This is a genomic window from Rhodococcus sp. ARC_M12 (assembly GCF_022810385.1).
GTDB lineage: Bacteria > Actinomycetota > Actinomycetes > Mycobacteriales > Mycobacteriaceae > Rhodococcoides > Rhodococcoides navarretei.
Genome location: NZ_JALGQI010000013.1, coordinates 1 through 115343 on the forward strand (window position 1 = coordinate 1; position 115343 = coordinate 115343).

91 protein-coding genes, 1 tRNA gene, 1 rRNA gene, 1 pseudogene and 1 riboswitch (1 of these 95 running past the window's edge) are annotated in these 115343 nt (G+C 64.4%); of the genes and pseudogenes, 60 read left to right on the forward strand and 34 right to left on the reverse strand.

Annotated features, from left to right (window positions below):
* Positions 1–8 precede the first annotated feature (8 nt).
* The 19 genes from rrf to MTX35_RS17005 all read left to right on the forward strand — a co-directional run bounded on the left by rrf (position 9) and on the right by MTX35_RS17005 (position 17676).
* Positions 9–125, forward strand: a 5S ribosomal RNA gene (rrf, locus tag MTX35_RS16915).
* Positions 126–197: 72 nt separating this feature from the next.
* Positions 198–1079: a hypothetical protein gene (locus MTX35_RS16920; protein ID WP_243596085.1), complete on the forward strand. Its 882-nt coding sequence runs from the start codon at positions 198–200 to the stop codon at positions 1077–1079.
* Positions 1076–2065, forward strand: coding sequence for an HAD-IIA family hydrolase (locus MTX35_RS16925; protein WP_243596086.1), 990 nt, complete (start codon positions 1076–1078; stop codon positions 2063–2065). The genes MTX35_RS16920 and MTX35_RS16925 overlap by 4 nt, the downstream gene beginning before the upstream one ends.
* 77 nt (positions 2066–2142) lie before the next feature.
* Entirely contained in the window at positions 2143–2391 is a 249-nt protein-coding gene (locus MTX35_RS16930) for a hypothetical protein (protein WP_243596087.1), read from the forward strand.
* 1 nt (position 2392) lies between these two features.
* Complete coding sequence (locus MTX35_RS16935; protein WP_243596088.1) at positions 2393–3214, forward strand: TlyA family RNA methyltransferase; 822 nt, start codon at positions 2393–2395, stop codon at positions 3212–3214.
* A complete protein-coding gene (locus MTX35_RS16940; protein WP_243596089.1) occupies positions 3211–4176 on the forward strand; it encodes an NAD kinase in 966 nt (321 codons plus the stop codon). Before MTX35_RS16935 ends, MTX35_RS16940 begins: the two co-directional genes overlap by 4 nt.
* Before the next feature lie 2 nt (positions 4177–4178).
* Positions 4179–5948 (forward strand): DNA repair protein RecN, encoded by a 1770-nt coding sequence (recN, locus tag MTX35_RS16945; RefSeq protein WP_243596090.1) that lies wholly within the window; start codon positions 4179–4181, stop codon positions 5946–5948.
* 84 nt (positions 5949–6032) lie between these two features.
* Complete coding sequence (gene steA / locus MTX35_RS16950) at positions 6033–7217, forward strand: putative cytokinetic ring protein SteA (RefSeq protein ID WP_243596091.1); 1185 nt, start codon at positions 6033–6035, stop codon at positions 7215–7217.
* Entirely contained in the window at positions 7214–8161 is a 948-nt protein-coding gene (locus MTX35_RS16955; RefSeq protein ID WP_243596092.1) for a copper transporter, read from the forward strand. Before steA ends, MTX35_RS16955 begins: the two co-directional genes overlap by 4 nt.
* 150 nt (positions 8162–8311) lie before the next feature.
* Complete coding sequence (locus tag MTX35_RS16960; protein WP_243596093.1) at positions 8312–10045, forward strand: CTP synthase; 1734 nt, start codon at positions 8312–8314, stop codon at positions 10043–10045.
* Positions 10042–10674, forward strand: a complete 633-nt coding sequence (locus MTX35_RS16965; RefSeq protein ID WP_243596094.1) for an NUDIX hydrolase — start codon at positions 10042–10044, stop codon at positions 10672–10674. The genes MTX35_RS16960 and MTX35_RS16965 overlap by 4 nt, the downstream gene beginning before the upstream one ends.
* A gap of 5 nt (positions 10675–10679) precedes the next feature.
* Complete coding sequence (gene xerD, locus MTX35_RS16970; RefSeq protein ID WP_243596095.1) at positions 10680–11594, forward strand: site-specific tyrosine recombinase XerD; 915 nt, start codon at positions 10680–10682, stop codon at positions 11592–11594.
* A gap of 146 nt (positions 11595–11740) precedes the next feature.
* The gene (locus MTX35_RS16975; protein WP_279393439.1) at positions 11741–12667 is read left to right on the forward strand and encodes a ParA family protein; all 927 of its coding nucleotides are present in this window, start codon (positions 11741–11743) and stop codon (positions 12665–12667) included.
* Positions 12664–13500, forward strand: coding sequence for a ScpA family protein (locus tag MTX35_RS16980; RefSeq protein ID WP_243610223.1), 837 nt, complete (start codon positions 12664–12666; stop codon positions 13498–13500). The genes MTX35_RS16975 and MTX35_RS16980 overlap by 4 nt, the downstream gene beginning before the upstream one ends.
* Positions 13497–14180 carry an SMC-Scp complex subunit ScpB gene (scpB, locus tag MTX35_RS16985; protein WP_243596097.1) on the forward strand — a complete coding sequence of 228 codons (684 nt, stop codon included), beginning with the start codon at positions 13497–13499 and terminating at the stop codon, positions 14178–14180. The genes MTX35_RS16980 and scpB overlap by 4 nt, the downstream gene beginning before the upstream one ends.
* 12 nt (positions 14181–14192) lie before the next feature.
* The gene (locus tag MTX35_RS16990; protein WP_243596098.1) at positions 14193–15389 is read left to right on the forward strand and encodes a pseudouridine synthase; all 1197 of its coding nucleotides are present in this window, start codon (positions 14193–14195) and stop codon (positions 15387–15389) included.
* Positions 15389–16072: a (d)CMP kinase gene (cmk, locus tag MTX35_RS16995; RefSeq protein ID WP_243596099.1), complete on the forward strand. Its 684-nt coding sequence runs from the start codon at positions 15389–15391 to the stop codon at positions 16070–16072. Before MTX35_RS16990 ends, cmk begins: the two co-directional genes overlap by 1 nt.
* Positions 16069–17517, forward strand: a complete 1449-nt coding sequence (gene der, locus MTX35_RS17000; protein WP_243596100.1) for a ribosome biogenesis GTPase Der — start codon at positions 16069–16071, stop codon at positions 17515–17517. The genes cmk and der overlap by 4 nt, the downstream gene beginning before the upstream one ends.
* 85 nt (positions 17518–17602) lie before the next feature.
* Positions 17603–17676: transfer RNA gene (locus tag MTX35_RS17005), tRNA-Pro, on the forward strand.
* Positions 17677–18354: 678 nt separating this feature from the next.
* Here the strand turns inward: MTX35_RS17005 and MTX35_RS17010 are convergent.
* Positions 18355–18945 (reverse strand): TetR family transcriptional regulator, encoded by a 591-nt coding sequence (locus tag MTX35_RS17010; protein WP_243596101.1) that lies wholly within the window; start codon positions 18943–18945, stop codon positions 18355–18357.
* A gap of 91 nt (positions 18946–19036) precedes the next feature.
* Here MTX35_RS17010 and MTX35_RS17015 point away from each other — a divergent pair, with 91 nt between their 5' ends.
* From MTX35_RS17015 to MTX35_RS17045, 7 genes and pseudogenes are all read left to right on the forward strand, one after another.
* Positions 19037–19864 carry a mycofactocin-coupled SDR family oxidoreductase gene (locus tag MTX35_RS17015; RefSeq protein ID WP_243596102.1) on the forward strand — a complete coding sequence of 276 codons (828 nt, stop codon included), beginning with the start codon at positions 19037–19039 and terminating at the stop codon, positions 19862–19864.
* A complete protein-coding gene (locus MTX35_RS17020) occupies positions 19864–20718 on the forward strand; it encodes a mycofactocin-coupled SDR family oxidoreductase (protein ID WP_243596103.1) in 855 nt (284 codons plus the stop codon). Before MTX35_RS17015 ends, MTX35_RS17020 begins: the two co-directional genes overlap by 1 nt.
* 199 nt (positions 20719–20917) lie before the next feature.
* A complete protein-coding gene (locus MTX35_RS17025; protein WP_243596104.1) occupies positions 20918–21739 on the forward strand; it encodes a mycofactocin-coupled SDR family oxidoreductase in 822 nt (273 codons plus the stop codon).
* A gap of 11 nt (positions 21740–21750) precedes the next feature.
* Positions 21751–22584 (forward strand): mycofactocin-coupled SDR family oxidoreductase, encoded by an 834-nt coding sequence (locus MTX35_RS17030; protein WP_243596105.1) that lies wholly within the window; start codon positions 21751–21753, stop codon positions 22582–22584.
* Positions 22581–23516, forward strand: coding sequence for a MoxR family ATPase (locus tag MTX35_RS17035; RefSeq protein ID WP_243596106.1), 936 nt, complete (start codon positions 22581–22583; stop codon positions 23514–23516). Before MTX35_RS17030 ends, MTX35_RS17035 begins: the two co-directional genes overlap by 4 nt.
* A 69-nt stretch (positions 23517–23585) precedes the next feature.
* The gene (locus MTX35_RS17040; protein ID WP_243596107.1) at positions 23586–24515 is read left to right on the forward strand and encodes a VWA domain-containing protein; all 930 of its coding nucleotides are present in this window, start codon (positions 23586–23588) and stop codon (positions 24513–24515) included.
* Between the two features lie 419 nt (positions 24516–24934).
* Positions 24935–25234, forward strand: a pseudogene (locus MTX35_RS17045) (hydroxypyruvate isomerase); the annotation flags it as partial.
* Positions 25235–25510: 276 nt separating this feature from the next.
* Here the strand turns inward: MTX35_RS17045 and catC are convergent.
* From catC to MTX35_RS17065, 4 genes are read right to left on the reverse strand one after another with little or no spacing between them, the layout of a single operon-like run.
* Positions 25511–25795: a muconolactone Delta-isomerase gene (gene catC / locus MTX35_RS17050; RefSeq protein WP_243596108.1), complete on the reverse strand. Its 285-nt coding sequence runs from the start codon at positions 25793–25795 to the stop codon at positions 25511–25513.
* 5 nt (positions 25796–25800) lie between these two features.
* A complete protein-coding gene (catA, locus tag MTX35_RS17055; protein ID WP_243596109.1) occupies positions 25801–26667 on the reverse strand; it encodes a catechol 1,2-dioxygenase in 867 nt (288 codons plus the stop codon).
* Positions 26668–26710: 43 nt separating this feature from the next.
* Positions 26711–27814, reverse strand: coding sequence for a mandelate racemase/muconate lactonizing enzyme family protein (locus tag MTX35_RS17060; protein ID WP_243596110.1), 1104 nt, complete (start codon positions 27812–27814; stop codon positions 26711–26713).
* Entirely contained in the window at positions 27811–28740 is a 930-nt protein-coding gene (locus MTX35_RS17065) for a LysR family transcriptional regulator (RefSeq protein WP_243596111.1), read from the reverse strand. Before MTX35_RS17065 ends, MTX35_RS17060 begins: the two co-directional genes overlap by 4 nt.
* 207 nt (positions 28741–28947) lie before the next feature.
* Here MTX35_RS17065 and benA point away from each other — a divergent pair, with 207 nt between their 5' ends.
* The 6 genes from benA to MTX35_RS17095 all read left to right on the forward strand — a co-directional run bounded on the left by benA (position 28948) and on the right by MTX35_RS17095 (position 39129).
* Positions 28948–30333, forward strand: coding sequence for a benzoate 1,2-dioxygenase large subunit (benA, locus tag MTX35_RS17070; RefSeq protein ID WP_243596112.1), 1386 nt, complete (start codon positions 28948–28950; stop codon positions 30331–30333).
* A gap of 1 nt (position 30334) precedes the next feature.
* On the forward strand, positions 30335–30874 hold the full coding sequence (gene benB, locus MTX35_RS17075) for a benzoate 1,2-dioxygenase small subunit (RefSeq protein WP_094716955.1): 540 nt from the start codon (positions 30335–30337) through the stop codon (positions 30872–30874).
* A gap of 31 nt (positions 30875–30905) precedes the next feature.
* Positions 30906–33620: a benzoate 1,2-dioxygenase electron transfer component BenC gene (benC, locus tag MTX35_RS17080; RefSeq protein WP_243596113.1), complete on the forward strand. Its 2715-nt coding sequence runs from the start codon at positions 30906–30908 to the stop codon at positions 33618–33620.
* 60 nt (positions 33621–33680) lie between these two features.
* On the forward strand, positions 33681–36383 hold the full coding sequence (locus MTX35_RS17085; protein WP_243596114.1) for a LuxR family transcriptional regulator: 2703 nt from the start codon (positions 33681–33683) through the stop codon (positions 36381–36383).
* Positions 36384–36535: 152 nt separating this feature from the next.
* Positions 36536–37885 carry an aromatic acid/H+ symport family MFS transporter gene (locus tag MTX35_RS17090; protein ID WP_222089659.1) on the forward strand — a complete coding sequence of 450 codons (1350 nt, stop codon included), beginning with the start codon at positions 36536–36538 and terminating at the stop codon, positions 37883–37885.
* Positions 37882–39129, forward strand: coding sequence for a benzoate/H(+) symporter BenE family transporter (locus MTX35_RS17095; protein ID WP_243596115.1), 1248 nt, complete (start codon positions 37882–37884; stop codon positions 39127–39129). The genes MTX35_RS17090 and MTX35_RS17095 overlap by 4 nt, the downstream gene beginning before the upstream one ends.
* Before the next feature lie 302 nt (positions 39130–39431).
* On the opposite strand, the gene MTX35_RS17100 is transcribed toward MTX35_RS17095, so the two are convergent.
* Complete coding sequence (locus tag MTX35_RS17100) at positions 39432–39680, reverse strand: hypothetical protein (protein ID WP_243596116.1); 249 nt, start codon at positions 39678–39680, stop codon at positions 39432–39434.
* A gap of 162 nt (positions 39681–39842) precedes the next feature.
* Here MTX35_RS17100 and MTX35_RS17105 point away from each other — a divergent pair, with 162 nt between their 5' ends.
* Positions 39843–40625, forward strand: coding sequence for a class II aldolase/adducin family protein (locus MTX35_RS17105; RefSeq protein ID WP_243596117.1), 783 nt, complete (start codon positions 39843–39845; stop codon positions 40623–40625).
* Between the two features lie 424 nt (positions 40626–41049).
* Complete coding sequence (locus MTX35_RS17110; protein ID WP_243596118.1) at positions 41050–42069, forward strand: ABC transporter substrate-binding protein; 1020 nt, start codon at positions 41050–41052, stop codon at positions 42067–42069.
* Between the two features lie 64 nt (positions 42070–42133).
* Here the strand turns inward: MTX35_RS17110 and MTX35_RS17115 are convergent, their stop codons facing one another.
* From MTX35_RS17115 to MTX35_RS17135, 5 genes are read right to left on the reverse strand one after another with little or no spacing between them, the layout of a single operon-like run.
* Complete coding sequence (locus tag MTX35_RS17115) at positions 42134–48520, reverse strand: non-ribosomal peptide synthetase (protein WP_243596119.1); 6387 nt, start codon at positions 48518–48520, stop codon at positions 42134–42136.
* Entirely contained in the window at positions 48517–55335 is a 6819-nt protein-coding gene (locus MTX35_RS17120; RefSeq protein WP_243596120.1) for a non-ribosomal peptide synthetase, read from the reverse strand. The genes MTX35_RS17115 and MTX35_RS17120 overlap by 4 nt, the downstream gene beginning before the upstream one ends.
* Before the next feature lie 25 nt (positions 55336–55360).
* Positions 55361–57121: an ABC transporter ATP-binding protein gene (locus MTX35_RS17125; protein ID WP_243596121.1), complete on the reverse strand. Its 1761-nt coding sequence runs from the start codon at positions 57119–57121 to the stop codon at positions 55361–55363.
* Positions 57118–58818 (reverse strand): ABC transporter ATP-binding protein, encoded by a 1701-nt coding sequence (locus MTX35_RS17130; RefSeq protein WP_243596122.1) that lies wholly within the window; start codon positions 58816–58818, stop codon positions 57118–57120. The genes MTX35_RS17125 and MTX35_RS17130 overlap by 4 nt, the downstream gene beginning before the upstream one ends.
* A 20-nt stretch (positions 58819–58838) precedes the next feature.
* Positions 58839–59783, reverse strand: coding sequence for a methionyl-tRNA formyltransferase (locus MTX35_RS17135; protein ID WP_243596123.1), 945 nt, complete (start codon positions 59781–59783; stop codon positions 58839–58841).
* Positions 59784–59964: 181 nt separating this feature from the next.
* On the opposite strand from MTX35_RS17135, the gene MTX35_RS17140 reads away from it, so the two are divergent.
* Entirely contained in the window at positions 59965–60429 is a 465-nt protein-coding gene (locus MTX35_RS17140) for an SRPBCC family protein (RefSeq protein ID WP_243596124.1), read from the forward strand.
* Between the two features lie 21 nt (positions 60430–60450).
* Here MTX35_RS17140 and MTX35_RS17145 read toward each other — a convergent pair whose 3' ends face one another.
* From MTX35_RS17145 to MTX35_RS17185, 9 genes are all read right to left on the reverse strand, one after another.
* Positions 60451–60879 (reverse strand): hypothetical protein, encoded by a 429-nt coding sequence (locus MTX35_RS17145; protein ID WP_243596125.1) that lies wholly within the window; start codon positions 60877–60879, stop codon positions 60451–60453.
* 143 nt (positions 60880–61022) lie between these two features.
* Entirely contained in the window at positions 61023–62870 is a 1848-nt protein-coding gene (locus tag MTX35_RS17150) for a DEAD/DEAH box helicase (RefSeq protein ID WP_243596126.1), read from the reverse strand.
* Between the two features lie 155 nt (positions 62871–63025).
* Positions 63026–63844 carry an Fpg/Nei family DNA glycosylase gene (locus MTX35_RS17155; protein ID WP_243596127.1) on the reverse strand — a complete coding sequence of 273 codons (819 nt, stop codon included), beginning with the start codon at positions 63842–63844 and terminating at the stop codon, positions 63026–63028.
* A 245-nt stretch (positions 63845–64089) separates the two neighbouring features.
* Positions 64090–64317, reverse strand: coding sequence for a hypothetical protein (locus tag MTX35_RS17160; RefSeq protein WP_243596128.1), 228 nt, complete (start codon positions 64315–64317; stop codon positions 64090–64092).
* 476 nt (positions 64318–64793) lie between these two features.
* Complete coding sequence (locus MTX35_RS17165) at positions 64794–66857, reverse strand: AMP-binding protein (RefSeq protein ID WP_243596129.1); 2064 nt, start codon at positions 66855–66857, stop codon at positions 64794–64796.
* 175 nt (positions 66858–67032) lie between these two features.
* Positions 67033–68637, reverse strand: a complete 1605-nt coding sequence (locus MTX35_RS17170; RefSeq protein WP_243596130.1) for a DASS family sodium-coupled anion symporter — start codon at positions 68635–68637, stop codon at positions 67033–67035.
* Positions 68638–68711: 74 nt separating this feature from the next.
* Positions 68712–70178 carry a sodium:alanine symporter family protein gene (locus MTX35_RS17175; RefSeq protein ID WP_243596131.1) on the reverse strand — a complete coding sequence of 489 codons (1467 nt, stop codon included), beginning with the start codon at positions 70176–70178 and terminating at the stop codon, positions 68712–68714.
* Between the two features lie 110 nt (positions 70179–70288).
* Positions 70289–71623 carry an NAD(P)/FAD-dependent oxidoreductase gene (locus MTX35_RS17180; protein ID WP_243596132.1) on the reverse strand — a complete coding sequence of 445 codons (1335 nt, stop codon included), beginning with the start codon at positions 71621–71623 and terminating at the stop codon, positions 70289–70291.
* 30 nt (positions 71624–71653) lie between these two features.
* Positions 71654–72982: a serine/threonine-protein kinase gene (locus MTX35_RS17185; RefSeq protein ID WP_243596133.1), complete on the reverse strand. Its 1329-nt coding sequence runs from the start codon at positions 72980–72982 to the stop codon at positions 71654–71656.
* A 149-nt stretch (positions 72983–73131) separates the two neighbouring features.
* Here MTX35_RS17185 and MTX35_RS17190 point away from each other — a divergent pair, with 149 nt between their 5' ends.
* Positions 73132–74385, forward strand: coding sequence for an EAL domain-containing protein (locus MTX35_RS17190; protein WP_243596134.1), 1254 nt, complete (start codon positions 73132–73134; stop codon positions 74383–74385).
* Between the two features lie 89 nt (positions 74386–74474).
* Positions 74475–76019: a sodium:alanine symporter family protein gene (locus MTX35_RS17195; RefSeq protein WP_243596135.1), complete on the forward strand. Its 1545-nt coding sequence runs from the start codon at positions 74475–74477 to the stop codon at positions 76017–76019.
* 18 nt (positions 76020–76037) lie between these two features.
* Here MTX35_RS17195 and MTX35_RS17200 read toward each other — a convergent pair whose 3' ends face one another.
* A complete protein-coding gene (locus MTX35_RS17200) occupies positions 76038–77555 on the reverse strand; it encodes a PucR family transcriptional regulator (RefSeq protein ID WP_243596136.1) in 1518 nt (505 codons plus the stop codon).
* A gap of 119 nt (positions 77556–77674) precedes the next feature.
* On the opposite strand from MTX35_RS17200, the gene MTX35_RS17205 reads away from it, so the two are divergent.
* From MTX35_RS17205 to MTX35_RS17220, 4 genes are all read left to right on the forward strand, one after another.
* Positions 77675–79132 (forward strand): cytosine permease, encoded by a 1458-nt coding sequence (locus tag MTX35_RS17205; RefSeq protein ID WP_243596137.1) that lies wholly within the window; start codon positions 77675–77677, stop codon positions 79130–79132.
* Positions 79133–79171: 39 nt separating this feature from the next.
* Complete coding sequence (locus MTX35_RS17210) at positions 79172–80692, forward strand: amidohydrolase family protein (RefSeq protein WP_243596138.1); 1521 nt, start codon at positions 79172–79174, stop codon at positions 80690–80692.
* Positions 80693–80758: 66 nt separating this feature from the next.
* On the forward strand, positions 80759–81391 hold the full coding sequence (locus tag MTX35_RS17215) for a GyrI-like domain-containing protein (protein WP_243596139.1): 633 nt from the start codon (positions 80759–80761) through the stop codon (positions 81389–81391).
* 13 nt (positions 81392–81404) lie between these two features.
* Positions 81405–82676 carry an MFS transporter gene (locus MTX35_RS17220; protein ID WP_243596140.1) on the forward strand — a complete coding sequence of 424 codons (1272 nt, stop codon included), beginning with the start codon at positions 81405–81407 and terminating at the stop codon, positions 82674–82676.
* Between the two features lie 15 nt (positions 82677–82691).
* Here the strand turns inward: MTX35_RS17220 and MTX35_RS17225 are convergent, their stop codons facing one another.
* From MTX35_RS17225 to MTX35_RS17245, 5 genes are all read right to left on the reverse strand, one after another.
* Positions 82692–83111 (reverse strand): VOC family protein, encoded by a 420-nt coding sequence (locus MTX35_RS17225; protein ID WP_243596141.1) that lies wholly within the window; start codon positions 83109–83111, stop codon positions 82692–82694.
* 105 nt (positions 83112–83216) lie between these two features.
* Positions 83217–83513 (reverse strand): transcriptional regulator, encoded by a 297-nt coding sequence (locus MTX35_RS17230; RefSeq protein ID WP_121869790.1) that lies wholly within the window; start codon positions 83511–83513, stop codon positions 83217–83219.
* On the reverse strand, positions 83510–83929 hold the full coding sequence (locus tag MTX35_RS17235; RefSeq protein WP_243596142.1) for a hypothetical protein: 420 nt from the start codon (positions 83927–83929) through the stop codon (positions 83510–83512). The genes MTX35_RS17230 and MTX35_RS17235 overlap by 4 nt, the downstream gene beginning before the upstream one ends.
* Positions 83930–83979: 50 nt before the next feature.
* Positions 83980–84270, reverse strand: a complete 291-nt coding sequence (locus tag MTX35_RS17240) for a hypothetical protein (protein WP_243596143.1) — start codon at positions 84268–84270, stop codon at positions 83980–83982.
* Between the two features lie 19 nt (positions 84271–84289).
* Positions 84290–85441 (reverse strand): FAD-binding oxidoreductase, encoded by a 1152-nt coding sequence (locus MTX35_RS17245; RefSeq protein ID WP_243596144.1) that lies wholly within the window; start codon positions 85439–85441, stop codon positions 84290–84292.
* 81 nt (positions 85442–85522) lie between these two features.
* Here MTX35_RS17245 and MTX35_RS17250 point away from each other — a divergent pair, with 81 nt between their 5' ends.
* On the forward strand, positions 85523–86086 hold the full coding sequence (locus tag MTX35_RS17250) for a dihydrofolate reductase family protein (RefSeq protein WP_243596145.1): 564 nt from the start codon (positions 85523–85525) through the stop codon (positions 86084–86086).
* Between the two features lie 16 nt (positions 86087–86102).
* Here MTX35_RS17250 and MTX35_RS17255 read toward each other — a convergent pair whose 3' ends face one another.
* Positions 86103–86399 (reverse strand): DUF503 domain-containing protein, encoded by a 297-nt coding sequence (locus MTX35_RS17255; RefSeq protein ID WP_243596146.1) that lies wholly within the window; start codon positions 86397–86399, stop codon positions 86103–86105.
* Positions 86400–86503: 104 nt separating this feature from the next.
* On the opposite strand from MTX35_RS17255, the gene MTX35_RS17260 reads away from it, so the two are divergent.
* From MTX35_RS17260 to MTX35_RS17275, 4 genes are read left to right on the forward strand one after another with little or no spacing between them, the layout of a single operon-like run.
* Positions 86504–87178, forward strand: coding sequence for a GntR family transcriptional regulator (locus MTX35_RS17260; RefSeq protein ID WP_243596147.1), 675 nt, complete (start codon positions 86504–86506; stop codon positions 87176–87178).
* Between the two features lie 57 nt (positions 87179–87235).
* Positions 87236–89068: an allophanate hydrolase gene (gene atzF, locus MTX35_RS17265; protein WP_243596148.1), complete on the forward strand. Its 1833-nt coding sequence runs from the start codon at positions 87236–87238 to the stop codon at positions 89066–89068.
* A 20-nt stretch (positions 89069–89088) separates the two neighbouring features.
* On the forward strand, positions 89089–89778 hold the full coding sequence (locus MTX35_RS17270; protein WP_374230321.1) for a cysteine hydrolase family protein: 690 nt from the start codon (positions 89089–89091) through the stop codon (positions 89776–89778).
* An 8-nt stretch (positions 89779–89786) separates the two neighbouring features.
* Complete coding sequence (locus tag MTX35_RS17275; RefSeq protein ID WP_243596150.1) at positions 89787–91367, forward strand: regulator; 1581 nt, start codon at positions 89787–89789, stop codon at positions 91365–91367.
* Positions 91368–91409: 42 nt separating this feature from the next.
* On the opposite strand, the gene car is transcribed toward MTX35_RS17275, so the two are convergent.
* Complete coding sequence (gene car, locus MTX35_RS17280; protein ID WP_243596151.1) at positions 91410–94937, reverse strand: carboxylic acid reductase; 3528 nt, start codon at positions 94935–94937, stop codon at positions 91410–91412.
* A gap of 317 nt (positions 94938–95254) precedes the next feature.
* Between car and MTX35_RS17285 the strand changes: the two genes are divergently transcribed.
* Positions 95255–97051, forward strand: coding sequence for an acyl-CoA dehydrogenase (locus tag MTX35_RS17285; protein ID WP_243596152.1), 1797 nt, complete (start codon positions 95255–95257; stop codon positions 97049–97051).
* A 25-nt stretch (positions 97052–97076) separates the two neighbouring features.
* Positions 97077–97838, forward strand: a complete 762-nt coding sequence (locus tag MTX35_RS17290) for an SDR family NAD(P)-dependent oxidoreductase (protein ID WP_243596153.1) — start codon at positions 97077–97079, stop codon at positions 97836–97838.
* Positions 97839–97841: 3 nt separating this feature from the next.
* On the opposite strand, the gene MTX35_RS17295 is transcribed toward MTX35_RS17290, so the two are convergent.
* The 3 genes from MTX35_RS17295 to MTX35_RS17305 form a co-directional block, all read right to left on the reverse strand.
* On the reverse strand, positions 97842–99098 hold the full coding sequence (locus MTX35_RS17295; RefSeq protein WP_243596212.1) for a JmjC domain-containing protein: 1257 nt from the start codon (positions 99096–99098) through the stop codon (positions 97842–97844).
* 5 nt (positions 99099–99103) lie between these two features.
* The gene (locus tag MTX35_RS17300; RefSeq protein ID WP_243596154.1) at positions 99104–99361 is read right to left on the reverse strand and encodes a BatC protein; all 258 of its coding nucleotides are present in this window, start codon (positions 99359–99361) and stop codon (positions 99104–99106) included.
* A gap of 103 nt (positions 99362–99464) precedes the next feature.
* Positions 99465–99623: a hypothetical protein gene (locus MTX35_RS17305; RefSeq protein WP_243596155.1), complete on the reverse strand. Its 159-nt coding sequence runs from the start codon at positions 99621–99623 to the stop codon at positions 99465–99467.
* Between the two features lie 44 nt (positions 99624–99667).
* On the opposite strand from MTX35_RS17305, the gene idi reads away from it, so the two are divergent.
* The 12 genes from idi (at position 99668) to gcvP (ending at position 110240) form a co-directional block, all read left to right on the forward strand.
* A complete protein-coding gene (idi, locus tag MTX35_RS17310; protein ID WP_243596156.1) occupies positions 99668–100276 on the forward strand; it encodes an isopentenyl-diphosphate Delta-isomerase in 609 nt (202 codons plus the stop codon).
* Between the two features lie 33 nt (positions 100277–100309).
* Positions 100310–100939 carry a CoA pyrophosphatase gene (locus MTX35_RS17315; protein ID WP_374230322.1) on the forward strand — a complete coding sequence of 210 codons (630 nt, stop codon included), beginning with the start codon at positions 100310–100312 and terminating at the stop codon, positions 100937–100939.
* Positions 100940–101009: 70 nt separating this feature from the next.
* On the forward strand, positions 101010–101612 hold the full coding sequence (locus MTX35_RS17320) for a CDP-alcohol phosphatidyltransferase family protein (RefSeq protein WP_243596158.1): 603 nt from the start codon (positions 101010–101012) through the stop codon (positions 101610–101612).
* Between the two features lie 2 nt (positions 101613–101614).
* Entirely contained in the window at positions 101615–102487 is an 873-nt protein-coding gene (locus MTX35_RS17325) for a DUF881 domain-containing protein (RefSeq protein ID WP_243596159.1), read from the forward strand.
* Complete coding sequence (locus MTX35_RS17330) at positions 102484–102912, forward strand: small basic family protein (protein WP_243596160.1); 429 nt, start codon at positions 102484–102486, stop codon at positions 102910–102912. Before MTX35_RS17325 ends, MTX35_RS17330 begins: the two co-directional genes overlap by 4 nt.
* A gap of 6 nt (positions 102913–102918) precedes the next feature.
* A complete protein-coding gene (locus MTX35_RS17335; RefSeq protein ID WP_243596161.1) occupies positions 102919–103665 on the forward strand; it encodes a DUF881 domain-containing protein in 747 nt (248 codons plus the stop codon).
* 41 nt (positions 103666–103706) lie between these two features.
* Positions 103707–104111, forward strand: coding sequence for a glycine cleavage system protein GcvH (gene gcvH, locus MTX35_RS17340; RefSeq protein WP_243596162.1), 405 nt, complete (start codon positions 103707–103709; stop codon positions 104109–104111).
* Positions 104112–104324: 213 nt separating this feature from the next.
* Complete coding sequence (locus MTX35_RS17345) at positions 104325–104822, forward strand: FHA domain-containing protein (protein WP_057479400.1); 498 nt, start codon at positions 104325–104327, stop codon at positions 104820–104822.
* Positions 104819–105556: a MerR family transcriptional regulator gene (locus MTX35_RS17350; protein WP_243596163.1), complete on the forward strand. Its 738-nt coding sequence runs from the start codon at positions 104819–104821 to the stop codon at positions 105554–105556. The genes MTX35_RS17345 and MTX35_RS17350 overlap by 4 nt, the downstream gene beginning before the upstream one ends.
* A gap of 100 nt (positions 105557–105656) precedes the next feature.
* Positions 105657–106130 (forward strand): bifunctional nuclease family protein, encoded by a 474-nt coding sequence (locus MTX35_RS17355; RefSeq protein WP_243596164.1) that lies wholly within the window; start codon positions 105657–105659, stop codon positions 106128–106130.
* A 415-nt stretch (positions 106131–106545) separates the two neighbouring features.
* A complete protein-coding gene (locus MTX35_RS17360; protein WP_157226114.1) occupies positions 106546–107085 on the forward strand; it encodes a MerR family transcriptional regulator in 540 nt (179 codons plus the stop codon).
* Positions 107086–107096: 11 nt separating this feature from the next.
* A riboswitch (glycine riboswitch) is annotated at positions 107097–107194 on the forward strand.
* 193 nt (positions 107195–107387) lie between these two features.
* The gene (gcvP, locus tag MTX35_RS17365; RefSeq protein ID WP_243596165.1) at positions 107388–110240 is read left to right on the forward strand and encodes an aminomethyl-transferring glycine dehydrogenase; all 2853 of its coding nucleotides are present in this window, start codon (positions 107388–107390) and stop codon (positions 110238–110240) included.
* A 61-nt stretch (positions 110241–110301) separates the two neighbouring features.
* Here the strand turns inward: gcvP and MTX35_RS17370 are convergent, their stop codons facing one another.
* The 3 genes from MTX35_RS17370 to MTX35_RS17380 all read right to left on the reverse strand — a co-directional run.
* Positions 110302–111441: a metallophosphoesterase gene (locus MTX35_RS17370; protein WP_243596166.1), complete on the reverse strand. Its 1140-nt coding sequence runs from the start codon at positions 111439–111441 to the stop codon at positions 110302–110304.
* A gap of 3 nt (positions 111442–111444) precedes the next feature.
* Positions 111445–113109 (reverse strand): substrate-binding and VWA domain-containing protein, encoded by a 1665-nt coding sequence (locus tag MTX35_RS17375; RefSeq protein ID WP_243596167.1) that lies wholly within the window; start codon positions 113107–113109, stop codon positions 111445–111447.
* Between the two features lie 66 nt (positions 113110–113175).
* A protein-coding gene (locus MTX35_RS17380; RefSeq protein ID WP_243596168.1) for a malate synthase G crosses the window boundary here: on the reverse strand, positions 113176–115343 show its 3' portion. The gene runs 7 nt beyond the window's last position; the window shows 2168 of its 2175 coding nt (coding positions 8–2175); its start codon lies off the right edge, out of view — the gene reads right to left on this strand; it ends in the stop codon at positions 113176–113178.

Here is a 115343-nt window from a genome sequence, read left to right on the forward strand (position 1 = left end):
CGCAGAGTTACGGCGGCCATAGCGGAGGGGAAACGCCCGGTCCCATTCCGAACCCGGAAGCTAAGCCCTCCAGCGCCGATGGTACTGCACTCGACAGGGTGTGGGAGAGTAGGACACCGCCGAACACCCGTTGTAAAAAGGGGACCCACTTGGTGGGTCCCCTTTTTGCGTTTGTACCGAAATCCGAAAGGACGCCCGTGTCGGAAGACAACAACGATCGTCGCCCCTCCCGAGGGGACGGCGGCAACCGCCCGAGCGAGTCCCGAGACCGCAACCCCCGCGCTCAGGACCGCCGCGGAGACCCGCGTCGTTCGGACGGTCCTCCCCGCAGGCGTGGCGGTGAAGGTGGGTTCTCCGGCGATCGCCGCGGAAACAGCGCGTCGTCGGACCGTCGACCGCCGCGTCCCGATGAGCCGGATCTACCCGACGAGGTCGAAGCCGGACAGCTCGAACCCGCAGTACGTCGAGACCTGCTGAGCTTGGACAAGAACAACGCAACCGCCGTCGCACGTCACCTCGTGATGACCAGCAGGCTGCTCGACGACGATCCGCAGTTGGCGCTGCTGCATGCGCGCGCTGCTCGTCAGCGAGCCGGCCGCATCGCCGTAGTGCGCGAAACCGCAGGGATCGCTGCGTACCACGCCGGCGAGTGGGCCGAAGCATTGTCGGAGCTTCGCGCCGCTCGGCGGATGGCCGGCGGACCGGGTCTGATCGCTGTGATGGCCGACTGCGAGCGCGGACTCGGCCGACCCGAGCGCGCGATCGAACTCGGTCGCAGCGACGAAGCGCGTGAGTTGACCGGCGAGGAAGCGTCGGAGCTTCGGATCGTTGTGGCAGGTGCCCGAATGGATCTGAACCAGTACGACCAGGCCGTCGTCACTCTGCAGACCCCGGACCTCGACGCATCTCGCTCGGGAACCGCGGCTGCTCGCCTGTTCTACGTCTATGCAGATGCTCTCGTTGCGGCGGGTCGCGTCGACGAAGGTGTGAAGTGGTTCCTCAACGCTGCCGCAGCCGATGTCGATGGTGAGACCGACGCGGAAGAGCGAGTCGAGGAGCTGTCCGGAGGCAATCGGTGACGATGCTGCGTGATCTCCACGACGTTCTACTGCTCGACCTCGACGGCACCGTCTATGCCGGCAAGGACCCTATTCCCGGTGCAGTGGAAGCACTGTCGGGTGGTTCGGAGAAGCAGTACTTCGTCACCAACAATGCCAGCCGAGCCCCCGAGGACGTTGCCGAACATCTGCGTGGTCTCGGCTTCGACACCACGGCAGAGTTCGTCGTCACCAGTTCCGAGGCCGGTGCCCGTGTGTTGGCGGGCAAGCTGGACCCAGGTTCTCGCGTGCTGGTCGTCGGCACCGACGCGTTGGCGGACGAGATCACCAAGGTCGGTCTAGAACCGGTCAGGTCTGCCGACGACGACCCGGTCGCAGTGGTGCAGGGTCACTCGGTCGACACGGGCTGGAAGATGCTGGCCGAGGCCGTCCTCGCCATCCGTGCGGGTGCGCTGTGGGTGGCCACGAACATCGATGCCACCCTGCCGACCGAGAGAGGACTCGTTCTGGGGAACGGGTCGATGGTCGCAGCGGTTCGCAACGCCACCGAGATCGAGCCGATCGTGGCAGGCAAGCCCGCTGCCCCGATCATGCACGACGCCATCGAGCGCAGCGGAGCACGCTCAGCACTGGTCGTCGGAGACCGGCTCGACACCGACATCGCCGGCGCGAACGAAATTGGCCTGCCGTCGCTGCTGGTGCTGACCGGCGTCAGTACCGCTGCCGAGTTGTTGCGTGCTCCTCGGCATCTGCGGCCCACTCACATCGGCACCGATCTCGGAGTCCTGAACGAGGACGAGACGGCGTCGTGCGTCGGTAGCAAGACCGGCTGGACGGTCGGCATCGAGAACGAGGTGCTGTCGGTGCGGTACGGCGGCGACGGTGCGCCGAATGCGTTCGAGGGTGCGCTCGCGACACTGAACGTCGCCTGGTCCGGCTCGACCTTCTCGGACGTTCACTTCGAGGGGGATCGACTCGACGATCTGCGTTCGCTGCTCGGGTGCTGACACAGCATTCGACCGCGGCGTTCGGAGAGCGGCGGCGATCGGGCGTTCGTCGGACCCATCCGATAGCGTGAGAGGCGATGAGCGCGTCTATCCCACTACCAGGACAGCACCGGCCGAGCAGTGCCGGCGATGAACCGTCGGCAGATCCGGACACCGTTCGCACCGAAGTTTCCTCGCTGCTGAATCAGCTCACGATCGAGTCGACGGACCACGAGGGATCAGAGACTGTGGACGCCGACGCCGACGCCCTCGCGCGCGACGCAAGTCTGCTGGACCGGGCGCACGAGGTACTCGTACGTGCCCTGACCACCGTCGACAAGACCTGACGTGGCTCGTCGCGCACGTGTCGACGCCGAATTGGTTCGGCGTGGACTCGCCAGATCCCGTGAGCACGCTTCGGAGTTGATCGACGCAGGCCGAGTGAAGATCGCCGGGACCGTGGCCTCCAAGCCTGCGACTGCGGTGGAACCGGGTACGCCTCTGCTGGTCGCGGAAGAGGACAACGAGGTCTCGTGGGCCTCACGCGGCGCACACAAGCTGCTCGGTGCACTCGACGCATTCGAGCCTCTCGGTTTGACGGTCGAGAACGCTCGTTGTCTGGACGCCGGTGCGTCCACCGGTGGGTTCACCGACGTTCTACTCAGTCGAGGCGTTCGTGAAGTCGTTGCTGTCGACGTGGGGTACGGGCAGCTGGTGTGGCGCCTGCAATCCGACGCCCGAGTGCACGTGATCGACCGCACCAACGTCCGGTCGATCGACGCCGACACGATCGGCGGACCGGTCGACGTGATCGTTGCAGATCTGTCGTTCATCTCGCTGAAGCTCGTTCTTCCCGCATTCGTTGCATGCTCGAAGCCGGGCACCAACATGGTGTTGATGGTCAAGCCGCAGTTCGAGGTCGGCAAGGATCGAGTGGGTTCCGGCGGTGTGGTTCGAAATCCCGCGCTGCGAGCCGAAGCCGTCGAGGACGTGGCCAAGGCGGCCGTCGGCGTGAACCTCACGGTGCAGGCGGTGGCAGCAAGCCCACTGCCGGGGCCGTCGGGCAATGTCGAGTACTTTCTGTGGCTGAGGGCAGGTGCAGGCGAGGAATCGCCACGCGCCGACATCACGGAACTCGTCCGGCTCGCGATCGAGGAAGGACCACAGTGACTCCGTCCCATGCGGCACCGGAACTGGAGTCGACCCGAGAAATACTTCTCGTCGCCCATCCCGGTCGACCGGACATCGCCGAGACGGCCCGCCGCGTAGGCAAGGTGTTCGACGAAGCAGGTATCTGCCTTCGCGTGTTGGTGGACGAGGTCGAGCCATCGAAGATCGAGGCTTCCGATACGGAGGAACACGACCACGTGTTCGTTGCGGACATGAAGCTCAACGTCGTCGAGTTCGGCCCCGACGCGGCCGCAGGGTGCGAGATGGTCCTCGTCCTGGGCGGTGACGGCACCTTCCTGCGCGCAGCCGAGCTCGCTCGAGCAGCCTCCATTCCGGTGCTCGGCATCAACCTCGGACACGTCGGGTTCCTGGCCGAGGCGGAGGCCGACCATCTCGAAGATGCGCTGGCTCGCGTCATCGCCGGTGACTACCGCATCGAGCAACGCATGACGCTGGACATCGCGGTTCGCGTCGGAGATCAGGTGGTCGATCGCGGCTGGGCGTTGAACGAGGCGAGCATCGAGAACGGGTCCCGGCTCGGAGTGCTCGAGGTGGTCCTCGAAGTCGACGGTCGACCGGTGTCCGCCTTCGGGTGTGACGGCGTGCTGATCTCCACGCCGACGGGTTCGACGGCCTACGCGTTCTCGGCCGGTGGACCGGTGGTGTGGCCGGAACTCGAAGCGATACTGGTCATTCCGAGCAACGCACATGCTTTGTTCGCGCGCCCGCTCGTGACCAGTCCCGAGTCGATCGTCGCGGTCGAGATCGATGCCGGTGGACACGCGGGATTCGTGTTCTGCGACGGCAGGCGCACGCTGAGCCTGCCTGCCGGCGCTCGCGTCGAGGTGGTGCGGGGAGCGTCACCGATCAAATGGGTTCGACTCGATTCGGCACCGTTCGCCGATCGCATGGTCAAGAAATTCGAACTGCCCGTGACCGGGTGGCGGGGGAGAGCGAGGTAGGGATGCTCGAAGAGATTCGGATCGACAGCCTCGGAGTCATCTCCGGTGCCAGTGCACAGTTTCACGAGGGGCTGACCGTACTCACCGGCGAGACCGGTGCCGGTAAGACCATGGTGGTCACCAGTCTGCACCTGCTGTCGGGTGCCCGCGCCGACGCAGGCCGGGTTCGGCTCGGAGCGCAGCGCGCGGTGGTCGAGGGACGATTCAGTACCGACACCGCGTCGGAGCAGGTGATCGAGGACGTCGACAAGGTGCTCGAGTCCTCGGGAGGTCAACGCGACGAGGACAATTCGATCATCGCCGTACGTACCGTCAACTCCGACGGTCGTTCTCGTGCGCACCTCGGTGGGCGCAGTGTGCCCGCGTCGGTGCTGTCCAACTTCACCGACTCGTTGCTGACGGTGCACGGTCAGAACGATCAGCTGCGTCTGCTGCGTCCCGACCAGCAGCTCGGCGCACTGGACAGGTTCGCCGGCGACACAGTGGCGTCGCTGGTCTCGAAGTACCGCACCGCGCGCAAGACGTGGCTCGACGCGCGCAACGAGCTGATCGATCGCACCGAACGAAGCCGTGAGCTGGCACAGGAAGCGGACCGGCTGCAGTTCGGACTACAGGAGATCGACTCCTTGGCACCGGAGCCGGGCGAAGATCGCTCGGTGGCCGAGGACGTGCGCCGGCTGGGGGACCTCGATTCGTTGCGGGAGACCGCGGAAGGTGCTTCGGCGGCTCTTGTCGGGAGCACCGAGGAGGCGTCGGACACGGCCTCGGCGTTGTATCTGCTGGGCGAGGCGCGCTCTCGCCTCGAACACGCCGAGGACGCCGCTCTGACCGAGCTGCTGCCGCGACTGAACGACGCGATGGCCATCGTCGGCGACATCGGGGCAGACCTCACCTCGTACCTGACGGATCTGCCGTCCGATCCAGGCGCGCTCGACTCGATCCTGAATCGGCAGGCCGAGCTGAAATCGCTGACGCGCAAGTACGCCGCCGATGTCGACGGTGTCATCGCCTGGGCGGAGGATGCCCGTGAGCGCCTCTCGCACATCGACACCTCGGCCGATGCTCTCGCCGAGCTGAGCTCCAAGGTCGACGCGGCTGCGGTCGACGTGGCGGCAGCTGCCGCCAAGCTCAGTGCGGCACGGGCGAAGGCGTCGGTGAAGCTCTCGAAGGCGGTCAGCGTCGAGCTGGCGGGCTTGGCGATGGGAAAAGCCAAGCTGCAGATCGATGTTCGCGCACTGCCCGCCGGGCCGTCGGACACGGCTCCGATCGTCGTCGACGGCACCGAACTGCATGCGGGCAGCAATGGCGTCGACGAGGTCGAGTTTCGCCTGTCCGCGCACGACGGTGCCCAGGCTCTGCCGATCAGCAAGAGTGCGTCGGGCGGTGAGCTGTCGCGGGTGATGTTGGCGCTCGAAGTGGTGTTGGCGGGCTCGGACAAGGGCGCGACGATGGTCTTCGACGAGGTCGACGCCGGAGTGGGTGGACGTGCGGCCGTCGAAGTCGGGCGTCGACTCGGCCGATTGGCTCGCACGCACCAGGTCATCGTGGTCACCCACTTGCCGCAGGTCGCAGCGTTTGCCGACACGCACCTGGTGGTCGACAAGACCGATGCGAAGAAGGGTGCGGCGAACAGTGGGGTTCGGACGCTGTCGTCGTCGGAACGCGTCGTCGAGCTCGCGAGAATGCTCGCGGGTCTGGACGATACGGAGACCGGTCGCGCGCATGCCGAGGAGCTGCTGGCCACCGCAAACGCCGATCGAGCAGCGCTGTAACTTTTGGTGCTGATGTGATCAGTGTGGTAGTTGTTTCGGCGCGCCTCCATCGCCGGGCGTGTCGATCGGGTCATCATGGTCCTCATGAAGATGCCGGCACTGCTGTCACGTAGTCAGGATTCGCTGCCCGGAATCACTGGGATCGCGCGAGTCGATCGCAGCACGGCCAAGCTCCTCAAACGGGTCGGCCCCGGTGACATCGTCGTGCTCGACGAGCTCGACCTGGACCGGCTGACCGCCGATGCGCTCGTCGAGGCAGGGGTGCTCGCGGTCGTCAACGCGTCGCCCTCGATCTCCGGGCGCTACCCGAACCTGGGTCCCGAGGCCATCGTCGCCAACGGGATCACCTTGATCGACTCGGCCGGCACCGAGATCTTCAAGAAGATCAAGGACGGCACCAAGATTCGCCTCAACGACGGTGGTGTCTACACCGGCGATCGGCGCCTCGCCAAGGGTGACGAGCAGAGCGAAGCCGAGATCTCGGACAAGATGATCGAGGCCAAGACGGGTCTGGTCGACCATCTGGAAGCGTTCTCGGGCAACACGATCGAGTTCATTCGAACCGAGAGTCCGCTGCTCATCGACGGCGTCGGCGTGCCGGACATCGACATCGACCTCAAGGGTCGTCACGTGGTGATCGTGGCCGACGGTCCCGGTCACGCCGAGGATCTGAAGAACCTCAAGCCGTTCATCAAGGAGTACTCGCCCGTCATCATCGGCGTCGGCGCAGGTGCCGATACCGCGATGAAGGCGGGTCATCGCCCTGATCTCATCGTCGGCGATCCCGAGGACGTCACGGCGCAGACGCTCAAATGTGGTGCCGAGGTGGTGCTTCCGGCAGATTCCGACGGACACGCGCAGGGCCTCGAACGCATTCAGGATCTGGGTATCGGTGCCATGACGTTCCCGGCCACCGGTGCCGCTGCCGATCTCGCACTGTTGTTGGCCGATCATCACGGGGCCTCGCTCATCGTGTCGGTCGGTAGTCCGGCCAGCCTGGACGAGTTCTTCGATCGCGGTCGACGCAACACCAACCCGGCCGCATTCATGACGCGTCTGAAGGTCGGTGCCAAGCTGGTCGACGCCAAAGCTGTGGCGACGCTGTACCGCAGCCGCGTGTCCGGCGGCGCGATCGCCCTGCTGATTCTGGCGGCGCTCGTTGCCGTGATCGTGGCGTTGGCCGTGTCCAACATCGGCGGTGAAGCGTTGGATTGGGCAATCGATCTGTGGAACCGGTTCGCTCTGTGGTTCCAGGGGTTGCTTTCGTGATTTCGCTTCGCCAACATGCCATTTCGCTGGCAGCGGTCTTCGTGGCACTGGCCATCGGCATAGTGCTCGGTTCGGGTCTGCTGTCGAGTGGACTGGTCTCTGGCCTCCGAGACGACAAGACCGGTCTCGAAACTCAGGTGGACGATCTGCAGGCGACCAACAATCAGCTCGGTGAGCAACTCAACTCGGCCGACGGCTTCGACGCCGCGGTGTCGGGCCGGGTGTTGCGCGATGCGTTGGTCGATCGCAGTGTTGTGGTCATCACCACCCCCGATGCCGACCCCGGGGATGTCGACGGAGTCACGCGGTCGATCGGAGCGTCGGGTGCCACCGTCACCGGCCGGGTGTCACTGACCGATTCGTTCGTCTCCGCTGCGAACGGTGACGATCTTCGTACGCGCCTGACCAACGTCATTCCGGCCGGCGTGCAGTTGCGTACCGGCGCGGTGGACCAGGGCAGCCTCGCCGGAGACCTGCTCGGTTCGGTGCTGCTGCTCAATGCGGAGACCGCTCAGCCACAGTCGACTCCCGAGGAGCTCTCACTGGCGCTGGAGACGCTGCGTAGCGGTGGGTTCATCGCCTACGACAACGGTGCCGTCGCGCCCGCTCAATTGGCTGTGGTCGTCACCGGTTCCGGCACCTCGGACGTGGAGGACGGCAATCTCGGTGCCATCGTCGCGCGGTTCGCGGGCGCTCTCGACTCACGTGGCGCAGGCGCGGTACTGGCGGGCCGATCCGGCGCGGCGGAGGGCAACGGCTCCATCGCTGTCGTGCGGGCCGATTCGGCGCTGTCGTCCGCGCTCAGCACCGTCGACAACGTCGACCGTGAAGCAGGACGGATCACCACTGTTCTCGCCTTGGCGGAGCAGCTGGACGGGGCGTCGGGCCGCTACGGCACCGGGCCGAACGCGAACGCCGTGACCGTCGGAGCGCCGGCGAGCTGATCGCCGTCGGAACGAGCGTGTCGTTGGCGGTGAGGTAGGTACTGGTGTTACCGTGAAGTCCCGTGGGTAGCAGGCCCAATTTCCACGCTTCACCTCTCTTATCAGCCCCCTGATAGGAGCAAGCCCTGCAGACTCGTCACGGGAGCCTCATTGTCACGCCTTCAGTCGCGTTCCGACACCAAGCACATTTTCGTCAGTGGGGGCGTTGCGTCCTCACTCGGAAAAGGCCTGACGGCATCCAGCCTCGGCCAGCTACTGACCGCACGCGGACTGCGCGTGACCATGCAGAAGCTCGATCCGTACCTCAATGTCGATCCCGGCACGATGAACCCGTTCCAGCACGGTGAGGTCTTCGTTACCGAGGACGGCTCCGAGACCGACCTGGACGTCGGACATTACGAGCGGTTCCTCGACCGCGATCTGTCCGGGTTCGCCAATGTCACCACCGGCCAGGTCTACTCGACGGTCATCGCCAAGGAACGCCGCGGAGAGTACCTGGGCGACACCGTTCAGGTCATCCCACACATCACCGACGAGATCAAGCGCCGCATTCTCGCGATGAACGGCCCGGACCTCCAGGGGCACCAGCCGGACGTCGTGATCACCGAAATCGGCGGCACCGTCGGAGATATCGAGTCGCAGCCGTTCCTCGAAGCTGCGCGTCAGGTGCGCCACGACGTCGGCCGCAACAACGTGTTCTTCCTGCACGTGTCGCTCGTTCCGTTCCTGGCTCCGTCCGGTGAACTCAAGACCAAGCCCACCCAGCACTCCGTCGCAGCACTGCGCAGCATCGGTATTCAGCCCGACGCGTTGATCCTGCGTTGCGATCGCGACGTGCCGCCGGGACTGAAGAACAAGATCGCGCTCATGTGCGACGTCGACGTCGACGGCTGCATCTCCACGCCCGACGCGCCGTCGATCTACGACATCCCCAAGGTGCTGCACAAGGAAGGCTTGGACGCGTACGTCGTCCGTCAGCTCGGTCTGCCGTTCCGCGATGTCGACTGGACCATCTGGGGCGGTCTGCTCGAGCGCGTCCACCAGCCACGCGAAACCGTGCGCGTCGGCCTGGTCGGCAAGTACGTGGACCTGCCCGACGCGTATCTCTCGGTCACCGAGGCGCTGCGTGCGGGTGGATTCGCTCATCGCGCCAAGGTCGAGATCAAGTGGGTTCCCTCCGACGAATGCTCGACGCCTGCGGGGGCGCAGGCCGCATTGGGCGACGTCGACGCCGTGCTCATTCCCGGTGGTTTCGGTATCCGCGGCATCGAGGGCAAGCTCGGGGCCATCGAGTTCGCACGCACACGCAAGATTCCGTTGCTGGGTTTGTGCCTCGGACTGCAGTGTGTGGTCATCGAGGCGGCTCGTTCGGTCGGTCTGACCGATGCCAATTCCGCCGAGTTCGATCCGGACACCAAGGATCCGGTGATCTCCACCATGGCCGATCAGGAAGACGCCGTCGCCGGTGACGCCGATCTCGGTGGCACGATGCGCCTCGGTGCCTACCCGGCAACCCTGCAGAAGGGCTCGGTCGTCGCGGCGTCGTACGGCACCGAGAGCGTCTCGGAGCGGCACCGTCATCGCTACGAGGTCAACAACGACTACCGGGACCGAATTGCCAAGAGCGGCTTGGTGTTCAGCGGTACCTCTCCGGACGGCCACCTGGTCGAGTTCGTCGAGTTGCCTGCCTCGGTGCACCCGTTCTTCGTCGCCACTCAGGCGCATCCGGAGCTCAAGAGCCGGCCCACCCGTCCGCATCCGCTGTTCGCGTCGCTGATCAACGCCGCGCTCAAGTACAAGGCCGCGGAACGTCTGCCCGTCGACGTGCATGGAGATGCCGTGCAGACGGAGGAATCGGACGCCGCCGCCGAGACCGTTGGATGACCGAGTCCCGGCACGAGTTCACCACCCTCGACTCGTCGGTGCCGTACTCCGGTGCCATCCTCGCGCTCCGGCTCGATCAGGTCGCGATGCCGAACGGTCGTCAGGCCGAGCGTGAGGTGATCGAGCATCACGGTGCGGTCGGGATTCTGGCCGTCGACGATCAGGACCGAGTGGCGATGATCGAGCAGTACCGGCACCCCATCGGTCGACGCCTGTGGGAGTTACCTGCCGGCCTGCTCGACGCGCCGGGGGAGCAGCCGGTGCTGGCAGCCCAGCGTGAGCTCGCCGAGGAAACCGGGCTCGCCGCCCAGACGTGGTCGGTTCTGGTCGATGTGCTCGCCTCGCCCGGGTTCACCGACGAGGCCGTGCGGATCTTCCTCGCTCAGGATCTGACCGAGGTCGATCGGCCCGAGGCCCACGACGAGGAAGCAGACATAAAGCTTTCCTACGTGCCACTGGACGAGGCCGTCCGTCGCGCGCTGTCGGGCGAGATCGTCAACGCATCCGCCGTGGCCGGGGTGCTCGCTTTCGCTGCGGCGCGCGCCGCCGGTACCGAACTGCGCCCGGCCGATGCGCCGTGGGCGGATCTACCCACTGCGTTCGAGAATCGGAAGAGTTCACGAAAGTAGCCACCGTGATCGGGCAGCAGATCGGCACGTACCTCGACCATCTGGTGGTCGAGCGCGGTTCGGCACCGAACACGGTGTCGTCCTACCGTCGCGATCTGGTGCGGTACGAGCGCTTTCTGAGTGGTTACGGCATCACCGATCTGGCGAAGGTCGCCGAGAACGACATCACCGAGTTCGTGCTCTATCTCCGGCGCGGCGACGACGAATATCCTGCTCTCGCAGCGAGTTCGGCTGCTCGGACGTTGATCGCGGTGCGGGGTCTGCACCGATTCGCGCTGGCCGAGGGCATGGTCGACCGCAACGTCGCGAGTGAGGTCAAGCCGCCCCAGCCGGCGAAGCGACTACCGAAGTCGCTCCCCGTCGACCAGGTCGTGGCGTTGCTCGAATCGGCGTCGGTCGCCGGCCCCGACGCGCCACGAGGGCTGCGAGATCGAGCCTTGCTGGAACTGCTGTATTCCACCGGAGCTCGCATTTCCGAGGCCGTCGGGCTGGACGTCGACGACATCGACACCGAGGCCCGCTCGGTGCTACTGCGCGGCAAAGGCGGTAAGCATCGCATCGTCCCGGTCGGACGACCCGCGATCGAGGCCGTCGACGCCTACCTGGTGCGTGGGCGGCCGGGGCTGGTCTCGCGCTCGAACCCTGCGCTGTTCCTCAACGTCCGGGGCGGCAGGTTGTCTCGGCAGAGCGCGTGGCAGGTGTTGCAGGATTCCGCACAAAGGGCGGGAATCACCGCAGGGGTCTCACCGCACGTCCTTCGACATTCCTTCGCGACTCATCTGCTCGACGGTGGTGCCGACGTCCGCGTCGTGCAGGAGTTGTTGGGGCATGCATCGGTGACGACGACGCAGATCTACACCCTCGTGACCGTCAACACGCTGCGCGAAGTGTGGGCCGGCGCGCACCCGCGGGCGAGATAGCACGAGGCCGGCGGTCGTGTGTCAGCGTGTCCGATGACATTGCCGGCGCACCAAGCGGTAGCGTTTGCCAGATCTACTCGAAGACGAACGGGACAGGGGAGCGCTGGAACGTGTCGACACCGCAGCCGCCAGCGGCGGAGTCAGCTTTGGATCATCCACATCTCGACGGCGCCCTGTTCCAGACGCGTCAACCGGAATCCAGTCGGGAGACACGCGACATCATTCCTGCTCCGAACGAGCTCGGGCCCACGGGTCGTATGACCCGGCCGGTCCCGGATCCGCAGCCGTTGTCCAGTCACGGCCCGGCCAAGATCATTGCAATGTGCAACCAGAAGGGTGGCGTCGGCAAGACGACATCGACCATCAATCTCGGTGCCTCGCTGGCCGGCTACGGCCGCCGCGTACTGCTCGTGGACCTCGACCCGCAGGGCGCACTGTCCGCGGGATTGGGCGTCGCACATCACGAGCTCGATCTGACGGTCTACAACCTCCTCGTCGAAGCGAAGGTCTCGGCCGACGACGTGTTGATGCGCACCCGCGTCGAGAATCTCGATCTGCTGCCCAGCAACATCGATCTCTCCGCGGCCGAGATTCAGTTGGTCACCGAGGTCGGCCGGGAGCAGACGCTCGGGCGGGTGCTGCATCCGATTCTCGATCGTTACGACTACGTCCTCATCGATTGCCAGCCGTCCCTCGGTCTGTTGACGGTCAACGCGCTCACGTGTGCCGACGAGGTGCTGATCCCGATGGAGTGCGAATACTTCAGCCTCCGCGGGCTGGCGTTGCTCAACGACACCGTCGAGAAGGTGCGCGATCGTCTCAACCCACGTCTGAAGCTGGCCGGCATCGTGGTGACGATGTTCGACGCCCGCACGCTGCACTCGCGTGAGGTGATGACGCGAGTGGTCGAGGTGTTCGGCGACGTCGTCTACGACACGGTGATCACTCGTACCGTCCGATTCCCGGAAACCAGTGTCGCCGGAGAACCGATCACTACCTGGGCTCCCAAATCCGGCGGCGCACAGGCGTACCGCGCCCTTGCGCGCGAGGTGATCTACCGGTCCGGTCCGTGACCGTCGACGCTGCCGACGACGCCCCGATCGAGGTTCCCGCCGACGCGGATCCGTCGAAATTCAGGGTGCGGTTGCTCAACTTCGAGGGCCCGTTCGATCTGCTGCTGTCGCTGATCAGTCAGCACCGCATGGACGTCACCGAAGTGGCGTTGCACACCGTCACCGACGATTTCATCTCGTTCACCAAATCGCTCGGTGCCGATGTCGGTCTCGATCAGACGACTGAGTTCCTCGTCGTCGCCGCCACACTGCTCGATCTCAAGGCGGCACGGTTGCTGCCCTCGGGTGATGTGGAGGACGCCGAGGATCTGGCTCTACTCGAAGTACGGGATCTACTGTTCGCGCGGTTGCTGCAGTACCGCGCGTACAAGCAGGTTGCTCTGCTGTTCGGTGAGCTGGAAGCTGCTGCGTTGCGGCGCTATCCGCGATCGGTGTCGGTGGAGGACAGGTACGCAGACCTGATTCCCGAGGTGCTTCTCGGCGTCGACCCGGCCACGTTCGCCGACATCGCCGCAGCGGCCTTCAGACCCAAGCCGATTCCCCAGGTGGGACTCGATCACATCCATCAGCACGCGGTCTCGATTCCCGAGCAGGCGGCGTGGTTGCTGGAGAATCTGCAGGGCCGAGGACTGAACGAGTGGGCGTCGTTCTCGGAGTTGGTGCAGGACTGCGAGGTGCAGGTGGAAATAATCGCTCGATTCCTGGCGTTGCTGGAGCTGTTCCGGCAACAGGTGATCGCATTCGAGCAGCCTGAGCCGCTCGGCGATCTTCGAGTGAGTTGGACCGGTAAGGACGAAGGACCCATCGTGGTCACGGAAGAGGACTACGCATGAGTGCCGATCCCGAACTCGAGCTCGAGGACGTCGAGGATTCCGAGGAGCTCGACGACACCACTCTCGCGTCGGCGCTGGAAGCTGTGTTGCTGATCGTCGACACTCCCGCCTCGGACGAGCAGCTCGCCTCGGCCGTGGGTGCATCGGTGGCCCGCGTGCGCGCGGCCTTGACGGCGATGGCCGCTGCACTGACCGAACGAACCAGCGGAATCGACCTTCGGTACGCCGGTGACGGATGGCGTTTCTACACCCGAACCGCCTATGCGCCGTACGTCGAACGGCTGCTTCTGGACGGCGCTCGGTCCAAGCTCACACGCGCGGCATTGGAAACCCTGGCCGTGATCGCATATCGTCAACCGTTGACCCGCGCGCGAGTCAGCGCCGTGCGAGGAGTCAATGTCGATGGAGTGATGCGTACGTTGCTCGCCCGTGGACTGATCTCCGAAGCAGGAACCGACCCGGAGACGACCGGCACGATGTACTGCACCACCGAGTTGTTCCTCGAACGGCTCGGGCTCGCATCGCTCGGTGATCTACCCGAACTGGCACCGCTGTTACCGGGTGTGGACCTGATCGACGAGATCAGTGACAGCATGGACACCGACCCGAGAACGACCCGCTCCACCAAGAACCGCGGATCGAAACCCGATCCGGCAGCCGAGCTCGACTCGGACGACTGATAGGTAAGACAAGTGAACAAGCCCGCTCGCCGTGATGGCACACCGGACCGTAACAAGAGACAAGACCCACGCAGGAAGCCGACCGCAGGTAGGTCGGACACTCCGCGTGACGCGCGCCGCGGAGATCGCACCCGCGACGCTGCACCCCGTGACGGGGCTCCCCGTACCGGAGCACCTCGCGCTGGAGCCCCGCGCACCGGGGGACCTCGCGCAGGCGCACCCCGTACCGGAGCTCCTCGCACAGGAGCCCGACCTGCCCCTCGCCGTGGCGTCGAGCAGGACGACTCGTTCGACCACAAGCCTGCCGAGACCGGCGTCAACGACCGCAGCAACGACGCTGTTCCTCGTAAGAAGCCCTCGCGTCCCAAGCCGCCGAAGCCGCAGAAGAAGCAGGTTCCGTCGACCACGATCAGCAACGCCAAGCCCGCGAAGCATCAGCACACCGATTCCTCGCCTCGCAAGCACGTGCCTGCCGGTGAAGGTGTGCGTCTGCAGAAGGTACTCGCGCAGGCCGGTGTCGCGTCGCGTCGCGCAGCCGAGGAACTTATTGCCGACGGCCGCGTCGAGGTCGACGGACGCATCGTCACCGAACAAGGCATCCGCATCGATCCGAACATCGCTGTGGTCCGGGTCGACGGCACCCGCGTGGTCGTGAAGGAAGAACTGGTTCATCTCGCGATGAACAAGCCGCGTGGATGGCAGTGCACCATGTCCGACGATCTGGGACGCCCGTGCGTCGGCGACATCGTGTCCGAGCGGGTTCAGGCGGGGCAGCGACTGTTCCATGTCGGCCGCCTCGACGCCGACACCGAAGGGCTGTTGCTGTTCACCAACGACGGTGATCTTGCCCACCGCCTGATGCACCCGTCGTTCGAGGTGTCGAAGACCTACCTCGCGACGTTGTCGGGCACCATTCCCCGCACACTCGGCAAGCAGCTGCGTGAGGGCGTCACCCTCGACGACGGCCCGGTGAAGGTCGACGGTTTCCAGCTGCTCGACATCTCCGACGGCAAGTCGCTCGTCAAGGTGACCCTGCACGAGGGCCGCAAGCACATCGTGCGTCGGTTGTTCGACAAGGTCGGTTTCCCGGTCGGACGACTCGTACGTACCGATGTCGGCAACATCGTGCTCGGCGATCAGCGTCCAGGGACACTGCGTGTTCTGGGTCGCGGCGAGATCGGCAAGCTCTACGAATCCGTAGGCCTGTGATGAGTGCGCTCGTCGTGGCGATGGACGGGCCCTCGGGCACCGGTAAGTCGTCGGTATCGCGCCGGCTCGCGTCGGCACTGGAAGCAAGCTACCTCGATACCGGTGCGATGTACCGCGTCGCGACGGTGTGGGTGCTGCGTTCGGGCGTCGAGCCCACCGATGCGGAAGCAGTCGCGAAAGCTGTTGCGGCGCTTCCCCTCGAGATCGGCAAGGACCCGCTGTCCGAGACCGTTCTGCTCGACGGTGAGGACGTCAGCGGCGAAATCCGTGGCGATGCGGTCACCAAGGCCGTCTCAGCCGTCTCTGCTGTGCCTGCGGTGCGCGAGTTGTTGGTGCAGCTGCAGCGCGACCTTGCGAGCTCCTCGACGCGAATCGTGGTGGAGGGCCGCGACATCGGCACCGTCGTTCTTCCCGACGCCGACGTGAAGGTGTTCCTGACTGCCTCGCCGGAGGCGCGGGCAGAGCGTCGCAACAAGCAGAACATCGAACAGGGTCGCGGCGACGACTACGAATCCGTGCTCGCGGATGTGCAACGCCGCGATCATGCAGATTCGACGAGAGCAGTGTCACCGCTTCGTCCCGCCGAGGATTCGGTGATCGTCGATACCAGCGAGCTGGATCTCGACGGCGTGATCGAGCGTTTGCTGCTCGTGGTGAACGACAGAAGTGGAGCAGTCCAGTGAGTGAAGAATTCTTCTCCGGCGCAGCGGAAACCGCGGGCGACGGAACATGGAGCGACGAGGGCGAGTGGGAATACGTCGACCTCAACGAGGGCGAAGACGGCGAAGATGCCGTAGCCGTACCGACTCTCGCCGTGGTGGGCCGACCGAACGTCGGCAAGTCGACGCTCGTCAACCGCATCATCGGACGGCGTGAAGCAGTGGTCGAGGACGTTCCCGGCGTCACGCGCGACCGCGTGTCGTACGAGGCGAACTGGAGTGGTCGACGCTTCCTGGTGCAGGACACCGGCGGTTGGGAACCCGACGCCAAGGGTCTGCAGGCATCCGTTGCGCGCCAAGCCGAGTTGGCCATGCACACCGCCGACGCGATCCTGTTGGTCGTCGACGCACGTGTCGGTTCGACGACGACGGACGAGGCAGTGGCGCGAGTGCTGCGCCGGTCGAAGACGCCGGTTCTGTTGGTGGCCAACAAGGTCGACGACGGCCGGACCGAGTCCGAGGTCGCCGCACTGTGGTCGCTGGGGCTGGGGGAGCCGCTGTCGGTGTCGGCCACCCACGGCCGCGGTACCGGTGATCTGCTGGACCGTGTGCTCGAGGCCTTGCCCGAGACCCCGCGTGAGGGAATCCCCGGTGGGGGACCCAGGCGTGTCGCTCTGGTCGGTAAGCCGAACGTGGGCAAGTCGTCGCTGATCAACAAGCTCTCGGGTGACGAGCGCTCGGTGGTGCACGATGTTGCCGGCACCACTGTCGACCCCGTCGACTCATTGGTGGAATTGGGCGGCAAGACATGGCGATTCGTCGATACCGCCGGACTGCGCAAGCGCGTCAGCCATGCCAGTGGTGCCGAGTTCTACGCGTCACTGCGGACGAAGTCTGCTATCGAGGCCGCCGAGGTCGCGATTCTGCTTCTCGATGCCTCCGAGGTGATCTCGGAGCAGGACATGCGTGTGCTCAGTATGGTCGCCGATGCCGGCCGCGCGTTGGTGTTGGCGTTCAACAAGTGGGACCTGGTGGACGACGATCGTCGTCAGCAGCTCGAGAAGGAGATCGATCGCGATCTCGCTCGGGTGCCGTGGGCGCAGCGCGTGAACATCTCGGCGCAGACGGGCCGTGCGGTGCAGAAGCTCGTGCCTGCGCTCGAGACGGCTCTGGAGTCCTGGGACAAGCGTGTGCCCACCGGCAGGTTGAACACGTGGCTCAAGGAAGTCGTGGCGGCCACTCCGCCGCCGATGCGTGGTGGACGTCTGCCGCGCATCATGTTCGCGACGCAGGCGAGCACACGGCCGCCGACATTCGTGCTGTTCACCACTGGCTTCCTCGAGGCCGGCTACCGCCGATTCATCGAGCGGCGTCTGCGTGAAGAGTTCAACTTCGACGGCAGCCCCGTACGCGTCTCGGTGCGTATCCGCGAGAAGCGGGAACGGCCGGGCAAGGGCAACAACCGCTGAAGTAGTCCGACCCCGCCCCTGAGCAGGCGATTTCCTCTCAGGGGTAGGGCTGGGGTAATCTCAGCAAGCGCCTTTCGAGGCGCGGCGGGCTGTGGCGCAGCTTGGTAGCGCACTTGACTGGGGGTCAAGTGGTCGCAGGTTCAAATCCTGTCAGCCCGACATAGATCGATGTACGTCAAAAGCGGTTCCGGAGCGGTCCGGGACCGCTTTCGTCGTTCGAAGAATGGGCTCGCTGCCGCTCAGTTTCACTACTCGTTCCTTGGTTGCTTTTCGGTGTCCACAGACGTCCGCCTCGACCGCCCTGACTGAGCGGAGGGTTCGGGCGCTTCGACCGCGTGAATCTCGAATCCCGGATCAACACCTTGTGGGAACCGCTCGAGCCCTGACGGCGGTCGGCCACGTGCGTTCGCGCCGAGCGTCCTGGTTCCTTATGCCGGGTGATTCAGTTGACCTAGCAAGGGCCGGTGTCCACCTTGTAAATTGCAATTTTCGCACCGTCTGGCGTGAAACGCCAGTTCAGCGTAGTTTCTCGTCATCCCTGACGGTCACCTGCGCTAGGCAGCAGATATGGACTACCGACCAGCCCGAGCAACCTCGGCAACCGCTTCCAAGGGCACTACGGGGTTCGTATCGTCGACAGTTGGGCCCTACACGCGGCGTACGTCGCCAACGCCTATGTCGGCGTGATCGAATCTGCGATCGAAAATCCCTCGGTGACAACAGAATTCGCACTGGATGTTGGAGGCCCCACTCGATCATCGACGTAGTTCGCGCGCGTCGCCCTCCGGTGTCGGAAGTCGTCCGCCCGATTCCGAGATGTTTCATCGCGGTAGCGCGTCAGCGCGTCGGAAGGCCGGGCAGTAGCATCGAGAATGTCGATTCGAGTGCCTGTGGAAGGTCGCGCCCCGGTCCGCCGATCCAGTATTCGTGCGCCGTCAACATCGCCGCGAGCACGGCATGTCCGACGGCGATCGGGAACAGGTCCGTCTTGGAAGAGCCGCTCCGAATAGCGGCGAATTCGGCCGCCGCATCCTTCCACTCGGCAAATCGAAACGACGCATGCGTTTGGACGGACGGTACTTTCAGCACCAATTGTGCCCGCTGGTAGGCCCATTGGTGCTGCTCCGACGGGTAGGTCAACGCCGCGACAATGGACCGCGTCAACACCTGTTCATAGGGAGCAGAGCCGTCGTCGGCCGCCAAGTTCTCGCGTAGCCGGGCGAGTTCAGAGGGCGATTCCACCCACAGCACGTCTGCCTTGGTCGGGAAGTATCGAAAGAACGTGCGTCTGCTGACTCCGACTGCGGACGCGATGTCCTCGACGCTCGTTTCGTCGAAACCCTTCTCGAGGAACAGTTGCTGTGCCGCAGCGGCCAGTTCGTGCGGACTGGTCGCCGACGGACGCCCTCCGCTGTCACCGTGTGCCATTCGATCATCCTCGCATCTGGAAACGCGTACCTTCTGACACCGTGTGACATAAGCTGAGATCCACATCACACGTTCATGTCAGGAGCGCAGCATGGGTTCACTCGAGGGCAAAGTCGCCTTCATCACCGGAGCTGCGAGGGGGCAGGGCCGCAGCCACGCGATAGCGCTTGCAAAGGAAGGCGCGGACATCATTGCCGTCGACGTCTCGACCCAGGTCGACACCGTTCCGTACCGCACTGCAACCGCCGATGACCTGGCCGAAACCGTTCGGCTGGTCGAGGCACTCGATCGTCGCATCATCGCCTCCGAGGCCGACGTTCGCGACCTGGCCGCACTGACCACAGCAGTCGACTCCGGTGCCGCTGAACTCGGTCGCGTCGACATCGTCATCGCGAATGCCGGCATCAACACGATGTCGCCGGCTCTCGAGATGGAGGAAGTCATGTGGCAGACGATGATCGACATCAACCTCACCGGCGTCTGGAAGACCGTCCGTGCCGCGGCACCGCATATCGTCTCGGGCGGCCGCGGCGGATCCATCGTTATCACCTCGTCCTTGGCATCGATGGTCGCGAACGAAAACATCGCCCACTACACCGCCGCGAAGGCCGGCCTGGTGGGTTTGATGCAGGTACTTGCCAAGGAGTTGGGGCCACAGAGTATCCGCGTCAACACGATCCATCCGACGACCGTGGCCACCCCGATGATCCTCAACGACGCAACATTTCGCCTGTTTCGCCCCGACTTGGCCGAACCGACCCGAGCCGACTTCGAGGAAGCCGCACTGACGCTCAACACGCTCCCCGTTCCCATGATCGAGTCAGAGGACATCTCCAATGCTGTCCTCTACCTCGTCTCGGACGCCGGGCGATACATCACCGGAACCACACATGTGGTCGATGCAGGAGGACGACTCTGATGGGACTTCTCGACGGCAAGACAGTTCTGATCACCGGCGGCGCGCGTGGACAGGGTCGTGCTCACGCGCTGGTCTCGGCCCGCGAGGGTGCCGATGTCATTCTGGTCGATATCGCTGATCAGATTGCGACGGTTCCGTACGCGATGGCGAAGGAGAGCGACTTGGCCGAGACGGTGAAGCAGGTCGAAGCCTTGGACCGGCGGGCACTGAGTGTCGTTGCCGACGTTCGGGATCAGAGCCAGATGGACACGGCGGTGGCGTCGGGGATCGCGGAGTTCGGCAAGATCGACGTACTCATCGCGAATGCCGGAATCTGGACCCAGGGCCCGTTCTGGGAACTTTCCGAGCAGTCGTGGGACGACATGATCGGCGTCAACCTCACCGGCGTCTGGAAGTCGGCGAAAGCTGTTGCCCCGCATATGATCGAGCGTCAAGCCGGTTCCATCGTCATCACCTCGTCCGTGAACGGACTCGAACCCGGTCAGAATTACGCGCACTACGTGTCGGCGAAGCACGGCGTCATCGGGTTGATGAAGAACATTGCGCTGGAACTGGCACCCCACGGAATTCGATGCAACTCGATCAACCCGGGGGCGATCAAGACCCCCATGACCGACCATCAGGGTGCCTGGGACATGTTCGCCGGTCACGAGGGCGGCACCGAAGAGGACATGATGGCGGGTGGTTACAGCTTCCATGCGTTGAAGGGGCACACGTTCATGCCGCCCGAGGTGATCGCGAACACCGCTCTATATCTCAACTCGGACCTCGCCGCCGCCGTGACCGGTGTGACGATTCCAGTCGACGCCGGTCATATGATCTTGCCCGGTTTCAACCACGCGCCTGTCGAATAAGAGTGATTCACAAGGATATTGCGGGTGTTCGGCCGGGACAGAGCCGAGGATTCGACCATTTCGGTCACTTCTGCACTCGGTGTCGGATACGTTCGAGGTATGTCCTCCGCAACGGACATCCTGCCGTGAACGTACCCGGCCAGTCGCCGAACCGTTCTGTGCCCGAGATGTTTTCGACGATGAACAAGGAAGTTCGATCATGGGAAAGCTCGACGGAAAAGTAGCCTTCATCACCGGTGCCGCACGCGGCCAGGGGCGTAGTCACGCTCTGAGGCTGGCGCAGGACGGTGCCGACATCATTGCGATAGATATCTGCCGACAGATCGAGACGGTCGCGTATCCGATGAGCACATCCGAGGATCTGGCGCAGACCGTGAAGGAGGTGGAAGCGCTCGATCGCCGCATAGTGGCCAGAGAAGCCGACGTTCGCGATTACGACGCACTCAAAGCCGTTGTCGACGGTGCCGTCGCCGAACTCGGGCCGATCGACATCATCCTGGCGAATGCCGGTATAGCTCCGCAGGGCGCGAAAGCCGTGAGTGAGGCGACAACGTTCCGCGACGTTGTCGAGGTCAACCTGTTCGGGGTATGGAACACGGTGCAGGTCGGCGTGCCGAGCATGATCGAGAAAGGGCAGGGAGGTGCGATCGTCCTGACGAGCTCGACCCAAGGATTGTCGGGCGCGGGCGGCAACGGCACCGGCGCAGGCGACGGCTACGCCGCCAGTAAGCACGCGGTCGTCGGGCTCATGCGCACCTTTGCGAACTGGCTGGCCCAGTATTCGATTCGTGTGAACACCGTGCATCCGACGGGCGTGAACACGCCGATGGTGATCAACGACGTGATGCAGACGTGGCTGACGGAGAACGCAGACGCTGCCTCGATGATCGGAAACCTGATGCCGGTCCCCATGCTCGAAGCACTCGACATCAGCAACGCGATCGCCTGGCTGGTTTCGGACGACGCCCGGTACGTCACCGGAGTCACCTTGCCGGTCGACGCTGGCTTCCTGGCGAAGTAGACCGATCGATCATGGGAAAGCTCGACGGAAAAGTAGCCTTCATCACCGGTGCCGCGCGAAGTCAGGGCCGCAGCCACGCGCTGCGGCTCGCACAGGAAGGTGCCGACATCATCGCCGTCGATCTGTGCGATGCGGTCGACACCATCGAAATGTATCCGCCCGCAACGGAAGCCGACCTTGCCGAGACGGTGAGGCAGGTCGAGGCGCTCGACCGCCGCATCGTCGCCACCAAGGCCGACGTTCGGGACTCCGCAGCATTGCGCAGGGCCGTCGACGGCGGCGTCGCCGAACTCGGTCGCCTCGACATCGTCCTCGGCAACGCCGGCGTCTTCGAGATCGCACCGGCTCTCGATATCACCGACGATGCCTGGCAGAACATGATCGACGTCAATCTGACGGGTGTGTGGAACACATGCCGTGCCGCGCTACCGCATCTCATCTCCGGCGGTCGCGGCGGTTCGATCGTATTGACCAGTTCGACGGCAGGTCTCAAAGGAACGCCCAACACGGTGCACTACACCGCCACCAAGCACGGGGTCGTCGGCATCATGCGCGCGCTGGCGAACGAGTTCGGGCAGTACAGCATTCGCGTGAACACCGTCCATCCGACCGGCGTCGATACGGTCATGATTCAGAACCCCAAAACCTGGGGGCTGTTTCTGCCGGACGATCCGAATCCGACTCGCGAGAAGGCAGAAGCAATCTTCGCGACGACGAATGTCCTACCGATTCCGTGGGTGGAAGCGATCGACATATCCAACGCGATCGCCTTCCTCGTCTCGGACGACGCCCGCTACATCACCGGCGCGACACTTCCTGTAGATGCGGGGTACACGATCAAATGAGCGCAACATTGTCGATCGGTGAGGTGCGGCAGCGAATCGCGGCGCGCGTCGTCGGTCGTGATCGTGAACTCGACCTGCTTCTGGCGGCAGTCGCGGCCGGTCGAGACCTCCTCATCGAGGGCCCGCCCGGCACCAGCAAAAGCACTCTGCTCGGCGCGATCACGGCCGAATGGAATATCCCGCTGCTCTTCGTCGAGGGCAACGCCGATCTGACGCCTGCGCGAATTGTCGGACATCACAACCCCGCTCGCGTACTGCGCGAGGACTACAGTGAGGACAACTTCGTGCCGGGCCCGCTGATCGAGGCGATGCGGACCGGCGGATTTCTCTACATCGAAGAGTTCAACCGCGCACCCGAAGACACCCTCAACACGCTGCTCACCGCGATGGCGGAACGACGTATCGCGATCCCCCGAGTGGGGACGGTCCACGCACTCCCGACGTTCCGCGTGGTAGCGTCGATGAACCCGTACGACAACGTCGGCACAACTCGTCTTTCCACGAGCGTCCACGACCGGCTGTGTCGCCTTGCCATCGGGTACCAGGATGCCGAGGCCGAACGCGGAATTGTTGCTCTCCGAACAGAATCGGACTCGTTCCGCCTCGTCGCAGACGCGGTGGCGATAACGCGGATGACCCGGGAACATGAGGACATCCTCCAGGGCAGCAGCGTACGCGGGGCGATCGATCTCACGCTCGTCGCCCAGCAGCTCGCTGATCTACGGGAGGTGACGATTCCCGTGGACTCCGATGTCGATCCGCCCCGCAACTTGCCCGAGGACTATCAGCAGTCGATGCTCGATGCGATGTACGTGGCATTGTCCGGGCGCATCCACGTCGACGAGACATCGGACGCCACACCGGAAATGATCCTGTTCACCATCTGGCAGGATCACTTCGTTCTCCGCCCCGCCGCGGCCGCCCCCGGTTGAAGAGCCGTCGACGCCGACTCGCCGGTAGGCAAGCCCGGAACGCGCATCACCTCGCGGACGCTGAAACCGTTGCGGCGCAGGCCAAAACAGCTGACCACGTCACCGTCGCTGTTTCGTCCCGGTGGTGGCAACGGGGCGGTCTTGACAGCACAGGGCCGCAGCAGGCCGGGTAAGGCGTCAGGCGAAAACAACCCGTCTGCCCCGGGAATCACCGAGGAGTCGGCCGAAACGATTCCGTTGAAGGACGCTACCGACGAGGAGTCTGCCGCCGACGCAGCGACACGAGCCCGCGCGCGCACGATCGCTGCCCGTCTGGCGGTTCGACGTCCGCGCCTCGACATTCGCGCGCGACGCGGCGTCGGCGAACTGACGTCGCTGCGCTACCGCGGCGGCAGCGACGAGGTCGATCTCGACCACACGCTCGACGTGTTGGCAGCCAATCCGATACCCGAGGAGGACGACATCGTCGTCCGAGAACGCCTGCACACCAAGCGTTCCATCGTGCTGGTCGTCGATATTTCCGGGTCGATGAAAGGTGAACGGGTACGAACGGCGGCTGCAACCGTCGGCGCTCTTGCCGGCGAGATGACCCGGGACAACCTGGCCGTCGTCGCATTTTGGTCCGATGCGGCCGTACTCACCCGTTTCGGAGACCCGAAAACACCGCTCGGAATTCTCGACACCGTTCTCCGCATCCCGGCACAGGGGCTGACCAACGTCCAGTTCGCACTGGAAACCGCGGTCGGCTTGTTACGCACCGTCTCCGTCCCCGACTCGCGGGTACTACTCCTGTCTGATTGCGTGCACAACGCCGGCCCCGATCCGCGCCTCACCGCGTCCAGGATTCCGCGCCTCGACGTTCTCCTGGACACGTCTGGAGAGAACGACGTCGACCTCGGTCGCGATCTCGCGCGAATCGGACACGGTCGAATTCGAACGATCGACACCTACCGCGCCGTCGGACCCGCACTGAGCGCACTGCTGGGCGAGCGTCGCTGACACTGGACTCCAATCGGATTGGAACACCACCGAGGGCAACGGCTCGGAAATTCGGAACGAGTGATCGAGGCTGATATCAAACGTTCGACGCATACCTGCGTCCTTCATTGGCTCGTCGCACGCAAGCCAGGCGGGCAGATGTTCGACCACGATGACATCGCTCGTTGGGATTGTGTGCGAGGCCTGTGCCACGGGTCGGAGCATTCTCGCCGAACGGATCTTCATGCAACGAATCTCGAACTCTCGATGACCCTTCAGAACTATGTGCCGTCGGATAACGGTGCAATGCGGATTGCATTATCCGGCCCGGCTGGTCGAAGACATCAATTCAGCAACGTTCTGACGCTGCACGAATGTCTGTGAACTCCGGTAGGTTTTCGACCGCGCAGTACGCCCACCGAAGGGTCCGTCGCGGACATCTCGACGGCCGTGGCTGCCGGCCTCGTAGGTCCGGGGTGGTGCGCCCGGCGGAGGTCGTGACGCCGACGATGTGGCTGACCGCAGTACAGACGCTGCGCTCGATCGCGGCACTGGGTGAACACGCGGGACGTGTGTTCACGCTGGAGAATCTCAATGCCGCCGTCGACCATCCGGGGACGCCTTTCGCCAAGGCCGCGGACACTCTCGCGTTGATGCGGGCTGTCGACAGCCCATTCCTGAAGATGAACCTCGATCTTCGTCACGCCAAGATCGGCGAAGGGAATCTCATCGCACTACTCTAGGAATCGTTGCCATACATCGGACGATAACGCCTGCTCAGCGCTATGTGGTGGGTCCGGGTGGGGCCATCGAGAGTTGGTCGATCTAGCTGGGGTCAAGTGGTCGCAGGTTCAAATCCTGTCAGCCCGACAGATTGCATTTGGAAGGCGGCTCCGAAGAAATTCGGAGCCGCCTTTTTCGTTCGAGTGCGGCGAGAACACATACCTCTTCCCGCTGAGTCGGAATCGCTGGAACAGAGGGTCCGGCGAGGTCCTGACTCGGCGTCCGGGGTCGTCTCACACCACAGAAATGTCCGACGGGTGCTGGGCCAGCGGGCTCACATCGATCCTCATGTACGGAAACAGCGGCAGATTCCAGAGAATCTCGTGGAGCCGCTCGTTGTCGCGCACGTCGAAGATGCTGAGGTTGGAGTACTGGCCGACGATGCGCCAGATACTCACCCATTCACCGTCGCGCTGCAGCTGCTGCGAGTACGCCTTCTCTCTGGCGAGAGTGTCGGTTCGTACGTCCGCATCGAGGTCCTGCGGCAGCGCGACGTCCATTTTCACTGCAAAGAGCATGTGTATCAGGCCTTGTCGAGTACGAAGTTGTACGTCACTTCTTGGCCGCCGTCGACCTCACGAGGATCGAGGATGAGTTCGGGCTTGACGGCGTTTGCCACGTCGTCGTCGTTGTGCGCGTCGCCGGGGAAGTAGAGCTGCGTGGTGATCTGCTGATGTCCGGCAGCCGCAACCTTGAGGTGCAGGTGTGCGGGACGCCACGGGTGCCAGCCGGCCGCGGAGATGAGGTTGCCGCAGGCACCGTCCGTCGGGATCTGGTACGGCGCAGGCTTCATCGTGTGAATCCAGAACTGGCCCTGATCGTCCGCGGTGACCGTGCCGCGGAGGTTCCACTCGGGGATGCCAGGGGCGAACTGCGAGTAGAAGCCGTCCGAGTCGGCGTGCCAGATTTCGATGACCGCGTGCGGCAACGGGCTGCCGTCGACGCTCGTGACCTGACCCTGGAACAGCAACGGTGTGCCCTGCTCGCCGTCGCGGGTGGGCAGGATTGCTGCGGATCCGAGCTCGGGCGCGTTAGGGACGTAGTACGGGCCCTCGATGGTGCCCTTGCTGCCCTCGCGCGTTTCACCGGCAACTTCTTCGACGACGTGTTCTACCCAGACGTCGAGGAACAGTGGCCACTCGCCGGTCTGACCGACGTTGATCAGCCATGCCTTGAGTGCGTTGTACTCGTCGTAGGTGACCTTGTGCTCACGGATGGTGTCGTGGACTGCCGAAATGACCTGACGAGCAAGCGCACTGACGCGCTCGGGCGGAGTGTCGGCAGCTGCCTGCTTGTCGGACGTGAAACGCTCGGTGGCGTTCGCACCCGACGCGGCCGCGGTGGCCACTTCGGTGGCCGAGTCTGTCGAGGGGGCGTGGTCGATGCTCATGGAGAACTCCTTGGGTGAAAGTTGTGCTCTTCGGGGCTGAAGATCAGTGGTCGGTTCGGTACTTCGCGAGTTTGTCGGGGTCGATACGGACGCCGAGGCCGGAGCCGGGCAGTACGTGCAGTTCGCCGTCGCGGATGACGAGGCTCTCGGTCAGGAGGTCGTCGCTCATGTCGAGGAAGTTCGAGAGTTCTCCGGCGCGGCGTGAGGTGAGGTCGAAGGCAGCACCGAAGGCGACGGTGCAGGCCGTGCCGAGTTGGCCGTCGATCTGGTTTCCCATCACCACATCGACTCCGAGTCCCTCGCACAGATGGTGGGTCCGCTGGGACGTCGTGAATCCGGTGCGCGCAGTCTTGATGCTCACCGCGGTTGCGGAACCACCGAGAATCTCTCGGGTGACCTCGGCCGGGGTGGTCGCGGATTCGTCTGCCACGAAGGGGATGTCGAGTTGCTGTACCAGCCAGCGGCGACCGAGTACGTCGTCGGCGGGGCACAATTCCTCGGCCAGCGTCAGCCCCAGGTCGGCCATGTCCTTCATGGCACGTGCAGACTCTGCTGCGGTCCACCCGCGGTTGCCGTCGACGTACAGCTCGACGGTGTCGCCGAGCCCGTCTCTGAGTGCACGTACGACGGCGGTGTCCAGATGGACGGGCCGACGGCCGACCTTGACTTTGAAGACCTCGATCCCGTACGTCTCACGCATTCTGGTCGCTTCGTCCACCATTGCTGCGGGCGAATCGAATCCGAGCATGTGGCTCACCCTCATGCGGTCGGTGTAGCCGCCGAGAAGTTCGGTGACCGGTAGGTCCAGAGTCTGCCCGAGGGCATCCCAGATCGCCATGTCCACTGCCGACTTGGCCACCGGATTACCGACTGTACGAGCAAGTTTCGCGTTGACCATCTCACGGGACGTGAGCGGAAGGCCGATGACGGCCGGCGCGAACAGCGTCTCGATCACCGCCACCACCCCGCGCTGCGTCTCCCCGTAGGTGAACGGACGCGGCGGAGCGTCGGCGACACCGACGATGCCGTCGTCCGTATGTACCCGGACGAGTACGTGCTCGGCGGCACTGACCTCGCCGCTCGCGAACTTCAGCGGTTTTCGGTACGGAATCGAGTAGGGGATCGCGTCGACTGCAACGATTTTCATGACATGTCCTTCAGCTGAGCAGACGGTACGGATGGTTCGAGCCAAGGGAGCACTCCCGCATCCTCGAGGGCACCGACGAGCGCATCGACGAGCGCCGACGGCCGATCTCGGCACCAGGCCAACGCCAGATCGATAGTGCTTGCGCCGGCGATGTCGCGGAACACGACGCCGGTCAACTGCAGGGCGCGGACGGATTCGGGCACCATCGCAACGCCCAATCCGGCTGCCACGAGTGCCAGCAGCACCGAGGTGTCCGGGGCCTCGTGTTCGCGCCTCGGGCTGAAGCCCGCGGCGCGACAGCTCGTCACCACAGCTTCGTTGACTACCGAATGCGTGTCGGCGTACATGACGAAGTCCTCGTACGCGAGGTCGGCAAGGTCGAGCGCCGGTTCGGTGGAGAATCGGTGATCGACGGGCAGTGCGAGCACCAACGATTCGGTGGTGATCTTCCGCAGCACGAGGTCGTCGCCCGCGACAGGTGGCCGCAGAACCGCAACGTCCAGATGTTCCGAGCGAAGACCGTCCACCTGCGCGGGGGTGAGCAGGTCACCGTGAATTTCCAGGGCGATACCGGGCAGTCTCTGCTTGATCGCACGCGCTATCGGAGGCAGTTGATCGAAGGCCGCTGTACCGGTGAAGCCGATGCGTACCAACCCGTATCGGCCGTCGGCGATCCTGCGCACTCCTCGCGCGCTTTGCTCCAGATTGTCCAGGTTGCGAAGTGTCTCTCGATAGAAGAACTCGCCTGCCGGAGTCAGGCTCACCTGACGGGTCGTTCTGGCCAGCAGTGTCACACCCAGCTCGGCCTCCAACTGGCGAACCGATTGCGACAACGCCGGCTGAGCCAGATGCAGCCGCGCAGCGGCTTGGCCGAAATGCCGAGTCTCGGCCACGGCCACGAAGTGGTACAGGTGCCGAAGTTCCATGACCGAACCTTTCTGTGGGTGGTGGGGTGACCCTGACCACAGTAGGGCTCGAATCCATCGTTGACAAAGACCTATTTTGCGCTGATTGATAAGTGACAGCGATCAATGGTCATCCAGGTTGGGCCTAGGCAAAGCCCTGGTGTGACGACAGCCACTCCCTGACACAGTCGCTTGTAATCGAACTCGAAGCGCCTGGAGGAACCCGATATGACCGACATGCTGGATCACGTACAGAACACGATCGACGGAGCGGTGATCGACGACGTCGCTGCCGGCATCTACCGCGCCAATCGGAGCATCTTCACCGACGAGGAGGTCTTCGAGCTCGAGATGAAGCACATCTTCGAGGGCAACTGGATATACCTCGCCCACGAGAGTCAGCTCCCGAACAACGGCGACTACTTCACGGTTCACATGGGGCGACAGCCCGTTGTCATCACCCGTGACAAGGACGGCGAGTTGCACTGCCTCATCAACGCCTGCGCGCACCGCGGTGCGATGCTGTGCCGACGCAAAACCGACAACCGCACCACGCTCACCTGTCCGTTCCACGGTTGGACGTTCCGCAACGACGGCACGTTGCTCAAGGTCAAGGACCCCGACGGTGCCGGCTACCCCGACACATTCGACGTGGACGGATCGCACAACCTCACCAAGGTCCCCCGTTTCGAGAGCTACCGCGGCTTCCTCTTCGCGAGCCTGAACGACGACGTCTCGACCCTCGCCGAGCATCTCGGTGACACGACGAAGGTCATCGATATGCTCGTCGACCAGTCTCCCGACGGACTCGAAGTTCTGCGCGGATCCTCGTCGTACACCTTCGACGGAAACTGGAAAGTGCAGGCGGAGAACGGGGCCGACGGCTATCACGTCAGTGCCGTGCACTGGAACTACGCCGCGACCACCTCGCGCCGAAACAACGGCGAATCCAAGAACACCACCAAGGCGCTCGACGCCGGCGGCTGGGGCAAGTCGGGCGGCGGCTACTGGTCGTACCCCAACGGCCATCTCTGCCTGTGGACCTGGGCGGCAAACCCCCAGGACCGCCCGCTGTGGGACCAGATGGACGCACTGAAGGAGAAGTTCGGCGACGCCAAGGGCGAATTCATGGTGAAGGGTTCACGCAACCTGTGCCTGTACCCGAACGTCTACCTGATGGATCAGTTCAGCACGCAGATCCGGCACTTCCGGCCGATCGCGCCGAACAAGACCGAGGTCACCATCTACTGCATCGCACCCAAGGGTGAGAGCAAAGAGGCTCGGGCACATCGGATCCGGCAGTACGAGGACTTCTTCAACGCTTCCGGCATGGCGACACCCGATGACCTGGAAGAGTTCCGCTCGTGCCAGCTGACATTCCAGGCAACCAATGCGCCGTGGAACGACATGAGCCGCGGCGCGGAGCACTGGCTCACCGGCCCCGACCCGGTCGCCGAGGCACTCGATATGCCCGGTGTCATATCTGCAGGCGTCAAGAACGAAGACGAGGGCCTGTTCCCCGTCCAACACGGCTACTGGCGCAAGACCCTGCTCGCTGCCCTCGACAAGCAGCGCGCAGCCGACTCCGCACCCGTTGCAGCACAGGAGGTCTGACATGACTGCCACCGTCGACAACACCGACGCCGCACAGGCTGCCTCGTCGCGCCTGATCACCCAGACGTCCATCGAGCAGTTCCTCTACCGCGAAGCGCGCTACCTCGACGATCGCGAGTTCGAGAAGTGGCTCACGTGCTACGCGGACGACGTCGAATACTGGATGCCCTGCTGGGACGACAACGACTTGCTCACCGAGGATCCCCAGACCGACATCTCGCTGATCTACTACGAGAACAAAGGTGGGCTGGAAGACCGCGTGTTCCGCATCCGGACCGAACGGTCCAGTGCCACATCGATACCGGAGCCTAGAACCAGTCACAACATCAGCAACGTCGAGGTGATCGAGCGTCGGGGAGATATCGTCGACGTGCGATTCAATTGGCACACGATGTACTTCCGCTACAAGACCATCGATCCGTACTACGGAACCTCGTTCTACACGATCGACTTCTCCGGCGACTCGCCACTCATCCGGCGCAAGACCGTGGTGCTGAAGAACGACTACATCCACCACGTCGTCGACATCTATCACTTCTGATCGACCGGCCGTAATCCCGAGGAGTTCCATCGTGAGTCATTCCGTCGCACTGTCCTTCGAGGACGGCGTCACCCGCTTCATCACCTGCGAGGACGAACAGACCGTCGCCGACGCCGCCTACCGATCGCGGATCAACATTCCTCTCGACTGCCGGGACGGTGCCTGCGGCACCTGCAAGGCGCTGTGCGAATCCGGTGAGTACGACGGCGGTACCTACCTCGACGACGCGCTCTCGCAGTCGGAATCGGACGAGGGCTACTGTCTGCCCTGCAGCATGAAGCCCACTTCCGATCTGGTGCTGCAGATTGCCAGCACCTCGGCGGTGGCCAAAACCCAAGCGGCGACGCATGACACGGTCGTGGCCGCCGTGGAGAAACTCTCTCCCACGACGGTCAGGCTCGCTGTCGAGGCACCGGCAGCTGGCACGCTCGCCTTCCTCCCCGGTCAGTACGTCAACATCACCGTCCCCGGCTCAGAGGAAACCCGGTCCTACTCCTTCAGTTGCGTCTCCGGATCGGAGGAGTTGGAGTTTCTGGTCAAGCTCACCCCGGGCGGACTGATGTCCACCTACCTGAGCGACACCGCGGCCGTGGGCGACAAGATCTCGTTCACCGGCCCACACGGCAGTTTCTTTCTGCGCGAGGCTCAGCGACCTGCGCTGCTGTTGGCCGGCGGCACCGGATTGGCTCCCATCCTGTCGATTCTGCGTACGATGGCGGCCGAATCGAGCTCTCGTTCCGTGCATCTCGTGTACGGCGCCAGCACCGACGACGATGTCGTCCAGCTGGACGAGCTCGCTGGCTTGGCCTCGACATTGTATGGATTCACGTGGGATCACTGTGTTTCGGACCCCTCCACCACCGCTGCCAACAAAGGATACGTCACTGCTCTGTTGACCGAAGCGCATCTCAACAGCGGCGATGTCGCGGTGTACCTGTGTGGGCCGCCTCCCATGGTGGAGGCCGTCCGAACGCACTTCACCGAGGCAGGCATCGAACCGACCGGCTTCTACTACGAGAAGTTCGCGCCGTCCTCGGCAGCTGCGAAGGAGAGTCTCGACGACGACACCGATTCTGCAACAGCGGTTCTGGCGAACGACGACCGGACATCGACCATCGACGCGGCAGTCGGCACAGCCGATGCCGACGTCATACCTGCGGCATCGGCCGACCTCGAACCCGCTGTCGATGGCAGGAGCATCTTCGGACGAGCCGTGTTCGGCAGTCGGGTGGCGGAGCCTCTGCGCTCGCACGGCACCGGCATGTCGGCAACAGAGGAGGCAGACACCCTGCGCGAGATCGCCGGTCAGCGCATCGCCGTGGCCGGGTCCACTGCCGGTCGGGTCGGATTGGACGAGAGCGCCGATCTGCTGCAGACACCGGAGGCACACTCCGTTGCAGCGCAGCGCATCTGGCCTTCACGGGATATCGAGCCGCTCGTCGCACGCAGTCCCGAACCTGCCCCGGCTTCGAGTTCGGGGTACGAGATCGGCGAGGAGCATCCCTCGGTACACGAGTCGGACGCAGTGTTCGAGGCCAGGCGCGCTCTCGAACTCGGTGCCCTCGAACTCGTGATCGGCCGACTGTCCTCGCAGCAGATCTCCGGATACCGGCTGTTGGCCGAGACCACCACTCGCTACGTCGACGGCGATCGGTTCGTCGATGCCGCCGCGTACACCGAGACCAACGCTGCTTTTCACGACTACCTCTTCACACAAACAGGCAACGAGCATCTGCTGCAGGCCTATCGGGCTCTCGGCGTCAAGGCTGCCATGGAGGACGTGTTGCGCAACGCGACCTGGTGCGATCCGCTCTGCGCTCAGGACCACTTGGACATCGTCGACGCGTTCGAGGCCGGGGATCGCGAGCGCGCACGGACATTGATCGCCGATCACGCCGACCGTTCGAAGGCGACGATGAAACGCGCCATGCACGAATCCCGGACGAACAAGAGACCCAAGTTCGTCAGCCCAGGTCGATTCGCAGGCAAGGTCGTGCTGATCACCGGCGCGGCCCAGGGCATCGGGGAATTCGTGGCCCGACGGATCGGAGCCGAAGGCGGAGCACTGATTCTGGCCGACCGGTCCGAGTTGGTCGAATCTCTCACCGAGGAATTTCGGCAAGACGATGTCGAGGCCACGCCAGTGATCGCCGACCTAGAAACCTGGAAGGGTGCTTCGTCGGTGGTGGACGCTGCACTCACCGCGTACGGACGCGTCGATGTGTCCATTCACGTCGTCGGCGGCACCATCTGGGCCAAACCGTTCGCCGAGTACCCGCCGGAGCAGATCGAGAAGGAAATCTCCCGGTCGCTGTTCCCGACCCTGTGGTCCTGCCGCGCGGTGATCCCGCACATGATCGAACGCGGTGCCGGCACCATCGTCAACGTCTCCTCGGTCGCCACCCGCGGCATCCACCGGGTCCCCTACGCAGCCGCGAAAGGGGGCGTCAACGCCATCACGGCGACTCTGGCTCTCGAGGCGGCTCCGCACGGTGTTCGAGTGGTCGCCACGGCCCCCGGTGGTACCGACGCACCGCCGCGACGCGTCGCTCGTGGGCCCGCGCCGTCGACGGAACAGGAAAAGGATTGGTACCAGGCGATTGTCGACCAGACTGTGGAGTCGTCACTGCTCAAGCGCTACGGAACTCTCGACGAGCAAGCCGCAGCGATCTGCTTCCTCGCCTCCGACGAGGCGTCGTACATCACCGGCACCGTGCTCCCGGTGGCCGGCGGCGACCCGGGCTGAGTCATGACCGTGTTGGTTCGATCGCCGGACGCACTCGCGCACCACGGATACGGTGACGTCATGTCCCCTTCACCGTTGATCGGCCGCGGTGAACTGCTGGACGTCCTGATTCGGGCGGTCGAAGCCTCGGCGACGACGTCGGCTTTCGTAGTGCTGACCGGCCCGGCAGGCATCGGAGCATCGTCGATTCTGCGTGAAGTCGAACGGACGGTCGGCAGCGAGGGGGAGCACACGGTCGTGCGCCGTGCAGCTTCGGTGCCGTGGGAAACACAGGTGCCGTTCGGCCTCGTCATGCAACTCGTCCCGGGAGTCCGGATCGATGGGACGAACCCGGTCGAGTGGGGACACCGCATCGCCGACGCTTTGTCGACGGACGGCGTGACGATCCTGCTGATCGACGACGCGCACGACTGTGACCCGGACTCGCTCCGTGCCCTCGCCTCCGCCGTTCGGCACCATCGATCCGCGAGACTCGCGGTCGTATGTACTCGAAAGCCTTTGCCCGACGGCTGTGTCGAGTCGCACCGGGTTCTCGATCGCGCTGCCGACCTGTCCGTGGCGGTACCGTCGCTGACGGTGTCGGCCGTAGCCGAACTCGCAGCACTTCAGGGGATCATCCTGTCACCGTCCTCGGCTGCTCACCTGACACGTCACACCGGCGGACGTCCTCGGCACGCCGTTGCGCTGCTGGACGAGGTGCCGCGCGAGACATGGAAGGGCGTTCGCCCCGACCTACCTGCGCCCGCCTTCGTGGAAGCAGACGTTCGGACCGCTCTCGCTCTCTGCACCGACGATGCTCGGCGTCTGGTCTCGGCTGCCACCGTTCTCGAAGACGGCCGACCGCTGACCACGGTGTGCGAGGTCGCCGGCATCGACGATCCCTGGCCTGCTGTCGATCTCGCCGAACAATGTGCCCTGGTGACCGTCCGACGCAGCTCCGCGGCGACCATCCTCGAGGTTCACGATCCAACGATCCGCGCCGCGGTGCTCGCGACGATGGGCAGGGTCGAGCGCGCGCAGGTGCATCGAGCCGCTGCAGCAGCCGAGGCCGATCCGGCCGATCAGCTGGCGCACCTGGTCCACGCGTCGCCACTGCCCGATCCACTGGTCTCGGACCGCTTGGACGCACTCGCAGCGACACGTGCAGGAATCGGCGAATGGGCCACGGCGGCAAGGCTGTACCTTCTGTCGAGTCGATCGACCCAGGAACCGCATGCGCGCGAGGATCGGCTCGTTCGCGCGGTGGACGCCCTCATCGGCGCCGGTGACATGCGGACGGCGTCGGACTACATCGCCGAGATCGAAAGTCTCCGCGAAACCCCCACGCGCAATGCCGTACTCGGCTATCTGGCCATCCTGCGCGGGCGCCCCAACGAGGCCGAAGCTCGACTCACCCGGGCATGGCAACTGGTACGGACGCGGCACGACCCCGAGGTGGCCGCTGTGATCTGTCATCGGCAGGTACTGCACAATTTGGCGCGCTGCGACGGCGCCAACCTCGTGCTGTGGGCCGATCGCGCAGTCGAACTCGTCGGAGCCGACCACGCAACCGCGGTGGAGGCGCAGTCCATTCGAGGCCTCGGTCTGGCGGGCACGGGGCGTGTCGCGGAAGCGCTGAGCAGCTACCGAGACCTGTGGGGTCACGCCAGTACCGGGGCCGTCGGACAACGGGTGCAGATGGGTGCGGGCTGGCTCCACTTCGCAACGGACCACATCGATCTCGCACGCTCGGAACTCGAAGCCGCAGCACCCACCGACTTCCTCGGCGGTTCGACGCGAATCTCGTTGTGGGCTCACGGTTGGCTGGCGCGCATCTATTTCGTCACCGGCGAGTGGGATGCGGCGCTTCGGTTGGTGGGAGCTGGTTCCGACCTGGCCGACCGTTCCGGTGCCGCATTGATCGTTCCGCTGCTCCAGTGGACCGCGACTCAGATCCACGCGCTCCGCGGAGACTGGGTGGCCGCCGCAACCAGCGCACACCGCGGTGATTCCGGCGCACGTGACTACGAAATCATGAGGGTGCCATCGGCTCTCGGTCGTGCGGCCATCGCTGAGGCTCGAGCCGACTATGCCGGGGTTCTGCGCGCCCTTGCCCCGTTGACCGAGCAGTGGGCTCAGTTCGACGTATCCGAACCCGGTTTCTGGGCGTGGCCCGATGTGTACGCCAATGCGTTGATTGTCGAGGGCCGACTCGACGAGGCGCACGAATTTCTGATTCCACACGAGGCCAGAGTGCGTGATCGTGGTCATCGCTCCGCACACGCCCGCCTTGCCTGTGCTCGTGGCCGACTGCACGGCGCAATGGGTGATCTCGATTCTGCCCGAGCATCATTCGAGGACGCCTTGGCCTCGTTGGCACCGCTGCCCCTGATGTACGACCGCGCCCGAGTCAACTATGCCTATGGGCAGACCCTGCGCAGAGCCGGGAAACGACGCGAGGCCGATGCCGTGGTCAGCGCGGCACGCGAGGGCTATCTGGCATTGGGTGCCACCACGTACGTACGACGGTGCGACCGTGAACTCAAAGCCGGTGGCGTACACGCCGTTCTGAAGGACAGAGCTCACGATGCATTGACCCCCCAGGAGGACGCCGTCTCGAGCCTGGTCGCCACCGGAATGACGAATCGCGAGGTCGCCGCCGAATTGTTCCTGTCGGTCAAGACTGTTCAGTTCCATCTCACCCGCGTGTACGCCAAGATGGGCATCCGTTCCAGGGCCGAATTGGCCGCTGCCCGTCCGACCGACGAATCCTCGACAACATGATTGGAGCACAACAAGTTTCGCAATGTCGAGGTAAGCACTAGGCAAAGCCCTGGTGTGACATGGCGCACAGATTGGGACAGTTATCCCACCCGCTCGGCCATCAGCGCCGATTCAGCTTCCATGCGGTACTCCCTGACCGAAAAGGACACCCGATGACTGCACCGGACTCCACCGCCAACACCAGTTGGGCAAGCGAACGACACCGCCGAAGCGTGCTGTGGATCGTCGCACTGTCGACGGCGGCAATCGTTTTCGACGGCTACGACCTCGTCGTCTACGGCACCGTACTACCGACCCTGCTCGCCGATTCCGCCCAACTCGGAGCACTGGATCCGGAGACTGCAGGCGCGCTCGGTTCCTACGCTCTGATCGGAGTCATGGTCGGCGCGTTGACGGCCGGAGCCTTCGGAGATCGGATCGGCCGTCGCAGAACGATGTTGACGTGCATCGTCTGGTTCTCGCTCGGAATGGGGGCGACCGCACTCGCACAGAACATCACCATGTTCGGCATACTTCGGTTCCTGACGGGCATCGGAGTCGGCGGACTCGTCGCCACCGTCGGTGCCATGATCGCCGAATTCGCACCACCCGGACGGCGAAACCTGTTCAACGCCATCGTCTACAGCGGCATTCCGGCCGGCGGTGTGCTGGCGTCCCTGGCCGCGATCACCCTGCAGGATTCGATCGGCTGGCGCGGCCTGTTCTGGATCGGCGCACTCCCGCTGTTCGTGCTGTTGCCGCTGGCGCTGCTTCGGATGCCGGAGTCACCGCGGTGGCTGTTGGCGCACGGACGCATCGCCGATGCACAGGAGATCTGCGCTCGGACCGGCATTCCGATGCCCGAGGCCGAGCCCGTTGTCGCCGGCGATCGCGTCGGATTCGCAGCACTCGCCCGCAAGCCGCTGCTTCGCCCGACGGCTCTCCTCGGACTGATGAGCTTCTCCGGCCTACTGCTGACCTACGGCCTCAACACCTGGCTGCCGCAGATCATGTCCGAGGCGGGTTACAACGCCAAGGGCTCACTGTCATTCCTGTTGGTGCTCAATGGCGGTGCCATCATCGGCGGGCTGATCGCATCCCGTGTCGCCGACCGCACCGGACCCCAACGCGTCATCGCGGTCACCTTCTGCCTTGCGGCACTGTCGTTGGTTCTGCTGACCCTGAACTTCCCCCTCGGCGTCCTGCTCGTCGCCGTGGCCGGTGCCGGCATCGGTGCCATCGGTACTCAGGTGTTGATCTACGGATTCGTCTCGAACTACTATCCCACCACCGCCCGCGCGGCAGGTGTTGCGTGGTGCGCCGGATTCGGCCGGCTCGGCGGCATCCTCGGGCCGCTGCTCGGCGGAATTCTGCTCGGGGCCGGCATCGCGTCGTCCACCGCGTTCTATATCTTTGCCGTCGTGGCGCTGCTCGGCGCTCTCGTCACCACCGCGGTTCCGGCCGTGCGGGCCCTGCGCCGATCCGATCCAGTACCCAGCGAGGCAGTGAAAGTGGCTGAATGACCAATACTTTCGAGCGTCTCACCTCGAGCGAGCTTCCGGAGCGTCGCCCGCCGAGTCTGCGTGCTTTGCGCGCCGACTTCGGCGGGCAGTACGTGGGCGCGGGGGCCACCGGTGTGCTCTTCAGCGCGACCGGTCCCGTTGCGGTGATCATGGGCGCTTCGGCAGCCGGCTCACTCACCGCCGCGCAGACTGCGTCGTGGGTATTCGGAGTGTTCGTACTCAACGGCATCCTGACCGTCGTAGCAAGCTGGGTGTACCGGATGCCGCTCAGCTTTTTCTGGACCATTCCGGGCACCGTTCTGGTCGGTCAATCATTGGCCTCGCTGACCTGGCCGGAAGTCGTGGGGGCCTACCTCGCCACCGGAGTCCTCGTCATCGTTCTCGGAGCCACCGGGGTGGTCACGAAACTGATGGCATTCCTGCCGCACAGCGTCGTGATGGCGATGGTGGCCGGCGCGTTCCTGTCGTTCGGAACCGGGCTGGTGCAGTCTGTTTCGGCCGACGTACTCGTCGCCGGCACCATGGTCGTGGCGTGGTTGGCGTTGACCCGCTCCGAGACGTGGTCGAAACGGGTGCCTCCTGTCCTGGCGGCTCTGGTTGCCGGTCTCGGTGCTCTCGCGGTCACCGGCGGATTCACCCGAGTGAGCGGTCCTGCGGCAGACCTACCCTTGATCGGCTTACCGGAACTCGTCGCGCCGGCGTTCAGTGGTGCAGCAATGGCGCAGTTGGTGATACCGCTCGCCATCACCGTGGTCGCGGTTCAGAACGGTCAGGGTGCTGCAGTATTGAACGCTGCGGGCCATCGGCCCCCGATGACCGTCGTTACCATCGCCTGCGGGATCTGGTCGCTTCTCGTGGCGCCGCTCGGTGCGGTGTCGACGTGTCTTGCCGGCCCGACCAATGCCTTGCTCGTTGCTGTGGGTGACCGATCGCGGCAGTACACCGCCGGAATGACCTGCGGCGCATTGGCCATCGTCGTGGGTGTACTCGCGCCGCTGCTGGTGCGCGGTCTTGCCGTGGTACCCGCAACGTTCATCGCCGCTCTCGCAGGTCTGGCCATGCTCGAGGCACTGCGCGGTGCGTTCACTGCCGCGTTCTCGGACTCGACCGGCCGGCCGGTGCTCGCGCCCCTGATCACCTTGCTGGTCACCATTTCCGGTATCGATGTCGCAGGACTCGGCGCGCCGTTCTGGGGGCTGGTCGCAGGTGTTGCCGTGACTTACCTGCTCGATCGCCGTCAGTAGGGGATTGCACTGCGATCGTCGTCGTTCGATCGCTCTGGACTCCGAGCACGACAGACTGCATGGGTAGAACGGTCAGTGTCGATGATTCCTCTGGATCTCGATGGGTGTGAGCTTGCCGAGATGTCGAGAATGTCGAGCACGAGAAGCCTTTGCTGTCGGTGCCCTGTGCGACTCTGCACGGCATGGCGATCTGCATGGCGTGCGATCTGGAAATGCTCGATTCGGTGGGTTGCACTTGGCGGCCCAGCCGGATACCCAACGGGAGAAGAAAGTGTCACGACTGCGGCACCCCGCCGGGGGCGCTACACCACCCGGGGTGCGACGGCGAGCGCTGCCGGTGTGGCCAGATGCTCTCGTGCGGCAGCGGGTGCGCGGTGGATGAGTGCGAACGTGAAGACGGCCACGACTACGTCGACGCCCGCTGCAGGTGGTGCAACGAACCGTTCGGACAACTCCGCGTGGTGGACGGTCGATGACACTGCGACCGAGAAGCTACGAGTAGTCGCGAATGCCACCACTTCAGCGACAGCAAGAAGCACATCGATTTGCATATGGGCTTTCGTGATTCGAGGTGCGACTCGCGGGTGTAGAACTGAAGCAGGACCGAGCAGTGATGTCCAGCTGCCAGGTCTGTCATGCGGATCGTCCGCTACGCGTAGACCCATGCCCCGAGGTCGTGCGCGGAAACGACACCTGCGACTCGAGGGAACACGATGTCCGAATTGGCACAGACCCGCCCAGGAATCGACGTACCCGCTCCGCCGGTTTTCGAGTCGGTCGACGACGAACGGCAGCACCGAAAGCAACGACTGGCGGCCGCTTTCCGGCTCTTCAGTCAGTGCGGCTTCGACGAAGGCGTGGCGGGGCATATCACCGCTCGGGACCCAGAGAAGACAGACCACTTCTGGGTCAACCCCTTCGGTATGCATTTCAGCATGATCAAATCGAGCGATCTGATCCTGGTCGATCACGAGGGTCAGATCGTCGAAGGCAATCGTCCGGTCAACCGTGCCGCTTTCGTCATCCACTCCCAGGTGCACGCGGCTCGACCGGACGTGGTTGCGGCCGCTCACGCACATTCGTTGTACGGCAAGGCGCTGTCGAGTTTGCGGATGGGGCTGGCACCTCTGACTCAGGACGCCTGCGCGTTCTACGACGACCACGCCGTGTTCGACGACTACACGGGTGTCGTTGCAGAGTTGGAGGAGGGCAGGAGAATTGGTGCGGCGCTCGGTCAGCGCAAGGCGATTGTGCTGTCGAACCACGGTCTGCTGACGGTCGGTCGGACCGTGGACTCCGCGGCATGGTGGTTCATCACAATGGAGCGGTCCAGTCAGGCGCAGCTCATCGCCATGGCGGCGGGTGAACCGAAACCGTTGGATGACGTGACGGCGAAGCTGACGTACAACCAGGTGGGTCTCGAGTACGCGGGGTGGTTCCAGTTCCAGCCGATGTACGACCGAATCGTTGCGCAGCACCCGGAGCTGTTGGACTGAACGGCGTCTCCGTCCGAGCAGCCGAAACCCCGCTCAGTGGAGCGGCACCCGGCATCCGAGAATGGTTCGAATTCGATCGGCGGTTTTCTGTCTACGCTTTGCCATCGGGTGTTGAAGACACCGCCGAACATCGCCTGTCGGGACGCAACGCGAGTTCGTCTCGCAGCGCCGCAATGTGGGAGGTCAGCTCCGCCACTTGTTGCTGGTTCGCGTCGTCCTGTTCGGCGACCTTGGTGCAACCTCTGAAGCCCTGGATCCCGTCTGCACCGGAAGCGTCATCCGTCGGGGCCCCGGCCGATTGACCGGACCGGCTGAGGCGAACCAACTACACCGAACCCTCGTCGGGTTGACTAGTCTCCAACATAGGCAACGTTTGCCTAACTTCGACGATGGGGAAAGTATGCGGATCTTCAGAATCTCACCGATGCGAGCGCCCGCCTCTCGGCACACAGTGGCCACGGCTTTCGCAGTGCTCTCGTTGGTGGGTGTCACAGCATTGAGCGGATGCTCCTCGTCCGACGATGGGCCGGCGGAGTCGAACGGTGCCACCTCGGAGTCCGGTTTCAGCTTCGTGGACGGCCGCGGAGAAACCGTCGAACTCGACGCGGTCCCGTCACGCATCGTGGCCAGTGAACAGGCCGCGGCAGCGTTGATCCCGCTGGGCATCAAGCCGGTCGGTATCTGGGGAGGGAGCTCCTTCGAGTCGTCGATTCCGCTTCGTGGCCTCGATCTCGATGGCATCGAAAGCGTGGGACAGGCCTACGGCGACATCGACGTCGAACAGGTCGCAGCCCTCAGGCCCGATGTCATCATCACCGGCTGGTACGCCGGGGACGCCTACGGTGGCCTCGGTCTGGAAAGCTCCGATCTGGCCGAGAACCTCGAGCAGGTTGCACCGTTCCTCGCGGTCTCCGCGCAGAAGCCGTCGTCCGAGACGCTGCAGGATTACGAGAGCTTGGCCACCGAACTCGGCGCCGACGTCGATACCGACGCAACCCAGGCCGACCGCGAAGCCTACGACTCCGCAGTCGCGGACCTGAAGGAAGCAATCGCTGCCAAGCCGGGTTTGACCGCGATGGCAATCTCCCCATCGGACCAGTACTACGTCGCGATAAACGCCGAGTTCCCCGAACTGCGCGATTACCAGAACTGGGGTCTGAATCTTCTCGAGTCCGACGTCCCGCGCGCCGCCGACTCGGGATCCTTCACGCCGGTGAACTGGGAGAATGCCGGTGAATACCAGCCGAATCTCATTCTGCTGGACACGCGTTCGTACTCGACCCCGCTGGCCGAACTGGAGGCCGACCGGCCGACCTGGGCGCTGGTGAACGCTGCGAAGGCCGGCAACATTGCCGACTGGACGACCGACGCGACCAACAACTACGCGAGCTACACCGCGCAGATCATCGACCTGACCGCGGCAATCGACAAGACGACCGTCTAGATCCACCGAGCCCGATCGAAACCGGCCCGAATACCTCCACCTCGGCCCTCGAGGTGGAGGTATTTCATCGGATGCGGCTCCAGATGTAGTCCGCCACTCGTTCGCCGAACACCGACCAGTTGTGAGCCTGACCGAGCTGTGCATGCTCGAGGTCGACAGAGTGGGCATCGAGGGTCCCGGTGATTCTGTCCTGCCACTGACGGTCCCGACGACGCTGCATCTCGACGGGCGTTCCACGAGACGCTCCGATCAACAGGGCGTCGCCTGCGTGGCGGCCGACCGTCGGCGGTATCGACAGCGCGAGGTGACGGCCGAGGGTGCGCGCCAACCGGCCCTGCACCTCGGAGGAAAAGCTCGACAGCAACGGATCCGTCTGCATATGGCGACGGAAATTGTTCTGTGCTTCCTCGATGCCGTTCTGCGACAACATCTCACGGTCGGCGGTGTCCGCCTCCGCGACGTCGGCGTAGGAATCCAGCAGTACCAGCGACGCCACTACGGCGCCCTGTTCGTGCAGACGTGCAGCGATCGCATGTGCGAGTTGCCCTCCGAAAGACCACCCGAGCAGGTGATACGGACCGTGCGGTCGAACGGCTCGGATCCGCGCGACATGGTCGTCCACCAGTGCCTCGATCGAAGTCAACTCGATCGCTTCGTCGCCGCTCTGCAACGCCGGGTCCTGAATGGCATACACCGATATCGACGGATCGAGGTACCGCAAGGCGCCGATGTAGGACCAACTGAGACCGCCGGCCGGCTGCAGACAGAACACGGCGGGCTCGCCCGCCCGGCGCAGCACCACCAACGGCGCAAGCATGCTGTCTCCGCCGCCGTCGATCACCGCCCGGGCCAGACCCGCGACTGTCGGGTGGGCGTAGATTTCGCGCACGCCGAGTTCGAGATCCACTGTGCGCAGTCGGGATGCCAAACGGACGGCGGCCAAGGAATGCCCACCCAATGCGAAGAAGTCGTCGTCCCTGCCCATCTCGCTCACGCCCAGTACATCCTCGACTGCGTCGGCGATCAAGGATTCGACATCGCCGCGTGGACGGTCGACCGACTCGATGTTCTCCGACGGCGGCGGCAGCGCTCCGGCGTCGAGTTTCCCGTTGACCGTCAGTGGCAGGCTGTCGACCACCTGGACCGATGCTGGGACCATGTAATTCGGAATCAGTTCCCGCAGTCCGTCTTTCACCGAGGACGCGGTGATGTCCGACGGTAATGCGTCGTCGAGAAGGATGTATGCAGCCAGTTCCGCAGTACCGGCCCGCTCGAACACGGTCACCGCAGCGCGCACGATGCCGGGTAGCCGCAGGAGCGCCTCCTGTATTTCCCCGGTCTCGACGCGATGTCCTCTGATCTTCACCTGGTTGTCCGCGCGGCCGTGATAGGTGATCAACCCGTCGGGGTCGCGCGATACCAGATCGCCGGTTCGATACATACGGGAACCGTTGTCGGTGAACGGGTTTGCCACGAATCGTTCCGCGGTCAACGCAGGTCGTCCGTCGTATCCGCGCGCGAGGCCCGCACCCGAGAGATAGAGCTCGCCGATGACTCCGGGTGCCGATTGCCGTAATGCGGTGTCGAGCACGTGCGCGGTCGTGTTCAGAATGGGACGTCCCAGCGTCGGAGTCGACCGGTCCTGTACGTCGGCACCGAGCGCGTTGATGGTGTACTCGGTCGGCCCGTAGAGGTTGTACCCACCGGTCCCCGGTGTTTCTCGCAGGTTCGACCACAGGCGGTCTCCCACCGCTTCGCCGCCGAGCGACACGAACACCAGGCCCGGGGCATCGTCGTCGTTCGGCGTCGTTGCCCGGCAACGCGGACGGGCCAGGAGACCGGCGTCGACCAGATGCTCGCCGTACGTCGGTGTGACGTCGAAGGCATCGATCTTCTGCGCGTCGAAGTAGTCGAGGAGAACTACCGGATCACGCCGCGTCTGCTCGTCGATGACGTGCACGCTGTGCCCCTCCAACAGCCAGAACAACTGCTCCCACGACGCGTCGAACGAGAAGGACGTGGTGTGTGCGATCGCCAACTGCCGATTCCCGGCCCGAGCGACGACGGGCTCGAAGATTTCGGTGCGATGGTTGACGAACATGTTCGTCAAGCCGCCGTAGGGGACCGCAACGCCTTTGGGGCGCCCGGTCGATCCCGACGTGTAGATGATGTAGGCAAGCTGGTCGAGTCGCCGCGGGACATCGCCGGGTGCCGGCAGTCCGTTTCCTACACCGTCGTTGTCGAGTTCGATCACGGCTGCCGACTGTTCTGCCGCGATGCTCTGCAGCCGTACGGCCAGCGAGCTCGTCGTCAGCACGACGTGCGGACGCGATTCGCGCACGATGTACTCGATGCGGTCGGCAGGCATCTCCGTATCGACCGGGACGTAGGCCGCGCCTGCGGCGAAGACACCGAACAGTGCTTCGACCATGAGCTCGGTGCGGGGGAGGAAGAGCATGACCCTCGATTCCCCGGCGACGCCATGCGATCGCAACAACGCAGCGAGGTTCAGCGCACGCGCATGAAGATCGGCAAAGCTCCACCGGACGTCGCCTGCCACCAACGCCACGTCGTTCGGTCGATCTGCAGCGCGTGCAGCGAACAGATCCCACACGGTGTGCTCGGGTACAGCCGAGTCCAGAGTGCCCGAGTGTTGCTGCGTCCACGCGAGCTCGTGCGGGGTGAGCAGAGCGATCCTCGCCGCTGCCTCGTCCGGCCCTGCCGTCAACGCAGCCAGCGCAGCCCGGTAGGTGTCGGCGATGGCTGCTGCCCGTGCATCGTCGAGGGCGTCCCGTCGATGCATCATTCGCACCCGGGCACCGGATTCCACCGGTGCGACCACCACCGTCATCGCGTAATGCGTTGCATCACTGAGCTTCTGGTCGACCACCCGAAGTGCACCATCGGGACCCAAGCGCTCGTCGGGCGGCACGACCGGAATGTTCTGGAAGACGAACAACGTATCGAACAGTCCACGATGCCCAGCGCACTGCTCGAGATCGGACAGCGCAAGATACGGATGGGTCAGCAGCGGTCGTCGTTCGTCCTGGATGCGGGCCAGATGGTCACGAACAGCGAGAGCGGGATCGATCCGCACCCGCAGCGGAACCGTGTTGAACAGCAGGCCCAGTAGCTCGTCGATGCCGGGGATCTCGGCCGGTCGACCGGACACCACGGTTCCGAACACCACGTCGTCCTGGCCGGTGAACTTCTGCAGTGTCAGTGCCCACGCCAGTTCGTACACGATGCTCGTCGTGACGCCGGTCTGCGCAGCGAGTTCCTTCACCTGGCGGGTCAGTGAGCGATCGAGATGAAAGACGGTGTCCGCCGACCGGGCCGGGTCGACCGATGCTGCCATGTTCCGAGGAGCGAGCAGTGTGGGCCCGGGCGTACCGGCGAGCTGGCGTCGCCACATCTGCAGGCCCGCATCACGATCGCGAGTTCTGAGCCACATCATGTAGTCGTCGTACGACGCACGGTGGGTTGTGTCGACGTGGCCAGGCCGGGTGTACTCGTCGAGAATGGCCCGCAGGAATCTCCAGATCGACCACCCGTCGAGAACGAGGTGCTCGATGGTGAACACCAGTGCACTCTGGCCCCCGGGGAGCAGCGCCACTCCCAGTCGAACGAGCGGCGGCTGCACAGGGTCGAATCCCTGTGCAGCCTGCCGTCTTTCGAATTTTGTCAGCTCAACCTGGGCCGAATCGGCGTCGAAATGTCGCAGATCCGTCGTCGTCCAGGGCATCCTGGCCGTCCTCGGTACTGCGGCAACGGTGCGGTCGCCGAGCTGGACATACCCCGCACCGACCTGCGGGTGTGCAGCGAGTACGGCGTCGGCGGCACTCCGCAACAGATCCGTGTCGAGTGAGCCGGAGAGCCGCATCACCGTCTGCGACACGTAGATGCCCTCGCCCTGTCCACCCAGCTGCTGATGGAAGAGCAGCCCGTCCTGCAACGACGTCGTCGGGTAGATCGCTCGGAGCGGGCCGAGGAGCGACTCCACGTATCGACGCTCCCGCGTGTCGAGTCCGGCCATGTCGGTACTGCGGTCGATACCGTCTGCGAAGACGTTGTCCACCACGCGATTGACTCCGGACCCCACCGCGTTCACCCTGGTCGCGATCGCCGTCGCCAGGCGTGCGGCGTCGGGGACGGCGAGGCCGGACACAGAACATGCGCACGACCACGAACCGGTGTCCGCTCGAAGGAACCTGACGTCGACCCCGGGCTCGGCGACACTCTGCATTTTCCCGTCGACACTCGAAACATGGATGCGGACCTGCAGATCCGCATCCGGTAGGTCGTCGAACACACCAGGGGTGTGGTCGCTGAGGTGCGCGGCGACCCCGAAGGATGCGGCGTGCTCGGGGTCGGCGTCTGCGCCGAGCAGGGTGCCGGCATCGATGACGACAGGGAGACCACGACGCAGTGATCCCACTGTCCTGTAGCCCTGTTCGGTGCCTCGGTCTCGGTCGGACTCCTCGACCCACACCACCATCGACGCGAGTCCCACGACGTCCGCCATCACCTCGCGCAACGACTCGAGGACGGCTGTCCGGATCTCGACGGTGCCCGGAAGTCCGCTCGTCGACAGTGCTGCGACACTCTCGGCACAACCGTTCGCGGGCGATGCCTGCATCGGCGCGAGGGACGCCGCGTTGTCTCGCCTGTCGAGCACGTCCACAGCCGCGTCCACGATGTCGAGCCACGACTCGGCGTGATCGACGATCGAGAGGTCCTCTGCCAGATCCTGATCGAGCGAGGCCCACCGCGCCGACGGAGCCACCGACACACCCACCACAGAACGATCACTCGTCAACGCAGCGAGGATGGACGGCCACGATTCTTCGTCGACCGCCGCGTGGGCCATCTCGACTCGCAGAGCACTCTCGCCGATCCAACCGGCTCGGAGCGCGGCGTCGGCCGACGCCGCGAATGTGGTTCCTTCCGTGGCAATTCGAGACATCTCGAGGATCTCTGTCACCGACATCGAAGTGCTTCGAGGCGTCCCACCGTCGGTCTCGAGACCGGTGCAGAGCGCGTCGTGCCGAAGACAGAGACCGATGAGAGACGCTCGCGCACGGCGGGCCTGCGACTGCGACAGGGCGAGCGTGCGTGACCACCTGCCGGGGCGCGGTCGTACGCGTAGTGGACTGTGCTGCGGAGCTGGGGCATTCGGTCTGGTGACCAGTTCCGAGATATGCCGGGTCGGATCGGCGACCGCCTGAGCCGCGATCAGCGTCATGTCGTCGAGAAGCGTCTGAACGGTTCTGTTGTCGAACAGCTCTCGGCGGTAGACGATGTCGAGGCCGAGTCGCCCTGATTCGCCTCGTGGACCGATTGCTGCGATCAGATCGAACTTGGCCGACGCGTCGTCCGGGGGGCGGAGGACTCCGTCGACGCGCCCCAGCGACACCGGCTGCGGCCGCGTGTCCACCTCGGCAATCATCACCTGGAACAGCGGATGCACACCCGGAGTTCTCGTGGGGCGGAGCCAGTCGACGACCTCGTGGAACGGGGTGGCGCGATTGTCGACGCAGTCGAGCGTCGAACTTCGTGTCCGCGCGGTCAACTCGGCCACGGTGGGATCGCCGGTGAGATCGGTCGGCAGAACGACGGTATTGACGTAGAGCCCCACCGCGTCCGTCACCGCGTCCGGAGGCCGGGTATCGACAGCGGTGCCCATCGGGATCCGATCGCCGCCGCCGTGGGCACGCAGCGCGAGAGCAGTGACGATCTGGAGAAAGATCAGGCGGCTGATGCGATGCGTGGAGCAGAACTGCTCGATGTCGTCGGCGAGGAACGTGGGCAGTACCGTCTCGATGAGCTGCCCCGAGGTCGACGGTACTTCGCTACGAGCGTGGTCGAGCGGAAGATCGACGGGCTCGACGTACGGAGCGAGTGTCGTCGTCCAGAACGGCTGCGTTGCAGTGACATCGGCGACGCCTTCCTCCTCCGCGTACTGCGCATAGTCCACCGCCGGTGCTGCCCAGTCCGGTGCCTCGCCCCGTGCACGCGCGTCGTACGCGATCCTGAGATCGTTCAACAGGATCGGCACCGAACCGCCGTCGGCGGCGATGTGGTGCACCGTCAGGACCAGTCGCGAGCTGTCGTACAGATCTGCGGCGAAGGGGATCTCGGCACCGAGGTCGAACGTGCGTGGACGGTAGGGCTCACCCCGACGGTCCGCTACCTCGACCGCGGCATCGGGCTGCAGGTGGCGCACCACCCGGCCGGCGTCGTTCGAATACACACTGCGCAGCGAGGCATGGCGTGTCGCCACATCCGCGAGGGCATCGGCGAGGACGTCCAGATCCGGATCCGACGTCAGATCGAGGTGGACCGGCATCGTGTAGGCATGGCGGTCCGTTTCCATCTGGTCGAGGAACAGCATCCGCTCCTGTGCGCTCGATGCCGGCCCGGTACGTGCGGACGCGTGGGTGTGAGTCATCGGTGTGCTCCTGATGCGAGAGTTCCGAGAAAGTGATCCGCCACTGTGGACGCGGTGAGGTCCTCCGAGAGAGCGAGGTGGTGAACGGACAGCTCCGCGGACCATCCGGCGCTGTCGTCTCGTGCTACGTGGATGCGAACCAAGGGGCCGGTGTCGACGTCGATCGTGGGCAGGACGTCCGCAGCTCTCTCTACCCCTGCCACGTGCACGACGGTCTCGAGGTTCACCGCGTCGAGATGTATCTCGAAGGCCTTCCACAATCTACGGCGTGACCGGTCGATGCGGGTGCGCAATGCCGGGAAAGTCTCCATCAACGCTGTTGTCGCCCTGCGGACTTCCGCATCGAGGTCGGTCGCAGCCAGATCGTCGGGGGAGGGGATGTGGGCCCGCACCGTATCGATGCGGTCGTCGATGTCCAGTCCCGATTTCACCGCGGCCCTGGCCAGGTCAGGCAGGGGAACAGGGATGTCTGCGCGCGAAATATTCTCGCGTGCAGTCGTTGTCGTCTCCTCATCGCGGAGGGAGGCCTCGGCGAGCGCTGCGACCGTGCGCAGATCGAAGATCTGCATCTCGGTGATCCGCCTGCCGCGTCTGCGTGCGAGGGTGACGGTGCGTATGGCACTGATGCTGTCGCCGCCGATTCGAAAGAAATCGTCGTCGATTCCGATGGCGGCGGCCTTGAGTCCGAGCGCTTCGGCGATGGCCCCACGAATTGCGACCTCGCCGTCGCTCGTCGGTACCCGATCCTTCGACGCGGAGTCACGAAAGTCGATGGAAGGAAGGCCTTTACGGTCGAGTTTCCCGCTCGACGTCAGAGGGATCTCGTCCAGGATCGCTGTACGGGCCGGAACCCATGACGCGGGAAGGATCCGTGTGACCGTGGCGCGAACATCGCTTTCGAGCAGAGTTCTTCCGGATTCCGGGACGACGTATCCGACGAGTCGTGGACCGGCCGGCGTGACCTGTACGGCGGCGGCACCCGACCGGACACCGGGATGGGTGAGCAGAGCTGCCTCCACCTCGGCCAGTTCGATGCGTTGGCCCGCCAGCTTGATCTGGCCGTCGGTGCGGCCGAGATACTCGATACTGCCGTCGCGTCGTTGCCGCGCGCGGTCGCCGGAGTGGTAGAGACGAGCCCCGGGAACGTCGGCACGGGGGTCGGCCACGAATCTGCTCGCGGTCAGTGCGGAGTTGTGTCGGTAACCGCGGGCCAGTTGTGCTCCACCGAGATAGAGGTCTCCTTCGGCGCCGGGCAATACCTCGGTGAGAGTGTGATCGAGTATGCGGCAGTGGGTGTTCCACACCGGCATGCCGATCGCCACGGCGAGGCCTGCGACCGGGCCGTGCGCCGAGACGTTCTCGGCGGTCACGTCGATGGCGGCTTCGGTTGGCCCGTACAGATTCAGCAGGGTGGCCCGCGGAAAGACAGTGGCCACCGACTGTGCGTGTTGCGATAACAACGGCTCGCCGCTGCAGACGATCAGCCGCAGCGCTCTGGCGTCGAGGACTGGGTTCACAGGTTCGGACGTTGCTGCGGTGAGGAATTCACCGAGCATCGAGGGGACGAAGTGGACGATGCTCACGTCGTGAGTCGAGATGAGATGCGCCAGACGCCGTGGATCTCGGTGGCCACCTTCTTCCACCACGACGACCGACGTTCCGGTGACGAACGGGAGAAAGATCTCCCAGCCAGAGACGTCGAACGACGCAGGGGTCTTCTGCAGGAACACATCGGCAGCAGTGATCTCGTGATGCTCAGCGGCCCAGAGCAAGCGGTTCACGATGGCCGAATGGGAGACAGCGACGCCCTTCGGTCGTCCGGTCGACCCGGACGTGTAGAGGACGTACGCCGGGTGGTCGCCGTGCAGCGGGCGTCGACGCTCGGCGTCCACCACAGGATGGGTCGGTAGCGCAGCCAGCAGAGTCGCAATCGATGGGTCGGCGAGGTCGATCAACGGCACATCCGAGGTCGGAAGACGTGCTGCGACATCGGCGGTGGTGAGGATCGTGGCGGCCCCGGAGTTGTCGAGCAGGTACCGAATCCGTGCTTCGGGAAGTTCGGGATCGAGGGGCACGTAGGCGGCTCCCGAGAAGGTCACGGCGAGAAGCGAGACGATCAGTTCGGGTGACCGATCGAGTGCGATGGCCACGACGTCCTCGGGTCCGTGACCGGAGTCGATGATCAGCCGTGCCAGTGCAGCTGCTTCGCCCAGGACGGAGCCGAGGTCGCGGCGACGATAGTCGAAGATCAGCGCGGCACCGTCCACCGGGGATGTGCGGGTGATGATCCTGTCGAGAGTCAGGTCCGGTTCGATGTCCCGTCGAGCACCGTCGAGTCGGGACAGTGTGGCGTGGTCCTGGGCGTCGAGCAGATCCAGTGCGTCGACCGGCAGGTCCAGCGAGGCAGGCATGCGTCGCAACACCGTTTCGATTCGCCGCATCAGTGTGTCGGCGGCGTCATCGTCGACAACATCGGTTGCGTACTCGACGATGAGTCCGATCGCCGAATCATTCTCTTGCAGAGTGATACTGACGTCGTATTTCGCCGTCCCGGTGTCGACGGGCAGCCGTTCGGTCTGCACGTCGCCGAGAGTCAACGACCCCCCGCCGTCAAGGTGCGGTTGATGGATCACCATCACCCGAACCGGTGGCTGCTCTCGCAGCGCAGGCAGTGCAGCCACGACCTCCTCGTACGGTGCCGTCGAGTGGGCGAGCGCGTGCAACGTCTGGTCGCGGGTACGCGCGAAGAGCTCCCGCAGTGTGGGGTTTCCCCGTAGGTCCGCGCGGAGCAGAACGGTGTTCAGGTGGAAACCCACCTCGTCGTCGGGGTCACCGTCGGTATCGTCGCGGCCCGTCTTCGGGGACCGGATCGACATCGGCGACGCCGTCAGGAAGTGCTCACCCGATCCACACGCGCGGAGTGCGATCGAGGTGGCCACCTGAGTGGCCATGTACATGCTCGCCCCGCACGTACGCGCCGCCGCCCGTACCGTCGCGGCGACGTCGTCGGCGACCACTCGTCGGATCGTCCGTCCCGGCCGTGCGCCGGAGTGACGGGCGGCGCGCCAGCCCGGCACGTCCAGGACCGGCGGTAGCGGCGTCAGATGTGAGCGCCACGAGACGATCTCGGCATCGTGATCCTCTGCGACCACCGACGGATGGAGCGTTGCCGCGCCGAGGTCCACGGGTATCCGGCCGGCATGGCGCGCTGCGTAGGCGCGTGAGAGGGTCCGAAGCAAGGCCGGCTCGGACCATTCGTCCGTGGCGATGTGATGCACGGCGAGAACGAGCGTTGCGCAATCCTTCTCGTCGTCGTGAGTGAACACGTGGGCGCGCAGTGCAATCGACTCCGACGGATCGAATCGTTCCTGCAGCGACTGTTGGATCGCCTGCGGCACACCGGACGACGACACCACGTGAGGCCGCAGGGTGGGTACCGCACGTTCGTCGTACGGGTCGAACGTCTCGACCGTCAGTGCTCCGTCGTTCTCGACGTACAACGACCGCAGTGAACGATGACGTGCGGTGACATCGGCGAGCGCCTGCTCGAGGGCGGGTCGGTCGAGGAGACCGGTGACGCGGAACGCCAGCGGCACGGTGTACGTGCCACCATGACCACTGAGTCTGTCTGCCAACCACATTCGACGCTCGCCTGCGTTCATCGGCCGGGTGCGCTCATCGGTCTGCACTGCGCTGGCGTCGTTGTGCTCTTCGTCGGTGCACGGCGGCGTGTCCGCTGCGTCGATGTAGGCGGACAGTGCCGCGACCGTCGGGTGATCGAACACTGCCCGCACCGATATCTGCATGTTCAGATCCCGGTTGATCCGAGTGACCAGACGCATTGCGGCCAACGAGTCTCCGCCGAGGGTGAAGAAGTCGCTGTCCGGGCCCATGGAGTCCACCAGTTCTTGCGGGCCGGAATCGCGGGCGAGCAGGGTCGCGATGTGACCGGCCAACCGCAGCTGCTCATCGGTCAGCGGGCCCGAGAGTGCACCGATGACGTCCGGAGCGGGCAGGGCACGGCGATCGACTTTACCGTTGACGGTGGTGGGGAAAGCATCGAGCACCATCAGGTGCGCGGGAATCATGTGCTGGGGGAGTACCGTCGCCAGATACGCGCGAACACTACGAGAAAGGTTGTCCGAGTTCGTGTTCGCAACGTCCGTCGGGACCACGTAACCGCAGAGAATCGATGATGTCGCTGCGTGCACGAGTACGACGGCAGCGCGAACCTGGGGATGTGTGGCTGCGGCCGCTTCGATCTCCTCCAGTTCGACGCGCATGCCGCGGATCTTGACCTGGTTGTCCGCTCGGCCGAGAAAATCGAGTGTTCCGCCGTCCGTCCAGCGAGCACGGTCACCAGTTCGGTAGGCACGTCCGCCGACCTCGGCGGCGAAGGGGTCCGCGACGAATCTCGCTGCAGACATGCCCGACGCACCGACGTAGCCGCGTCCGAGCAGGTCACCCGCCGCGTAGAGCTCGCCTCCCATCCCCAGGGGGAGCGGCCGGAGGCGGTCGTCGAGCACGTACAACCGGCAACCCGGATTCGGCCGCCCGATCGAGGTGGATATTCGATCGGATCCGCTGCCGTCGTACACCACATGGGAGACCCCGATGGTCGCCTCGGCCGGACCGTACCCGTGATAGAGGGTCCCGTTCATGCGAGCCCGGAACCGGGAGAACAGTTCCGGGGTGAGAACTTCACCGCCACACCAGACATGACGTACCCCCGCCATTGCGTCGGTCCCGGCGCTGGTCTCGAGGAGCACGTCGAGCATGGAGGCGACGAGATACACGAACGTCACTCGTTCACGGGATATCAACTCCAACAATCGCTGCGGGTCCCGGTCTTCGCCGGGGCCCGCGACGACCACGGTTCCTCCCGAGCAGAGCGGGAGCAGGAGCTCGTTGATCGAAATATCGAATGCGAGTGGAGCTTTGAAGAGACTGGCATCTCCCGGGCCCACTTTCAGAATGTGCTCGATCTGCCATCTCATCCGGCTCGCGATGGCCTCGTGCCGGATCATCGCCCCTTTCGGCCGCCCCGTCGAACCCGAGGTGAAGATGACGTATGCCAGACCGGCTCCGTGACGGAGCACCCCCGACGGCGGGGTGGAAGGTCGACTCTCGTGCTCCCATCGATCGAGAGCCACTGCTACCGACAGCACTTCCGTGTCCTCGTTCGACTCCGAGCTACCCGGTCCTCGCAGTGCCACAACGATGTTCGCATCGCGGACCACCGCACGTCTGCGGGCCTGCGGCCACTGCGGGTCGAACGGGACGAACGCCGCCCCTGCGGCGAGGACGGCCATGACGGAGACGACCATCTCGGCGGACCGAGTCATGTCGATCGCCACGCGTGCTTCCGGTCCGACTCCCGCCGCCACCAGCGAGTGCGCGAGTTGACTCGAGCGGTGCCGCAACTCGGAGTAGGTCAGTCGGGTCGGGCCCGCTACGACGGCGGTGGCGTCGCCCGTCCGAACTGCCCAGGATTCGAACATCTCCACGACGTCCTGGTCGGCGTGGCAGTGGCCGGTCTCGTTGACGTCGGTGACGAGCATCTGCAGGTGTTGCGGAGAGGCGAGGGGCAGCGAGTCGATCGGAGCCTCCGGGGCGGTCGTCGCGGCGTCCAGAAAAACCGCCAACGCGTGCGCATGGGCCCGGATCTCTGTGCCGGCGCTCGCACCTCGTACCTCCATCGCCAGCCACGAGTCCTGGGGGTTCGCACGGTCGACAGTGCCTTCCACCACGAATTCGAGGTCCGTCACCGGACCGAGCCAGCACTGGCGCAGTCGCGCTCGATCGCCGCCGAAGGTCGTGTCGCGTTCTGCAACAAGCACATTGATGCCCGGTGCCACCAGTGAGGAGTCCCCTCGGCGCAGTCGAAGCAGCTCGGTCACCATGTCGGGTGCGACCGCGGTGTGCGGTCGCATCTGCGTCAGGGTCCGCTCAACGTCGGCAAGCACGTCGACGACAGTCCTGGTGCTCTTGTGCTCGAGCACGAACGGTACGACGCTGGACGTCATCGCGATCGGAGACCCTGCCGGGGCATGACCGCCGATGGCCAGTCCGATGGATTGCGGCCCTGGAGGTCTGGTCGTTGCGGCGTACGCGCTGAGCAGACCCACGAGAGCACGACGCGGCGATGTATGTGCGCGATCGGCCAATGCGAGGACACGCTCGACGATGTTCTCCGGGAGGTCGATCGCCGCGTGGGATACCGACAGTCCGGTATGCTCGAGCAGGCCCTGATCGTCGGGCAGGCTCGCGATCACCGCATCCCAGTAGTCTCGGGTCCCGCGCGGCGACGCGGTGTCGGTTCGAGAACGGGCCGATCGGTCCCTGCGATCGTCGTTGTAGGCGTCGGCGACGCGTTCGGTGAGCGCAGCCACCGACTGCCCGTCGATCGCCACGTGATGGTAGGCCTGAATCCACCACAGTCGCCCGTCGTCCGCGGCGGCGACGATGTGATGATGCATCGGGCCCGTGTCCGGCGACCCGATCCTCGACCGCGCATCGGCCACCAGCGCAGCGAGCTGCGCGTCCGATCCGGTCGTCGTACGGGTTTCGATGCGCCCGGGCACTGCGGCGACGATGTCGAGATCGCCGTCCGATGACTGTGTGAGCGCCTGATCGAGATGCGGTAGCGCGGCAAGGGTGGCGCGGACCGCACGGTGGAGACGCGCGGAGTCGGTCGTCGTGGGAAGTTCGAGCCGCCACGCCAGCGCGTAGGTGCCCTCGCCGTCGTCGATCTGGGCGGCGGTCCAGACTGCTCTCTGCGCGGGGGTGATTCGAGGTGCGTCGAGCATGGTCATCCGGGTCTCCTCGTCGTGGGTGCGTCTACTCGGCATCTGCTGTGCCTGCCCAGGCCGACCAGAGACGCGCATACCGGCCGTCTGCTGTCACGAGGTCGGAGTGGGTGCCGGATTCCACGACACGACCGTGCTCGAGCACCACGATCGTGTCGGCGGATGCGGCCTGCGTCAGTCGGTGTGCCACGATCACCGTGGTCCTGCCTTCGGTCGCTGCCGCTGCGGCCTCTTCGAGCATGCGAGCTCCACTGCTGCCCGCCTCCGCGGTGGCTTCGTCCAGAATCGCCACGGGAGGATCGGACAACACCAGTCTTGCCAGTGCGAGCTGCTGCCCCTGGGACGCGCTGAGCGGGTGACCGTTCTCCCCGATGCGGGTGTCGAGACCGTCCGGCAGAGCCCGGACCCAGTCGGCGGCGCGGACCCGCCCGAGGGCATCCCACAGATCGGTATCGTCCGCATCGGCGTTCGCCAACCGCAGATCGTCGGCGAGAGGACCGGCGCTGACGTGGACGTCCTGCGACAGGATCGCGACATGTCGCCGGAGACGATCGGGTCCCAGGTCTCGTAACGGCATGCCGCCCAACGTGACCGAGCCGCTGTCCGGTTCGAGGGAACCGGCCGCGAGAAGCGCGGCCGTCGTCTTTCCGGCACCGGTCGAACCGACCACCGCCAGCGTCTGTCCCGCTGGAACGGTGATCGTGACTCCGTGCAGAACATCACCGCCGGTGGCGTACGCGAAGGTCACGTCGGACAGCTCCACTGTGGCATCGCGCGGCTGGGCATCGGTGCCTTCCGATCGCGTCGACGCCATGTCCGCCACGCCGACCAGACGGTTGAGACTGGCACCGGCGGACTGGATGTCGTCGAACAGGAACAGCACCGTGCCGAGCGGATTGAACAGGCGGTGGAACATCAGCGTTGCGGCGGTGACCGCGCCGAGAGATACCGAATCGCCTCGCACCAAGAAGAATCCGGTGCACAAGATGATGGTCAGGCCCACCAGTTCGGCGCGGTTCTCCTTACCGACGAAACGGGTCAGCAGCGTGAACGTCGCGATCGAGAAGTCTCTGGCTCGTTCGGACTCCGTCTCCACCGTCGCGATGGCGTCGTCCTCGCGCCTGTACGCACGCACCGTCCGAGCACCTTGGATGTTGCTGATCAGTGCCTGTGAGCGATCACCCATCGCGGCCCGTTCGGCGGCATAGAGAGGACCGCTGCGCGGTAGATACCAGCGAAGTGCAATGACGTACAACGGCAATGCCAAACAACCGGCAATGCCGAGACGCCAGTCGATGCCGTACATCGTGACCACCGACACTGCAATCAGCAGCGCCGCGTTCACGACGGCGGGCAGGACCCCGGTGACGGCGCGAGTCACTTGGGAGACGTCATCGCTGATCCGCGAGAGCACATCTCCGCGACCTGCCCGTTCCACCGTTCGGGTGGGAAGGGTGAGAACCCGACCGACCACGTGTTCGCGAAGATCCGCAACCACGCCCTCGCCCAGTTTCGCCACGAGGTAGGCCATCAGTCCGGCGAACACCCCGTTGACGATCGCAGCGATCATCACCAGAACCACCACCATCACGATCCGGCCGGCCGGCGCGCCCGCGACCACCTCGTCGACGAGGCGACCGAGAATCACAATCGGGGCCAGAGCCGATACGGCAGAGACGATGCCGACAAGGGGAGTGACCGTGACGAGTCCGGGCCGGGTCGCGAGTTGCCCTCGCAGCCACGACCACGATCGTCCGGCCTGTGCGATGGGCAGACGGGTGTCCTCGGTCATCGCAGCACAGCCTCGGCGTAGTCGTCGGCCCGTTCGAGAAGAACGGAATGGGGCGCGTCCGCCGCAATTCGGCCGTCGCGTAGCACCACGACCCGATGGGCGACGGACAACAATGCGGGACTGCTGGTCACGATGATCGTCGTCTTCGGGGTCTGCACGGCGGGCCCGTGACGAAGCGTCGCGATGCCCCGAGCGACGGCGTGTTCGGTCACCGAGTCCACCGCCGTCGTCGGCTCGTGCAACACCAGCACGGCAGACTCCGCGAACAGGGCCCGAGCCAGAGCGATTCGTTGTCGTTGCCCCCCGGACAGATTCGCGCCACGCTCGGTCAATCGCTGTTCGAGTCCGTCTGCATGGGTTGCGACTATCTGGTCTGCACCCGAGGCTCGGAGTGCTTCAGCGAGGCTGTGGTCCGTATGCCCACGTCCAGCGGTGATGTTGTTCTTCACGGTGTCTGCGAACAAGTCCGAGACGTGCGGCTCGACCACGATCGACCTCCGAACCTCGGAGAGCTCGATGTCCTGGGTGGGGGTGCCGGCGAGCAGAACGTCGCCGGCGATGTCCGCGGGCGATACTTGGCCGGACAGGACCGCCACGATCGACTCCGCATCCTCGGGCCCGTAGGCCAGAATTGCCACGATCTCCCCCGAAGCGATATGGAGGTCGAGCCCCTGCAGGGACCGGTGCGCAACACCGCGAAAGGCGAGATCGAGCCGCTGTCCAGTGACGCGCTCGGTGCCGTGGTTCAGAATTCGCTCTGCTCCGAGTACCAGGGCAACGCGATCGGCGGACGCCCGTGCGCGGGCGATGATCGCGGGGGTCGAGGACAGCACACCCAGCGGCTCGATGAGGAACTGCGCCAGACCAACGACGGCAATCAATTCGCCCACGGAAATTCGTCCGGTGAGAGCGAAGTAGCCGGCAAGCCCGGCGACGGTCGCCGCAACCACCGCGCTGACACCGGTGGTGATCCCCAGTTGTGTCGCCAGCGATCGCGCCGTGAGCAGTGCTGCCCGAAGGGCTTTCGTGCTCGCACGCCGGTAGCGCGTCGCCGCTTCGGTTTCCGCACCGATACCTTCGATCGATCGATGCCCACTGACCAGGTCGGTGGCGAGTGCGGTCGCCTCGGCGACCGTCCGCTGTTGTTCGGCCGCGCGCCGCGTCACGCGCGGTGCCACGAGCTGAAGAACGGCGACGAAGACCGGGGTGCCGACGAAGATGGCCAGCCCCAGCGGGACGTCGATGACCATCAGCGCAACGGCGGTGGCGATGACCGCTGTCGCTGCGGCGGCAATGCGCGGGAACAGATCCAGGAACCACGCCGACTGTTCGGCATCGGTACTGGAGATGGTCAGTAACTCACCACCCCGCAGAGTGGTGTCCAGGCCCCTCGGGTCGAGAATTCGACCGGTGACCTCCATTCGGATGCGATGTGCCTCATGCTGTAGGGCAACGTTCAGGAACCGCATTCCGAACTGGTAAGCCGTTGTCAGACAAACAAACAACGCTGCGAGTCCGAGGATGGACACGACGAACCATGGGACGTCGCCCGAGGTGATCGCCGAGTCGATGATCCACCCCAGGGTGATCGGAACTGCAGTCTCGGCCAGTTGGTGGATGCAGATCAGTACCGTTCCGATGCTCACTCGGCGCACGTTGCGCGTCAGTGTTCGACGGACGATGCGCACGCCGGTCATGGTGTCCTCCATGTCGGCTCTCATGCCGTGGGCGTGAGATAGCCACCGCCGGTCACGAAATGGTCCAGCGCATCGAGATCGTCCCCGCCGTCCGTGCGCACTCGGTCGATGACGAGTCCGTGGTTGGTACCGCGATGGGCGTCGGGACCACAGACGATCACCATCCCGGTGCCTTCCTTGATGAATATCCGGCCTGGCGTTCCGCCGTAGATGCCGTCCGAGACATGAGCGGCGATGATCCGAATCCGTTGGCCTTTGTGGAAGGTGTACGCGTTGGGGTATGGATCGGACATTGCCCGCACCAGCCTGTCCAGGTCCTCGGCGGACCAGGTCCAGTCGATGCAGCTGTCCGATTCGTGACGTTTGTGGAAGAAGGTTCTTTTCGACAGATCCTGCGGCGTCCACGTGGCCGTTCCGGTCTCGATGCGCTCGAGCGCATCCAGCAGCACCTCGGGAATCAGTTCGATCGTCGCCTCGACGAGGTCGGTGGAAGTGTCGGTCGGTCCGATCGGAACGGACCGCTGGGTGATGACGTCGCCGGTGTCGAGTTCTCCGTCCATTCGGTGTGCAGTCAGTCCGGTCTCGGCGGCGCCGCTGATCAATGCCCAGATGACAGGAGAGAACCCGGTGAACGCGGGCAGCAGCGAATCGTGCAGGTTCACCGTTCCGTGCCTGGGCATCGCGAAGATCTCCGGAGGCAGCCAGGTCCGCCAGTTGTTGGCGACGATGATGTCCGGTGCCCACTGTCGAAGTCGGTCCACCAATGCCTCGTCGGGCCGCTTCGCCACATGCACCTCGATGCCGTGATCCCGTGCGAGATCCTCGACGGAGTCAGACCAAATGCTCTCGTACGCTTGCCCACTGACTGGATGTGTCACCACCGCGACCACGTCGTGGTGTGACTTCACCAGCGTCTCCAAAGTCTTGTGACCCCAGGTCTGAAAACCGAACAGCACTACCCGCATTGGCTCATCTCCGTGTCTTTGCTCCGGCGAGTGACATCCTCACCTTGTTCCGGCCACCGAGGTCTTCCGTGCACAGCGAACCCCCGGCCAATGGTTAGGCTAACCTACCATCAACCGGCTCGGGTCGATCGTGTCGGCGGTGCCGTGATTGAAGGTGTCGAAGTCTGGGCACAGACAAGACATGACCGACAACGCAAAGCTCACAGTCGAACGGACCATCGAAGCTCCTGTCGACGCCGTATTCGATGTTCTCTCCAATCCCGAGCGGCACCAGGCGCTCGATGGGTCGGGCTTCGTACGCAGCGTGGATCACGCCGACCGGATTCAAAAGGTCGGCGAAAAATTCACGATGAACATGCAGGGCGATCACATGGGCGGCGAATACCAGACCGACAACCACGTCACCGGCTACATCAAGGACAAGCTGCTCGCCTGGAAGACCGCACCCGCCGGCAACGAGCCTCCCGGCTGGGAGTGGCTGTGGGAGTTGGAGTCTCAGGGCCCCAACGAGACGCTGGTTCGCCATACCTACGACTGGTCCAAGGTCACGGACAAGAAGCTGCTCGAGCAGATCAAGTTCCCCCTGGTCACCGAAGACCAACTGAACGACACACTCGCTCGACTGGCAGTCGAAGCGACGTCCTGATTTCGGGCCGCACTTCTATGGTCAGCCGAAGAACGCTGTGCAATCGAGACTTTCGATCGGCATCCAGCGTCGAGGAACGTCTTTCGATGTAGTCGCGGCCGACAGATCGACTCCACGGACGGCCAACGCCGACGTCGGCATCTGATCGACGATCAGACTGATGGCGTAGGTAGCGGCCGTCACGTGGAGGCAAGGGTCGATTCGGCCGGAGCACGTGCACGATGCTTCGGTGCTGTCTGGGACCGGCGGCAGCTTGTTCGCGACGAGTTCGGCGTGGACCTCGTCGGGCAGGTCACCGCTGGTTGCACTGCCGGGCGTGTGGCGGGCGAGGATGCGCAGCACGGACTTCCGTTCGATTGCCGTATATCGGGGGAGTGCAAGCACGGCAATCTCGCTCCTCTTGCCTGCGGACACGACGCAGCGAAACTCGCCGATGTTGTTGTGGTCCATGGACACTGCATCATTGCGCACCAGGCTGCGTGCTCGCGGGAGCATCGGATTCGGCCGGGTGACAGTAATGGGCTCGACTCGGCGGACCCATTCTCTACCCCACGGCGTCGATCCGAAGCCCGCAAGTTGCGGTGTGGTTACCATCAGCGCGACACCGCCCTCAGCGACAACGTCTCGCGCAGAGTCGCATCGTCGAGCGCGGCGAGAGCCACCTCGTTGTTGCTCTCGGTCAAACCAGCGATCGCCTTTTTCCTGGTATGGAGTGAAGCTATGTGCTCCTCCAGTGTTCCCTCCGTCGTGAGTGCCATGACCGTCACTCGCGACTTCTGCCCGATGCGATGAACCCGGTCGGTGGCCTGCGCTTCGACGGCGGGGTTCCACCATCGGTCGTAGTGAATCACCGTGCTGGCACGGGTGAGATTGAGGCCGTACCCCGCCGCCCTCAGACTGAGAACCATCACGGGGGATCGATCGCTGTTCTGAAATTCGTCGACCATCCGGTCGCGCTCGTCGACGTCGAGACCGCCGTGAAAGAACGGAATCGGGACCCCGGTGAGGCTTTCGAGATGCTCCGCCAGGATCTCCCCGGTCCGGCGGTACTGAGTGAACACGAGTGCAGCCTCCGAGGAATCGGCGAGTTCCTCGACGATGTCGGTGAGCCTGTCGAGTTTGCCGGAGCGATCGGCCAACCGAGACAGGTCACCGTTGACGAGCCCAGGGTGGTTGCAGATCAATTTGAGCGAGGTCAGCAGCGCCAGCACTGCCGACCCTCGGCCCCGGCTGGTGCCGAAGCCGGTATCGAATGCTTCCTCGACGGCCGAGTTGTACAGCGTCACTTGCTCGTTCGATATCGGGCACAGGACGTCCATGTGGTGTTTCGGTGGTAGGTCTGTCGCGACCTCGGCTTTCGTCCGGCGAAGGACGACCGGTGCGAGCGCGCTCGACAGCTGTGCGAGTGCGGCCGCCGAGCCTCCCTGCTCGACGGGTGCCGAGAATCGTCGGGTGAATCGAGCCCGGGTTCCGAGCAATCCGGGATTGGTGAGATCGAGCAGAGCCCATAGTTCGTCCATGCGGTTCTCGACGGGCGTGCCGGTCAGGGCGATGCGAGTGGTGGACTTCAGCCGACGCGCCGCTCTCGCTATTTTCGTCCGGGAGTTCTTCATGACGTGCGCCTCATCGAAGAACACTGTGTTCCAGGCTATTTCACTCAAACGGTCTGTGTCCGTGCGCAGGGTGGGGTACCCGGTGACGGTCACCGCGCCTGCGTGGGAGCACTGCTCGAGTGTTCGGGACGGTCCGCGGTACACGTTGACGATCAGTTCGCCGTCGGAGAAGTTCTCGATCTCTCGTCGCCAGTTGCTGATCAACGATGTCGGGCACACAATGAGATAGCTGCCCTCGCCTCGCCGTGCTCCGACGATCATGTGTGCAATGGCCTGGAGTGTCTTCCCCAGCCCCATGTCGTCGGCGAGAATTCCGCCGCCTCCGACCTCCTGAACGGTCGGCATCCAGGCCGCACCGTGCACCTGGTAGGGCCTCGGAGTGAAGGCCGACGCATGTTCGAGCAGACGGTTCTGCATGTGCAGACTGGCGCGGAGTGCGTCAACGGCACCATATGCCGTCACCACGCTCGACCCGCCGGGGTTGGGAACCGCGTGCGCCGCAGGCGGAAGTGCATCGACGAGCGCTCGCGGAACCCCACTCACGTCCGGGTTGTGCTCGAGGTGATCAAGGATTTCCAACCATCCGTGTGCCGACAGATCTTCCGCAGAGCCGGCTGCGGTTCGGAGCTCGCGACTATTCGCTCCCACGAGGTGCGCACCCACAGTGCGCACGGCGATGGTTCCGTCCGCGCCGGGAACCGCGAGCTCGATGGGAGTGGACTCTCCTGCAGGCGTCGCCCCCGGTGTGCTGTGCCAGACGGCGAAACAATGACGGTGCGGTAGATAGGTGACGTGCGGAGCTGGGTCTGTGTCGGCGGTCGAAAGCATGCACCCTCCGGCGAAGTTCGCTGCCTCGGCCAGGTCCGAGGCTGCCAACACCGTACGCCGTCCGGTTGCTTCTCGCCGCATCCGATCGCGTTTGACAATTCCGAAAATTGCTGTCCTGCAGTGCTATCGAGCGCCATCCCGCATGATGGATCGGATCAGGATTGCTCTCGAGAACACCACCACGTCGTCCGGCCACCCACCGTTCCGCGCGTCATCGGCGCACCACATCGAGGGCAGGCCGCATCCGTTTTCCGGAACGGAATGATCTCCCCGGTGTGTACACCACCCTTCTTGATCGCCGATCTGATCGCGCGGCGCAGAACAACGCGCAGTTCGTCGAGCTCGTCCGTGGTGAGCGTCTTGGCCCGCCTGGACGGGGATTGTTCGCTCTGCCAGAGCACCTCGTCGGCCAGTAGATTGCCCACGCCCGCAATCGCCGCTTGGTCGAGCAGACGTGCCTTGAGAGGCGCACCGCTGGAACCGATTCGGTGACGGAAGTCGTCGCGCGTGATCTCCGCCGCGTCCGGACCGAGAGCGTCGATGTCGGGTTCGAGTCGAACCCGGCCGAGGCGGCGCTTGTCGAACAGTCGAAGCTGCCCACCGTCGTCGAACGTCATGGAGAACCGTGTCCACTCCGGCTTGTCGGTCGGACGCTCACCGACATGAGGGTCGCCACCCCCGTACTGCGACGTCCGCTCCCCGTCGGGAGCGGTGACAATGACGCGTCCACCCATGCCGAGGTGAATGCCGAGGGTCGGACCGCTGGAGCCGTCGGCCGTGACGGTTTCGCACCACATCGCTTTGCCGCGCCGACGCGCCTCGGTGAGCTTCCCGCCCGTCAGTGCACGGGCGATATCACCCGGCATGTGCGGTCGGCACTCGAACGTGTCGGTGTCGTCGATGCTGACAATGACGCGACCGAGAGCTTTTTCGACGACCTGTCGGGCGTTTTCGACTTCGGGTAGTTCCGGCATGGCTCCGGAGTACCCAATTCGTCGGCACTATGCGCGGGTACCATTATCGGTCATTCGACTCGTTCGTCGTCTCTCTCAGGCACCGCCAGAGGCCCAAGTTCCGCGTCGAGCACCTTCTGCACGACGCGCATCGCCGCCAGTGCGGCAGGCGCACCGCAGTACCCCGCCGTGTGGATGACGGTTTCGGCGGTGTCGACAGATCGTGGCAGGGGTTTCGAGCGGAACGCAGGCGGAGGCGAACTCGGCTACGGATCGATCTGTTCGGTGTCCGAGCGCGGAGCATCGTGATCAGGTGGAGTGATCCCACGCTCGCGTGGTGAGCCCATGAAGGCCGATCCTCCGACAGCACTGTCGATCCCGTGAAAGCGACCGCGCCGCATCCGCGAGCGAAGTATGCGAGCAATGACGACGAAGAGTCCCAGAACGACGGCGAAGCCGGCGACTACGGCAATCAGCGCCAACGATGTGTGCATGACGGCCTCCGATCCTGATCTTCGGTAACCCTACGGGTCGCTGACAATTATCAGGCATGGGACCGGCTCGGGTGATGGAACCAGGACAGAGGTATCTGTCGATCTGCTCAGCGCAGAGAAACCGGCCCACCGTCACGGTCGTCGCGTGAAGGCTGTGTGTCGTCGGAGACTTGTTCTGTGCGAGTTGCTTCGAGGAACAATTGAAGAAAGGAAGAATGCGCGCCTCTTTCCTGGGCGGGCCGTCTCTCTCGGGGGTCTTCCGATGCCTTCGACATAGCGATTCGCGTTCCTCCCGTGTCGGCGAACAACAGTCTCAGATTCTGAATAGTTAAGCAACTGAGACTGTGAGTACAACGCGCGGCACAAAGTGGGCGACCCACGAGATGTGGCGTCGCCGAGGCATCTCGGGTTCGAGCAACGGCATCGATGGCGACGTGGGTCCGATCGCTGTTCGCAGTCGATTCGCGGCCCGTTGGCTACATTCCCGCGGCGGTGGGCGGTTCGATCAGCATCCTCTTGATCACCTTGCCGGTCGCGGTTCGGGGCAGTTCGTCCAGGAAGGTGATGTCGCGGGGAACGCAGAAGCGGCTCAACCGATTTCGAATGTAGGCACGCACCATGTCCGCATCGAGGCCGGCCGATCCGCGACCGACGACGAATGCGGCCAATCGCTGCCCGTATTCAGGGTCGGACACACCGACGACCGCGACCTCGCCGACCTGAGGAAGATTGGCGATGGCATCCTCGACGGGGCCGGGAAAGACGTTCTCGCCTCCGGAGATGATCATTTCGTCGTCCCTGCCGCAGACGAACAGCCGTCCGTTGCAATCGATGTAGCCGAGGTCGCCGGTATCCATCAGGGCAGCTCCGCGGGCGGACGCCGTGGGGGGCGGTTCGGCGTTGGTATAGCCGTCGAACAGCATGTCGTTGCCGACGAATATTCGGCCGAGGATTCCCACCGGAACGGCAGTGCCGTTCGCGTCGAGTACCGCGACCGTCGTACCAAGAGGAGGGCGTCCGGCGGTGGCGGGGGCTGCGCGCAGGTCGTCGGGGGTAGCGATCGTGGCCCACGAGACCTCGGTGGAACCGTAGAAGTTGTACAGCACGTCACCGAAGACCTCCATGAAGCGGCTGACGGTCGATCCGGTCAACGCGGACCCGCTGCACGCGACGACCCGCAGGCTCGAGGTGTCGTAGCGTGATCGAACCTCGTCGGGCAGGTCGAGAAGTCGCTGCAGCATGATCGGAACCGCGATCAACGAAGTGCAGCGGTGTGTTTCGATGGCGCGTAGGCATTCTTCGGGGTCGAATCGATCCTGGAGAACCACCGTCGCGCGGAGTGGTGTGCTGATCTGCAGCGCCGCCAATCCCCAGCTGTGGAACATCGGTGCCGCGATCAACATCCGCTCGTTCATCCGAAGTGGCATTCGAGACAGCATTGCCGCGACGGTTCCGAAGCCCTTCGGAGTGGGACGAACCGCCCCCTTCGGTGCCCCGCTGGTCCCCGAGGTCAACACGACCACCGAGCCGGGCCGATCCGGCCTGGTGAACGTGGCGGACGGCGCTGCGACGTAATGTTCGAGGGTGCGCCGACGCGGAACGGCGGTGTGAGACGACAGGCTGACGCGGGTGACGTCGTCCGGTAGGTAGCGCACCATCGGGTCGAACTCGTCGTCGACGAACAGTGCTCGGAGTTGGTGGCGGGCGGCGATGGTTTCGATCTGGCGCGCCGCGAGACCGGTATTGAGAAGGACCACCTCCACTCCGAGCATTCCGCATGCGACGGTGCACTCGATCATCGCGGAGTGATTGCGGGCCAGGATCCCCACGGTGCTTCCCGGACTGATTCCGGATGCGTCGAAACCTGCTGCGATGCGATGCGCTCGGTGGTGGATCTCGGCAAATGTGCGGGTTCCCCGGTCGTCGATCACGGCGATCTCGTTCGGTGACTTCGCAGCCGCGGCAGCGAAACCACCTCCCAGGGTGAAGCCCCACTTCGCCAGCGAGTTCAGCTGCCGATACGCGCGGTCGGGACGTGCGGCCCGGATGACGCCGGTCCCCACCATCGTCTTCATGATTGCCAGCGGTAGCGACCGGGAGTCTCCGGTGTTCGACACGAATGACGTCGGGGTACCGGACAGAGAATTGTCCAGTCTGGCCAGACCGCCCATCACCCACTCGATCACAGCGCGATTGTGTTCGGGTTGGGGTGAGTAGGACCCGGCCAGGCCCGCTCTGAACACCGTGACGTCGATCTTCGTCTCGCCGGCCGAGCGGGCAGTGAGGGTGAACCTGATGAATCCACCGGACTCGACATGCTCGATGGTGATGATCGGCCGGTTTCGTCTGTTCACCACCAGGTCGAGGGCGTGCTCGACACCGCCGACTCCGCATCGGTAGCCGTCCGTGGCCTCACGGAGAATGCAGTAGTCGAGCCCGGGGAAGTAGCGCGGGTACAACTCGACCGCGCTCAAGACCCCGCATACCTGCTCGATGTCGTGTGCGAAGACCGTGCTGCAGTCGATGACGTCCGAGACCATGCCCCAACCCCCGTGCCTTGCCGAGCCGACGGCAACGCCGACTCAGCACCGACCAGGGGATGGCGGCGCGCACCTGAAACGGGACATCCGCCTGGATGAAGTCGCCATCGTAAACCCAAATCACGGTTGTCGGGGCAAAATCAGCCGAACTCTTCCGGTCGGATGCGTGAAAGTTTCAGAGTTGAATGCCCAGCGACCACGCGAACACCGTGTAGGCGGCGAGAGTGATCAATGCGATGGCGATCAGATTGAGCCAGAAACCGCCCCGCATCATCTGACCGATCGTGATGTAGCCACTGGCGTAGGACACCGCATTCGGCGGAGTCGCCACAGGCAACATGAACGCACAGGTTGCTGCCAGTGCGACGGGGACGGTCAGGACCAGAATATCGATGTTCATGCCCATCGCGACGCCACCTGCGACCGGTAGGAAAGTCGCGGCCGTCGCGGTATTGCTGGTGATCTCGGTCAGGAAGATGATTGCGGCCGTGGCGATGACCACCAACATGACCAGCGGAATCGTGTCCAGACCGCCCGCAACGCTACCGATCCACTCCGTAAGGCCGCTGGACTCGAACTGGGCAGAAAGCGCGAGCCCGCCGCCGAACAGGAGCAACACGCCCCAGGGCAGCTTCACGGCGGTCTCCCAATCGATGAGGCGCACGCCCTTGTTGCTTCCGCTTGGGAGCAGGAACAGAAGCAGCGCCGCAGTCATGGCTATTCCGGTATCGGAAATCGGGGCATCTTCGAAGATCAGCGGAACACCCACCCAGGACGCGGCCGCAAGACAGAAGATGACCGCGACCCGGATTTCACCCTGGGACATTCTGCCGAGGCCGTCGAGTTCGCCTCTGATCAGCTGTTTGCCACCGGGTATGTCGTCGATCTCCGGCTTGAACATCACGTGGGTCAACAGGAACCAGGCGATCACGAGAAGGATCACGGCGAGCGGAACTCCGGCGATCATCCATTGCAGGAACCCGATGGTGATTCCCTGACCCTCGAGGTAGCCGACCAGCAAGGTGTTGGGCGGGGTGCCGATGATGGTTCCGAGGGAGCCGATCGACGCCGCGTAGGCAATACCGAGCATCAGTGCGGTGCCGAAATTGCTTTTGATGACGGCCTGAGTGATGGTCTCGGCGTCCGGGGTCGTTTCATCGTCGGAGCCGGGAACAGCTCCGGCCTTCTTGCCGATGTCGAGTACCAGTACGAGGACCGAGACACCGATCGGAATCATCATCACAGCGGTGGCCGTATTCGAAACCCACATCGACAGAAAGCCTGTTGCGATCATGAACCCGGCGATCACCATCGTGGGCTTCGTGCCCATGGCGTTGACCGTCAGCAGCGCGATGCGGCGATGCAGATTCCACCGTTGCATGGCCAGCGCCAACAGGAACCCGCCCATGAACAGAAAGATGATGTTGTTGCCGTACGAGGCACCGACATCGTTGACGGCGACGCCGGAATCGAACACCGGAAAGACCACGAGGGGTATCAGGGCGGTTGCAGGGATCGGAACGGCCTCGGTCATCCACCAGATGCCCATCAATACCGCAGTGCCCGCGGTCAACCGCGCCGGGTGAGCCACGTCCTCGGGAAGCACCAGATAGACGAGAACCGCCAGCGCGATACCGGCACCGAGCCCGACCCACTGGCGGGTGCGGCGACCGGGTTGCACCTCGGCTTCTCGTTCGCCGGCCGATCTCCGATCGACTTCGTCGAACTCGTGGCCTTCGGATGTGGGCCCGGCCTTCGCGTCGTCGCCGATCTGCGTCATGGGACCTCCTCGGTGTGGACGTCTCATCACCCTAACCAATGAATTGTCCAGAAAGTCCGAATCGGCGCGCGGCGCTACCGGGCGATGTCGGGCTTGTTCACCGCCGCATCGTTGTCCAGGACCGGATCCCACACGTCGCCGGGAAGATCGCCCGGCAGGTGACTGTTGCCGCGTCCGACGAACTTGTCGTCCCGACCTTCACGCCGCATGGCTTCGAAGTCCGCCAAGGCACCGAAGGCCCATTTGCCCAGCAGCGCAATGGCTACCAGATTCACGGTGGCCATCGCGGCCATGGCGACGTCCGCCAGCGCCCACACCGTCGTCAGCGCGGACAGTGAGCCGAAGCCGATGGCCGCAAGCACAATGGTGCGCAACAGATTGAGGAGCTTGCCCTCGACGCCGAGAAAGTTGAGGTTCACTTCCGCGTACGAGTAGTTCCCCAGGATCGACGAGAATGCGAATGTGAAGATCAGCAGCGTCATCGGAATCGTCGTCCACGTTCCCAGTTGAGCGGAGATCGAATCCTGGGTCAGGACCGCGCCGGCCACGCCACTCGGGTTGCCGATGTCGTAGACGCCCGAGACCAGAATGATGAATGCCGTTGCGCTACAGATGACGATGGTGTCGAAGAAAACTCCGAGCGACTGGATCAATCCCTGCTTCACCGGATGCGACACCGTCGCGGTCGCTGCGGCGTTGGGTGCACTTCCCATACCTGCCTCGTTGGAGAACAGTCCGCGCTTGACTCCGTTGAGCATGGCCGCCAAGATTCCGCCGGTAGTGCCACCGATCGCTTCGTTCAGGCCGAATGCGCTGGAGACGATCTGACCGAACACCGTCGGAATCTCACCGAGGTTCATCGCAACGATCACGAGCGCGAGAAGTACGTAGACCACGGCCATGACAGGCAGCACGTACTCGGCCACCCGCGCGATTCGCCGGACACCACCGAAGAGGATCGGAGCGGACAGCACCACCAGGAACACTGCGATCCACCCCGCGTCGATGTTCATCGTGGACGAGAACGACTCGGTGATGGTGTTCGCCTGCACCATGTTGAATGCGAAGCCGAACGCGAAGATGAGCAGGCACGCGAAGACGATTCCCCAGCGACGCGAACCCAGGCCCAGTTGGATGTAGTAGGCGGGGCCTCCTCGGAAGCTGCCATCGGGATTACGCACCTTGTACATCTGCGCCAGAGTCGCCTCGATGAACGCCGTCGCCATACCGACCACCGCGACGAGCCACATCCAGAAGATTGCGCCGGGTCCACCGAGGGTGATCGCGATGGCAACACCGGCAATGTTTCCCGTACCCACCCGGGAAGCGAGACCGACGCAGAATGCCTGGAAAGCGGAGATGCCGCCTTCCGCGTCCGAACGAGATCCGCCGATTGCCTTGAACATCGACGGCAGCAGTCGAACCTGAACGAACTTGGTGCGGACGGTGAAATACAGTCCGACACCGATCAACAAGTAGATGAGAAATACGCTGTACAGACGATCTGCCAAGAAGTCGATTACTGAACTGACGGTATCCACGGTGCCATCCTGTAGTGCTCGGTGTGTGGGTGCGTCGACAGCACATTACTCGCAGATGGACGTAAGTTTTCACCGAACAGAGCCGCACGGTGTCGAGTTCGACGGTCGACTCAGTGCTCCGCAGGAGCCCAGATGTCGCCGAACGGAATCGAACGCGCCAGAATGCGTTCTGCCGCACGATGTCCCGACCTCAATGCGGCGGTAACGGTTGCAGGATCGTCGCTCCAGGTCGCCTCACCGGCGAGGTGAAGCACATCTCCTATCGGCGTCGCCATATCGTCGTGATCGCGTGAACGCGAACCCACCGTCATGTACGAGTACGAGCCGTGCGAGAACGGATCGTCCTGCCAGCGCGTGACATACACGCGGTCCGGCGTGACGACACGCTCGCCGTACAGGCCGCGCAGCGCCTCGAGAACCGAGTCCGCGATGCGCGCGTCCGACCAGTGCCGAGTCTGCTGTGCGCACGGTCCCGCCGCGAAAGTGAGCAAAGTGGGGTGCCCGTGCGGAAGAGTGACGTCGTACCAGGAGTGCCACCAGTGTCCGGCCTCGCCCTGCTGCCGTACGGCATAGACGTTTTCGTCCCAGAACGCGGTCGGGAATTGTAGAAACACTTTCTCGAAGGAATTCATGGCGAGACGACTCAACGCACCCGAAACAGGCTCGGGTAGAGGAGGTTCCACAACGAACGACGACGACTGAAGTACTCCGATCGGCACTGTCACCACGGCGCGTTCGGCCGAGAACATCCCGGCCCCGGTCTCGACGAGAACCCCGTCTCGGCCCCAACGGACGTGCGTCACCACGTGTTCGAGACGGACGTCGAGTCCTTCGGCCAGCCGAACAGCGAGTTCGTCGTAGCCGTCGGGAAACACGACTTCGTCGCCCTCGATGGCGTCGTCGTCCAAACCGTGCGCGTCGAGGAGATCTCGGTCCACCCCCAATTGTTCTTCGGCTCGATGCCCGAGGAACTCGCGCACGCGATCGACTCGTTCGTCGTTCCAATCAAGTTGTCTCAGAGTCGTTTCCACCGCGTCGCCGAACGACGTCCCCGGGGACGACTGTGCAATCGTCGTGGCGAACCGTTCGTCGAAGTGACGAACGTCGTCGGCGAACCGTGCGACGGCCTCCTCGCTCAACCTGGTCCCGGTGGGGGAGTAGTACGCGATAGGTCTGCCGTCCGGTTGGTAGCTGCCGACGGTGAATTCGGATGTTCGTATCCCGAAAGCGTGAACGGCATCGGCGAGCGGATTGTTGTCCGTCCCGTGAATCCAGGACGCACCCACGTCGAGAATGTCGTCGTCCGTACGTACCGTCCACACTCGACCACCGACGCGGTCTCGTGCCTCGAGGACGATTACACGCTGACCGGCGCGATGCAGAAGTGACGCAGCGACCAAGCCGGAAATCCCTGCGCCGACCACGAGAGTATCGACGTGTGTCACCGTCACTCCTGTCTACCGAAGGCCATGGGCTCAGTTCCCTCGTCCGGAATTGCCGTTCCCGTTCCCGGAGTTTCCGTTACCGCCGTTACCGCCGTTGCCGGAGTTTCCGTTACCGCCGTTGCCGTTGCTCGGCGGTAGCGGGGCAGGCACCGCAGGCTCGATCGGAACCGGATCGGCCGTGGGCACGGGTGCAGGCGCGGGTGGGTTCGAGAAGACCGGAATCGAGGTCGCAGGTGCAGATGCAGGAGTCGTGGGTTCGACGGTGGTCGACTGCACGAGTGTCGGTGTCGGTGCCGGTGTCACCGGCGACATGGGCTCCGGCTCCTCTACGGTGCCCACCGCGACCCAGATGATCGCCGCTCCCAGCGTGACGAACAGCGCCGCCGCCGCGGGAATCATCCACCGACGGCGCGGAGACTCAGGAGCGGTCGACGCTGTGACATCCGAGGGCCCAACCACGTCGGTGAGTTCGACGGGCATGACGGTTGTCCGGGGAGGGGGTGTCGTGCTTCGCGCGAGTGCGCGCAATCGGTGTGCGACGGCCGCTGCATCCGGTCGATCCTCGGGGCTCCGGGATGTCATCTCCGTCAACAGCGTGTGCCACTCGGGCCCGAGTCCCCCGGGTACGGCCGGATCGCGGTGCAGGCGCGCCACCGCTGCCGAGACGGCGCTCCCCTCGAACGCCATTGTGCCGGTGAGGCATTCGATCAGAACAAGACCGAGCGTATAGATATCGGTTGGTGGGCCCGCGCATGTACCCGTCGCCTGCTCCGGGCTGAGATAGTGCGCAGTGCCGACAGTGGTGCCGTGCTCGGTGAGCCGTTCGGCGTCGACGATGCGGGCGATGCCGAAGTCCGCGAGTTTTGTGCACGGTCCGCCCCCGGCGTCCGGAGTCCGAGCAACGAGAATGTTGGCCGGTTTGATGTCGCGGTGCACCACACCTCTGGCGTGGATGTAGGCGAGCGCCTCCGCGATCTCGCATCCGATCTGCGCAACGTGGGACACCTGCATTCGTCGGCCCTCGCGATGAGCGCCGAGAGTCGAACCGTCGATCAGTTCCATCACCAGGTACGGCACCATAACCCCGGTCGCATCGAGTGCGGTGCCCGCGTCGTACAGCGTCACCAGGCCCGGGTGTGAGAGCGATGCCAGAGTCCGAATTTCGGCATCGATGCGCTGGGCAGTATCCGGCGGCTCACCGCTGCGGAAGATCTTCACTGCTACGGATCTGCCGAGGACCTGGTCCTCGGCGTGGACGACGTCGGCCATTCCACCCCGCCCCAACACGGTGCCGAGTCGGTAGCGGCCCGCGAAGAGGTGATCGTGAGGAGTGCGAGGACGAGAGTCCGGTCCCACCATGATTCACCGCCGTTCGTCGACTCTTTCGAGCACCTTATAGCGAACGAATCGACGGGCGGACTGCAGTCCGGTGCCGCAATCACGGTCGGGTCGGGCATGATGTCCCCCGGGTGGGGACATATCGAGCAATATCGAGAGAGGGTCCACCCATGCGTCCACGTTCGTCGAACGCGGAGCTGTCGCCGATGTCGATCGCCATCACATCGGCTTACCAGCCGATCGTCACTCTGGACGGGCGCGCCGTGGTCGGATTCGAAGCGCTGGTGCGCACGTGTGGGGACGGTCCACCGATCGCTCCGACGGAGCTGTTGAGTGCCGCACGTGAGCAGGGATCCACCGCGGATTTCGATTGGCGGTGCAGACTCAGCGCCCTGGGAGGTGCCGTCGCGGCAGGCTATCCCGACGGGCTGGCGCTGTTCGTCAATGCCGAACCCAGCGCCCTCGATGCGGCACCTCCTCCGGACTGTCTACCGACCCTTGCCGCCGCGTCGCATCTGTCGATCATCGTAGAAATAACCGAGCGCGACCTGATGGGCGATCCGGCCGGGCTGCTCAGGGCGGCCGAGCACGCCCGAAACCTGGGGTGGCGTGTTGCCGTCGACGACGTGGGGGCAGATTCGTCCAGCCTGGCACTGATCCCGTTGCTGCGTCCCGACGTCATCAAGCTCGATATGGCACTCGTGCAGGGCCGTTCGAGCAACGAGACCGCCGCCATCGTCGCGGCCGTGGCCGCCGAGGCCGAGCGCACCGGGGCTCTGGTGCTGGCCGAAGGAATCGAAACCGAACTCCACGAGAGCTATGCCCGCGCGATGGGTGCGGTTCTGGGACAGGGCTATCTGTACGGCGCACCGGAAGCTCTGCCGGAATTCGGTGCAGTGTCCGAGCCTGGCCGATCGCTCGACCTGGACGCGACGGTCACCGTGCGCGCTCCCGTGGCAGTGACACCGTACGGCCTCACCCATTCGCTCGGTGCTCGCAGGCATGCCGATTCGACTCTGCTCGACGCGATCGAGAACAGTCTGCTGCACAGTGCGTACGGAACCGGTTCGTCGACAGTGGTGTTGGCGACGGTGAGTGCGTCGACCGGACTGACGGCCGCGCGTGCTGCGATCTTCGACGACCTTTCCGCGCGCACGGCCCTCACGGCGGTCTTCGGCTCGCATCCCGCACCGTCACCGCACGACTTTCGGACGGTGGTCGTGGGCACGGACGAACCGTTGGCGCTGGAACGTTCGATCGTGATCCTTGCTCCGATGTCGAGCGTGGCGCTCATCGCGGTCGAGCGAGGCGTGGCGGCGGATGGCACCGCCCTGTACGACTATTGCCTCACCTACGACCGCCATGTCGTACTCGATGCTGCAACAGTCCTTTTGAGACGAATACCGGCCAGATCTTCGATGTGACCCTCCGGCTCGGTCAAGATCACGTAAATTATCGCGCGAAATTCAGTAAATCGCGTCGCCTGCGGTCCGCGTGCTGTTGACTCGAAGTCATGAGCTCTCACTCCCTCGCAACCGATTTTCTGGCCGCGGACGGAGGCACACTCAAGTCGATCGAAACGGCGATCAACAACGCATTCGATCCGATCTCTGCCGCGGTGTCGAACTTCGTCTTCTTCACCGTGGACATCGGTGGTGCTGCCGTGCCCTTGATCGTTCTGTGGCTGATCCTCGGCGCCGTCATCTTCACTGTCACCTTCAAGTTCATTCAGTTTCGCGGAATCAAGAGGTCCTTGATCCTGGTGAGCGGCAAGGAAGACGAGGCCGACGCTCCCGGAGAAGTAAGCCACTTCAGAGCCCTCACTGCCGCGGTGTCCGGGACCGTCGGTCTCGGTAACATCGCGGGCGTCGCGGTTGCAGTGACGCTGGGCGGACCCGGTGCCACCCTGTGGATGATTCTTGCTGGCCTGCTGGGCATGGCATCGAAGTTCGTCGAGTGCACCCTGGGTGTGAAATACCGGGACATCAACGAGGACGGCACCGTCTCCGGTGGACCGATGAAGTACCTCACGAAGGGACTCGCGGAGCGGGGTCTTGCGAAGGTCGGCAAGGTCATGGCCGTCTTCTACGCCATCATCATCACCTTCTTCGCCATCAGTGGCGGCAACATGTTCCAAGCCAATCAGACGTACGCACAGGTCCGATCCGTCACCGGCGGCGAGGACGGGTTCCTCGGGTCCGACGGTGCCAAGGCCGTGTTCGGTATCGCCATCGCGCTCATCATCGGGCTGGTCATCATCGGCGGTATGAAGTCGATCTCGGCGGTCACCGCCAAGCTGGTCCCGACCATGGCGCTGGTCTACATCGTCGCGTGTGGCGTCGTCATCGCCGTCAACTTCCGCTCGGTTCCCACCGCGTTCACTGCGATCTTCGACGGTGCATTCTCGCCGGAGGGTGTGGCCGGCGGTGTACTCGGTGTGATGATCATCGGGTTCCAGCGCGCCGCGTTCTCCAACGAAGCAGGACTGGGTTCCGCGGCCATCGCGCACTCGGCCGTCAAGACCCGCCACCCGGTCACCGAGGGCTTCGTGGCCATGCTCGAGCCCTTCATCGACACGGTCGTCATCTGTACTGCGACCGCACTGACCATCGTGATCGCCAACACCGTCACCTGGCAGGATCAGCGCGCGATCGTCGCGGAGACGGGCGAGCTGCCCGCCGGCGGTGTCACCCTCACGTCCGACGCCTTCGAGACGGTGCTGCCGTGGTTCCCGTACGTCCTGACGATCGCGGTCGCGTTGTTCGCACTCTCGACCGCAATCACCTGGGCCTACTACGGACTGCAGGCATGGACCTCGTTGTTCGGGCGCAGCCGCCTCTCGCGGACCTTCTTCAACGTCATGTTCTGCGTGTTCACGGTCATCGGAACGGTGCTGTCGCTCGGCTCGGTGTTGGACTTCGCCGACGCGACGCTGTTCCTGCTGGCTTTGGTCAACATCACTGGCCTGTACCTGCTGTTGCCGGTGGTCAAGCGTGAACTCTCCGAGTACATGGCGATGCGTCGAGGCGAGCCGAACAAGGTCGATGCCGAGGCGTGACATGGATCGGTCGACAGGTCAGCCGCCGGGGCCGGTACAGCCTTGGCGGCGGGCCTGTTCGATGAACACCGCAGTCGCGATCCCCGGGAATCGAGGGGAGCCTGCCGGCAGTGGACCGAGAACGTCGAACAGCCTATCGAGCCGTTGATAGAGTGTCTGCCTCTGTATCCGAAGGCTTTTCGCGGTCTCGGTCTTGCTACCCCAATGGGTGATGTACGCCAGCAGCGTCGCGTACAACTCTCCGTGCCGCTCCCGATCGTGTGCGAGCAATGGTCCGATCTGATCGTGCACAAACTTCTCGATTGCGGATTTCCCCGACATCGACTCCACCAGTAGGGCAAGTGCGAAATTGCGCGCATCGCGGATGCGGTCGTGGGGGCCGAGGTCCAGCGCGAGTACTCCTGTGGCGGTGTTGAAACATCGGCGCAGACCGCGCCGATCGGAGGCTCCCGGACCGACGGCGGCTCGCCGAATACGCAACTGCGGCGCCTGCAACATCGACAGCAGAACCGGCCGTCGGGCGTCGAGCACATCCTGGCTGGCGAAACCGAGAACCGCGACGTGTCGGTCGCCGATCTTCTCGCACCAGTTGTTCGGCGACACCGATCCCACTGTGCGCTGCCACGTGCCGGCGGCCGGGTCGTGGTCGAATTCCACCGACACCGTCAGGTAGGCGTCGTGTTCGGGCATACCCATGCGCTCGGCGACGCCGTCGAGGTGGCCGATGACATCGGAGGCGGGGTAATCCATCGCTGACAACAGTGAGAAGAAGCGGGTGCGCAGTCGGTCTTCCACCCTCGCCGGGCGCGCGCTGAGCAACGCGATCGACAGGATTTCCGGAGCTCTCTCCAGTCCGGCGTTGATCGAATAGATGTCGGCGTCGGGTCCTGGAGCCACGGTCAACACCGCGACGTCGCGACCGCCACTGGTGACGGGCACCTCGAACGAGGTGAAATCGGATGGCTCGCTGACGAGTCCGGATTGCCCGATCAGATCTCCCGACGCCGAATGCAGCGTCACCGACGACCGAGTCTCGACACCGAGCACATCGAGAACGGCGTCCACCGCCCCGTCCGTTTCGATCGAGGCCGACAACAACCGCGACATACGGTTTGCCAACTGCAGCCGACGCAGAGCGGAGTCGGCAAGTTGACTGTTGATGCTCTCGCATACTTGTACGAACGGCACACGGCGTCGGAGATGCACCACTGGAAAGCCGATCCGTTCGGCATGCTCGACCAGAAGTGGAGGAATGACGTCGAGGATTCCCCCCGTCTCCACCGCGATTCCGACGACTCCTGCGGCATCCATCGACTCGAGGTACGTCACCAGATCGGCGTCGGAACACGCGCCGAAGTGCACACCCTCCATCAGAATCAGCTCCCCGCCACGCAAGAGCGGTGCGATGTCGAGTTGCTCGCTGGCATGAACCCACCGCAGAGACCGCGTCGAAGAACGCCTTCCCGCGACGAGTTCGGGTCGCGCCGCGGAAAAATAGACGTCATGGAAGGCGTCGATCACATTCACAGGTGACATTCTGTCCACCCGCTGTTACGAGTGGCTTACATTGCGTAAGGGTTCGGGAAACACACGGGCACGAGGCTTCTCACCAGGCCGACCGAACCGCCGGTCGACCGCATCCCGAGGAGCTCACGGTGACCACACATTCCCACGACGTCGAGGATTCGCTGCAACCGATTCCCGAGAGCCAGAGAACCACCGTGCTGTCCGGTCAGTTCTGGATATGGGCTGGTGCGAACATCGCACCGATCAACTGGGTGCTGGGCGCGCTCGGCATCAGCATGGGCCTCGGCCTGGCCGACACGCTGACAGTGCTCGTCCTCGGAAACGTCATCGGAATGGCGATCTTCGGATTCTTCGTTCTGCTCGGGCAACGAACGGGAACGACCGGAATGCTGTTGGGTCGGTCGGTCTTCGGCCGTCGAGGCAACTATGTCCCCTCCGCAGTCCAGGCCGTGGTGGTCGTCGGCTGGTGCGCGGTGAACACATGGATCGTCCTCGACCTGGTGATGGCTCTGTTCGGCGAACTCGGATGGGTCGACCCGGATGCCGCGAACGTCGGATGGAAGGTAGCGGTGGCCACAGCCATCATGGCGGTCCAGGTCGGTATCTCCATGGCCGGATACCGGGCGATCGCGGCTTTCGAGCGCTGGACGGTTCCGCCCACCGTCGTGGTGCTGGTTCTGATGTCGATCGTGGCCTGGTTCCACCTCGACATCGACTGGAGTTACTCCGGTCCGGACGGCGTCGCGTTGGCTGGCACCGAGCGCATCGTCGCCATGTCGGCCGTGATGACGGCCATCGGAATCGGCTGGGGCCTGACGTGGCTGACCTACGCCGCCGACTACTCCCGCTTCGTCAGTACGCGTGTTCCGCGACGCAAGCTGTACCTGGTCAGTGCAATGGGACAGTTGATCCCCGTCGTGTGGCTCGGTGTGCTCGGAGCGACGTTGGCCACCACCAACGGCTTCGTCGATCCGGGCAAGCTCATCGTCGAGAACTTCGGTGCGCTCGCCATCCCGGTGTTGCTGTTGGTTCTGCACGGCCCCATCGCCACGAACGTCCTCAACGTCTACAGCTTCGGTGTGACGGCGCAGGCCCTCGACATCAAGTTGAGTCGGCGGACGCTGAACCTCGTGGTCGGCGTTCTCGCACTGGCCGCGAGCGTGTTCTTCGTCTTCCAAGAAGATGCGGCGCAGACCCTCGACGCCTGGCTCGTCGGGGTGGTGGGGTGGGTGGCGACATGGGGCGCGATCATGCTGGTGCACTACTACGTCTTCGAGCGCGCCAGCACCCGCTACGGCCATCTGTTCGACGAGGTGGGGTCGACGAGGATGCAGGACGTCAACTGGCGTGCACTGGCGGCGTTCGCCGTGGGAATCTTCGGCACCTGGATGTTTCTCAACGGCATGGTCCCGGCATTGCAGGGGTTCGGTTCGCAGGCGCTCGGCGGTCTCGACATCTCGTGGCTCGTCGGCGGTAGTGCTGCAGCGTTGACCTACTACCTTCTCGCACGAAAGTCGCATCGACAGTGGATGATTCGTCAGCAACAGTCCGAGGAGCAGGCTCCGACACCACAGCCGGTCGACTAGCTACTCGCCGTCATGCACCGCACAGTCAAGGAAGGAAACATGGGAATCTTCATCAGGAACGCGCACGTCATCACCATGGACTCGTCCACCGGTTCCGAACCGATCGTTCGCAGCATCCGGATCGAGAACGACGTCGTCACTGCGGTCGCCGGTGATCTCGTGCCAGCCGACGGCGATACGATCATCGACGGCCGCGACAGGCTGGTGACACCGGGTTTCGTCAACGCACATACCCATTCCTGGGAGACGTTCTACAAGGGCAGATACGACAACTTGCCCCTCGAGATGTGGATGGCCATGGCCTATCCGGTCCTCGGCGACAGTCGCGTCGAGCCCGATCTGGTTCGTCTGCGCAGCACGTTGTTCGCAATCGAGTCGCTCGAAGCGGGCGTGACGACGATCGTCGACGACGTTCTCGAAAACCCGACTCAGGATTGGGCGCAACTGTCGGCGGTGTTCGACGCCTACGAAGAGATCGGCATCCGAGCGAACATTTCCGGACACGTCATCAGCAAACCGTTCGTCGATACCGTGCCGTTCATCGCCGGCTACCTGTCGCCCGAGGTCACGTCCGAGATTCGGTCGCATCCGGTTCCCACCACGCAGGAGTACCTCGCATTCAGCAGGAGAGCATTCGAGCAGTATCACGGTCGAGGCAACGGTCGTCTGCGATACATGGTCGCGCCGTCCGCACCGCAGCGGTGCGGTGCGGACCTTCTGGTCGGTGCCACGCAGTTGGCGACCGAATTCGACGCCGAATGCCACATCCATGTCCTCGAGACCAAGACCCAGTTGGTCACGGGAACGGAGATGTACGGCGGCTCGCTGGTGGAATACATGGATCGGATCGGCGCACTGTCGCCCAATACCACCCTGGCGCATGGCATTTGGCTGACCGAAGACGATATGTCGATGATTGCCTCGGCGGGTACGTCGATTTCGCACAATCCGATCTCGAACCTCAAGCTCGGATCGGGAATCGCCCCGTGGCACGCCCTGCGTACCGCGGGCGTGAACCTCGGATTGGGAACCGACGGATGCTCGAGCAGTGATTCTCCCCGGATGCTCGACGTCGTGAAAGCTGCTGCGCTGCTGCACAAGGTGACGAATCCGGACTTCACCACCTGGCCCACGGTGGACGAGGTATTGCACGCAGGCACCGTCGGCGGGGCCCGCAGTGCGCTCCTTCAGGACACCGTGGGCACCGTGGAGGTGGGGATGCAGGCCGACCTGGTGATCTTCGACCTCGACACCATGGCTTTCACGCCTCGGCAGAAGCTCGACCGGCAACTGGTGTACTCCGAGAACGGCTCCTCGATCGATACCGTGATCGTGGCGGGCCGGATCGTCGTCGAGGGCGGACGCGTCACCACAGTCGACCGTTCGGCGGTGCTGGCCGAACTCGCCGAGCGCCTCGACGAGATCGTGGCACGCCAGAATGCACTCGATTCGTTGAACAGGCCCCTGCTGGATGTCCTGGCGACCATGTACGACAGGGCGATTGCGACCCGCGGCACCGTCAACCGATTCAGCGACGACGAACGCGCGTGGCTCGTGTGAACGGCGGTGCCGGAAAGCGCTGAACGTTCGGTACGCTGATCCCACGGTCGAATCGGAGCGGGTGTCATGAAGGTCGATTTCAAGAAGACGCTCGACGCATATTCGGCACGGCACAACACCTTTCGTACCCTCGTCGTTCCGCCGCTGACCTACCTGATGATCGACGGACACGGCGATCCGAACACCGCGCCGGAGTATGCCGAAGCAATCGGGGCGCTCTACCCCGTGGCCTATGCTCTCAAGTTCGCGAGCAAGAACAATCTCGAACGGGACTACGTCGTCCCGCCGCTCGAGGCTCTGTGGTGGGCCGAGAACATGACGTCGTTCACCACCGAGAGGGACAAGAGCGAGTGGAACTGGACCGCCATGATCATGGTGCCCGACTGGATCGACCGTCCGATGTTCGAGGCGGCGATGGCGACCGCCGCCTCGAAGAGCAACTCGGATGCGTCCAGCAGGGTTCGGTTGGAGACTCTCGACGAGGGTCTGTGCGTGCAGACGCTGCACATCGGGTCCTACGACGACGAGGCATCGGTACTCGACGAGCTCCATCATCGATTCATTCCCAGTTCTGGATTGACGATGACGGGTAGACATCACGAGATCTACCTGAGCGATCCTCGCCGCGTCGAGCCTGCGAAGCTGCGCACCATCCTTCGCCAGCCGGTACGGCATTCGGCGGAGTCGGCGTCGCTCTGACACCATGACCGTCATGACCAACGCGGTGCGCCCGGCGTCGTTCACCGCCGGGACCCTCACTCTCCTCGGGGCGCTCTACTTCGCGCAGGGAGTGCCGTTCGGATTCTTCACCCAGGCCTTGCCGGTGGTGCTCCGGGAATCGGGGTTCTCCTTGGTGAAGATCAGTGCGACCGGTGTGCTGTTCCTACCATGGGCGCTCAAGTTTCTGTGGGCACCGTACGTCGATCGGTACGGATCCAGGCGGCGGTGGCTGCTGTCGCTGCAGTGTTCGGCCGCGGCGGTGGTCCTGGCGTTGTCGTTCCTCGATCTGTCCTCTACATTGCGCTGGCTGTTCGTCGGCATCTTCGTCATGAATGCTCTCTCGGCAACGCAGGACATCGCGACCGACGGCATAGCGGTGCGCACGCTCACCGCGGCGCAGCGCGGGCTGGGCAACGGCCTACAGGTCGGTGCGTACCGGATCGGAATGGTGTGCGGTGGCGGACTGCTGTTGTGGCTATTCACCTTTGCCGGATGGCGCGTGCTGTTCGTCGCGATGGCCCTGCTGATCGTGCTGACGACGGTCCCCGTGTGGTGGATGCGCAGACAACTCGATGCGGCCGACGCGGACTCCGATCCGCAAACCGAGCGTCCGACGCCGGGGCGGCTGGCAGGCGCGTGGTGGTCGCGGCTTCGTAGACCCGGCATGGTCGCATTCATTCTGCTGATCATCGGGTTCAAGTTCGGAAACTCGATGGGATCGGCGCTCGTGGGTCCGTTTCTGTCGGACAGTGGACTGTCACTACCGCAGATTGCTCTGGTTGAAGGCGGTCTGTCGTCGGTGGCCGCGCTCGGTGGAGCCGCTCTGGGGGCATGGTTGTCGTTCCGACACGGACGTCGCCGGGCCCTGCTGGTGGGCGGCGTGAGCCAAACGCTGAGCCTTGCCCTGTATGTCGTTGCGTCCCTGGGCATCGGCGGCTTTCCGCTTCTGGTCACCGCCAACATCACCGAGCACGTGCTCGGTGGAGCGGCGACCGTGGCGGTGTTCGCCCTGATGATGGACGCCTCTGAGAAGCGCTTCGCAGGAAGCGATTACACGCTGATGGCGTGTGCGATCGTCTTTGCACAGGGCGCGGCCGGGATTGCCGCCGGTGTGGTCGGCGACCTGCTCGGCTACACGGCGATGTTCGGTTCCGCGCTCGTCCTGTCCGGTATCGGCTGTGCACTGTTGCTGGTGGCACTGGATCGGGGCTGGGGGCCCGAAGGCCTTCGGCAGGTGGTCCCGCCGAAGATCATCGTGAAGTAGAGGCCGGAGCGGTGCTCAGCTCCCGCTGGAGGATCCGGCGATGTTGACCATCCACTGCGTGCCGAACTTGTCGGTCAACATACCGAAGGTGTCGCCCCACGGAGCCTTCTCGAGACCCATCGTGAACTGCGCGTCGACGGCCAACGCGTTCCAGTAGCCCGTCAGCTCGTCCTCCTCGTCGCCGCTGAGCGAGACGCTCATGGTGTTGCCGGGGGTGTGTTCCATCGACGACGGAGTGTCTGCTCCCATCAGAGTGAACCCATTCGGGGTGGTCAGCTGGCCGTGCATGATCTTGTCCTGATCGGCGGGATCCTCGCTGGCTTGTGCCTCACCGAGTGTGGTGACGGTGAGCTCGCCACCGAAGACCGAGCGATAGAACTCCATTGCCTCGCGGGCGTTGTCTCGGAACGACAGATAGGGATTGAGAATGGACATGAGCACGGTCTCCTTCTTCGCTGGACGAGCTACTTCGTTGAACTGCATCGACGACAACCGTCGAAACAATAGACACGCCCCACGACGGAAAGTCACCGCAGACGACTAGATGGAGGCGTCGGTGTCGGCCAGAATCGCGCGCAGTGCCGCCACGTGACGTCGATACGCCGTTCTGCCGTCCTTGGTCAACGACAACCACAATCGACGCGAGTCCGTGCGCGATCGCTGCTGCTCGACGTATCCCGCATCGACCAGAGCGGCGACCTGTTTGCTCAGCGCTGATGCGCTCAATCCGCTGTGTTCCTTGACGATCGCGAGTTCCACCGTCGTCGCCGCGGCCAGAAGGGCGCAGATTCGCAGTCGATGGGCGGGGTGAATGATCGGATCGAGATCGCTCGTCATCGACGTGTGCTGCGGTAGTGCAGGATCGAGCCGATCGAGTAGATCGACGCGGCCGCGGCCGCGAGCAGAACCACCGGCCATGCCGGTCCGCTGGGATTTCCGACAGCCTGCGCCAGTGCGACGCAGAGCGCCGAGAGCGCCACGCAGGTGAGGAAGCCTCGGTTGGTGGGTAGGGCCCACGGCGTCCCCATCCGATATCCGGTGATGACGTTGACCGCGATGATCACCGCGGCGAGTCCGAGCAGCGAGGCAGGGCTGTCGAGCAGCGCGGTCAGTGCGGATGCTGCAAGCAGTACGGCATTGACCGGATACAGCCACACCGGCCACGGAGTGTCTCGTACCGCGCGTTGAACTCGGTCGATGTCGTCGAGAGCTGTTCGTGCTTCGGCAGGCGTGGGTTCTCCGATGCTTTCCATAGTGGAAACTGTATTGGATGGTTTCCACTATGGCAACAATCTGGCGAGGATCAAGTCTCGGCCGGCCGCGACACTTCCGCTTCCCATCGCGCCCGTCGCTCGTCGTCGGACTGCTCCCACCAGGGTGTTCCCCGCTCGCCGAGCGCGACTTTGGCGGCCTGTACCCCCGCGCGAGATTCCGGTGCCCCCGACGTGCGTTTGACCTCCCTGCGCCACGCCATGAGGATCGACCTCAACTCGGCATTGCGATCCTCCGGTATGTCAGGATCCGTTGCGCGCCAGCGTCGACCCTTGATGACGAGGTAGCGACCGTCCTCGGTGCGTTCGGGTTCTTCGGCCATCGGTCCACCCTGCCATGAGTCAACTGCTCAGATACTGCGGCACGGCAATTGCGTCGAGTCCGAGCGCCACGGCGGCGCGAGCGGTGACCGGGCCGACCAGATTTCCCGTTCCGTTGTAGCCGCCGAACGCGACCACGCCGTCGCCGACGAACGCGCACAGCGGGCGTCCGTCGGCGGTGAACCCGACGGATGCGGCCCATCGTGCTTCTACCGAGACGGGCTCTCCGGCAAACGATGTCGCGACAGATTCGATGTAGTTCTGCACCTGCGCGGTCGGTTCACCGGACGGTGTCCACTCGTCCTCGGCAAAGAGGTCACGACCGCCCCCGACATACAGCCGTCCCGACGCGTCCTGCTGCGCGTAGTCGTAGCCCCATCGTCCGTACACGGGGCACGGCAGTCGTCCCGGCGTGATGGGCGAGGTGGCGAGCATCTGCAGACGTGCGGTCCTGACCCGTCCGTCGAGCTGGGGGAGTACCTGTTCGAGTCGGCCGTCGACGGCAACGAGAACCAGGCCGCACCGAACCACTCCGTTCGGCGTCGTGACCGCTCCAGGCTCGATGGCGGTTGCAGGCGTGTGCTCGTACAGTCGGGCGCGGCCCGAGAACAGGGACGCCAACCCGAGCGCGCGACGCGCGGGATTCATCACCGCGTCGTCCGGCAGAAAGATGCCGTGCCCCAGATCGCCCGAGTACTGCTCGACGGCAATGTCGTTCTCGCGCAAACACTGTGCCAGCGCGTCGCAGTCCTCCGAATCGGCGAGTTCGATCGGCGCACCGGGGACTCCCGCGAGTCTGATGGATCCGGTGCGGCGGACGACGTCCGATCCGAGAAGCCCTTCCAGCGAGTCGATCTCGGCCAGAGTCGCTCGATACAGATCCACCGCGCAGGGACCCCATGCTGCGAGCGCAGTGTGCAGAAAGGTCGCAGGACCACCGAGCAGGAAGCCACCGTTCCTTCCCGCGGCGCCGGCAGCGATTCGTCCTGCGTCGATTCCGACGACATCGACACCACGGTCGAGGAGGTCGGTGACAGCGGCCAGACCCGAGCCACCCAACCCGACGACACACACGTCGGCGGTAACGTCATGCTCGATAGCGGGCAGGCCCGGCCAGTTGGACACGACCGGGTCGTCGTCCCATGCCGGGCGGGACATCGCGCTGGCGTTCATCCCTCGATCGTATCGACGGATTCGGCGCGCGGATGGTTTACGATTCCGGCACCCGCATCCCAGCACCGGTAAGGACCGTCCATGCGCACTGTGATCGTGACCGCGTTCGTTTCGCTCGACGGCGTGATGGAAGGACCGGGCGGCGAGGTGGGCTATCGCAACTCCGGTTGGACGTTTCAGGGCATCGAATTCGACCCGGCAGCCTACGAGATCAAGGGGCGCGAGCAAGAAGAAGCCACTGCGCTGCTGTTGGGCCGCACCTCGTACGAGGCATTTGCGCCGATCTGGCCGACGATGGACGATTTCGCCGGGTACAACGCGATGCCGAGGTACGTGGTGTCGTCGACGCTCCAGCAGGACGACTCACGTTGGCCGGCAACCATTCTGCGCGGTGTCGACGACGTCGCAGAGCTCAGGAACTCCGATGGTGGGCCGATCTCGATACACGGCAGCGCCACCCTGGGACGAAGTCTCGCCGACGCCGGCCTCGTCGATCGATACCACCTGCTCGTATTTCCACTCCTGCTCGGGGCGGGAAAGCGACTGTTCAGTGCGGCCGACAAGGACACCACGCATCTCGAACTGGTCGAACACGAGGTCTACGGCAACGGAATTCAGAAGCAGGTGTTCGACGTACGTCGATGACCCGGTGGGGCGGGTCTCAGACGTCGTCGCTTCGGATGGTGCGCCGCCGAACGGAGACGAGTTGCAGCTCGGGACGTGAGGCCGCCACACGCTCGATTCGATCGAGGACATCGGTGACGTGGTCGCGATCGCCTGCTACGACGGACGCGCCGATGCCTGCTCGTCTGTGCAACTCGCGGTGGTCGGTCTCCGCGACCGACACCGCGAACTTGCGTTGCATTTCGGAGATCACCGGTCGGATCACGGAGCGCTTCTCTTTGAGTGAGTGAACATCTCCGAGAAGGAAGTCGAATTCTATCCATCCAATCCACATATGCCGTCCATTCTACCGCCGGAGGGATCCCCGAGCGCTCCGAATTCGACTGGGCGATGCATCGGATGCGCACCAATCGCCGAACATGTTCGTACACTGGCGTCATGGCTGCACCGGCGGAACACGGTTCCTTGCCGCAGAGTCTTGTCGAAATGGCGACGCGCCAGGTCCGATCCGAGGTGCTCAGCGGCGCGCTCGAACCCGGATCCCGCGTTGTCGAGGAGACCCTGTGCGCGCGCCTCGGGATCAGCCGAGCACCGGTACGTGAGGCGTTGCGACTGCTGGCCGAGCAGGGTCTGGTCGAGCATCTCCCACGTCGCGGGTTCCGAGTGACGGTGTGGTCGGCAGAGGACATTCTCGAACTTTTCGAGTTGCGTCAGGTTCTCGAACGGCATGCGCTCGGGCGTGCGCTCCCGCTCGCGTCGTCGCGCGGCGGTGCGTTCGCGCCGGTACGAAAGGCGCTCGACGAGATGCGTGACGCCGATGCGCGGGGCGACACCCTGGAGAAGGACGATGCCCACCGGCGTTTCCACGAGGCCATTGTGGCGTTGGCCGGCAGTCGCCAACTCGATCTGGCGTATTCACCGATCCTGCTGAAGTTGCAGCTACCGATGGCCCGCAATCTCCGAGAAGAAGCCCGAGTCGCCAACCCGGTCGACGGGATCCGGCGTCACGAGTGGTTGCTCGACGCCATCGAATCGAACGACGTGTCGGTGGCGCTCGCTGCGTTGAAGCAGCATGGCGAATTGACCTACCTGCATCTCGAGAGTATTTCCTAACAGACTCGAAACACGGCAACAACCTGCAGTAACAGGAAACTGTCGACAATCGACGGTATGAATTCAGACCTGGGACCGGCACTCGGCTCGACCGTTGCCGAGATGCTCGCGGCGTACCGATCCCGCACGTCGACTCCCACGGCAACGGTGGAGGCGTTCTCGACCGCTGTGGCTGCACGCGGTGACGACGGAACGTGGATCACCGTCGTGGGCCGTGCGGACTTGCTCGCGGCCGCCGCGGCGCTCGAAGCACGAACGGACGCAGTGTCGCTGCCCCTGTACGGAATTCCGTTCGGCGTCAAGGACAGCATCGGAGTGGCCGGATACCCGACCACCCTCGCCTGTCCCGACTACGCCTACACACCGGATTCGACGGCCCCGGCAGTGCAGGCGTTGGTCGACGCCGGAGCCATTTTCGTCGGCAAGACCAGCCTCGACCAGTTTGCGACCGGGCTGAATGGAACTCGTACGCCGCACCCCATTCCGCGGAGCGTCTACGGCAACGACATGATCTCGGGTGGCTCGAGTTCCGGTTCGGCCCTGGCCGTGGCCCTCGGGCAGGTGCCGTTCTGTGTGGCCACCGACACCGCAGGATCGGGTCGAGTGCCTGCTGCGCTCAACGGCATCGTCGGCTACAAGCCGTCGCGCGGCCTGATCAGCACCGTCGGACTCGTCCCCGCGTGCAAGTCGCTGGACTGCATCACCCTGATGGCATCCACCGTCGCGGACCTCGACCTCGTGTTCGACGTCATGTGCGCCGAGGACCCAGCGGACGGTTGGGCACGTTCGCGCGGAGAGAAGTACGACGGGTGTGAGATAACCGTCGGACTGCCGGACCTGCAGCAGCTGGACTTCTTCGGCGACGCGGCCATGTTCGCCGCCCATTCGGTCGCGCGCCGGTCGCTCCCCGAGCACGGATTGCGCACCGTCACAGTCGATCTCGCACCGTTCCTCGATGCCGGTTCGCTACTGTATCAAGGGCCGTGGGTCGCCGAGCGATTGGTCGAGTTCGACGAATTCCTCAGCGAGAAGCCCGATTCGATCGTTCCCGTGGTCCGCGAGATATTTCTGGGAGGTCGGAAGTACAGCGCCGCCGATGCCTTCCGTGCGCTGCAGACACTGCAAGATCTTCGCGCTCGCGTCGCCCAGCTCTGGACGTCGATGGACGTGATGATCGTGCCGACCATCGGCACCACCTTCACCGTGCCGGAGGTTCTCGCAGACCCCATCGCGTGCAACACGAAACTCGGTCACTACACCCACTTCGGCAACCTTCTCGACCTGACGGCCGTGGCAGTTCCCGTAGGGCTCACCGAGGACGCTCGACCGGTCAGTCTCATGGTGATCGGGCCTGCGTTGGCCGACGATACTGTTCTCGCGGTCGCGGCCCGGTTGCTCGGAGAAGCGCGCGCCGTCTCACCGCCTCCGGCAGTCGAAGGGTCGGCAGTCGAGACAATCGACATCGTCGTTGCCGGGCACCACCTGTCGGGGGAGCGGGCCAACCCGCAGTTGCTCGAACTCGGCGGGTCCCTGGTCGAGGCCACCTCCACCGCGCCCACGTACACACTGCTTCGGATCGGATCCGCCGATCCGACACCCGGTCTGCTGCGAGTTCCATTCGGCGGCAGCGCAATCGACGTCGAGAGGTGGCGTCTGCCCGCCACTTCTCTTGCGGTACTCGCGGGCAGAATGCCGGCGGTACTCGCTCTGGGACGAGTACTGCTGGCCGACGGTTCCGACGTTCTCGGCTACGTCTGCGACGCCACTGTGCAGACCGGTGCGGAGGGGCACACCGTCGACGACATCAGCGAGTTCGGTGGCTGGCGGGCATATTCCCGGACGATCAGTTCTGCTCACGACACTTCCATTGCAGCACAGGAGATCTCATGACTTCAGCACCCACGCCGGTGATGTCGATACCGTCGGCGTCACCATCGGAGTTCACCGTCGATGCCGCAACGACGGCACTGCTCGTCATCGACATGCAGAGGGACTTTCTGCTCCCCGGGGGATTCGGTGAGAGCCTCGGCAACGATGTCGGCTTGCTCCGGACCGTGATCGAACCCCTCGCAGCTCTCATCGCTGTCGCACGAGAAGCCGGCATTCCCGTGATCCATACCAGGGAGGGGCATCGACCGGACCTGTCGGACTGCCCGCCGGCGAAGTTGCGCCGCGGCACGCCATCCCAGCGCATCGGTGATCCAGGGGCGTTCGGCCGCATCCTCGTTCGCGGTGAGTACGGTCACGACATCGTCGACGAGCTGGCACCGCTCGAGGGCGAGACCGTCATCGACAAGCCCGGCAAAGGGGCGTTCTACGCCACCGAACTCTCCGAAGTTCTCACGAGCGCCGGAATCACGACGCTGCTCGTCACCGGTGTGACGACCGAGGTGTGCGTGCACACGACGGTGCGGGAAGCCAACGATCGGGGCTACGAGTGCCTCGTGGTGACGGACTGCGTCGGTTCGTACTTCCCGGAGTTCCAACGAGTGGGCCTCGAGATGATCTCGGCGCAGGGTGGAATCTTCGGTTGGACCGCGGCGTCGGAGGACGTCATGACTGCATTGGCTGCATTCGTCCCCACGTCGACGAGTCGATAGGACCGAACATGAGCATGGATGTCAAGGACTCACCCGCTGCAGGCTCCTCGTCCTCGTTCACTCTTTCGTGGTGGACGAAGGGCGACACCAACGCATTCTTCGGACTCGGCTTCAACATTTTGGTCAATGTGCTCACTCTGACGACGTTGAGCATCGCGGTGGTCGGAATTCCAGGAAGTGACGTCCTCGGGACGCTGCTGCCTGCCCTCGGGATCGCCCTGATCCTGGGGAATCTGTACTACATGGTTCTCGCTCGTCGACTTGCCAAGCGCGAGAATCGAACCGACGTGACGGCGCTACCGTACGGTCCGAGCGTTCCGCACATGTTCATCGTCGTGTTCGTGGTCATGCTCCCGGTCTACCTGGCGACGGGCGACGCGCTTCAGGCGTGGGCGGCGGGGCTCGCGTGGGCCTTCATGATCGGCATCATCGTCATGATCGGAGCGTTCGTCGGGCCCTACATTCGCAGGATCACCCCGCGCGCGGCGATGCTCGGCACGTTGGCCGGCATCTCGATCACGTTCATCGCGATGCGCCCGGCCGCACAGATGTGGGAGGCCGCCTGGATCGGGTTGCCCGTTCTCGCAATCATTCTCATCGGCTTCTTCACGGATGTGAAGTTGCCCGGCAACATCCCGGTCGGGCTCGCCGCGCTCCTGGTGGGCACGGCGATCGGCTGGATCGGCGGATACATGTCCGTGCCGGACGTGACCGAGGCGGCGAGCAACATCGCCCTCGGCCTGCCCGATCTACGCCTCGACCTGCTCCTCGACGGTCTCGGCAATCTGGCACCGCTGCTCGCGACCGCAATTCCTCTTGGCGTCTACAACTTCACCGAGGCGATGAGCAACGTCGAGAGTGCATCTGCTGCCGGAGACAACTACAACCTGCGCAGTGTGCTGCTCGCCGACGGCTTCGGCGCAGTCGTCGGCTCGGCGTTCGGATCGCCGTTCCCGCCCGCGGTCTACATCGGCCATCCCGGCTGGAAGGACGCGGGTGGCCGAACCGGATACAGCGTCGCGTCGGGCGTCGCGATCGGGCTCATGTGCTTTCTCGGATTGTTCGGATTGCTGGCAACGTTGCTGCCGATTCCCGCGATCGTGCCGATTCTGCTGTATATCGGGCTGCTGATCGGTGCCCAGGCATTCCAGTCGGTGCCGAAGCTGCACGCCATCGCGGTGGTGGTGGCACTGCTACCCAACCTTGCGGAGTGGGCGGTGGGCCTGATCGACAACGCACTCAGCGCGGCAGGCACATCGGCCACGGAAGTGGGAAGCGAGGCACTGGGTCAGGCGGGTGTCGTGTACGACGGTTTGAAGACGTTCGGCTCGGGAGCCGTACTCGCCGGACTGATGCTGGGCACCATCGTCACGTTCGTTCTCGACAAACGGTTTCTTGCCGCCGCCGCGGCGGGTGGGGTGGCCGCAGCACTGTCGTGGGTCGGTCTGATCCATTCGCACCAGGTGGGGTGGGCAGCCAATCCCCAGGTCGCCCTGGGCTACTTGTTCTTCGGGCTGGTGTGTCTGGCGTACTCCCGGCTGAACCCCGCCCCTAAGCCGACGGGCGAGCCACAACCGGTCGGAGAGTAGGGCTTCCCGATGCGGGCCGCGCGGCCCGCATCGGGAACTTCTCTAGCGTGTGCCGACGAGGTCGAGCGCCACGAGATCCGACAGGTACTTCTCGATCAGTTCGCGTCCGAGGTGCGGTATATCCCCGACGGCCGAGGCGAACTCGTCGGCAGGCAGGATCGCCCCGGACGACGGGTGTTGCGGTTGTGCGTACGAGTGGATCAGGGGGAGCAGCGAGTGCGAACGCTGCTTCTCCGGGAGCTCCTCCACCGCAGCACTGAATCTCGCGAACCAGTCGTCGTAGTTCTCGACGATCTCGATGTGGCGACCGGCCTCTTGAAGCCAATCAACGAACGTGTCCAACGAGATGTTGTCGTCGTGCGGGTTGAGGATGTCGAAGGTTCGGTAGCCCGGCAGATCATCGCCCGCGATCGACGTGATGGCCGACGCACTGAAATCGGCCGGCAGTCCGTCGTAGTGAGCCAGTGGTCGCCCCTTCTCGTCGGTCGGTGCCCCGGTGTCGGTGGCGTAGAACGTGTGCGGAGCCAGACCGGTTGCGACGACCGACAAGATCAGACGCGTGAACACGTCCGGCACGTTGAGCTGGCCAGTCCACGTGCTGTGCGCCAGGATCATGTCCGAGCGAAAGACCGAGACGGGTAGGCCGAACTGGTCGAACGCGTTGTGCAACAGCACTTCACCGGCCCACTTGGAGTTGCCGTAGCCGTTGGCGTACGAATCGTCCACGGCCCGCGACGGACTGTCGACGCGGATGTCGCCGTTCTCCCGGAAATTCTCGACGCCCGCTGCGACGGCCACCGTCGACAGGTAGGTCACCGGCTTGACATGGTCGGTCAGCGCCAGCCGAATCACCTCGGCCGTTCCGACGACGTTGGGTCCGAAGAGGTGCTCGTACGGAAGTGCGTGGTTGACCAGCGCTGCGGGGTGGACGATGCGATCCACCCGTTCGGCCAGCGCCTCGAATACCTCGTGGTCCACGCCGAAGTGGGGTGTCCCCAGATCGCCTGCCACGACCTCGAGCGCAGTGTCGGCCAAGGTTCGGAAACGCTCCGACAGTTCTGCGTCTCCACTGTCGAAGGCTGCGTCGAGTCGAGCCCGCGCGTCGGAATCGGAGCGTCCGCGCACCAGGCAGACCACCTTTCCGCCGACCTCGGCCATGCGCTCCAGCCATTCCAAGCAGAGGAAGCGACCGAGATAACCGTTGGCACCGGTCAGCAAGACCGTGCTGGTCTGTTCTCGTGGGCCAGGAACATGGTGTGCGGCGTCCAGGAGAGCGTCGTCGAGAAATGCCGACAGACGCAGATCGGAGGCGCGTGCAACGACGGCGCCGCGTCCGTGCACCGAGGCGAATGTGGCCGTGTCGGAATCGTTGTCGCGAGCCGAGGAAATGTACTCGGCCAGCGCTGCCAGGTCCATGGCGGGCCCGGTGATCACTCCGACCGGAACATCGACATCGTAGATCTCACGCAGGAGCGTCGAGAACGTCAACGCCGACAACGAATCTCCGCCCAAGTCGCTGAAGTGTGCGTCGGGACGCACATCGGATCCGGCGCATCCCAGCAGGGCCTGTGCGGCATCACCGACGGTGGTCAGCACCGGGGCGTCGGCTCCGCTGCGTCGAAGCTCGCGCAGGCGTTCGTTCTGACCCGACTCGAGTTCCGCGTAGCGACGCTCGAGTTCGTCACCGTAACGCTCTACGAGTTTGGGCCGCAGTTGCTTGCCTGCACCGGACAGCAATCCGTTGTCCTGTGTGAACGGTACGTCTTCCAGCACGACCTCGCGCGGAATCTCGTACGAATTCAGCGCTTCCGCGCGGGCGATGTGCTGAAACGATTCGATGATCGAACCCGCAGTCGTATCCGGTTGGGCCGGTACGACAACTGCCAGGAGATACGCCCGTTGGCCGTTGCCGTACAGAAAGATCTGATCGACCAGCTCGCTGGTACCGAACAGGGCTTCGAGGCGCGCCAGTGCCACGAATTCGCCCTGAGCCAGTTTCAGAACGTTCTTGCGGCGGTCGACGTAGACGAGTCGGTCCGGCTCGATCTCGGCGACGACGTCACCGGTGCGATAGAAGCCCTCGGAGTCGAAGACGTCGGCTGTGACGTCCGGGCGCTTGTAGTAGCCGGGAATGATCGACGCCGTCTTGAGGAGGAGCTCACCGCGTGGATGCGGGGTGTCGGTGGAGAAATAGCCGAGTTCGGGCACATCGTCGAGCTTGTATTCGATCACCGGCGGGCGTTGAACGACGCCGTCGTGCAACACCATTCCGGCTTCGGTGGAGCCGTAGTTGTCGCGGACCTCGATATCGAGCAGCTCCGTGACGAAGTCCTTGACCTCATCGGCGATCGGTGCGGTGCCGACCATTGCTGCAAGGACACGGCCGCCGAATTGTTCGATCCTGTTGCGCTCGAGGACCTCTCGACGCGTCCTGTCGGCATCGCCGCCGGCAGAGCGTTCGACCTCCCGGTCGATCTCGGCGAGGACGTTGTGCCGAATCATCTCGCATACCCGGGGGATCAACAGTGCCATCGTGGGCCGAGCGATCGCGAAATCCTCGAACAGGGTGGACAGGTCGCTCGCCCCTGCGAAGTGGACTGTTCCGCCGGCCGCCAGCGTGGAAAAGACGAGGCCACGGCCAGCGAGGTGACTCATCGGAAGATAGTCGAGAGTGATGACCGGGAAGGCCGGCCGGTCCGTGGACTCGGAGGACGCTCCGGTGTGGTGCCAGGCCCCGGTCCAGGCTCCGCACACGATCCGTTCTGTGTGCATCGCCCCCTTGGGGGTTCCGGTGCTGCCGGAGGTGTAGATCAGCGTCGCGAGTCGGTCGGGATCCTCGGCATCGGGTATCGGAACCTCCGGTAGTTGCGCGCCGTCGCGAACCAGCTCGGTGAGCGGCCTGACGACGATTCCCGCCTGTTCGGCATCGCTGCGTGCGGACTTCATGATCCGTGTGTGCGCGTCGATCGCGTCGTCGTAGTCGAGAACGACGATGCGCCGAATGGACCGACAATGCTTGGCGACCTGGACCGCGACGGACAGGTTGTCGACATCGGCTGCGAGGACGACGGGTTCGACCTCGTCGGCGATGGCCGAGAGCTGGCCCGCGGTGGCACCGGCCTGCAAGGGAACGGCAATCGCGCCGAGGCGGATCGTGGCCAATTCCGCGATGACATAGTCGGCACTCGCGAATCCCAGGGTTGCGAAGAAGTCTCCTGGAGCGATACCGAGTGCGTCGTGGCTCAGCGCCGAGGCCAGTGCACCGGCGTCGTGCCACGCTCGGCCATAGGTGACGGTGTCGAAACGCGGGAGCAGGCGAACGGCGTTCTTGTCGTCGATTCGGGCGATCTCGCGAGCCCGGCGGCCGAGGGCCGGTCGATCGGAGTAACGCGTCATGATCTCGGCAACCACGCGGGCCAGGTTGGGCGACAACTCCTGGGCGGCGTCGGCCACCGCACTGTCCGGTTCGGCAGCTCGAAACTCCTGGTCGGACTCGTGCAGCTCCTGGAAACGACCGCGTTGCCTGCTCCGACGATCCTGTCGGCTGTCGACGGCCAGTGTGTGCGTCATGCTCGACTCCCTCCGACGAAGCGCACCCAGCGTTCGGGGCACCTCGCGATTGTCCGCTCAATATCGTTATCAAAGGTAAGTATATGCCGCCGAGTACTGCTGCAATCGTGACGCTCCTCATAGTCCGATAAGTCGTAAAAGTCTGGCTGCCTGCGCTTTTGGAGCCCTGATTGCGAATGTGGACCGGTGGCCGCGGCTCACGTGGGTACTCGATGAGAGCGGAAGGCCCCGACTTGTATGGTGAATCCACAGTCATGTGCGTCACAGTGCTCGTCACCATCGTGCGCACGTGTCACCCCTCGCGATCGGAGAAGTGAATGTCGGACGTCCTCTCGCGGCGCGACCTGGATTTTCTGCTGTACGAATGGTTGGACGTGGCGGCACTGACTGCTCGACCTCGCTTCGCGGACCACTCGAAGGAGACCTTCGACGCGGTCCTCGACCTCAGTGCCGACATCGCCCGCAAGCATTTCGCGCCGCACAACAAGAAGGCGGACGCGCAGGAACCGACGATGAACGCGGACGGTTCGGTCGAGCTGATACCGGAAATCAAGGAAGCGCTCGATGTCTATGCGTCGGCGGGACTGATCGCCGGGCAGTTCGACGAGGCGATCGGCGGCATGCAACTGCCCGCGACCGTCTCCAGAGCGGCGATGGCGTTCTTCCAGGCCGCCAACGCCGGGACCTCGTCGTACCCGTTCCTCACGATGGCGAACGCCAACCTGATCGCGACGTACGGCACGCCGGATCAGGTGCGAGATTACGTCCGGCCCATGCTGGAGGGCCGCTGGTTCGGAACCATGTGTCTGTCGGAACCGCAGGCCGGATCGTCACTGGCGGACATCACGACCAAGGCGGTGCCGCAGGACGACGGTAGCTTCCGTATCACCGGTACCAAGATGTGGATTTCGGGTGGAGATCACGAACTCACCGAGAACATCGTCCACCTGGTGCTCGCCAAGACGCCGGGCGGACCGGCGGGGGTGAAGGGGATCTCTCTGTTCATCGTCCCCAAATTCCTTCCGAACGGCGACGGCGGCACAGGCGAGCGCAACGACATCGTGTTGACCGGCCTCAATCACAAGATGGGCAACCGCGGCACCACCAACACCCTGCTGGCGTTCGGCGACGGAACCCACTCGCCCGGTGGGCAGCCCGGCGCAGTCGGCTTCCTCGTCGCCGAGGAGAACCGCGGTTTGTCGTACATGTTCCACATGATGAACGAGGCCCGGATCGGTGTCGGATTCCTCGCTATCGCCCTCGGCTACGTCGGCTACCTGAAGTCGGTGGAGTATGCGAAGACCCGTACTCAGGGCCGACCGCTCGGTGCCAAGGATCCGGCCGCACCTCCGGTCGCGCTGATCGAGCACGCCGACGTCCGTCGAATGTTGTTGGCGCAGAAGTCCTACGTCGAAGGGGCGCTGGCGCTCGGGCTCTACTGTTCGCGTCTGGTCGATCATCAGGACTCGGCGTCCGACGAAGCCGAAGCAGCGCAATCGACTCTGCTGCTCGACGTACTGACGCCCATCGCCAAGAGCTGGCCGTCGCAGTGGTGCCTCGAAGCCAACAGTCTGGCCATTCAGGTGCACGGCGGCTACGGATACACCCGCGACTACGACGTCGAGCAGCACTATCGCGACAATCGCCTCAACCCGATTCACGAAGGTACTCACGGTATTCAAGGTTTGGATCTGCTCGGGCGCAAGGTGATCATGCAGGGCGGTGCGGGATTGGCTCTGCTGGCCGAACACATCGGGGAGACGGTCGAGCGGGCGCACGCAGCGGGCGGTGATGCTGCACGGTACGCGGCCGAACTGCACGCACGCGTCGGCAGAATCGTCGAGGTGACCGCGGCAGTGTGGGGGACCGGCGATGCCGCCGTGGCGCTGGCCAACTCCACGGCCTACCTCGAGGCGATGGGTCACACGGTCATCGCCTGGATGTGGCTGGAGCAGTTGCTGGCCGTCGGCACGAAAGCCGGAGACTTCTACGACGGAAAGCGTTCTGCAGCACAATACTTCTACGTCTACGAATTGCCGAAGGTGGACGTTCAGCTCGATCTGTTGGCGAGACTGGACCGCACCACCCTCGATATGTCACCCGCTTGGTTCTGAGTCGAGTACAAGGAGATTCATCAACATGTCGATCTTGGACAAATTTCGCCTGGACGGTCGCGTCGTCATCGTCACCGGTGCATCCTCCGGACTGGGCGTGGCATTCGCGAAAGCGGCCGCCGAGGCGGGAGCGGACGTGGTGCTCGCCGCACGCCGAGTGGACAAGTTGGCGCAGACCGCCGAGTTGATCGACAGCGTCGGAGGTCGTTCGATCACGGTCGCCACGGACGTGGTCGACCCGGATCAGTGCACCGCAATGGTCGAGGCCGCGGTGACGGAGTTCGGAAAGGTCGACATTCTGATCAACAATGCCGGAGTCGGCACAGCCTTCCCGGCGACCCGAGAAACACCCGAACAGTTTCGCTCGGTGATCGATATCAACTTGAACGGGTCGTACTGGGCAGCGCAGGCCTGTGGGCGGGTGATGGCACCCGGCAGTTCGATCGTGAACATCTCGAGCATTCTCGGGCTGACCACCGCAGGCCTCCCGCAGGCGGCCTACAGCGCGAGCAAGGCAGCGATCATCGGCCTCACCCGCGATCTCGCACAGCAGTGGGGCGCGCGAAAAGGCATCAGGGTCAACGCTATTGCGCCAGGGTTCTTCCAGAGCGAGATGACGGACTCGTACCAGCCGGGATACCTCGACTCGATGGCTCCGCGAATGATCCTCGGACGCAAGGGCGATCCCGAAGAACTGGCCGCCACCGCGATCTGGCTCGCCTCGGACGCCGGGGGATACGTGACGGGTCAGACCATCGCGGTCGACGGCGGGATCACGATCACCTGACGGTCATCCTTCGACGGCAGGCACGGCAATTCCCTCGCGGATCAGTCTGCGCGCAACCACCACTGCGTCGTCGGTGTCGAGTCCGGGCAGCGCATCCAGGCGGCACGAAGCGCCCTTCGTCAGGGTCTCGATCGCGTCGGCGCACTGAGACGGCAGCGTGACCGTCTTGTTCCGAAGCACCATCGAGACGCCGTTCTTCGTGTGCATGATCCGCGCGAAGATGCCGGGCCGCAATCGAATCGAATCCTCACCCCGCAGCGCGCCCATCGCGGCGACGCTCGCCAGTGGGCGCACCGGTTCCGGTCGGACGAGGTCGTCGTGACGATCTGCGAGGCGTTCGGCGAGTCGACGTACCGCGTCGGGGTCTCGGTCGATCTCGTCGAGCGCGGCGCGCATGGCGTCCACGACTCGGTGTACGTGCGGAACCAGGGACTCCGGGTCGGAGTGGTCGAGGCCGGCAGGGAGGGGAGCACGCAGACTCTCGACGTCGCCGAGCGACTTCAGTACGTGGTGGGCCAGGTCGTAGTCGTTGTACGACGCGACGCCGATGGTGAGGTGCACCGTGGTGTCGCCGAGCGCTTGCGCCGAGTGGATCCACCCGCGCGGCAGGTAGAGCACATCGCCGGGCTCGAGAACGATGTCCAGTTCGGGAGTGTTCGATGCGTGGTCTTCGACGGCCGACCGCCGATCCGACCACGGTTGATTGTTGAGCGGATGCACGTGCACCGGCGAGTGAATGCTCCACCGCTTGGTCCCCGCGATCTGCACGACGAACACATCGTGCACGTCGTAGTGCGGTGAAAAGCCCTGCGACGCAGCCGGTGTGACATACGAATTCACCTGCACGGGATGGCCCAGCTCGCGAACGAGATCACCGACGAAGTGAATCAGCGGGGGCCACAGTCGATGCAGGCCCTGAAGTACCAGCGTATTTCCGGCCGCGAAGGCTGCCAGCACCGCTGCGGAGTCGACCTGGTCCGTCACCTCGGCACCGAACCCGCCGGACGACGTGAACTGCGACTTGTCCAGCAACCGACCGTCTTTGGCCATCCGCACGAACGGAGTGCGGACTCCGCGTTCGGAGATCAGCTCGTCGACCGCGTCGAGCGTCATCAGATCGTCGAACGAGTCCGAGAGATCAGCTGATCGGGTCAGCTTGGGAGCAACGCCCCAGAACCGATCTGCGAAAGTCCCGAGATCGATACCGGTGAGACGACGGAGCGCGGACCGGTTACCCGATCCGCGCTCGCCGCTCGACACAGTGCTCAAGCGGTGCCGTCCGCACCGCCGTCGTGCCCGTTGGGGTTGGAACCGCCGTCGGCCGGGCCTTCGCCTGCGCCGGCCGGGCCGTCTGCTCCGCCGTCATGTCCGTCGGGGTTCGATCCGCCGTCGGCCGGGCCTTCGCCTGCGCCGGCTGAGCCGTCTGCTCCGCCGTCGTGACCGCCGGGGTTCGATCCGCCGTCAGCGGGTCCTTCGCCTGCGGCTCCGCCCGTGGTGGTGATGTCGTCGTCGTTGATGCTCATCGAGGTCCTTCCGATTGTGGAGGTTCGTGTGTCCTTGCGGCGCGAGAACACCGGAGGTATTGACGCAAACTCAGCTTCTCAAACAGCGGTGGCGTCGTGAATCTCAGGCAGAATCGTCAGCGATCTCGGGTGCGTTCTCCCGCGTTGCCATCCCGCCACCGCCTCCACCGTCGACCGGTCCTGGGCGGCCACCCTTCGGTGTGTCCGACGCCTTCTCGGAGTCTTTCGGGTTCTCGTTCTCGGTGTTCTCGTCGCGTCCCATGGTTCGACAGTAGACCGCCGAGCAGGCCGTGGGACGATGGAACAATGGATCGATCCCCAGCGCAGCACGTGGTGCTGCTCGACGACGAAGGCCGCGCTGTCGGTTCACAGGACAAGACGACCGTGCACACGCTGAACACACCACTGCACTTGGCTTTTTCCAGCTACGTGGTCAGATCGGACGGCGCGGTACTTCTCACGCGCAGAGCGTCGAGCAAGAAGACGTGGCCAGGGGTGCTGACCAATACGTGCTGCGGGCACCCCGCCCCCGGTGAGCGGCTCGACGATGCCGTGGTGCGCAGGATCGGTGAAGAACTGGGACTGCGGGTCGATTCGGCGGAGTTGGTTCTGCCGCACTTTCGGTACCGAGCCGTCATGGACAACGGAATCGTGGAGAACGAGATCTGCCCCGTGTATCGTGTGCTGGTGGACGAGCAGGCGACACTCGACCCGGATCCACTCGAGGTGGACGAGACTCGGTGGGTGACGTGGCGTGAATTCTCCGAAGGGGTACTCGGCGGCAGTATCGACGTATCACCCTGGTGTCGAACGCAAGTGGAGCAATTGACCGCGCTTGCCGAAGAGCCACTGGCCTGGCCGGTGTCGCCGGAAAGTCTCCTTCCTCCCGCCGCCCGTCCTACCGATACCCGCTGATCTCGCCTGGCCTCTAGGGTTCGTGTTGTGAGTATCGTCGCTTTCGGTCAGCCGAACCAGGACCTTCTCGATCGGGATTCCGTCGCGCGCGAACTCGCACGCTTCTCCTCTCGCACTGTCGAATCCGCCGGACTGCGCGCCGCTGCGGTGGCCGTTGCGATCGGCGGAGCGCCAGGGGACCGGCGCATGCTCCTGACGAGGAGGCCGGACCGATTGCGAGCACATCCGGGCCAGTACGCCCTACCGGGCGGCGGTGTGGATTCCGGTGAATCCGCACTGCAGGCATGTCTGCGGGAATTGGCAGAGGAGTTGGGGATTCGCGCCGAGGAAACAGACGTGCTCGGCAGGTTGGACGACTACGTCACCAGGTCCGGGTATGTCATCACCCCGTTCGTGGTGTGGGTCGGTGATTACTCGTCCACGTTGCTGCCCAGCGAGGACGAGGTTGCCGAGGTGTTCGAGGTGACCGTCGACGAGCTCGACGTGGACGCCCAATTCGTGTCGATTCCCGAATCGACGCGGCCGGTGATTCGGTGGCCGTACCGGACCGGGGCAATTCACGCTCCGACCGGCGCGATCGTCCATCAATTTCGCGAAGTGGCACTGCACGGTCGACACACCCGAGTCGCGGACTTCGAGCAGCCCGTGTTCGCGTGGCGCTAACGTGACCGAACGACCCGAGTCCGGAGAACGGCCGACCGCGACGAGCAGGACGAGAAGAAGGTGATCGCCGATGACCGACAATCGTGAGCTCGAGGTGACGGACCGCATCGCGACCGTCCCCAATCTGCTCAGCGCCATCCGGCTACTGGGCGTTCCCCTGTTCCTGTACCTCCTGCTCGGCCCTGGAGCCGATGGATGGGCGCTGGTGATTCTGCTCGTCAGCGGTGGAACCGATTGGTTGGACGGCAAACTCGCTCGCATGCTCGGTCAGGCATCGAAACTGGGTGCCGTTCTGGATCCGCTGGTCGACCGGCTCTACGTCGTCAGCACTCTGGTGGCCTTCGTTCTTCGCGACATCATTCCGTGGTGGGTCGCCGCGATATTGATCGGACGCGATGTCGTCCTGGGATTGACGATGTTCGTCTACCGCCGCAGGTCCTTGCCACCTCCGGACGTCATCTACCTCGGTAAGGCCGCCACCTTCGTGGTGATGATCGCGCTGCCGGTGTTACTGGTGTCCGCCGGTAGCAGTGCGGTGGCCGACGCCGCAGGTCCACTCGGCTACGCATTGCTGATCTGGGGCACGGTGCTGTACACCTGGACCGGCCTGTTGTACCTCGGCAAAGCGATCGCTGTCGCCAGGGCCGTCGATCCGACCGTGGCCGGCACCTGACGGTGGAGCCTGCAGAACGACCGGAGGCCAGACCGGTACCGAAGAGAAATCCCGTTCCGTCACTGCTGACGTCCTTGCTGACCGACCATCTCGACCCGGGGTACGGCGCCGCGACCGCCGAACGAACTGCGCAGCACACCCGTAAGCCGCGGGTACCTGCGGCGGCCTGGCTGCTGACCGGTGCCGTCGTCGTGGGGGTGATCTTCGGCGTCGCGTTCTCCCAGCTGGCGTCCGGTGCGGACGTGGATCGCGCAGGTGCCGACGCCTCGGCTGCGGTCCGTGCTGCACAGAACCGCAGCGCTGAATTGGGGGCCACGCGAGAGGAACTTGCCGAGCAGGTGTCCTCGGAGCGAGACAGAGCTCTGCAGTCCGACGCCTCGGGCAGTGCCTTGTCGGACAGGCTGAGCGCCGTCGAATCCGCCGCGGGCATCGACACGGTCTCGGGCCCGGGGCTCTCGGTCGTCGTCACCGAACCGGTGGCCGACGACGACACGACGGATGGCTCGGTTCGCCGTGGTTCGGGCGCGGCCGTGCTCGATCGAGACATCGCTGCGATCGTCAACTCGTTGTGGGCGAGCGGCGCAGAGGCGGTCTCGGTGGACGGAATCAGAGTCGGACCCAACGTGACCATCAGGCAGGCAGGCGGGGCCATGCTGCTGGACAATCGCCCGATCGGCTCGCCCTACGAGATCGACGCGATCGGCCCGCCGCAGCGCATTCAGGTGCAGTTCGTCGTCAGCGATGCGTATCTGCGGATGAGCACGGTGGCGCAGTTGTACGGTGTCGGGTTCGCGGTGCGAGCGGCCGACGATCTCGAACTCGGTCCCGCGGTTGTGAGAGAGTCGTTCGAGGCAGAGGAGGCAGGCCCACGATGACGGAGCACGACCCACCGAGCGCCCCACCGGCAGAGTCCGGCGTTCCGGCATCTGCAGACGCGCCGATCACCCCTTCCCACGGCTTCTACGCCCTTGCCGCGCTCGCCGCGTTGATCGTGGGGGTCGTGATCGGCACGGTCGCGGGGCCGCAGGTTCCCGCAGTGGTCGCGCCCTACCTGCCGATCGCTGTCGTAGCGGCGATAGACGCGGTGTTCGGCGGTGTACGAGCCTTTCTCGACGGCATTTTCGACGCCAAGGTGTTCGTCGTCTCGTTCGTTTTCAACGTCCTCGTCGCAGCCTTGATCGTGTGGCTCGGCGACCAGCTCGGGGTGGGCACTCAGCTGTCCACCGCAATCGTCGTGGTACTCGGTATCCGGATATTCGGCAACGCGGCCGCAGTGCGTCGCCGACTGTTCGGTGCCTAGGCCGTGATGGCAGGCAACGGACGACACGGCTGGCGCGCTCGACGTCCCCGTGCAGACGATCGAAGGCGCGGAACGGCGTTCGGCGTTCTCGCTCTTGCGCTGCTCTGCGTCCTGGGAGTCGGCATCGCCACGCAGGTACGAGAGACGAGCACGTCGGACAATCTGGAGAATTCGCGGCCCGAGGACCTTCTTGTCGTGTTGGACACCCTGACCCGACGTGAAGCGTCGATCCGCGACGAGATCAGCACTCTGCAGGCCACTCTGGCCACTTTGCGCCAGTCCGGGTCGGGATCGGAGGCGGCCGTGGCGGAGGCGCAGGAACGATTGTCCGCGTTGTCGATTCAAGTCGGCACCGTCGCCGCCGAGGGGCCGGGCGTCGCGTTGGTGATCGAGGACCCGAACTCGGGCGTCGGATCCGAGGTGCTGCTCGACGCCATGCAGGAGTTGCGTGCAGCCGGTGCCGAAGCCCTCCAGATAGAGGGCGGCGATGCTGCCGTCCGTATCGGTGTCGATTCGTGGATCGCGGGACCTGCCGGTCGAGTGGTGGTGGACGGTCGAGAGCTACGAGCTCCGTACACCTTCACGGCCATCGGTGATCCACCGACGCTCGCGTCGGCGCTGAACATTCCCGGCGGTGTCGTCGACACGGTCACCCGCAACGGAGCGACATCGAATGTCACTCGGTCGGACCAGGTCACGGTGTCCGCCTTGCGGGATCCGCGCCCGCGTCAATACGCTCAGCCCGGTAATTGAACGCCCGATCGCCCCGGGCCACGATCGAAGGGAATGCCGCGTTGAGCGACATCGATGCACCAGCTGATCTGTACTACACGCCCGAGCACGAGTGGGTGCAGCGCACGGGGCCCGCGACGGTGCGCATCGGCATCACCGATTACGCGCAGGCTCAGTTGGGCGACGTGGTGTTCGTTCAGCTTCCCGCGGTCGGCGACACCGTCACCGCGGGCGAGTCCCTCGGCGAGGTGGAATCGACCAAGAGCGTGTCCGACGTGTTCAGCCCTCTGACTGCGAAAGTGATTGCCGTGAACCAGGATCTGGACGGCGAACCGGAGAAGGTGAACTCGGGTCCGTACACCGCGGGCTGGTTGATCGACCTCGAGGTTTCGACACCGGAGGAGTTGGACGCGGCAGTGGCACAGATGCTCGATGCCGCCGGATATGCTCTCATCACGACCGAGTGATCGGCCGGCCGTCGACACCAGCCAACCGGCCACACGGTCCCCACTGCGCAGGGTACGGTCGACACCGAGCGAATACCCTGTCGGGGCGAAGGTCCAGGATGCTGTACGACAGCTACGCAACACCGAACGCCATGCAACACCTGATGTGAAGACCATGTACTGCGTTACCCGCGGCGTTCGCTGCCCGGGTGAACGGACTGAGAAGGAGTAACGGTGAGCCAGAACGACAACGACAGCAACTACGGGGAGTCGCCGGCAGAGACCACCTCGGTCTTCCGTGCTGATTTCCTCCAGGAGCTGGACAACTCCGCGGCCGCCCAGAGCACCGAAGCTCCGGTATCGGGTGTCGAGGGATTGCCTGTCGGTGCTGCTCTGCTCGTCGTCAAGCGCGGACCCAACGCCGGATCGCGGTTCCTGCTCGATCAGCCCACCACCTCGGCCGGTCGGCACCCCGACAGCGACATCTTCCTGGACGACGTGACCGTCAGCCGTCGGCACGCCGAGTTCCGGCAGGACGAGGACGACTTCCAGGTCGTCGACGTCGGCAGCCTCAACGGCACCTACGTGAATCGGGAGCCGGTCGACTCCGCAGTTCTGGCCAACGGCGACGAGGTGCAGATCGGTAAGTTCCGGTTGGTGTTCCTGACGGGACCGCGGGGCGGCAACGGATCTCAGGTCGGCGACACGTCTGCGGGTGCAGGAAGCCAGTGACCGCCGTCGGGCAGCAGTCCAACGGGGGGATGTCGATTGGCTCCGTCCTCGATCGACTTCGGCCCGACTTTCCCGATGTCACCATTTCGAAGATCAGATTCCTCGAGGCGGAGGGCCTGATTTCTCCGGAGCGTACGCCGTCGGGCTACCGGCGGTTCTCGATCGCGGACTGTGAACGTCTGCGATTCGTGCTGACCGCCCAGCGGGATCAGTACCTTCCGCTCAAGGTGATCAAGGAGCAACTCGAAGCGATCGATCACGGGGTCGCCACGGTGGAACGGGCGGACGCTTCGGTGAAACGTCCGCGGTCGTTGACGGTGGCCGCGGGCGAAGTGTCTCCCGAGGAGTTCCTGCCGGATCGGGAGGTTCGGATCAGCAAGGCCGATCTTCTCGCTCAGGCCGGTATCGACGACGGATTCCTGACCGAGCTGTTGCGGGCCGGTCTGATCACTCCCGGACAAGCCGGTTTCTACGACGACGGTGCAGTGACGCTCGCGCGAACGGCACACGCGATGTTGCAGTTCGGTCTCGAAGTTCGCCACCTGCGCGCATTCAAACTCGCGGCGGATCGCGAAGCGGGGCTGGTGGCGCAGATTGCCGGGCCGGTCGCGAAGGGCCGAGACGCCGGTGCGCGTGATCGCGCCGAGGAAATGATTCGTGAATTGGCCGCGTTGTCGTTGACCTTGCACACCTGTCTTGTCAAAGCAGCCGTGCGCGGTGCCCTCGACCGGTGACGCGCCCTCGTGTCCTTTCGAATTCCAATAGACTCGGCTGCGACGGGCCGAGCCAGTAGTCGATGCAGCCCGGAATTTCTCGAAGTGAGAGGCAGACACGATGAGTGAGATGCGTGTGGTCGGTATCCGTGTCGAACAGCCGCAGAATCAGCCCGTGCTCTTGTTGCGCGAGGCCGACGGTGACCGGTACCTCCCGATCTGGATCGGTCAAACCGAAGCTGCCGCAATCGCTTTGGAGCAGCAGGGTGTGCAGCCCGCTCGTCCGCTCACCCATGATCTCGTCAAGAACCTGATTTCGGCTCTGGGTCATCAGCTCAAGGAAGTGCGGATCGTGGACCTTCAGGAGGGCACGTTCTACGCCGATCTCGTGTTCGACAAGGACATCAGAGTCTCGGCTCGGCCGTCGGATTCGGTCGCGATCGCACTTCGGGCCGGGGTGCCGATCTTCGCGGACGAGCCCGTGCTCGCCGAAGCCGGCTTGATCATGCCCGACGAGCGTGAAGACGAGGTCGAGAAGTTCAAGGAGTTCCTCGAATCGGTGTCACCGGACGACTTCAAAGCCACCGACGGGTAACAGAAGAGTCTCAACCTCAACTTTAGGTTCAGGTTTACGGCGCGTTGCGTTGAATCTGCCCGATCGTCCCCATAACGTTCGTGCCAGTGAAGTTCATCGCCGCTGCTGGTCGGATCCGGCGCAGTTCACGCCTCGTCGGTACCTGCCGGGGCGTACTCTGGCCTGGTACACGGTATGACTTCACGCGAGTACACCGGGACATAGTCGGTGTCTCGGACGGATCGCAGTACTGACTCGATCCGAACGCAGTGAGACATCCGAGAGGGAGCAGTCAGTGGGAGATCAGCCGCAGCAGCATCACGGCAGTCGAGAGTCCGAAGCCGCAGGCCGGACCGAGGACACGCCTGTCGGTGCCGATGCTCGGGTCGACACCCCCGACCAGCCGTCGAACGCCCGAGTCGATTCGCCCCAGGACATCCAACCCGGATTGTTCCCGGACGACTCCGTCCCCGACGAACTCGTGGGCTATCGCGTGCCGAGTGCCTGCCAGATCGCCGGCATCACCTACCGCCAACTCGATTACTGGGCCCGCACCGGGCTCGTCGTGCCGTCCATTCGCGGCGCGGCCGGGTCGGGAAGCCAGCGGCTGTATTCGTTCAAGGACATGCTGGTCCTCAAGATCGTCAAGCGGTTGCTCGATACCGGTATCTCCTTGCAGAACATTCGCGTCGCAGTCGATCACCTGCGCCAGCGCGGTGTGGGCGATCTCGCCAACATCACGCTGTTCTCCGACGGCACCACCGTCTACGAGTGCACCTCGGCAGAAGAAGTGGTCGACTTGCTTCAGGGCGGTCAAGGTGTGTTCGGCATTGCCGTGAACGGCGCAATGCGCGAGCTCACCGGCACCATCGCAGACTTTCCGGCCGAACGAGCGGACGGCGGCGAGAGTCAGCCGAGTCCCGAGGACGAGCTCGCGTCGCGCCGCAAGAATCGCGCGAGCCGCAAGACCGGCTAGACTTTCACCGTCGCGCCCACGCGGGAGAGTTCCGAGGCATCCAGTCTCGGACGCCGAAGGAGCAATACCTCCCCGTCAATCTCTCAGGCACACGGACCGTGTGGACTTCGACAACTCTGGAAAGTGGTGGGAGCACCCATCCGCCCAAGGGGAAAGGTGCCGACGAGCCGCACTGGCGCGTCGTGTCCGACCGAATCTCTCAGGCGCACGCGTCAGCGGGCACACGACAGAGGGGGAGGAGCGGCCGTCGCCCATGCCTCGGTCGTCCGACGCCTCGTCTTTCCGGCACCTGGGAGCTCAACGTGACCGATCGAACCACCTCGCCCGCATACACTTTCGTCGATCGACACATCGGTCCCGACGCAACCGAGTTGGTCCGCATCCTCGACTCCATCGGCGTCGACAGTCTCGACGAGTTGGCCCGCAAGGCAGTTCCCTCGTCGATCCTCGACACCGTGGTCGACGGCGTGCCCGACGGCTTGGCGGCGCTTCCGCCTGCCCTGAGTGAACACGAGGTGCTTGCCGCACTGGCCGACCTCGCCGGGCAGAACACCGTGGCGACGTCCATGATCGGGCTCGGCTACTACGACACCCTGACCCCGCCGGTGCTGACGCGCGGGATTCTCGAGAACCCGGCCTGGTACACCGCCTACACGCCCTATCAGCCCGAAATCAGCCAGGGTCGACTCGAAGCGTTGCTGAACTTCCAGACCATGGTCGCCGATCTCACCGGCATGGACGTGGCGAATGCGTCGATGCTCGACGAGTCGACCGCGGCGGCCGAATCCATGACCTTGATGCGCCGCGCCAACAGAGCGTCGAAGTCGCCTCGGCTACTGGTCGATTCCGACATCTTCCCGCAAACCGAGGCCGTACTGGCCACTCGCGCCGAGCCGCTGGGGATCGAACTGGTCTACGCCGATCTGACGGAGGGCCTGCCCGATGGGGAGTTCTTCGGAGTGTTGGCGCAGGTGCCGGGAGCGTCGGGGCGGCTCGTCGACCTGACCGCGACCATCGAGGCCGCGCACGAGCGCGGCGCGCTGGTCGCCGTGGGCGTGGACCTGCTCGCCGCCACCGTGGTGACTCCGCCCGGCGAGATCGGCGCGGACGTCTGCTTCGGAACCACGCAGCGATTCGGCGTCCCGATGGGATACGGCGGACCGCATGCCGGGTATCTCGCAGTGAGGTCCGGTCATTCCCGTCAGCTACCCGGCCGTCTCGTCGGAGTGTCGCTCGATGCGGACGGCCAGCGCGCCTACCGATTGGCGCTGCAGACACGCGAGCAGCACATTCGCCGCGAGAAGGCGACCTCGAACATCTGTACCGCTCAGGTTCTGCTGGCCATCGTCGCCGCGATGTACGCCAGCTACCACGGTGCAGACGGACTGCGCGCCATCGCAACTCGAGTGAACGCGCAGGCTCGGACCGTCGCGGCAGGTCTGCGGGAGGCAGGCATCGAGGTGATGCACACCGAGTTCTTCGACACCGTCCTCGCAGCGGTCCCGGGTAAGGCTCAGGCGGTTGTCGACGATGCCAAGCAGCGCGGCATCAATGTGCGACTGGTCGATGCCGGCCACGTGGCCATCGCATGCGACGAGGCTACGACGCCAGAGCACATCGTGAGCGTGCTCTCCGCATTCGGTGCAGAACTCGCGGGTATCGGGGCAGAGTCGCTGCCGGCGACCATGACCCGCACCTCGGAGTACCTCACCCACCCGGCATTCACCCGGTACCGCACCGAGACGGCCATGCTTCGTTACCTGCGTGCGCTGTCCGACAAGGACATCGCGCTCGATCGAAGCATGATTCCGTTGGGTTCGTGCACGATGAAGCTGAACGCCACCGCGGAGATGGAGTCCATCACCTGGCCGCAGTTCGCCCGTCAGCACCCCTTCGCTCCGTCCTCGGACGTGCCCGGTCTGCTGCGGGTGATCGCCGACCTGGAACGGTGGCTCGTCGACATCACCGGTTACGACGCTGTCAGCCTGCAGCCGAACGCGGGAAGCCAGGGTGAGTACGCGGGACTTCTCGCCATTCGTCGTTACCACGTCGGCAACGGCGATACCGAACGCACCGTGTGCCTGATCCCGTCGAGCGCGCACGGCACCAACGCGGCCTCGGCCGTGATGGTGGGCATGCGCGTCGTGGTCGTGGCCTGCCGCCCCAACGGTGACGTCGATGTCGACGACCTGCGCGCCAAGATCGCCGAGCACGCCGACACCCTCGCCGCGATCATGATCACCTACCCCTCCACCCACGGCGTCTACGAGCACGAGATCTCCGAGATCTGTGCAGCGGTTCACGACGCAGGTGGTCAGGTGTACGTCGACGGTGCCAACCTCAACGCTCTCGTCGGACTGGCGCGTCCGGGCCGGTTCGGTGGCGACGTCAGCCATCTCAATCTGCACAAGACGTTCTGCATCCCACACGGCGGCGGCGGACCAGGCGTGGGGCCCATCGGTGTTCGGTCGCACCTGCAGCCCTACCTGCCCGGTCACCCACTGGCCCCGCAACTTGGTTCGGGACCGACCGTGTCCGGAGCCCCGTACGGCAGCGCGTCGATCCTGACGATCACCTGGGCGTACATCGCCATGATGGGCGCGACGGGACTCCGGCAGGCGACGCTGACGGCGATCGCGTCGGCCAACTACATCGCCCGCCGCCTCGACGAGTACTTCCCGGTGCTGTACACCGGCGACAACGGCATGGTTGCCCACGAGTGCATTCTCGATCTGCGAGGTTTGACCAAGGACACCGGAGTCACCGTCGACGACGTTGCGAAACGGTTGGCGGACTACGGCTTCCACGCGCCGACGATGAGCTTTCCGGTGCCGGGAACTCTGATGGTCGAGCCGACCGAGAGCGAGAACCTCGAGGAGATCGACGCGTTCTGCGATGCGATGATCGCCATCAGGCGAGAGATCGATCGCGTCGGATCGGGCGAATGGACGGCCGAAGACAATCCACTGCGCGGGGCGCCCCACACGGCGCGATGCCTGGTTGCCGAGTGGGATCACCCGTATTCACGGGAACTCGCTGCCTACCCGGCGGGCTACGATCGTCCGAAGGTATGGCCCGCGGTGCGACGCATCGACGGTGCGCACGGTGATCGCAATCTGGTGTGCTCGTGCCCGCCGATCGAGGCGTTCGCCTGAGCCGAGAACAGAGCCCGCCACGTCGACGTGGCGGGCTCTGTCGGACTCGCGTCGGAGGCTTCTAGCCCCGGGTGAGTTCGAGCATCGCGATCTCGGGCGGAGCAGCGACGCGGACCGGTGGACCCCACGCGCCCGCACCCCTGGTGGTGTACAGAGTGGTGTTGCCGATCGTGTCCAGCCCTTCGACACTGGGCTGTTGTAGCGGCACCAGATAACGGATCGGCCAGATCTGACCCCCATGCGTGTGCCCGGACACCTGCATGTCGACTCCGAGGTCCGATGCCTCCACCGCCTGCAACGGCTGATGTGCCATCAACAGCACGAATCGATCGGGGTCGATCCCGTCCAATGCCGCGGCGAGATCGGGTTCGTACGGTGCCGGTGCCGTGGCGTCGTTGATGCCGGCGATATCGATGGCAGCGTCGCCACGAGTGATCGTCGTGCGTTCGTCGCGCAGCACATCGATGCCGAGCGTCGACCAGAAGTCGAGCCATTCGCCGCCGTCGCCCGCATAGAACTCGTGGTTGCCGCTGACGGCGAACACACCGAGCGGGGCGTCGAGGTCGCGGAGCGGCTCGAGGTCTTCGCCCACCAGAGCAACCGTGCCGTCGATGAGATCGCCGTCGAGCAGCACGACATCCGGATTCTGGGCGTTGATCGAATCGACGACCTTCCGCACGAACCCCGCACCGCGGGAAGGGCCGGCGTGAAGGTCGGACACCAATGCCACTCGGACGCCGTCGAATTCGGTCGGTAACCGGTCGAGTGCGACGTCGGTGTTCGTCGCACGCGGAGTTGCCGCCTCGACGAGTCCGTACCCCACTGCGATCACGCTGACCAGTGCCACCACAGCGGAGCCGATCCTCGACACACGCAGACGGACCGCAGACGAATCGCGGTGCCTCGCAGCGAAGACCACTCTCACGACGGTGCAGATCACGGCCACCAGCAGAGTTCCCAGGAACAGGTAGAGCACTACGGCGAGCCAACTGAGTCCGACGAACGCCGGACCTCGTGCCCAGGACGGATCGAACTCCGAGCCGCTGCCGAAGCCGATCACCGCGCCCAGCCAGAGGAGCACCAGCACGGCATCGACAGCCAGTTTGGGACGTGTCGGCATCCTGGTGACGGACAGAAATCGCCAGTGGAGAAACAGAGTGACGAGGAGTAAGAAGACGCCGACAAAAAGTACACGAGACATGTTCTAGTACAGCAACTTTCCGAGTCGATCGATGAGGTCTGGCGAATCCGATGTCGATACTGCTTCCACAGTGCCGCCGGTTCGGGCGGCGATGTCGTCGAACGCGGAGGCATCGGAGTTGTCCCCGATCCGCACGATGTTCACCGCGACCGGACGCGCCGGATCGGCCGCGGCGGTCAGGTCGGTGAGCAGATCCTGCGTGGACAGGGGCGAGTCGTCCGGGCCGTCGGTTATCAGCACGACGGAATTGACGCGGCCGGGAACGTATCCGGCCACGGCGTCGAGATACGCGACCAGTACGGACGCGTAGGTGAACGACCCGGTTGCCGGCGTCAACGTCGCCGCGGTGGTGGAGAGTGCAGCGCGTCTGGGAGTAGTTCCTACCGGAACCGTCATCGGACCGGTCGAGACATCCACTCGGAAAGGCAGCGAGTTGCCCAGGTCCTCGCTGAAGCTCCACAGACCCAGCTCGGTGGCGTCGGGCACTCGCTGGAACTGCTCGTCGAGGGCGCGAACGGTGTTCTGCAGCCGAGTCGCACTACCTTCGGTCGTGCCCATCGACTCGGATACGTCGAGCAGTACCGTGGCGCGGCGCGGCAGGACCGGATTTCGCAGCACGGCCAGCAGTGCGTCGGCAACCGGTCCGGAAGGGGCAGCGACGACGTCCGGGTTCACCGTCTCGCCGACGCCGAAGCCCGTATCCGTGAGCAATTGCGCGCCGTCCGGCTGCCGGACGAAATCGACGAACGCGGCGGCAGCCCGGGTCGATGTCTCGTCACCGGAGAGGACAGCCGCGGGATGATCGGCAACGGGGGTGGGACCCTGAGGCTCGACGGCGGTCAACGTCGACGAATCGGTCGATGCCAGCTGCTGCTGGGTGACCGGAACCGCGTGGATGGGGGCGTCGGGGCCGGACGCGTTCTCCAGGGCCGCGAGTGCGTCGTAGGTGGTGGCCGCAGAGGTTGCCGATGCCCCGGTATCGGTGAGAGCCAGCTCCGATACCGCCGAGATCAGTTCTCTCGACGAGACCTGATCGACGGTCAGAGCGGTGGCCGGATCACCGCGTACCCCGGCAGCGATCGCTGCTACCGCGAGTGTGGTTGCGCCGGTATCGGATCCGGTCGGCAGCGCGAGGCGGAGTGCGCCCCATTCTCCGAGTCCGAGGGCCTGCGGGTCACGTTGCAGTCGGACCAGATCCGCCCAGCTCGCTCCGGCAGCGGTCAGAGCGTCGGCCACGGCGGGCGGTGTCGCGAGTACGACCGGACTCGACGCGAGTGGCCGCGGGGTGCCGTCGATGGTTCCGCGGTCTGTCACGGCTTCGACGTCGCCCGACGACTGAGGTATCCAGAGTCCTGGCCGAGCACCGAGTGCTCCGACGTCCCAGTTGTCGATACCGGCATTCAAGGCCGTCCGCACGGCATCGGAGGCGGTGGCTCGAACCTGCACTGTCACACAGTGATCCCGCACGACCGGTGCGGTGTCGTTGAACCGAGCAGCCAGCTGTTCGACAGGTCCGGAGATGTCGGGATCGGCGGCGACAGTGAGCACCGCCGATCCCTCCACACATGTGTCGGCAGCTTCGATCCCCTGATCGGAAATGCGATCACGCAGTTGGAACCACCCGAACACGGCCGCAACGACGACCGCGATCGCGATAACGACGATCACGGGTCCGGCGGCTATCGAACGCCCGCGCCCTGTGTTCCGATGTTCACCCACGTGATCGCAAGACCGTCAGGCGTTGACGGACTTGTACTCCCGTCGGCGACGATGCAGGATCGGCTCGGTGTAGCCGTTGGGCTGGCTGGTGCCCTGGAAGATCAGGTCGCTTGCAGCCTGGAAGGCGATGTTGGTGTCGAAGTCGGGAGCCAACGGCTTGTACGTCGGGTCGGATTCGTTCTGTCGGTCCACCACCGGGGCCATCCGCTTCAGCGACTCGCGCACCTGGTCTTCGGTGACGATGCCGTGGCGCAGCCAGTTCGCGATGAACTGACTCGAAATGCGTAGCGTCGCACGGTCTTCCATCAATGCGATGTCGTTGATGTCGGGAACCTTCGAGCACCCGACGCCGTGGTCGATCCAGCGCACCACGTAGCCCAGAATCGATTGCGAGTTGTTGTCGAGCTCGTTCTGCTTCTCCTCGTCGGTCCAGTCCGTGGACGGCGCGAGAGGGATTTCGAGGATGTCGTCGACGGTGGCGCGCTTGGCCTGTGCGATCTCGTGCTGACGGGCGAACACATCGACCTTGTGATAGTGCAAGGCGTGCAAGGTCGCTGCGGTGGGCGAGGGAACCCATGCGGTGTTGGCACCGGCCTTGGGGTGGCCGATCTTCTGCTCGAGCATGTCGTGCATCAGGTCCGGCATGGCCCACATGCCCTTACCGATCTGCGCCTTGCCCTCGAGGCCTGCGGCGAGGCCGGTGTCGACGTTGAAGTCCTCGTAGGCAGCGATCCACTTCTCGCCCTTCATCGCTCCCTTACGGACGACGGGACCAGCCTCCATCGAGGTGTGGATCTCGTCGCCGGTGCGGTCGAGGAAGCCGGTGTTGATGAACACGACCCGCTCCGAGGCGGCCTGGATGCACGCCTTGAGGTTGACCGTCGTGCGGCGTTCCTCGTCCATGATGCCGACCTTGAGCGTGTTGGCCGGCAGTGAGAGAACCTGTTCGACTCGGCCGAACAGCTCTGCGGTGAAGGCGACCTCGTCCGGTCCGTGCATCTTGGGCTTGACGATGTACAGCGAACCGGTGCGCGAGTTGGACAGCACGTTGTCGGAGGTCAGCGAGTGCATGCCGGCCAACGAGGTGAACAGAGCGTCGAGAATCCCCTCCGGCACCTCGTTTCCGTCGGCGTCGAGAATCGCGTCGGACGTCATCAGATGGCCGACGTTGCGGACGAACAGCAGCGAGCGTCCGTGCAGCGTCAGTTCCGAACCGTCGACCGAGGTGTAGGTGCGGTCCTTGTTCATCGCGCGAGTGAAGGTCTTGCCGCCCTTGGCGACTTCCTCGGTGAGATCGCCCTTCATCAGACCGAGCCAGTTGCGGTAACCCAGCACTTTGTCGTCCGCATCGACTGCGGCGACGGAGTCCTCGAAGTCCATGATGGTGGTGACAGCCGACTCGAGCAGGACGTCCTTGACACCTGCGCCGTCGGTCTTGCCGATCGGGCTCTCGGGATCGATCTGGATCTCGAAGTGCAAGCCGTTGTGCACGAACAGGATCGCCGACGGCGCGTCCGGGGTGCCCTGGTAACCGAGCAGTTGCGACGGTTCCTTCAGGCCGACCGTGTTCCCGTCGGCCAAGGTCACCGTCAACGACGCCGCGTCGACGACATATCCGGTGGTACCGACGTGTGAGCCGGAACTCAGGGGCAGCGCCTCGTCCAGGAAGTCACGTGCGAAGGCGATGACCTTGTCGCCGCGGACCCTGTTGTAACTCGAGCCTTTCTCGGCTCCGTCGGTCTCGGGAATGGCGTCGGTTCCGTAGAGCGCGTCGTACAGCGAGCCCCACCGGGCGTTGGAGGCGTTGATGGCGAACCGAGCGTTGAGCACCGGCACCACGAGCTGCGGGCCGGCCGTCGTGGTGATCTCGGTGTCGACACCGGAGGTGCTGATCTGGAAGTCGGCCGGCTCGTCGAGCAGGTAGCCGATCTCCTTCAGGAATGCTTTGTAGGCGGCGCGGTCGTAGTTCGGGCCCGCATGCTCACCGTGCCAGGCATCCACCTTGCCCTGGATCTCGTCGCGGACAGCCAACAGTGATTTGTTCTTGGGAGCGAGATCGGCGATCACCGACGCGGCACCGGTCCAGAAGGCATCCGAATCTACGTCGGTACCCGGCAGCGCCTCCTTCTCGACGAAATCGAATAGGACCTTGGCGACCTGAAGTCCACCAGCCTGCACACGAT

Excerpts from the sequence above, each read along its gene's own strand:
- MTX35_RS16930 (WP_243596087.1), top strand. The coding sequence starts at position 2,143 with ATGAGCGCGTCTATCCCACTACCAGGACAGCACCGGCCGAGCAGTGCC.
- recN (WP_243596090.1), top strand. The coding sequence starts at position 4,179 with ATGCTCGAAGAGATTCGGATCGACAGCCTCGGAGTCATCTCCGGTGCC.
- steA (WP_243596091.1), top strand. The coding sequence starts at position 6,033 with ATGAAGATGCCGGCACTGCTGTCACGTAGTCAGGATTCGCTGCCCGGA.
- MTX35_RS16965 (WP_243596094.1), top strand. The coding sequence starts at position 10,042 with ATGACCGAGTCCCGGCACGAGTTCACCACCCTCGACTCGTCGGTGCCG.
- scpB (WP_243596097.1), top strand. The coding sequence starts at position 13,497 with ATGAGTGCCGATCCCGAACTCGAGCTCGAGGACGTCGAGGATTCCGAG.
- cmk (WP_243596099.1), top strand. The coding sequence starts at position 15,389 with ATGAGTGCGCTCGTCGTGGCGATGGACGGGCCCTCGGGCACCGGTAAG.
- MTX35_RS17010 (WP_243596101.1), bottom strand. The coding sequence starts at position 18,945 with ATGGCACACGGTGACAGCGGAGGGCGTCCGTCGGCGACCAGTCCGCAC.
- MTX35_RS17015 (WP_243596102.1), top strand. The coding sequence starts at position 19,037 with ATGGGTTCACTCGAGGGCAAAGTCGCCTTCATCACCGGAGCTGCGAGG.
- MTX35_RS17020 (WP_243596103.1), top strand. The coding sequence starts at position 19,864 with ATGGGACTTCTCGACGGCAAGACAGTTCTGATCACCGGCGGCGCGCGT.
- MTX35_RS17025 (WP_243596104.1), top strand. The coding sequence starts at position 20,918 with ATGGGAAAGCTCGACGGAAAAGTAGCCTTCATCACCGGTGCCGCACGC.
- MTX35_RS17030 (WP_243596105.1), top strand. The coding sequence starts at position 21,751 with ATGGGAAAGCTCGACGGAAAAGTAGCCTTCATCACCGGTGCCGCGCGA.
- MTX35_RS17035 (WP_243596106.1), top strand. The coding sequence starts at position 22,581 with ATGAGCGCAACATTGTCGATCGGTGAGGTGCGGCAGCGAATCGCGGCG.
- catC (WP_243596108.1), bottom strand. The coding sequence starts at position 25,795 with ATGCTCTTTGCAGTGAAAATGGACGTCGCGCTGCCGCAGGACCTCGAT.
- catA (WP_243596109.1), bottom strand. The coding sequence starts at position 26,667 with ATGAGCATCGACCACGCCCCCTCGACAGACTCGGCCACCGAAGTGGCC.
- MTX35_RS17060 (WP_243596110.1), bottom strand. The coding sequence starts at position 27,814 with ATGAAAATCGTTGCAGTCGACGCGATCCCCTACTCGATTCCGTACCGA.
- MTX35_RS17065 (WP_243596111.1), bottom strand. The coding sequence starts at position 28,740 with ATGGAACTTCGGCACCTGTACCACTTCGTGGCCGTGGCCGAGACTCGG.
- benA (WP_243596112.1), top strand. The coding sequence starts at position 28,948 with ATGACCGACATGCTGGATCACGTACAGAACACGATCGACGGAGCGGTG.
- benB (WP_094716955.1), top strand. The coding sequence starts at position 30,335 with ATGACTGCCACCGTCGACAACACCGACGCCGCACAGGCTGCCTCGTCG.
- MTX35_RS17085 (WP_243596114.1), top strand. The coding sequence starts at position 33,681 with ATGTCCCCTTCACCGTTGATCGGCCGCGGTGAACTGCTGGACGTCCTG.
- MTX35_RS17090 (WP_222089659.1), top strand. The coding sequence starts at position 36,536 with ATGACTGCACCGGACTCCACCGCCAACACCAGTTGGGCAAGCGAACGA.
- MTX35_RS17095 (WP_243596115.1), top strand. The coding sequence starts at position 37,882 with ATGACCAATACTTTCGAGCGTCTCACCTCGAGCGAGCTTCCGGAGCGT.
- MTX35_RS17100 (WP_243596116.1), bottom strand. The coding sequence starts at position 39,680 with ATGCAAATCGATGTGCTTCTTGCTGTCGCTGAAGTGGTGGCATTCGCG.
- MTX35_RS17105 (WP_243596117.1), top strand. The coding sequence starts at position 39,843 with ATGTCCGAATTGGCACAGACCCGCCCAGGAATCGACGTACCCGCTCCG.
- MTX35_RS17110 (WP_243596118.1), top strand. The coding sequence starts at position 41,050 with ATGCGAGCGCCCGCCTCTCGGCACACAGTGGCCACGGCTTTCGCAGTG.
- MTX35_RS17115 (WP_243596119.1), bottom strand. The coding sequence starts at position 48,520 with ATGACTCACACCCACGCGTCCGCACGTACCGGGCCGGCATCGAGCGCA.
- MTX35_RS17120 (WP_243596120.1), bottom strand. The coding sequence starts at position 55,335 with ATGACCATGCTCGACGCACCTCGAATCACCCCCGCGCAGAGAGCAGTC.
- MTX35_RS17125 (WP_243596121.1), bottom strand. The coding sequence starts at position 57,121 with ATGACCGAGGACACCCGTCTGCCCATCGCACAGGCCGGACGATCGTGG.
- MTX35_RS17130 (WP_243596122.1), bottom strand. The coding sequence starts at position 58,818 with ATGACCGGCGTGCGCATCGTCCGTCGAACACTGACGCGCAACGTGCGC.
- MTX35_RS17135 (WP_243596123.1), bottom strand. The coding sequence starts at position 59,783 with ATGCGGGTAGTGCTGTTCGGTTTTCAGACCTGGGGTCACAAGACTTTG.
- MTX35_RS17140 (WP_243596124.1), top strand. The coding sequence starts at position 59,965 with ATGACCGACAACGCAAAGCTCACAGTCGAACGGACCATCGAAGCTCCT.
- MTX35_RS17145 (WP_243596125.1), bottom strand. The coding sequence starts at position 60,879 with ATGGACCACAACAACATCGGCGAGTTTCGCTGCGTCGTGTCCGCAGGC.
- MTX35_RS17150 (WP_243596126.1), bottom strand. The coding sequence starts at position 62,870 with ATGCTTTCGACCGCCGACACAGACCCAGCTCCGCACGTCACCTATCTA.
- MTX35_RS17155 (WP_243596127.1), bottom strand. The coding sequence starts at position 63,844 with ATGCCGGAACTACCCGAAGTCGAAAACGCCCGACAGGTCGTCGAAAAA.
- MTX35_RS17160 (WP_243596128.1), bottom strand. The coding sequence starts at position 64,317 with ATGCACACATCGTTGGCGCTGATTGCCGTAGTCGCCGGCTTCGCCGTC.
- MTX35_RS17165 (WP_243596129.1), bottom strand. The coding sequence starts at position 66,857 with ATGGTCTCGGACGTCATCGACTGCAGCACGGTCTTCGCACACGACATC.
- MTX35_RS17170 (WP_243596130.1), bottom strand. The coding sequence starts at position 68,637 with ATGACGCAGATCGGCGACGACGCGAAGGCCGGGCCCACATCCGAAGGC.
- MTX35_RS17185 (WP_243596133.1), bottom strand. The coding sequence starts at position 72,982 with ATGGTGGGACCGGACTCTCGTCCTCGCACTCCTCACGATCACCTCTTC.
- MTX35_RS17190 (WP_243596134.1), top strand. The coding sequence starts at position 73,132 with ATGCGTCCACGTTCGTCGAACGCGGAGCTGTCGCCGATGTCGATCGCC.
- MTX35_RS17195 (WP_243596135.1), top strand. The coding sequence starts at position 74,475 with ATGAGCTCTCACTCCCTCGCAACCGATTTTCTGGCCGCGGACGGAGGC.
- MTX35_RS17200 (WP_243596136.1), bottom strand. The coding sequence starts at position 77,555 with ATGTCACCTGTGAATGTGATCGACGCCTTCCATGACGTCTATTTTTCC.
- MTX35_RS17210 (WP_243596138.1), top strand. The coding sequence starts at position 79,172 with ATGGGAATCTTCATCAGGAACGCGCACGTCATCACCATGGACTCGTCC.
- MTX35_RS17215 (WP_243596139.1), top strand. The coding sequence starts at position 80,759 with ATGAAGGTCGATTTCAAGAAGACGCTCGACGCATATTCGGCACGGCAC.
- MTX35_RS17220 (WP_243596140.1), top strand. The coding sequence starts at position 81,405 with ATGACCAACGCGGTGCGCCCGGCGTCGTTCACCGCCGGGACCCTCACT.
- MTX35_RS17225 (WP_243596141.1), bottom strand. The coding sequence starts at position 83,111 with ATGTCCATTCTCAATCCCTATCTGTCGTTCCGAGACAACGCCCGCGAG.
- MTX35_RS17230 (WP_121869790.1), bottom strand. The coding sequence starts at position 83,513 with ATGACGAGCGATCTCGATCCGATCATTCACCCCGCCCATCGACTGCGA.
- MTX35_RS17235 (WP_243596142.1), bottom strand. The coding sequence starts at position 83,929 with ATGGAAAGCATCGGAGAACCCACGCCTGCCGAAGCACGAACAGCTCTC.
- MTX35_RS17240 (WP_243596143.1), bottom strand. The coding sequence starts at position 84,270 with ATGGCCGAAGAACCCGAACGCACCGAGGACGGTCGCTACCTCGTCATC.
- MTX35_RS17245 (WP_243596144.1), bottom strand. The coding sequence starts at position 85,441 with ATGAACGCCAGCGCGATGTCCCGCCCGGCATGGGACGACGACCCGGTC.
- MTX35_RS17250 (WP_243596145.1), top strand. The coding sequence starts at position 85,523 with ATGCGCACTGTGATCGTGACCGCGTTCGTTTCGCTCGACGGCGTGATG.
- MTX35_RS17255 (WP_243596146.1), bottom strand. The coding sequence starts at position 86,399 with ATGTGGATTGGATGGATAGAATTCGACTTCCTTCTCGGAGATGTTCAC.
- MTX35_RS17260 (WP_243596147.1), top strand. The coding sequence starts at position 86,504 with ATGGCTGCACCGGCGGAACACGGTTCCTTGCCGCAGAGTCTTGTCGAA.
- atzF (WP_243596148.1), top strand. The coding sequence starts at position 87,236 with ATGAATTCAGACCTGGGACCGGCACTCGGCTCGACCGTTGCCGAGATG.
- MTX35_RS17270 (WP_374230321.1), top strand. The coding sequence starts at position 89,089 with ATGTCGATACCGTCGGCGTCACCATCGGAGTTCACCGTCGATGCCGCA.
- MTX35_RS17275 (WP_243596150.1), top strand. The coding sequence starts at position 89,787 with ATGAGCATGGATGTCAAGGACTCACCCGCTGCAGGCTCCTCGTCCTCG.
- car (WP_243596151.1), bottom strand. The coding sequence starts at position 94,937 with ATGACGCACACACTGGCCGTCGACAGCCGACAGGATCGTCGGAGCAGG.
- MTX35_RS17285 (WP_243596152.1), top strand. The coding sequence starts at position 95,255 with ATGTCGGACGTCCTCTCGCGGCGCGACCTGGATTTTCTGCTGTACGAA.
- MTX35_RS17290 (WP_243596153.1), top strand. The coding sequence starts at position 97,077 with ATGTCGATCTTGGACAAATTTCGCCTGGACGGTCGCGTCGTCATCGTC.
- MTX35_RS17300 (WP_243596154.1), bottom strand. The coding sequence starts at position 99,361 with ATGAGCATCAACGACGACGACATCACCACCACGGGCGGAGCCGCAGGC.
- MTX35_RS17305 (WP_243596155.1), bottom strand. The coding sequence starts at position 99,623 with ATGGGACGCGACGAGAACACCGAGAACGAGAACCCGAAAGACTCCGAG.
- idi (WP_243596156.1), top strand. The coding sequence starts at position 99,668 with ATGGATCGATCCCCAGCGCAGCACGTGGTGCTGCTCGACGACGAAGGC.
- MTX35_RS17320 (WP_243596158.1), top strand. The coding sequence starts at position 101,010 with ATGACCGACAATCGTGAGCTCGAGGTGACGGACCGCATCGCGACCGTC.
- MTX35_RS17330 (WP_243596160.1), top strand. The coding sequence starts at position 102,484 with ATGACGGAGCACGACCCACCGAGCGCCCCACCGGCAGAGTCCGGCGTT.
- MTX35_RS17335 (WP_243596161.1), top strand. The coding sequence starts at position 102,919 with ATGGCAGGCAACGGACGACACGGCTGGCGCGCTCGACGTCCCCGTGCA.
- MTX35_RS17355 (WP_243596164.1), top strand. The coding sequence starts at position 105,657 with ATGAGTGAGATGCGTGTGGTCGGTATCCGTGTCGAACAGCCGCAGAAT.
- MTX35_RS17370 (WP_243596166.1), bottom strand. The coding sequence starts at position 111,441 with ATGTCTCGTGTACTTTTTGTCGGCGTCTTCTTACTCCTCGTCACTCTG.